This window comes from Campylobacter concisus, assembly GCF_002913045.1.
Lineage (GTDB): Bacteria > Campylobacterota > Campylobacteria > Campylobacterales > Campylobacteraceae > Campylobacter_A > Campylobacter_A concisus_AP.
Genome location: NZ_PPAF01000026.1, coordinates 57672 through 173014 on the forward strand (window position 1 = coordinate 57672; position 115343 = coordinate 173014).

Below are 115343 nucleotides of genomic sequence, written 5' to 3' on the forward strand. Positions count from 1 at the left end.
GCCTCAGATGTTAGTAAAGATGGAAGTAAAATTTTATTAACCATGGCACCAAAAGATCAACCAGATATCTTTATTTATAATACAAATAGTAAAAATTTGACGCAGATTACTAATTATCCAGGTATAGATGTAAATGGAAATTTTGTAGATAATGATAGTAAGATAGTTTTTGTATCAGATAGGCTTGGTTATCCAAATGTTTTTGCAACTCCTGCGATTTCTGGCGGAAGCGTTGAACAAATGGTATTTCATGGTAAGAATAACAACTCTGTAAGCACATTTGAAAATTATGTTGTTTATTCAAGTAGGGAAGCAAGCGGTAGTTTTAATATATATCTAATTTCAACTCAAACGGATTTTATACGCCAGCTTACAGCAAATGGCAAAAATAACTATCCAAGATTCTCAAGCGATGGGCAAAGTGTCGTCTTTATAAAAGAGCTTGGCGGTCAAAGTTCACTAGGAGTTGTTAGGTTAAATGAAAACAGAAGTTTTCAGTTTCCTTTAAAAGTAGGAAAAATTCAATCTATAGATTGGTAATATTCTGATAAAATTTAAAATTTTTGTGATATAATTCGACCAAATTTCTAAAAAAGGATAAGGAATGAAAAAAGTAGTTCTAGCAAGTGTTGCAGTTGCAACTTTATTGTTGAGCGGTTGTAGCTCAAAAAACCCTGAAGTTGATATGAATTCAAATTCAAATCAATCTGCAGACAATTCAGGTAGCATGAGTGATGCTGATAGATTAGCAGCTCTTATTGCTAACATCGAGAGTCAAGTTAAAAGTGTATACTTTGACTTTGATAAATTTAATATCAAAGCTGATCAACAAGGCGTTGTTAGCTCAAATGCATCAGTATTTAACCAAGCTGACGCTCAAGCTCTTTCTATAAAAGTAGAAGGTAACTGCGATGAGTGGGGTACAGATGAGTATAACTATGCCCTTGGTTTAAAACGTGCTAAAAGCGCTAAAGATGCTCTTGTAAGAAATGGCGTTAGTGCTGATAGAATCGCTGTAGTTAGCTTCGGCGAAAGCAATCCAGTTTGCACAGATAAAACAAAAGCTTGCGATGCTCAAAATAGACGTGCAGATTTCAAAGTACTTCCATAATTTATAATTAAATAATAATGAACAAAAAATCAATTATAGTGGCTCTCATTGGAGCCACTATCTCTATTACCTCCGGTCAAGAGATTTCAGCTTTTGATGCAGGCAATATGGATAGTGCGAATCCATATGGTCTAACTGACAATGAAAAAGCTACCCTAAATAATAAGCGAAGTGTTCAAAATATTGAAGAGAATATGAATAGTGTTTTAGAACAACTTCAAGGTTTGCAAAGCTTGATTGAGAGCATGAGTGCTAGAATGAATAAGCTTGAGCAGAGAATAAATGATATAGAGACGAAGGTAAATGGGGGCATAAGTGATTCTGGTGTAAGTTTGACATCACTGAAGGCTTATGTTGATGAGACTAGAGATATACAAGACAAAAACTACAAAAATATTACTGCAGCCTTAAACAAACTAGGTGCAATAATGGATAAAAATGCTGCCCAACCAAAGCAAAATGCAAATCCAAAACAACAAAATAAGCCAACTTCAAATTTTAGTGGAAAAAGCGATAAAGATATTTTGGCTGATGGCATTAAACTTCTAAATTCTGGCAATAGTACAGAAGCAGCTGAATATTTTGAATATTTAAATAAAAAAGGCTATAAAACTGGTGCAACAAATTATTATTTAGGTGAAGTTGCTTACAGTCAAAAATCATACAGTACAGCTATACAATACTATAAAAAAAGCATACATGACGAAGATAAGGCTGACTATACACCAAAACTTCTATATCACACAGCTATAAGCTTTGATAAGATAGGTGATACGCAAAGTGCAAATAGATTTTATAAGGCTTTAAAAGTCGGTTATCCAGATAGCAAAGAAGCCAAAGCCTCTCCCAATAGAAACTAAATTTTAATCTTTTTTAGATATAATCCCACATTAATCAAAAAACCAAATCTAAGGAGATTATTGTGAGTAAAGATCAAGTTATAACTATGTTTTACGAACTAAAAGATGCTAACACTGGTGAAATTTTAGAGTCAAACATGCAAGAAGGTGGCCAAATTTCATTTATAACAGGGCATGGCCATATTATAGAAAAGCTTGAAGAAGAAGTAAGCAAATTAAAATCAGGCGAAAGAGCAACTATAAGCGTAAAGGCAGCAGAGGGTTGTGGTGAATATAATAATGAAGCCATTCAGTCGTTACCAAAAGAGCAATTTGCTGGTATAGATTTGCATGAAGGAATGGAACTTTTTGGTCAAAATGAGGATGGCTCAAGCGTTCGTGTTATTGTTAAAGAGATCAAAGATGATGAAGTGACAGTTGATTTTAATCACCCATATGCTGGTAAAGATTTACTATTTAATGTTGAAGTTTTAGAAGTTAGAGATGCGACAGAAGATGAAAAAGCAACAGGCATGGTGGCTGGGGCTCATACTTGCGGTTGTGGTGGTCACGATCATGAGCATGAGCATGAGTGCTGCGGGGGTCATGGACACGGGCATGGACACGGACACGAGGATGGTGGTTGCGGTTGCGGTGGACATGGACATCACCATCACTAAGAAGCTAAAATGAAAAAATTTGCTTTTGTTTTTGCGGGCCAAGGCTCGCAAAGTATTGGTATGGGAAAAGACTTTTACGAAAATTTTTCTACTACTAAGTTACTTTTAAATGATGCTTGTAATGATACTGGCATTGATTACAAAGAGCTTTTATTTACACAAAACGATAAGTTAGATAAAACAGAATTTACTCAGCCAGCTATTGTTTTAAACTCACTAATGACTTATTTGGCTTTTTCAAATTTTATTAAAGAAAAACCAGAATTTAGTCTTGGGCACTCACTTGGAGAATTTACCGCTCTTGCAGTTAGTGGAGCATTTAATTTTATTGATGCGATTAGGCTTGTGAATTTACGTGGTAAATTTATGCAAGAAGCCTGCGTTGGCAAAGATGCTGGCATGATGGTAGTTCTTGGACTTAGTGATGAAGTGGTTGAAGAAATTTGTAAAAAAGCAAGAGAAGAAGGTTTGCAAATTTATGCTGCAAACTACAACTGCGATGGACAAATCGTTGTCGCTGGTGTAAGAGCCGATCTTGCTAGCTATGAAGCAAAATTTAAAGAAGCTGGCGCAAAAAGAGCAATGCTTTTAAATATGTCAGTAGCAAGCCATTGTCCGATACTTGAGCCAGCTAGTGTTAGGTTGGCAAGTGAGCTTGAGAGTACTTTGGCTGCCAAATTTTCTCCAGTTGTCTCAAACGTAAATGCTAAAATTTATACCGATAAAAGTGAAGCACTAGTTCTGCTAAAAGAGCAGCTAATAAAACCAGTTTGCTATAAACAAAGCATTAAAAACTATGAAAATAATGTTGATTGTTTTATCGAGCTTGGTGCTGCGACGTTAAAGGGCATCAATAAAAAAATTACTGAAAAGCCAACTTATAGTATTACTGATATGGCAAGTCTTGAAGAAGTTGTGAAAATTTTGGAGGAGAGATGATAGCGATACTAGGAGCTATGCAAGAGGAGATAACACCGATCCTTGAAATGGTTGGTGAATACAAAACTGTTCAATATGCAAATAATAAATTTTACTTAGCAAACTATAAAGGAAAAGAGCTAGTCATTGCCTATTCAAAGATAGGCAAAGTAAATGCAGCTATAACAGCAACTTTGATGATAGAAAAATTTAAGGCCTCAAAATTGCTCTTTACTGGCGTAGCTGGCTCACTTGATGAGAGTTTAAAAATAGGTGATATGCTTTATGCTACTAGCTTAGTGCAGCATGATCTTGATATTACGGCTTTTGGACATCCTTATGGCTATGTGCCAGGCACAAGCATCTTTGTCAAAAGTGATGAAGGGCTAAATGAACTGGCAAAAAAGATAGCCGATAAAAAAGATATGAGCTTAAGTGCTGGTATTATTGCGACCGGAGATCAGTTTATCTGTGATAATGAAAAGAAAAATTGGATAAAAAAGATATTTAATGCGAGCGCTACTGAGATGGAAGGTGCTAGCGTTGCACTAGTTTGCGAAACACTTGGTGTGCCATTTTTTATACTAAGAGCTATCAGCGATGGAGCTGGTGATGCAGCAGAGTTTGACTTTGATAAATTTTTGCAAGATTCAGCAAATGTTAGTGCAAAATTTATACTTGAAATGGTAGAAAATTTATGATAGAGCTTAGCAAAAGGCTTCTTAGGCAAGTTGGTCAGACAAATGCCAGATACAAGATGATAGAGGGCGGAGATAAGATCTTGCTTGGTCTTAGCGGTGGTAAAGATAGCCTCGCACTAGCTCACGTACTAAAGCATATCCAAAACGTTACACCTGAAAAATTTGAGTTTAAAGCAGTAACACTAAGCTACGGCATGGGTGAGGACTACGCTTATCTTACGAAGCATTGCAATGAGCACGGAATAGAGCATGAAGTGATAGATAGCTCAATCTTTGAGATTTCAAAAGAGAAAATCCGTAAGAATTCCAGTTTTTGTAGTTTCTTTTCTCGTATGAGAAGAGGTTATCTTTATACTTACGCCTTAAAACATGGTTTTAATAAACTTGCGATTGCTCATCATTTAGACGATGCAGCGGAGAGCTTTTTTATGAACTTTACATATAATGGTGCATTAAGGACGCTTGCTCCAAAATATACTGCAAAAAATGGAATCACGGTTATTAGGCCATTTATCTTCGTTCGCGAGAGACAGCTTCGCGAAAATGCTATCAAAAATGAATTAAGAGTTATCGGTGATGAAGCATGCCCTGCAATGAGATTTGACGTAAAGATGCCGCATGCTAGGTATGAAACCAAACAGCTTTTAGTAACCTTAGAAAAAGAAAATCCAAAGCTTTTTACTTCGCTAAAAGCATCATTTGAAAATATCCATACTGATACTTTTTTTGCTCTCAATAGCAGTAGTGAAGAGTAAAATTTTACTTGTTTTTTGGGACTAATCCCAAGAAGCAAGCTGTAAATATTTCTATTTTAATTAGCTCGTATCAAAATAAATAAAAAAATGTATGAATAGATGAAATTCTTGTACTTGTTAATAAATCAAAACTGTCATATACAACAAATACAAAAGCATTTAGTGCAAAAAGCTACTGGTTAGAATTTTATAACTTAGAAAATTGAAGCTTAAAAAATAGTCATAATAGAGTTTAAAGTCCGTCAAGTAAAATTTTATAAAGTCGGTTTATCTCATCATCATTTAGCTCGATCGTGCTTTTTGTATCAAACAAATTTTTGATTTTATTAGCATCAAATTCATTTCTATCTAGGCAGTGCTTGTGAGAGGGTAAAAAACCACGAGTTAAGCAAAGTTCACTCTCTATCTCCTCGTCGCAGATGAAGCACTCAAGCTCGCTGTGAAGCCTACCTTCATACTCTAAAATTTTGACGTAGCTTTCGATGATAAGGCGTTTTGGATTTTGTAGCTGCATCTGTTTGGCGCAGCGATCAAGCTCATTAAAATAAATTTCATCGAGCTGCTCGACCTCTTTTAGATGATCATAAAGTAGGCGCATGAACTGCTGCCAAATGATGAGCTTGTCTCGCTCTAACAGCCATTTAAAGCCAAGATGAAGTATGCTTCTAAGCTTTGGTAGAAATTTTGCCTCTTGCTCTAGCTCAAAGTCGATCTTGTAGCCGGTCATGATATTTGAGTGGCGAGCGCCAAAAAATCTATACGACTTTACGAGCAAATTTGGCGTTAGCACAAAGACTAAAAGGTCCTCGTCTCTGACCTTTTGCACGCGCAGGATATAGCCTTGCATCTAGGCAAAAAACTCCCTTATGCGCTCTCTCATCGCTGTCGCGTCTTTGATGAAATTTATATCGTTTCTAAAGGTTGTTGCACCGTCGATGCCCTTGCTGTATTGATGCAAGTGCTTTCTAAATATGCAAAGTCCGTGCTCACCGTAGTGCTCGATCATCGCATCAAAGTGAGCTAGGATGATCTTTTGTTTTAGCGCCTTATCTACGCTAGTTTTGGTCTTTATCTCGTGAAATATCCAAGGATTACCAATGCTTGCTCTACCGATCATTAGGGCGTCGCACTTTGTGAGGTTTAAAATTTCATCTGCATTTTGTGCGTTGATATCGCCATTTGCGATGACTGGGATTTTCACGCTTGCCTTTACCCTAGCGATCGCTTCGTAATCAACCTTTGCGCTGTATCCGCCAGCTCTGGTACGCCCATGTACTGCGATATAGTCTGCGCCGGCTTCTTCGCAGGCTTTTGCTATCTGCTCTTCATTTTTGTCGTTAAAGCCAAGTCTAAATTTAACGCTTAGGCTTTCCTTGTTTGAAGTGCTTTTTATGGCTGAGATTATACTTTGAAGCTTATCAAGATCGTTTAACAAAGCCGATCCCGCTCCTTGTCTAATGACCTTTGGTACGGGGCAGCCGCAGTTTAGATCGAGCCCATAAATTCCATCAAATTTATTGATGATTTGCACAGCTTTTTTTATATTTTCTATGTCATTACCAGCTATTTGAACGATGTAAGGCTCTTCGTTTGGGGATTTTTTAATCATTTCAAGCGTTTTGTCACTACTCTCATATACTAGAGCGTTTGCACTGATCATCTCACTAACGGTGACATCGCAGCCAAATTTCTTAACTACGCTTCTTAGCGGCAAGTCAGAAAAGCCAGCAAGTGGCGCTAAGAAAAGTGGCTTTTTACTAAAGTCTATCATTTAAAAAATAACGAGCTAGGCACCATTTTACCGTTATCTCGTAAAAACAGCAAGACCTTTATCTCTTTAAACTCATCTGGGTCGCTACCTTCGATAGCCTCTCTTACTTTATCAAGCATCTGAAGCTCAAATAGCGCATATACGTAAGCCTCATCAGCATCAGCATGGATACTTTTTAACTTCTCAAAGATGCCGATAAATGCATCTGGTTTTAGCTTATTTTTAAGCATTACAGCTGCCTTATCGTATTGAGCTTTTGTTATTTTGGCATTGTTTAGAAGATCAAAAATTTCATCACTATTTAGATCGATCTCGTCATTTACAAAGCGGGTAATAATAAGCATTATATCTTCACTTGCTAGTTCAAAATTTAATCTTTTGATCTCGCTAAAAGAAGCTACTTTTATGAGTTTATCAAATGCAGCTTTTTTAAGGCTCTCATTTTGATCTTGGTTTTTAAGTATGTCAAGATAGTAAGTTGGTAGTTGCTCTATTTTATTTAGCTCATTTAGGATATTTAACTTGCTATCTTTTGCTAATCTAAATTTCTTTAGATCGACGATCTCTTTATTTTTTATACTTTTTATAGTTTGTAAGATATTGTTTATCTCAGCATCATCTACACCGACATCTTTAAGCTCGCCTACTGGTGAGATAGAACGAGTAAGCTGTGAGGCGATCTTGTAAGTGTCGGTTTTGAAGTCTTTATTGCTCTCAAAGCCAAGAAGCGTCTCTTTGGCTAAGTCTTTATAAAGTTGGCTATCTTTTTTGATCCATTTTTTATATCTATAAAAAGCATATCCATGATAAGCGATATGGAGTAGAGCAAGAAGTGCTAAAACAGCTACTGGAAGAGCGACCCAAATAGCAATTGGCAAAGTTATAGTTTGGCCTAAAAGCTCAAATGTGTAATCAGAACTATTAAGAGAATAAGTAAGCCCTGCAATAACTACTATGTAGATTATGCAATAGACGAGAAATTTTCTAGTTTTCATATTTTCTCCTTAGTTTTTTGCTGTTTTTTCGATTATTTCACGGCAAGTTATACAGTATTTTGCATGCGGTTTTACTTTTAGTCGCGGTATGCTGATCTCCTCTTCGCACATATCACAAATTCCATAAGTTTTATTTGCTATCTTCTCTAGTGCTTCATCTATCTCTGATAGCTCCGCTCTTTGTTGCGTCGAGATCGAATGCTCTATTAGCTGGTCTGTATTTACTGAGGCTATATCAAACTCATCGCTTACACCACTATCTCTTAAGCCATTTACTTCAACAGATGAATCATAGATATTTTTTTTGATCTGTAATTTTCTTTCTTCAAGTAATTTTTTAAAAAAATTTAGCTCAGTTTGTGTCATTTATATTCCTTTATTTGTGGTATGGGTGGTTTGCATTTATGCAAAGCGCTCTAAAAATTTGCTCAAAAAGTACAAGCTTGGCAACCTTATGAGCCATCGTCATCTTGCTTAAGCTTACAATTTTTTGCGCTTTATTTTTTAAATTTTGGCTAAGGCCGTAAGCTCCACCTATGAAAAAGTTAATTTGTGAATTTGAGTTTAAAATTTGTGCGAATTCTTGGCTGTCAAGTTGCAAGCCATTTTCATCAAGCATCACACAAAAGCCTTTTAAATTTGGCTCGTAAATTTCATCATAAGCTCTTAATGCTTCGCTTTTTCCAGTGCTTTGAGCTTTTGCTATTTTTTCATTGAAAAAGACTTTATTGTTTATCTTAGCAAATTTTGCACTCATTTTTATATATTCTTGTATTTCGTTTTCAAAGTTGTCACGTGATGATTTTTGAATGCTAAAAACTGAAATTTCCAAATTTAGCCTTTGGTTTTTAGCTTCAGTTCAAAGTTATTTCCATTTTCATCTTGTCTTTCTTTTTGATGCATTGTCTTGTTATTTGTGAGAAATTTAACCATATCGCTTATATATTTTTTATGTTCGCTTCTTGGCACAATAGCATCGATTAAGCCATGTTCTAACAAAAACTCAGCTCTTTGAAATCCCTCTGGTAAATCAGCACCAATGGTTTGTTTGATGACCCTTTGACCAGCAAAGCCTATCAATGCGCCAGGTTCAGCGATTATTAGATCTCCAAGCCAAGCAAAAGAAGCACTAACGCCACCCATTGTTGGATCAGTAAGTATTGAGATATAAGGCAGCTTTGCTTCATCAAGTAGTTTTAAAGCGGCTGATGTCTTTGACATTTGCATCAAAGAGAATGTACTCTCTTGCATTCTAGCTCCGCCTGAAGCACTCACTATGACTAAAGCTTGGCGTTTTTCGATCGCACGTTTTATCGCTCTTACGATCTTTTCGCCCTCAACTGAAGCTAATGAGCCGCCCATGAAGCCAAAGTCAAAAACAACCAGCTGAATCTCTTGTCCGTCGCATTTACCTTCGCCACATATCACTGAGCTTGTGCGTCCTGTTTTTTCTTTATTTTCTGAAATTCTTTTTTTGTATGATTTTTTATCGACAAAATTTAAAGGATCTACTGGTTTTAAATTTGCGTCAAATTCTACAAAGCTACCTTCATCGCAGATCAAATTTATGCGATCAGTAGCTTTTAATCTCATATGATAGCCGCATTTAGGGCATACATTAAAACAAGCTTCAACTTCTTTGTAGTACATCAGTGAGTGACAATTATCGCATTTTACCCAGTGTGTAGGCGCTTCTTCTGGACGAGGTTGAGCTTTTCTTATCTTTGAAAAAATATCTGAGAAATTCATATTTTTACCCACTTATATTAAAAATTGTGGGATTATATCTAATGTTTGCCTTGCTTTTTCTTATATGACTTAAAGTTTGTTTATTTGTAAAGGTTTGAAGGGGGGGGGTAAGTTAGCCCCTTCAAAGTATCTTATTAGAAGCGTCTTCCGATAGTAAACTCAAATGTATTTGTATCATCGCCCTCTTTAGGTTTAAGAGCTTTTGCAAAGATTAGTTGAAGTGGTCCGATAGGTGTTATCCACTCGATACCTGTACCAACTGATGATCTTTTTATCTCATTTAGGCTATTTTCGCCGATCATACCGTAGTCATAAAATACAACACCACGCATTTTGACACGATCTATTATAGGAAAGCTTATTTCAGCTGAATTATTAAATGAAGTTTCGCCGCCGTATTCGTAGTAGTCGCCATTATATTTTACCTTTGGAGATACGGTTCTGCTCTCGTAACCACGTAAGCTTCTTATACCACCAAGGTAAAGTCTTTCGTTGATCGGAGTATATCCTCTTTCCCAAATTTTGCCAAAGCTTGCTTTGTATCTTAAGATAAGATCGTAGTCGATGTATTCTCTAAGACCTAGGTAGTAGTTAAAATTTGTGCGATTTTTGATAAAGTCTATATCGCCACCAAGTCCAGCTATCTCAAATGATGTACTAGCTATGATGCCACGTCTTGGTAAGTAATAATCATCAGTGCTATTGTATGTTAAAGCCGGAGTTATAGCGCTTTTTATAGCTTTACCTTCTCTATAAATTTCTTTTTTAGTTTTTGCGTTGATATCTCTTAGTTCATCATCTTTTAGAGTAATTTTGCTTTGCTCAATATTGTAAGTAAGCGATGCACTTAAATTTCTAGTTAGTTTTCTACCAAGAGTTGTGCTAAAGCCATAGCTTCTCTCTTTATATGTTCTCCAGTCATAGTCATTTGCATAAAGTGTTCCGCCAAGGCTATACTCTGAGTCGAAAATTCTTGGGTTTGTAAGACTTATCTGACCTGAAAGCTCTCTGTCACTTTTATCTACGCTTATTTGTCCTTGAAGGCCAGAGCCAAAGATATTTGTATCAGAAAGTGCTGCATTTAGTAGTAGTCCGTCACTGCTGCCGTATCCGATACCGCCGCTTATTGAGCCAGTTGAGGCTTCTTTTACTTTTACTTTTAGATCGACTGTATTTTTATCAACTGGATCTTCTTCTATCTCGACATCGTCAAAGTAGCTTGTTCTTTTTAGCGCATCTTTTGAGTCTTGAAGGTCGGTTCTACTATATAAATTTCCTTCGGTTAGATAAAGTTCACGTCTTACAACGCGGTCAACGGTCCTATCGTTTCCTGAAATTTGAACATTTCTTATATATACTTTTTCGCCAGGATCTACTTCATAATCAATATCGACAGTTTTATTTTCATCAAATTTATCAGTCTTTGGATAGACCTTCACAAACGCATAACCTTTATCAGCAACCATATCATCGAGCTTTTTCATATCTTGGCGAAGTCTTGCTGAGTTCATCGTATCGCCAGCCTCAAGCCTAAAGTCATCTATGATCTTTTTAGTGTCAAGCTCCAGCTCTTCAGGTGCTGTAATGCTTACATTTGAAACCTTATAAGGCTCACCTTCATGAACATAATAAGTAAGATCAGCTGTGTAATTATCAAACGATGAATTTAAATAAGGTGACGAAATAGTCGCGTCTAAATAGCCTTTTTGGAAATATTTGTCTTGTATTCTTGCTGGATCATTTTCAAGCTCAAAAAGTTTAACTTTACCGTCATTTCTGCCCCAAAGCCAGCCCATAAATTCTCTACTTTTATTTGCAACTACTGGCTCAATGTCATCATAATCAAACTCTTTTGCGCCGACTAAATTTACATTTTTGATTATCATATTTTCGCCGCGGTTTATGTTGAGTGTTATAAAAAGTGAGCTGTCGTTGTCTGCAACTGGTTGTTTTTCTACGTCTACAACGGTATCAAAATATCCCTTTGACTCATAATACTGACGAATTCTCTCTTTAGTTTTTTCTATTGTAAGCTCATCGTACATATTGCCTGGTTTGATATTGATTAACGACTCTATGGCAGTTTTGTCATTTGTTACGACGCCTTTTAGATCGACCCTAGCAACACTTGGCTTCTCTTTTACAGCTACTAAAAGATTACCATTGCCTGTATCTTCTATGTAGATATCGTCGAAATAGTTTTGTTTGTATAAATTTGTGATCGCCTTATCGCTAAGCTTTGGAGTCAGATCCTGACCGACTTTTAAGCCCATTATTTGGCTTGCTACTTCAGGCGAAAGGTGAATTAGGCCTTTAAAGTTTATTGACTGGATTGTTTGTGCGCTTAGGCCGCTGAAAGCTAATGCTAATAAAAATAATTTCTTTTTCATTAAATTTAACCTAGAGTTTTAGTATAAGTGCGTATAATATCATATTTTATTTTTAATAAATTTAAATTTTATAATTTTGAAGGTTTTTTATGAAAATAGGTATCATCGGACTTGGTCTTATGGGTGGCTCGCTTGGTCTTGCACTAAAAGATGAAAAATTAATCTCTTGTGTTAGTGGATATGACAAAGATGAAAATCATAGCAAAAAGGCCTTAGAACTTGGCTTGGTGCATGAAATTTTAAGCATTGACGAGATGAAAAAGAAGTGTGACATCATCTTTTTGGCTGTGCCAGTTGAAGCTATCGTATCAATAGTGCAAAATTTAACCGATATCAGCGAAGATACAACTATCATTGATTTTGGCTCAACCAAACAAAAGATCATCGAGGCGGTACCAGAAAAAATTCGTAAAAATTTCATCCCAGCTCACCCGATGGCAGGTACTGAGTATTCTGGTCCAGAGGCTGCTTTTAAATCACTTTACACAGGAGCAACTGTCATAGTTTGCGATTTTGCTGAGAGCGCAGAAAAACATGTAAAAAGAAGCGTTGAGCTATTTTCTTGCCTTGGTATGAAGATTATTTTTATGAGTGCGAAAGAACATGATCATCACGTGGGTCTTATTTCACATTTGCCTCATGCGATCGCATTTTCGCTTGCTAGTGGAATTTTAAAAGAAGAGGATAAAAGGCACATCGTAGCACTTGGCGGACCTACATTTAAGGGTATGATACGTGTCGCAAAGAGTTCGCCTTTTATGTGGAGCGATATCTTTAAGCAAAATAAAAATAATGTTGTTGAAGCCATAAACATGTTTGAAAAAGAGCTAAATTTGTGCAAAGATCTCATCAAAGATGAGCGTTGGGATGAGCTTTTTGCATGGATGAGCGACGCTAGAGCTGTAAGAGAAATTTTGTAATTAACTAAAAATTTATTGATTTACGTGTAAAATTTTGCAAATTAAATTTAAGGTAAAAATATATGTATAGACGTGGAATTGGCGGTTTTGGTATTGTTGTGCTTTTGCTAATTTTAATCTTAGTCGGTGGTTTTGGCTATGCTTTGATGTCAAAAGATTTTGAGCGAAATGAACCGATAATCGGTGTTGCTGATAAAGTTTATTGGAATCTTAGAACCCCAATGAATATCAAATTTAAAGACGATAGTGGTATAAAATTTGTACGAATTAGTATGAATGATGGGAAAAATGATCTAAATTTGTTAAATCAAATCATGCAAAATCCAAGTACTGAGCTTGATGTAAATTTAACCTTTCCAAAGACTGGCTTTTTTGCTCAAAAAGATACCTATGAGATGAATATCGAAGCTGTAGATACTAGCAAATGGAGTTTTTTTACTGGCAACAAAGCTAGCAAAAAGGTTGAAGTAGTGCTTGATACTTCAAAGCCTGATCTTTACGTACTTTCGCAATCTTATTCTATCTCAAAAGGTGGTAGTGCTGTTGTGGTGTTTAGAGCGACTGATAACCAGCTAAAAGAGGCCTATGTCCAGACAAATTTTGGTAAGAAATTTAAAGCTGTGCCATTTTATAAAGAGGGCTTTTATGCAGCACTTGTTGCTTGGCCAGTTCAGGTTGAAAATTTTAGTGCCGAGGTCATTGCAAGAGACTTTGCAGGCAACGAAAGCAAGTCACATGTTAGATATTTTTATGAAAATGTAAAGTATAAAACTTCAACTATTGCATTAAATGATAGATTTTTAGATGGTAAGATAGTTGATCTAACTGATCAATATGCAAAAGATCCAAGCGCGCTTTCAAGGCTTGAGAAAATGAGATTTGTCAATGAAACGCTTAGAAACTCAAATGAGGAAAAGATAACAGCACTTACTACAAATCCTGGTGATGAGATGTTAACTGGCTTTAGTGTGACACCATTTTACCCACTAAGAAATGGTAAAAAAGTGGCTGACTTCGCCGATCACCGATACTATACATATAATAACGAGCAAGTAAGCGAGTCTTGGCATATGGGAATAGACTTTGCAAGTGTGGCCGCAGCTCCTATTATAGCTAGCAATGCTGGTCGTGTTGTGCTAGCATCTGAAAATGGAATTTATGGATTAAATATTGTGATCGATCATGGATTTGGGCTTTATTCGCTTTATGGACACTGCTCAAGCACTAGAGTAAAAGAGGGCGATATGGTCGCTGCTGGTGATCAGATAGGTACAACTGGAACGAGCGGCCTTGCACTTGGAGATCACCTTCACTTTGGAATTTTAGTCCAAGGCGAAGAGGTAAGACCTCAACAATGGATGGATAAAAAGTGGATAAAAGACAATATCACAAGTGTCTTAGATGCTGCAAAAGCGATGATAGACAAGAACTAAAAATTTGCAAAATTGATTTTTTAGTGCTATCATAAGCGGATCAAAAATATAAGGAAAATTCTTGAAACAAACTACTATCGCAAGACGCGTTGAGACCGTTGGTATAGGGCTTCATAAAGGTGAGCCGATAAGACTTATACTAGAACCTCTTGATGCAAATTCTGGTATTATTTTGCACCGCGAAGATCTTGGTATTAGTTTTAAAGCTGAGCCTAAAAATGTTATAAATACGCAAATGGCAACCGTTGTTGGCAACGAAAAGGGCTTTATTAGTACGATCGAACACCTGATGTCAGCCATAAATGGTTATGGCATTGATAATATTAGAATCTCTGTTGATGCAAATGAAATTCCAGTGATGGATGGTAGTGCAATAAGCTTTTGTATGCTACTTGATGAAGCTGGTATAAGATATCTTGATGCTGGCAAAAAAGTAATTCTTGTCCGCCGCGAAGTTGAAGTCGTTGAGGGTTCTAAATTTGTGCGAACTTCACCTTCAAGAAGTCCAAAATTTGACTATACGATAAAATTTGATCATCCAGTTATTGGTGAACAAAGATATGTTTTTGATTTTAGTAAAAGCTCTTTTATAAAAAATATAGCTCGTGCTAGGACTTTTGGCTTTTTGAAAGATTTACAACGTTTGCAAGCTCAAAATTTAGCTCTTGGTGCATCGCTTGATAATGCCGTGGCAATCGATGATACGCATATCCTAAATCCAGAAGGTTTGAGATTTGAAAATGAGTTTGTAAGGCACAAAATTTTAGATGCGATTGGTGATTTAAGCTTGCTTGGAGCGCCTTTATTGGGCGATTATACAGCATTTGCTGGAAGCCATGACCTAAATCACAAATTAACTCTTGCTTTGATGTCCGATGAGAAAAACTACGAGATCGCAACTCTAAATGGTGAACTTCTAAAAGAGTATCAAAAGGTATTTGCATAGAAAATATTGAAATTTTAGTTGTCTCTTTATCTACTCCGCTTTTAGTTGGAGTATATAAAGACGGCGTAAAATTTGATGAAATTACGACTGATGAACATGTCAGTGAAGCTTTGATAAAAATCTTAGAAAATTTATCCTCTAAATTTAATATCACAAAAATTATCTATGCAAATACGCCAGGAAGCTTTATGGGGTTAAAGGTGGCCTATGTCATTTTAAAGACTTTCTCTTTAGCAAAGGGTTGCGAATTTTATGCGGTTAGCGGCTTTAGCTTAAATGGAGGCCAAGCGATCAGAGCAAATAAAAATTTAAGCTTCATTTTAAAAGATGGCAAAATTTCACTTGAAAAAGTAGAGCCAGCAGGATTTAGATTGCCTTTAAATTTAGATGAATTAAAACTAAATTCAGATACACTTCCAGATTATATCATTCAAGCAGTTTAGGAGAAATTTTGAACATCTTAGTGCCTGCAACAAGTGCAAATTTGGGTCCTGGTTTCGATGCTTTGGGGCTTAGTTTGAAGCTTTTTAATAGCGTGAAAATCGAGCCAGCAAAATTTAGCTCAGTGTCGATAAACGGCGAAGGCAGTGGAAGTGTAAATTTAAAGAGAAATAATATATTCTTAAGTATTTTTAATGAAATTTTTTTTGAGCTAACTGGTAAAAATGAAAATTTTAGAGTCGTTTTTGAAAATAATATCCCATTTTCAAGGGGACTTGGCAGTAGCTCCGCTGTTATCGTTGGAGCCATTGCTTCAGCGTACGAAATGGCTGGCTTTAAGGCAAGTAAAGAGATAGTTTTAAATAAAGCCATCATCTACGAAACCCATCCTGATAATATCTCGCCAGCAGTTCACGGCGGATTTATCAGTGCGATTGTAAAAAATGGCAATGTTTACGCAAATAAAATAAGCTTAAGTGACGAGATAAAGGCAGTAGTTGTTATCCCAAATAAACCAATGAGTACATCCTCGTCAAGACAAATTTTACCAAAGAACTATACGATGAAAGAGTGTGTAAATAACTTATCTCATGCTGCTTTTTTAACATCTTGTTTTTATGAAAAAAAGTATGATCTCTTAAAAATAGCAAGCAAAGATTTGATGCATGAAGAGCGTAGAATGCACGCTTTAGAAGAACTTTTTGAAGTTAGAAAAGTAGCTTATGAAAATGGTGCTTTAATGAGCACGCTTTCAGGCTCAGGTTCTAGTTTTTTAAACATCGCTTACAATGACGATGCTAAAAATTTACAAGATATTTTAAAGAGTAAATTTGGTGATTTTAGGGTTGAGGTTTTTTCATTTGATAACGATGGATACGAAATTACGCAAAGCTAAAAACAAGTTTAAAAAGATATAATGAACAAAAATAATCCCGTAAGGACATGTGTCGCTTGTAAAGTTAAAATTTCTCAGAGCTTGCTAAAAAGATACCGCTTGGTAGGTAAGAATTTAGAGCATGGCAAAGGAAATGGTCGTAGCTTTTATCTGTGCGACAAATGTATGCAAAAAGATATAAAAATTTTAAAAAAAATAATTGATAAACAAACTAAAGGTGCTTTTATTTGTGATGCACCGAAGTTAAAGGAGATACTCTTAAATGAGCAATGTTAGGATTTCAGAGATCGCAAACGAGCTTGGCTATCCAAGTAAAGAGATAGTAGAAAAAGCTCAAGAGCTAGGATTAAAAGTCAAAACTCACTCAAATGCAGTTAGCCTTGAAGAGGCCGAAGCTATATATGAATATGTTCAAACTGGTGTGATACCAGATAAATTTAAAAAGAAAAAGAGTGAACCTAAACCAAAAAAAGAACCAAAAAAAGAACCTAAAAAAGAAGTTGAAAAAGAGTCAGTAAAAAAAGAAGAAAAACAAAAAAGTGAATCTAAAAAAGCTACTACTAAAACTGAGTCAAAGTCGGTAAAAGCTGAGACTAAGAAAGAGACACAAATTTTAGAAGAAAAACAAAAAATCGAGCCTAAAAAAGAAGAAATCAAAGTAGAGCAAAAACAAGTCGAAGCTCCAAGACCAAAAGAGAGCTTGGCCGATGTGACTCAAAAAAGACGTGGCCTTGTGATAGTAAAAAAGAAAAAAGATTATGAAACGCCAATTGCTACAAAAGAAGAGAAAAAGCCTGAACCAAGCATAGCTAATATAAGCGATTTTAAAAGTATGTTTTCAGCAAATGATGAAAATTTAGCTAAGAAAAAGAAAAAAGATAAAAAAGTAGTTGTTGCAAGTAAAAAGGATAGCGCCCAGAAGATGGATCTGCTTGACGGAAGTGATTTTGGTGACATAGTGCTAGAAGATGAAGATGTAGTCGTTCTTCCTGATTTTAGTTTTAAAACTCCGGCACCAGCACCAGCTCAAAAGACAAAACAGCCAAATGTTATGAGAACTACGGTCAACAATACGATAAATTCATTTGGCGAAGGCGGCATTCAAAGAAGAGCTAGAAAAAAACACAAAAAGCCTGAAAATAAACAAAATAATGAAGCTGTGACGTCTATAAATATTCCAAAAGAAATTCGTGTTTATGAATTTGCTGAAAAGCTAAACAAACAGCCAAGCGAGATCATTGGTAAGCTTTTCATGCTTGGCATGATGACAACAAAAAATGACTTTTTGGATGAAGATGCGATAGAAATTTTGGCTGATGAGTTTAATGTAGAGGTTAATATCATCGATGATCAAAAAGAATTTGACTACGTAGCAGCCTATGAAGAAGAGATAAAAGACGATGAAAATCTCCAGCCAAGAGCACCAGTCATAACCATCATGGGTCACGTTGATCATGGTAAAACTTCATTGCTTGATTACATAAGAAAATCACGTGTAGCAGCAGGAGAGGCCGGTGGTATCACTCAGCATGTTGGTGCTTATATGGTAAATAAAAACGGCAAAAACATCACGTTTATTGACACCCCAGGTCACGAAGCGTTTACTGCTATGCGTGCAAGAGGTGCTGGTGTAACTGATATAGTTATTATAGTTGTTGCAGCAGATGATGGCGTAAAACCACAAACAAAAGAGGCTGTCAGCCACGCAAAAGCCGCTGGTGTACCAATAATCATCGCGATAAATAAAATGGATAAAGAGTCAGCAAATCCTGACCTAGTAAAGACAGGTCTTGCCGAGCTTGATATCATGCCAACAGAGTGGGGTGGAAAATATGAATTTGTGCCAATCTCTGCAAAAACAGGCATGGGTATAGATGATCTATTAGAGATCGTACTTTTACAAGCTGATCTTTTAGAGCTAAAAGCAAATCCAAAAGCAAATGCGAAAGCAACTGTTATCGAGAGCTCACTTCAAAAAGGTCGTGGTCCAGTAGCTACCATCATCGTTGAAAACGGCACGCTTCATGTTGGGGATACTGTCGTAGCTGGCGTTGCATATGGAAAGATAAGAAGCTTACTTGATGACCAAGGTAAGCCTTTGCAAGATATAAAACCAGGCGAATGCGGTGTGATAGTAGGTCTTAGTGAGATAGCAGAGGCTGGCGAGACGCTAATAGGTGTAAAAACAGATAAAGAGGCTCGTGAGTACGCACAGAAAAAGGCTGAATATATCCGCCAAAAAGAGCTTAGTAAGAGCACGAAAGTTAGTATTGATGAGCTTAGTGCTAAGATCGCTGAGGGTGAGTTAAAGACGCTTCCAGTTATTATTAAAGCTGACGTTGGTGGCTCACTTGAGGCGCTAAAAGCAAGTCTAGAAAAACTAGCAAATGATGAGATCAGGGTAAATGTCATCCACTCAGGTGTTGGCGGCATCACGCAAAGCGATGTAGCACTTGCTAGTGCGAGCGAAGACTGTATAATCCTTGGTTTTAACATAAGACCAACTGGCGAGATAAAAGAAAAGGCAAAAGAGAGTGGCGTTGAAATTAAAACTTATAACGTTATTTATAATTTAATTGACGACGTGAAGGCAATTTTAGGTGGATTAATGTCACCGATCATCAGAGAAGAGCAGCTTGGTCAAGCTCAGGTTCGTCAAGTGATCCATGTGCCAAAAGTTGGTGCTATCGCTGGATGTATCGTTACTGAAGGCACGATAAACAGAGGTGCAAAAATTCGCCTTATTAGAGAAGGTGTGGTCGTTTACGAGGGCTCGGTAAGTTCATTAAAACGCTTCAAAGATGACGTCAAAGAGGTTGCTAAAGGTTATGAGTGTGGCGTTGGTATCGAAAATTTCAACGATATTAGAGAAAATGACTATATCGAAAGCTTTAAAGAAGTCAAGGAGAAAGCTACTCTATGAACGCTAACGAAATAAAGCGTATGAGAACAGAGAGTGTGCTAAAAGAGCTCATTCCAGAGGCTCTAGCTACTCTTGAAGATGGTATTTTAAAGGGGATTTGCGTCACTGATGTCGAGTGTAAAAAGGGCAGATACGACGCCTTTGTTTATCTTGACAAAATGGCATTTGATGAGCGTGAACAAGAGTATATTTTGGGACATTTAAAGCGAGTTTGCAGGCATTTGCAAAACCACTGCATGGCAGCTGAGGGCTGGTACAGATGCCCAAATTTTCACTTTAAATTTGACGATAGATTAGAGTATCAAAACCATATGGATAAGTTGTTTGATAAAATTTCAAAGGATTTAAACAAAAATGGATAATTTAGACAAACTAGTACGCGAATGCGGTGTCGAGCTTTACGATAGCGAGATCGCAAATGAAAATGGTAGGGCTATTTTTAGAGTTTATATCACAAAAAATGGCGGAGTGAGCCTAGATGACTGTGAAAAAGTAAGCCGTCTACTCTCGCCTATCTTTGACGTGACACCGCCAGTTAGTGGGGATTATAACCTCGAAGTTAGCTCGCCTGGCCTTGAGAGAAAGCTTAGTAAGCCATCTCATTTTAAATCAAGCATTGGTGAGCTAGTTAAAATTCAAACCGAGACTGAGAAATTTGCAGGAAGGCTCGTAAAAGCGGATGATGAGAGCATCGCAGTTGAAAACGAAGAGGGAATTTTTGAGATCAACATTAGTGAGATAAAAAAAGCAAAAACATATTTGGAGTGGTAAATGCTAAGCGACATCGAGATAACTCACCAAACAAAATTAGAACACATCAGTAAAGTTGCTGCAAGACTAGGCTTAAGCGAAGACGAGCTTGAGCTTTACGGCAAATATAAGGCTAAAATTTCTCCAAGGCTTGAGCCGTCAAACTCAAAGCTCATCTTAGTCACCGCGACTAATCCAACCCCATATGGCGAGGGCAAAACGACTATGTCGATCGGTCTAGCCGACGCACTAAATTCACTTAATAAAAAGGTTTGCCTAGCGCTTCGTGAGCCATCTCTTGGGCCAGTTTTTGGTATAAAGGGTGGAGCAGCAGGTGGCGGCTACTCGCAGCTTGCGCCGATGGAGGATCTAAATTTACACTTCACTGGCGATTTTCATGCTATAACATCGGCAAATAACCTTATTTCAGCGATGATAGATAATAGCCTCTATCAAGAAAACCCGCTAAAAATCGAGAAAATTTTATGGAAGCGCTGTATGGATATGAACGACCGCGCGCTTAGGTTTATCACTGTGGGTCAGGGTGGCAGGACGGATGGCGTGCCAAGAGAAGATGGCTTTAATATCACCGCTGCAAGCGAGATCATGGCTGTGCTTTGTCTAGCAACAAGCCTTTCTGATCTAAAAAAGCGCGTGGCAAATATTATGGTCGCCTACGATAGTGATAAAAAGCCTATCTATGTGCGTGATCTAGGCTGTCAAGACGCTGTTTGTATACTTTTAAAAGATGCAATTAAGCCAAATTTATTTCAAACGCTTGAACACACACCTACACTCGTGCATGGTGGCCCATTTGCAAACATCGCGCACGGCTGCAACTCCGTTATCGCAACTAAAACAGCTCTAAATTTAGCTGACTACGTCATCACTGAAGCTGGCTTTGGCTCTGAGCTTGGTGCGGAGAAATTTTTAGATATAAAATGCAGGGTTGCTGATATCAGGCCAAGCGCTGTGGTGCTTGTAAGTACGATCAGATCGCTAAAATATAACGGCGAAGCAAATAAAGACGAGATCACAAAACCAGACATGAACGCTCTTAAAAAAGGTATCGAAAACCTTGGCGGACACATCGAAAATTTAAAAGGAAAATTTGGACAAAACGTAGTTGTGGCGCTTAACAAATTTGGCTTTGACACCGATGAAGAGATAAATTTCGTAAAAGAGTACTGCCGCGAGCTTGGTGTAGAAGTGGCAGTTTGTGAGAATTTCTTAAAAGGTGGTAAAGGTGCGATTGAGCTTGCCGAGCTAGTTTTAAAAGTGTGTGATAAGCCGAGCAAGATAAATTTTACATACGAGATGAGCGATGATACGAAAACTAAAATAGAAAAAGTCGCTAAGGAAATTTATGGAGCTGGCGAGGTGGTCTTTGAGGAAGCCGCTCTTAAAAAGCTTGATATGATAAAAGAGCTAAATTTGAGCCATTTGCCAGTTTGTATAGCAAAAACTCAGTATTCATTTAGCGACGATGCGAAGCTTTTGGGTAGAGCAAAAGGCTTTACATTTAGTGTAAAAGATCTTGATATTAGAACCGGGGCTGGCTTTATCGTCGCAGTTTGCGGTAAGATCATGCTAATGCCAGGACTTCCAAAAGTGCCAGCTGCTATCAATATGAAGATAGATGCAGACGGCAAGATCGACGGCTTATCGTAAATTTAGAAAATATGAAATTTGTAAAAATACTCTTTTTAATAGTTTTAAGTGTTTTCTTCGTTGGATGCTCAGGAAGATATAAATATAATGTTGAGCCAACGCCGATACAAAAAGGCGTGGCTAAATATATTGTTAGTGATTTTAACCTAACATTGACGAATCAACCAACTAGATACGAGCACAACCCTGACTATAAAAATGAAAGCGAACTTCGTGATGAGTTTGTGGAATTTATAAACAAGCATCTAAAAGAGCAGGGCATTTTAGGGGACGAAAATAGTTTCAAGATAAAAATACAAATGGACTATGAAAGATGGTTTAACTGGGGTGGCAAGGCGTTAAACAAGCCACACTTTCGCTATAGCGTGAAAATTTATGATAACGCTGATAGGCTTTTGGTCTCTTACGCTATACCACTTTCTACAACGAAATATAGCTATTTTAAAGAGATCTCTGTTTTGGCAGAGATTGCTGCTTTTAGATGGGACGTGGAGGATGAGCCGACCGATATCGACTTGATCTCAAAAACTCTTGTTGATGAGATAAAAGATATAGGAAAATAAATATAGTCTGCTAAGATGAACGACGAATTTTACATGGATCTTGCTTTAAGCGAGGCTTGGAAATTTCAAATATTAACCTATCCAAATCCAGCCGTTGGATGCCTTATTCTTGATGAAAATGGCAAAATTTTATCTTGCAAGGCTCATGAAAAGGCTGGATATTTGCACGCTGAGCCAACGGCGATACTCTTTGCGCTTTGCAAAAAAAGTGAAAAATTTAAAGATGATTTTATAAAAGCGTATAACGATAAATTTAGCTCTAATATAAAAGAGGGCGAATTTGGCCTTTTGGAGCCAAAATTTACCTATGAATTTATACTAAAAAATCACTCAAATTTACTAAAAAATGCAAAAGCTTACGTCACTCTTGAGCCTTGCTTACATCATGGTAAAACGCCACCTTGTGCAATTTTGCTAAAAGAGCTTGGTTTTAGAGAGGTGATAATAGGAAGCCACGATGAAAATAAGGTAGCAAGTGGTGGTGGTAATTTGCTTAAAAGCGCTGGTATAAAAGTTAAATTTGCCGTTTTAAAAGAGCGCTGCGATAAGCTGCTTGAACCATTTTTGGCATATCAAAATGGTGGTTTTAGTTTTTTAAAAATCGCAATTAGTAAAAATGGAGTAGCAAGTGGTGGCATCATCACAAATGAACTTAGTCGCACGCATGTCCATAAACTAAGATGCATCATAGATACGCTAGTGATCGGCGGCAACACAGTGCGAGTTGATCGCCCAAAGCTTGATAGTAGGCTAGTAAGTGGCGGCAAAAATCCAGATGTCATAATCTACTCAAGAAGTGATAAATTTGATAAGACAATACCGCTCTTTAGCGTGCCAGGTCGCAAAGTTAGCATTCAAAAAAAGCTTAGCTTAAAAGGACTTAGCATGTTTGAAGGCACTGGTGAGTTTTTAAAACTTGCAAAAGATAGCAAACTAGCAAACGTAAAGTGGCTACTTATCTATCAAAGCTCAAATTTTAAGGATGGTAAAAATTTAAGCCTTGATCTAAATTTAAAGCCACTATTTAGTGGGAATTTTGGAGACGATAGCTACACCTGGTATGAAATTTTGGATTAAATATCTAAGCCAAAATAGTGCTTGACTAAAAAGCCAATACCAAACGAAATGATCGCAACACCAAAAGTTATCACACACATCTCAACCACTCTTGGCAAAAATTTAAGCTCTTTTGCTACGCTTATGTAAAAGTTGTAAGTGATAATGGCAACAAAGGCAAAGAAAAACATCGACAAGACAGCGTAAACACCACTTGAAAAGATGAAAAATGGAAGTATCAAAAACGCCGTTGTTATGATGTACGAACCACCTGTATAGAGCGAATAGGTAAGCGGTTTGATCTCGTCACTTGGATTTTCTTTTGACTCAAGATAGGCTGATCCTGCCATAGAAAGAGCAGCTGCAATACCCATGATAAGGCCTGTCGCACCAACTGATTTTGTATTTGAAAAAGCAAGTGCGATACCACTTAGTGTGCCAGTTAGCTCAACTAATGCGTCATTCATGCCAAGAACAATGCCACCAGCATTGACTAGTTTCGTGTCTTTTAACATAGAGATTAAATTATTTTCATGATTTACTTCTTCTTCATAAATATCTCTAGCTTCAGAATACTCATCAACAATACCAAGATAAAATTGCTCTGCGTCTTCTTCACGTGACTCCATAAATTTTAAAGTAAAAGATGTACCAAAAATTTTAACAAGTATCGTATAGAAGATGACTTTGAATAAATTTGCAGTTCTACTCTCACCTGTTATCTTTTGGCAAAAAGCATAGTGTCGTTTTTCTTCAGTGATTAATTTACGAAGTATTTTTTTATTTTCTTCATTTTTTTCACTAGCTTCGAGTAACGTATAGATGGCGGTATCATCTGCTTCATTTTGTAGCTGTTTTAAAGCACGCTTTTTATCTAGCATAAATTCCCCTTTTTTAATTTTGTAAGATTTTGGATTTTGAAGTATAAGATTAGATGGTGCGATCAGCGAGACTCGAACTCGCACACCTAGCGGCACTACCCCCTCAAGATAGCGTGTCTACCAATTCCACCATGATCGCAAAAAGAGTAAAAGCCCCAAAAGGGGCTAAATTTAAGCTTTACGCTTAGCCAAGCATTGGGTTTGCGTAAAGAACGATAAGTGTAATAACAAGTGCGTAGATAACTTGTGCTTCGATCATCGCAAGAGCGATAAACATTGTAGTCATAAGTTTGCTACCAACACCTGGGTTTCTAGCTGTTCCGCTAATTGTTGCAGCAGCTGTGTTACCCATACCAATAGCACCGCCAAGAGCTGCAAGGCCAAGACCAATACCACCAGCGATAACCGAATATGATCTAATCATCTCGCCATCAGCACCAAATGCAAATGCAGCAAGACCAAGAATTAAAAACACGATCTTTTTCATCGTTGCTCCTTTAAAATTTTAAAGCTCTTTCGGATCTGTCCCCTACTTAAACTTTATGAGCCGTAATATTACAAAAACAAAACTTTGTTTCAAATAAAAACACTAAAAATTTAAATTGCCTATGAAAAATTCTTGGCTTAGAAAAATAAAAGTTTTTTTATGTTATCTTTGAAAAAATTAATTTATTCTTAATCTCAGGTAATCAATGATAAATGAAAAATTTTCAAAAATAGGCTTTGTTCTTGCGATGGCAGGATCGGCTGTTGGACTTGGTAATGCATGGAAATTTCCAACAATGGTAGGAAACAATGGCGGTTCAGCATTTATAGTTTTATATTTACTTCTCACGTTTGCTATTGCTTTTGTAGCATTTTTAGCGGAGCTTAGCATTGGTAAGCTTGGTGAGAGTGACGTTGTAAGCTCCATTTATAAACTTGCTCCAAAACACAAAAAAATATGGTCTTTTTCAGGCTTTTTTATGATAGGAGCGATACTTATTGCTTCGTTTTATATGGTTGTCATTGGCTGGATATTAAAATACATTTATCTTAGTTTTTCGCCACTTTTGGCTGATACTAAAGAAGCAGCAACGCAGTTTAATACACTTTTGGCAAATGATCTAACCAGTGCCGTGCTTTGCTTTAGTCTAGTCTTTTTAATGGTATTTTTTGCTGTTTCAAAAGGTGTGAAAAGTGGCATTGAAAAGCTAAATATCTGGATGATGCCGAGTCTTTTTATACTGCTTGTTTGTATACTTTTTTATGCAATTAGTATGGGCGATGGCTTTGTTAAGGCGGCTAAATTTTTATTTGTACCAAATTTTAGCGCGATCACGCCAGATGTTATTTTACAAGCTCTTGGACTCGCGTTCTTCTCGCTATCTATGGGCGTTGGTGTAATACCAACATACGCTGCAAATTTACCAGAGCAGACAAATCTTATAAAATCAACGCTTTCTATCATCTTTATAAACATATTAATAGGCATTATGATGGGACTTGTGGTCTTTACGTTTATATTTGCTTATGGAGCTGATAGCACGGCAAGTGGCCCGGGGCTTATTTTTATCTCACTTGTTACGCTCTTTGCAAAACTTGGGATAGTTGGCAATGTCATGGCTATCGCATTTTTTGTTTCACTTTTATTTGCTGGTGTTACAAGTGCTGTTTCGATGATCGAACCATTTGCTTATTATTTGGTTAGAAAATTTGAAATTTCACGCAAAAAGGCTCTTATTTATATTGGAATTTTTGTCTATATCTTAGGCCTTTTTTGTATTTTTTCATATTATGCACAGACGGCTAATATCTTTAGTATTTTTGGTAAGCCAGTCTTTGATGCACTTGATTTTCTTACTTCAAACATAATGATGCCAATAGGTGCCATAATTTTTAGTTTTTTTGTTGGCTATAAACTTAAAAAAGAGAGCCTATATCTACTCTTTGGCGAATTTATGGGAAAAGTATTCTTTGAAATTTGGTACTTCACTCTAAGATATATCGTGCCAATTGCAATTTGTGCCATCATGATCTATCAAATAGCAGGTAAATGATGGATAGATTTAGTAAAGTTGGTTTTGTTCTTTCTATCATTGGAGCGGCTATTGGTCTTGGTAATGCATGGAAATTTCCATATATGGTCGGTAGTAACGGTGGTTCAGCATTTATTCTTATATATCTATTTTTTGCTTTTGTTGTTGGACTTAGTATATTTTTTGCTGAGATGGCAATGGGTAAAATTTCACGCCTTGACACGGTTGGAGCATTTAAAAGTCTAGCTACAAAGGGGGCAAATTCTTGGAAATTTGCTGGTGTTGTGATGGTGACAGGGCTATTCATCGCATCTTTTTACACGCTTATTATCGGCTGGGTTTTAAAATACGTTATCTTAAGTCTTGGCGAGCTTCCAAAAGATATGGCAAGCTCAGAAGCGCTTTTTGTAAATTTTACTTCAAAGGGCATAGAGGAGCAAATTTTATATTTTAGCATCGCCTTTTTTGCCTACTTTTTTATACTTACAAAAGGTATAAAAAGTGGAATAGAGCGTATAAATGTATATCTTATTCCAGCACTTTTTATTTTACTTTTGCTTATGCTTGGCTACTCTTTTGGTATGAATGGATTTGATGAGGCGGCTAAATTTTTACTAGTACCTGATTTTTCAAAGATAGATCAAGGCGCTATCTTAAATGCTCTTGGATTAGCTTTTTTTACGATGTGTATTGGCATTGGCTGCATTTTAACCTACTCATCAAGCCTAGGCAATGATACAAATTTATTCACTTCATCACTTTATGTAGTCTTTGCAAATATAATTATTAGCGTAATTATAGGGCTTATAGTTTTTACATTCACCTATGAATTTGGCTCAGAGCCATCAAAGGGTGCAGGGTTAGCATTTATCTCACTTCCAACGCTTTTTGCAAAGCTTGGTTTGCTTGGAAATTTCTTGGCTTTTGCATTTTTTACATCTTTATTTTTTGCTGGTATAACATCGGTTATTTCGCTAGTCGAGCCATTTATATTTTTCTTAAATAAAAGCTTGGGATTTAGTAGAAATAGATCAATTATCATTGTCGGTGCCGTAGTTTATCTTTTGGGAATTTTATGTGCGTTAAGCGGTATTGGTGATTTTAAAGAAGCACTTACATTTTTTGGTAAGAGCTTTTTTGATTTGCTTGATTATCTTAGCTCAAACATTATGCTCCCACTTGGTGGCATTATATTTGCCATTTTTGTTGGGTACTTTATGAAATTTGAGCTTTTAAAAGAACTATTTTTGCCTTATATGGGTGAGATTGTTTTTAAAATTTGGTATTTTTTAATAAGGTTTGTGGCACCAGTTCTAGTTTTTGTGGTGTTAGTAAGGGAGATTGCATAATGGCAAAAGAACAGTTTTCTAAAATAGGTTATGTTTTAGCAGTTGCAGGGTCAGCTGTTGGACTTGGCAATGCATGGAAATTTCCATACATGGTCGGTGAAAATGGCGGATCAGCATTTGTTATTTTATATCTTTTGATAACGTTTTTAGTTGGCATACCTATCTTTATGGCAGAGCTAAGTATTGGCAAGCTTAGCGAAAGTGATAGTGTAAATGCCTTTAGAAAGTTGGCGAATAAAAATAAAAATTTATGGCAACTGGTTGGAATTTTAGCTATGGTAACCGCAGCTATAATCTCATCTTATTATATTGTGATCATCGGCTGGGTCTTTAAGTATTTCACACTATCTTTTACCGGTCTTCCAAACGATATAGAAAGTTCAAAGGTAATATTTAACGAGCTTCTTACGCATGGTCTTGGCGAGCAGATGCTTTATTTTGTTATTGCATTTGTAGCTTGCTTTTTTATCCTTTCAAAAGGTGTGAAAAGTGGCATTGAAAAGCTAAATGTTTGGATGATGCCAAGCCTATTTATCATGGTTTTAATCATGCTTATCTTTTCTATGACAATGAATGGCTTTACAAAATCGGCTGAGTTTTTACTTGTTCCTGATTTTAGTAAAATTTCATTTAACTCGCTCTTGCTTGCTCTTGGGCTTGCTTTTTGGACACTATCTCTTGGTATGGCAGCTATCATTACATATTCAGCTAGCTTAAGTGATGATACAAATTTAGCTACTTCTACGCTAAGTATCGTTTTTATAAACATCGTCCTAGCCATTATGATGGGTCTTGTTATCTTTACATTTATATTTGAATTTGGCGCAGAGCCGTCTCAAGGACCAGGACTTGTCTTTATCTCGCTTCCAACGCTCTTTGCTAAGCTTGGTGTGATAGGTCAAATTTTAGCTGTAGCATTTTTTGCAGCGCTTATCTTTGCTGGCATTACTTCAGCTATCTCTATCGTAGAGCCGTTTGTATTTTTCTTGATCAGAGAGTATGGCATTAGCAGGATAAAAGCTCTTAGCATAGTTGGAGCCGGTGTTTTTGTATTGGGATTTTTATGTCTTTTATCAAATATAGAAAATGTTGGCGACAAATTTATGCTCTTTGGTAAAAATTTCTTTGATTTTCTTGATTTTACCGCTTCAAATGTTCTGCTTCCAATTAGTGGTATTGGTGGAGCGATATTCGTTGGATATTTTATGAAAAGAGAAGCACTTTATGTGCTATTTAGTCCATATATGAGCGACTTTGTATTTAGTGCGTGGTATTTTTTATTAAGATATGTGGCGCCAGTTTGCGTCTTTATCATCATGATAAATAAATTGTTTTTTTAAGGGTTGTTTATGCAAAAAGTTGAGAAATTTTTTGATAAGGTAGGCGATATAGTCGGCTATATTTGCATGTTTATTATGGCTTTGATGATAATAGACGTCTTTTTTAACGTTGTGGCAAGATATTTTTTCTCTTATGGAAATGTCGCATTTCAGGAGCTTGAGTGGCATTTTTTTGCTGTAATATTTTTGCTTGGCATGAGCTATGCATTAAAAGAAGATGCACATGTTAGAGTTGATATCTTTTATGCTAAATTTTCACCAAAAAATAAAGCTCTTGTAAATATGATAGGAACTGTTATTTTTGTAATCCCATTTGCACTTCTGGTTTCAAATTTATCGTTTGAATTTGTGAGTGACGCTTATACTTCAGCTGAAGCTAGTGCGGATCCAGGCGGCCTTACTCACAGATGGATCATAAAAGCACTTATTCCTTTTTCTTTTTATCTACTTGTATTTTTTGCGATTGGCTTTTTTATAAGAAATTTTAATCTTTACAAAAAAGCTAAAAAGGGGGAATAATGGCTGGTTTGATAATGTTTATAGCTGCACTTTTGATGCTAGGCATTGGCTTTCCGGTAGCCTTTACCTTTGGTGCGGTTTCGATGATATTTGGCATGATTGGTAGTATTGTTGAGAGCATTGGAGACGGAGATGGGCTGCTTGGAAGTATCGAAGTTTTCAAAGATATGTTTAACTTCATGCCTTATAGAATTTTCTCTATCATGGAGAGTAGAATTTTTATAGCAGTTCCACTTTTTGTATTTATGGGCGTCGTGCTTCAAAAGTCAAAACTAGCCGAGAGGCTACTTGAGAGCATGGGTATGCTTTTTGGAGAAATTCGCGGAGGTATTGCTATTAGCACTATCTTGGTTGGAGCACTTCTTGCAGCTTCAACTGGTGTTGTTGGTGCAAGTGTCGTTGCAATGGGCGTTATAAGCTTACCTGTTATGTTAAAGTATAAATACGACCAAGCGCTAGGTTGTGGCACTATATGTGCTGCTGGTACGCTTGGACAGATCATTCCACCTTCTATCGTGTTGATTATTTTGGGTGATATATTTTCAGTGCCAGTTGGTGAGCTTTTTCATCAAGCCATCATCCCAGGACTCACACTAGTAGCAGTTTATATCATTTATATTTTGATTGTTGCTTATTTGAAACCAGATACTGCACCGGTAGTAAAAGATGAGAGCGGTGTTAGTAAATTTAAGCAGATCATGAGAGCACTAATCGCTATCTTTCCACCTCTTTTACTGGTTATTTGCGTATTGGGTTCTATATTTGCAGGTATCGCTACACCAACTGAAAGTTCAGCTTTTGGCTGCGTCGGAGCCATTATTTTAGCTATTTTTTATAGGACATTTTCATTTTCTATGATAAAAGAGGCATTGGCTGAAAGCGTAAAAACCACAGCACTTGTCTTTGCCATACTTGTTGGTGCGACAGCCTTTTCTATGGTATTTAGTTACACTGGTGGCGATGAGATTGTTGAAAAATTTATGACAAATTTACCAGGCGAGAAGTGGGGCTTTATCATTTTTAGTATGGTTGTCATCTTTGTGCTTGGCTTTTTTATCGACTTTGTTGAAATTTCATACATTGTGCTTCCTATCTTGGTGCCAATAGCCGCAAAGCTTGGTATAAATCCAATTTATCTAGCAATCTTAGTTGCTATGAATTTACAAACTTCATTTTTGACGCCGCCATTTGGTTTTAGCTTATTTTTCCTAAGGTCAGTCGCACCAGCTGAGATAAAAACGACTGCTATTTATAAAGGCGTTGTGCCTTATATTTTTATTCAGCTTGCTGTACTTGTATTTTTCTGCGTCTTTCTAATGGAATTAAAGCCAATGCTTGATGCGAGCCACGGCGGATTATTAAACTTCTTGCTCTCACTTTTTAAATGATATAAAAGTTTTTGGTTGTAAAATACCAAGAAACAAGCAAAATGGCTAATTTGAGTTTCTAACCAGATTAGCCATTTTCTATGAATTCTTTAAATAAATTTATAAAATTAATGAGGTGGGTGATGGCGAAGAAATTTATCGATGTTATGGATACGACCTTTAGAGATGGCTTTCAGTCAGTTTATGGCGCTAGAGTGCTTATGAATGACTTTTTGCCTGCGCTTGAAGCAGCCAAAGAGGCTGGCATAGAGCATTTTGAATTTGGTGGCGGAGCGAGATTTCAAAGCCTTTATTTTTACCTAAATGAAGATGCTTTTGCGATGATGGATAAATTTAGAAGCATCGTAGGACCAAAAGCAAATCTTCAAACCCTAAGTAGGGGCGTAAATACCGTCACACTTGATACTGGCAGCCGTGAGCTAATCGACCTTCACGCAAAACTTTTCAAAAAACATGGAACCACCACCATCAGAAATTTTGACGCACTAAATGACGTTGAAAATTTAAAATATTCAGGCGAGAGGATCGCTCATCACGGACTAAAACACGAAGTTGTTGTTACGATGATGGATTTGCCTAGTGGCTGTGTGGGAGCTCATGATGTTAAATTTTATGAGAAAATTTTAAGAGAAATTTTAGATGCAAATATCCCTTATCACAGCGTTTGCTTTAAAGACGCAAGTGGTACAAGTAGCCCGCAAAAGGTCTATGAAACCATAAAAATGGCTAGAAAGCTACTTCCAGAAAAAACTCATATCAGACTTCATACACATGAAACTGCAGGCGTAAGTGTGGCTTGCTATCTTGCAGCGCTTGAAGCCGGCGTTGATGGCATAGATCTAGCCGCAAGCCCAGTAAGTGGTGGTACAAGTCAGCCAGATATCTTAACTATGCTTCATGCAGTAAAAGGCAAAAACTACGATCTTGGCGGACTTGACGTGGAGAAAATTTTAAAATACGAAAGCGTTTTGAATGATTGCTTAAAAGAGTATTTCTTACCACCTGAAGCCGTGCAAGTAAGCCCGCTCATACCATTTTCACCAATGCCAGGTGGCGCACTCACTGCAAATACCCAGATGATGAGAGATAATAATATCTTAGATAAATTCCCAGAGGTCATCCTTGCTATGCGCGAGGTGGTGCAAAAGGGTGGATACGGCACTTCAGTGACCCCTGTTAGCCAGTTTTACTTCCAACAAGCGTTTAATAATGTAATGTTTGGCAAGTGGAAAAAGATCGCTGAGGGATATGGCAAAATGGTGCTTGGCTACTTTGGCAAGACCCCAGTTACGCCTGATCAAGAGATCATCAAGCTTGCAAGCGAGCAACTAGGCTTAAAACCAACTACAAAACACGCAGTTGATATAGCAGATAAAGACGAGAGTAAGTCGCTTGCACACGTAAAAGAAATTTTAAAACAAAATAAGATCAAAGTCACCGAAGAAAATGTTTTTATAGCAGCAGCTTGTAAAGAAAAAGGCATCGCATTTTTAAAAGGCGAAGCAAAAGTAAATGTAAGAAAAGTAGATCCAAACGCTAAGGCAAACGAGGGCAGACAAACTCAAAGTGGCAGATATAGTGTCGTCGTAAATGGTAGCCGCTACAATGTCGAAGTAAGCGAGGGCTTTAACGATAGCATCCAAGTAAAATCGATCACCGAAGTTGAAGGCAAGAGCGTAAAAAATGCTAAAAGTGCAGCAGCAGGCGCAACAGCAAATGATATCGTTGCTAGCTTACCGGGTGCTGTGCATAAAATTTTAGTAAGTCCTGGCGATCAAGTCAAAAAAGGGCAAGCTGTAGTCGTGCTTGAAGCAATGAAGATGGAGATAGAGGTCAAAGCCCCAAAAGATGGTGTGATAGGCTCTATTGAAGTTAGCAAAGGTCAAAGTGTCGCGAACAATCAAGTGGTGGCTAAATTTAAATAAATTTGCCCATTTTAAAAAGAGAGTGTTAAGCGAAATTTGATTAACATTTTGATGACTTTTAGGTCAGAATTTATAAAAAATGAAAATTTTAAAAGGAAATAACATGATAAACAAACTAGACGAACTAGGTCTAAAAGAGATCAAAAAGATAAATCACAATCTAAGCTACGACGAGCTTTTTGAGCTTGAAAAGGCAAACAACGAAGGCAGGGTTTCAAGCAACGGCACATTTATGGTTGATATGGGAATTTTTACTGGAAGAAGCCCAAAAGATAAGTATTTCGTCAAGCAAGATCCAAGCCAAAAATACATCGCTTGGGGTAAGATAAATCAGCCTATCACAAAAGAGCTTTTTGATAAACTTCTTAAAAAAGCAAAAGAGCAACTAAGTGGTAAAGAAATTTTTATCCAAGATGCATTTTGCGGAGCCAGCAAAAAGAGTAAAAAATCAGTTCGTTTTGTCACAGAAGTAGCGTGGCAAGCACACTTTGTAAAAAATATGTTCATCCGTCCAAGCAAGGAAGAGCTAGCTAACTTTGAGCCTGATTTTGTAGTATATAACGCTTGTAAAACAAAAAATGAAGATTATAAGGCTGATGGGCTACATTCAGAGGTCTTTGTCATCTTTAACGTCGAAGAAAATGTTGCAGTAATAGGTGGTACATGGTACGGCGGTGAAATGAAAAAAGGCATTTTTTCTATGATGAACTATTGGCTGCCACTTGAGGGTAAGCTAAGCATGCACTGCTCTGCAAACGTAGGCGAGAAGGGCGATACAGCGCTATTTTTTGGCCTATCTGGCACTGGTAAAACGACACTTTCAACTGATCCAAAACGCAAACTAATAGGTGATGATGAGCACGGCTGGGACGATGATGGCGTATTTAACTTTGAGGGTGGCTGCTACGCAAAATGTATAAACCTCGATCCAAGTAGCGAACCAGAAATTTATGCAGCGATCAGGTGTGATGCGCTACTTGAAAACGTTGTAGCTGACGAAAATGGCGTAGTTGATTACAAAGACGGCTCAAAGACTGAAAATACGCGTGTAAGCTATCCGATCTATCACATCGACAATTACGAGCCAAGCTCAAGTGCCGGCCATCCAAAAAATATCATCTTTTTAAGTGCTGACGCTTTTGGCGTGCTTCCTCCAGTTGCAAAGCTCACAAAAGAGCAGGCGATGTATTATTTCCTAAGTGGTTATACAGCAAAAGTTGCTGGCACAGAGCGCGGTATAACTGAGCCAGTCGCTACTTTTAGCGCTTGCTTTGGCGAGCCATTTATGCCACTTCACCCAACTGTCTATGCAAAACTACTAGGCGAGAAGATCGATAAACACGGCGTTAATGTCTATCTTGTAAATACAGGCTGGAGCGGTGGTGCTTACGGCGTTGGTAAACGTATGAGCATAAAAGCAACTCGTGCTTGCATAAACGCGATCCTTGATGGCAGCATCACAAAATGCGAATTTGAAAATTTTGATAAATTTAACTTTGCTATACCAAAAGAGCTTGATGGTGTCGAGACAAAACTGCTAAATCCTATAAACACATGGACGCATCCAGCTGAGTATAACGCTTCACGTGATAAGCTCGCTAAAATGTTTGTTGAAAATTTCAAACGTTACGAAGATGTAAAAGAGGGCGTTGAATACGCTAAAGCTGGACCAAAAGCTTAATTTATATAGCCTTGCAAAGCTTCTTGCAAGGCTAGTCTTGTTAGTTGATATTTTTGATATGACTAAATTTAAAGTATCTATTTTCTAAATTCCAAGCTCAAGTATTACATTTGTAAATTTATTCTAGTAAGTAACAAAATATTGGGTATTGCCAAATATATGAGTTGCTAATAAAATTTTTCCTATTACACTTAGCTCCTAGTTTTTCTTTTTGTGCTTGAACCAGTTATCAAATATTGTTTATTGTGTTATTTTCTAAAAATTTTTATAGGTTTGAGGAGGAGATAGATCGCATAAATTTAGGGTAAAAAGAAAAAATAAGGGCAAAGTTGCCCTTATAGTTATAAATGTATATTATGAGTGAAAGTGAAATTCCTCTGGATGATCTAGTGCGTATCTAAATTTATCCATATCGACTTTTTTATCCCAGATAGATACGATCATGCAGCCAACAGCGTTACCGCAGAGATTACCAACAGCACGCATTTCTGACATAAATTTATCAACGCCAAGTAGTACAGCTACGGTGACGACTGGTATGCCAGTGCTTGGAAGTGCGCTTAGTGTTCCAGCAAGGACGACAAAGCCTGAACCTGTCACGCCAACAGCACCTTTGCTTGTGATCATTAGTACGATTAGTATACTTATTAGATGCTCAAAACTTAGCGGGATGTTAAATGCTTGAGCTAGGAAAATAACGCTTAAACTTAGATAGATGTTGGTGCAGTCAAGATTAAATGAGTAGCCAGTTGGAATGATAAGACCAACAGCGCCTCTATTTATACCAGCTGATTCTAGTTTTTGCATAAGTGGCGCGAGAGCTGTTTCGCTCGAGCTTGTCGCAAATACTACCAATACCTCTTTTGATATAAAACGCATAAATTTAAAGACATTGATTTTCGCAAAATAGCAGATAACGCCAAGCACCACAAAGATAAAAAAGCAGCTCGCAAGTGCCATAACAACCAAAAGCTCCATCATGCCAAGAAGCGTTCCGATACCAAATTTGCCGATTAGATAAGCCATAGCTGAAAATGCAGCCACTGGGCTAAAGAGCATAAGCCAGCTAAGAAGTTTCAAGACATAGTGCTGGATAAATTCAAGTGGCTTTAGGCAAGCTTGTTTTTTATCATGAGCTAGCAGCGAAAGCACGATAGCAACGATAATAGCCATAAAAAGTACTTGAAGTGTGTTTGATTTTATAAATGGATCAAGTATATGCACGTATGGGAAAATGTCATCTACTGGCACAGCACCTCTTAAAAGATGAAGTGTATGTGCTACAAATCCGCTATTTGCGTCCATATTTGCAGCTTGAGATGTAAATTTAGCTACGCTTGAGGCATCAAGCTGAGTGTAGTCAAGATTCATGCCATGTCCTGGACGAAGTGTCTCACCAAAGATGATACCAACAGCAAGCGCAAGTGTGCTAACTATCTCAAAATAGATAAATGCCTTTAATCCAATAGATCCAAGATCTTTTAAACTCTCAAGCCCAACGATACCTGAAACGATCGTTAAAAAGATAATAGGGCCAATTAAAATTTTAAGTGCTTTTATAAAATAATCAATACCTGGTTTGCTTGCTATACCAAGCTCAGGTGCAACCATGCCAACGATAACGCCACCAACAATACCGATCACAACCCAAAAGGCAAGATTGGTAAATAATCTTACAGCAAGATTTCCTTGCTTTTTAGCATTATTCATAAATTTTCCCCTTTATAGGCTTTCTCTGATCTTAGCAGAGATAATCTTATCGCCTTGTCTTATAGCGTCAAGCACCTTTAGGCTCTCATCATCAACGCATTTTCCAAAGACTGTATGCACGCCGTCAAGATGAGGTTGTTTGCTGTGACAGATGAAAAACTGTGATCCGCCAGTATCACGCCCTGCATGAGCCATACTTAGGCTACCGCGCTCGTGCTTTACCCCTTGCTTATCGCATTCGCATTTTATTCTCCAGCCAGGACCGCCCGTGCCTGTGCCATTTGGGCAGCCGCCTTGGATGACAAAATTTGGTATAACTCTGTGAAAATTTAGACCATTATAAAAGCCTGATTTTATCAAATGGACAAAATTTGCGACAGCTTGTGGAGTTTCTTCGGCAAAAAGTTCAAGTCTGATCTCGCCTTTGTCTGTCTCTAAAACTGCAAATTTATCTTTTTTAAGCTCATCTAAATTTATATCATAAACTTTTAATTCATCAAAACGCATGTATTTCCTTTTTATTCGATATTTGTATAAACTGCTTGAACGTCATCATCGTCTTCTAGCTTATCAAGAAGCCTCTCAACCTCAAGCATTTGCTCTTCGCTTAGATTCACGGTTTGATTTGGTAAGTATTGAAGTGAAGCTTTTTTAACCACTAAATTTAGCTTTTCGATACCTTCATGAAGTGTGCCAAAATTTGCATAATCACCGTATACAAATAGTGTCTCATCGTCAGCCTCGATATCGCTTAGACCATAATCTATTAGTTCAAGCTCGATCTCTTCGATATCTGCGCTTGGCTTTTCAAGCTCAAAAACACTCTTTCTTGTAAACATAAAGCTAAGGCTGCCACTTGGCAAAATTTCTCCACCATTTTTGCTAAATATCGCTTTAACATTGGCAACTGTTCTCGTTGGATTATCAGTCGCACACTCAACGATGATCTGCACGCCGTGAGCCGCTTTACCATCATAAAAAATAGTCTTAATATCGGCGCTATCTTTGCCATTTGCTCTTTTTATGGCAGCGTCGATGTTATCTTTTGGCATATTTTCAGCTTTTGCTGCTGCGATAGCTGCGCGAAGTTTAGGGTTCATATCTGGATCACAACCACCATCTTTTGCAGCTACTGTTATAGCTTTTGAAAGTTTTGGAAATACTTTGCTCATCTTATCCCATCTAGCTTCTTTTGCCGCTCTTCGGTACTCAAATGCTCGTCCCATAAATATCCTTAAATAAATTTTTTACGGATTATAACTAAAAAAATTTTATACTTTTTTAAAACATTTTTAGTTTGCCTGCTAAAGCGCTTAATTTGTAAATTTGAAAATAATATTTGGTAAAAATTTAAGCTAAAGGCATATAATCATACACATGATAAAAAATGCTCAAAAACAAGATGCAAAAATCTGCATAAAACTACTAAATTTAGCTATGGAGGACATCGCCTACAAGCTAAGTGGCTACGATGATCCTATTAAAAGTGATGAAATTTTAGAAATTTTTTTCAAAAGTGAGACAAATAGACTAAGCTATAAAAATGTCTTTGTTTATAAACATAACGAGGAAATTATCGCTGCTATGTGTGTATATTTTGGTGGCGACGCGGAACAACTTGATATAGAAATTTTGCAGCATTTAAAGGCGCTTGGCAAAGACGCCCAGGTAGAAAAAGAGTGTTTTGACGATGAGTTTTATATAGATAGTATCGCTGTTGATGAAAATTTTAGAGGCCAAGGGCTTGCAAAAGAGCTCATAAGGTATTCATTTGTCAAGGCAAAAGAACTAGGGCATAAAAAGGTTTCATTAATAGTAGATACAAATAAGCCAAAAGTTCGTAAATTTTACGAGAGTTTGGGTTTTAAATTTAATGTCAAGAAAATTGTAAATTTACATGAATACGACCATATGATAAAGGAGATAATATGAAAACATTTGAAGTAAACAATATCCACTGCCAAAACTGCGCAAACACTATAAAAAACGCACTTGAAGATGACTTTGGCGAGATAAAAGTCGATCTTAGCAAAGAGCCAAGACAAGTAAGCGTCGATATAAAAGATGGCGATGTAGAGAAATTTAAATCAGAAATGGCTGATCTTGGATTTGACGTTATAAAGGAGCTTTGATATGCCTTTAAAAGTCAAGCTAAATATAGCGGGAATGAGCTGCGTAAATTGCTCAAACGCTATCGAGAAAGTTTCTAAAAAGATAGATGGGGTGCTTGAAGCAAATGTAAATTTTGCAAATGCAAGCGGCGAATTTGTCCTAAAAGACGCTAGCGTGCGTGAAGTTTTAGAGCAAAAGATAAAGAAGCTTGGCTATTTTGTGGCGACAAATATTGATGAATTTGAAGCCAAAAGAGACGAGCATATAACTGCGATCAGAAATAAATTTATATTTGCATTTCTAGCGAGCATGGTCATCATGGCGCTTGAGATGTTTGTAAGGCCTAGCGTGGTTGTAAATTTAGCCATTTTAGCGCTTGGCTTTTTGGTGCTAGCTTTTAGTGGCAAAGACTTCTTTGCTCACGCCATAGAGACTGTTAAAAACAAAAACTACGATATGAACGTGCTTGTAGCTCTTGGAAGCGGCAGTGCATTTTTATACTCGCTTTTTGTTGTGATCTTTTCAGATTTCATCCCAGATGATCTAAAAAATGTCTATGTCTCGGGCGCAGCGATGATAATAGCCTTTGTTTTGCTTGGCAAGTATCTTGAAGAGCGCTCAAAGGCAAAGGCAGGCGACTACCTAAAGACGCTACTTAAAATTTCGCCAAAGACCGCCTTTTTGGTCATGCCAGATGGACATAGTAAAGAGGTAAATGTAAATGAGCTAAAAGTAGGCGACATCGTCATCGTAAAAAATGGCTACAACATTCCAAGTGATGGCGTGATAGTTCAAGGTGGCGCTGAGATAGATGCTTCTATGCTTACAGGAGAGAGCTTGCCAGTTTATAAAGAGGTGGGAGATGGCGTATTTGCCGGCACTCTAAACACAAATGGCTACATAAGCGTCAAGGTGACAAAGAGCTCTTACGAGAGCTTGCTATCTCAAATTTTAAACCTACTAAGCGACGCTAGCTCTAAAAAGATGCCTATCGGACGGCTGGCTGACAAGATAGCAAACATCTTTGTGCCAAGTGTCGTGGCGATCTCAGTTCTTACATTTTTAATATGGATAATTTTTAGTGGAAATTTCGCCTATGCGATCTCTAGCGCGATCTGCGTTTTAATAATCTCATGTCCATGCGCTCTTGGACTTGCTACGCCAATAGCAATAGTAAGCTCGCTTGCACGTGGTGCAAAAGCTGGAATTTTAGTAAAAAATCCAGAAGTTTTAGAGCTAATAAAAGATGCTAAATTCGTAGCATTTGACAAAACAGGCACACTTAGTAAAGGGCAAATCAGCGTCAAAAGCTCAAATTTAAGCGAGCAAGATTTAGCTCTTATCGCTTCTGCTGAAAATTTAAGTGAGCATCTCATCTCAAAAGCTATCGTTAGATATGCAAAGCAAAAATGTATAGATTTACAAAAGCTAAATGGAAAATTTCAAAATGTTGTCGGGCAAGGCATCATCTATGAGGATGAGAATAATCAGATAATAATCGGAAACGAAAAGCTGCTTTTGGCAAATGAAGTAAGTTTAAATCCGGATGAAAGTAGCGCTATAAAAGAGGCTACAAACGATGGAAGCGGCGTCATACTTTGTGCTATAAATAAAAAATTTGTTGGTTTTTTAACGCTTAGTGATGAGCTAAAAGACGAAGCGAGTGATGTTATAAATGAGCTTACAAGTCTAAATTTACAAAGTGTGATCCTCTCAGGCGATGATGAGAAAGTAGTTGCAAGCATCGCTAAGAAGCTAAATGTGAGTAAATATCACGCAAATATGTTGCCTGAAGATAAATTTAATGAGATAAAAGAGCTTGCAAGCCACGGTGGCGTTATCTTCGTCGGAGATGGCGTAAATGATTCACCATCGCTTAAAGAGGCAAGTGTTGGTATCGCTATGAACTCGGGCTCAGATATAGCAAAAGGTGCTGGAGATATCGTACTTGTTAAAAATGATTTGCATGGCGTAACTGGGCTAGTTAGACTAGCAAATGCTACTATGGCAAACATAAAAGAAAATTTATTTTGGGCGTTTATGTATAACGCGATTTGTATCCCAGTGGCTGCTGGTGTACTTTACCCGGTCTTTGGACTACTTTTAAGCCCAGTTTATGGTTCAATGGCGATGTGTCTTAGCTCCGTTACTGTCGTTTTAAACGCACTTAGACTTAGATATCTACGACTTAAGGATTAAAATTTGAAACTTGGAGAACTTTATAGCGTTGTAGCGGCTGCGCTTGCTGCAAATTTTAGTGGCATTTTAGATGTTTCATCTTTTATGCGTATCAAAAAGACAAATGCGTGGATAACGCAGACAAATAACGAAGCAAATAAAAAAGGTAACGAGCTTTATGCCAAATTTATCAAAGATGAAAGTAGTGCTGCTTTATGTGACGATTTTGTCATTTTAAAGTCAAAATTTGAGGCAAGTTACTATTTTTCGTCTGCAAAAGATGATCTAGCTCAATTTTATAAAGCTATAAATTTTCAGCCAAAAATGGGTAAGGTTGATAGCATATCAAATCAGCTAATTTTAATAGCAAATATTTTAAAAAGTAAAGCATCTAAGGAGTCTATGAAGCTTCTTGCAGCTTTTAGTGTCTCATTTTTCTTGCCTTATGCTAAACAGCTTTCAAAAGATATACAAAAAGACGCAACTAGCAATTTTTATAAATCAATGGGATATTTTTTAGAGGATTTTTGCTTAGTTTTAGAAACTATTATTGGTAAGGCTTAGTTTTAAGCCTGTGCCATTTCTATCATTTGAGTTTTAATGCTTAAAATGTTATTTTGAATGGCTGACTGCTCTAAATTTAAGTAATGAAGCATTTGCATAGAGTCACGATCTTTTAGGCTTTGGATGCTTGAAATTTGATGTGAAATATCTAGCTTTTGATCTTGTAATTTTTCTAAGTCCTGTTGTAACTGTATAGCGCTCGCTTTATTAATAATTATAGGAGAAATTTTAGCATCTTCTCTTTGTTCTACATGTACTTCATTGCTTCTAACAATATCTTTCTTGTCATAGCCAGAAGATACTAACATGCTTGTTTTTGAGCTATTTGAAGAGATAGATGTATAGCCATCATGATAGAAAATATTTGAGTTCATGTTCGCATCTATTTGCATATCATCTTTCCTCTTATAGATTATTTTTATTTTAAACTATATTCAATAGAAAATTAAAATAGTTTTTAAAAAGTTATATTTTGAATTATATTTCTATATCCTTAAAGATAAATTATATTTATAACTTTTTTGCAACTTTATAGTTAAAATACCCAGTTAAGTGCTATTTTGTTAAAATCACGCGAAACTAATTAAAGGTAAAGCTATGAAAAAAGATAAAAACGCACATAAAAAGATGTGGGAGGGCAGATTTAGCGAGGCTAGCTCGAAGCTACTTGAGGAATTTAATGCCTCTATAAATTTTGATAAAAATTTTTTTGAAGAGGATATCGCTGGAAGTAAGGCTCACGCAAAGATGCTTGGGGTTTGTGGAATTTTGAAAAAAGATGAGTCAGAGGCGATTATAAAGGGGCTTGATGAGGTTTTAGCTGAGATAAGGGCTGGTAAATTTGCTTTTAAGATAGAGGATGAGGATATCCACATGGCGGTTGAAAAGCGTCTTAGCCAGATCATCGGCGCCGAGCTTGGTGGCAGACTGCACACAGCTAGAAGTAGAAATGACCAAGTTGCGCTTGATTTTAAATTTTATGTTTTGAAGAAAAATTTAGAAATTTCTTCATGTATAAAAGAGCTCATCGCCACGCTTACAAATTTGGCAAAAAACCACAAAGATACGCTAATGCCAGGCTACACACATCTTCAGCACGCTCAGCCAGTAAGTCTTAGCTATCACTTGCTAGCATATGCATTTATGTTTAAAAGAGATTTTGAGCGTTTTGTTAGCTCATATGAGCGAAACAACCTAAGTCCGCTTGGTTCAGCAGCCCTTGCAGGCACTCCTCATAAGATAGATAGAACTATCGTTGCAAGTGAGCTTGGCTTTGCAGGCTGCACGCAAAATGCGATGGATAGCGTGAGTGACCGTGATTTTGCGCTGGAAATTTTATTTAACATTAGCGTTTTTATGACGCACGCTTCTAGGCTTTGTGAGGAGCTCATACTTTGGAGCTCGCAGGAATTTGGCTTTGTAAGCATTAGTGACGCTTATAGCACGGGCAGTTCCATAATGCCACAGAAGAAAAATCCAGACGTAGCCGAACTCATACGCGGTAAAACTGGGCGCGTAAATGGAAATTTAGTAGCGCTACTAACTACGATGAAAGGTCTGCCACTTGCTTATAATAAAGATATGCAAGAAGATAAAGAGGGCGTGTTTGACAGCGTCTCAACCATTTTAAGCTCGGCTACTATCCTAAATGAGATGATAAAAACGGCTAAATTTAATGAAAAAAACATGTTAAAAGCGACAAAAACAGGGCATCTAAGTGCCACTGATTTGGCAGACTATCTAGTGCGTGAAAAAAATATCCCATTTAGAACGGCGCATTTTATCACAGGCAAAGCTGTCGCAAAGGCTGAGAGTTTGGGACTTGATTTAAGTGAATTAAACGAAGAGCAGCTAAAAAGTGTGGATGAAAATTTAGATGCAAATGCTATTAAATTTTTAGATCTTTACGCTTCAAAAGAGGCACGCACTTCAAAAGGCGGTACGGCAAATAAAAGCGTTGATGAGCAGATAGAAATTTTAGACTACTGGCTTAAGAAAAAAGAGTTATAATTACGCAAAATCTACAAATTTTAAAGGATGAAAAATGTTTTTTGATGGCAAGAATAAAGAGCTTTCTAGTAAAAATGAAGCTTTACAAAGAGAAAATGAAGCTTTAAAGGCTGAAATTTTAGCACTTAAAGAGGAGCTAAAAAACGTTAAAACTTGTGAGCCAAAAGAGCAAGCTAAGGATAAGCAAGAGGCTGTAAATTTATTACTTTCAAGTTATCAAGATGGTATAAATTTCTTGCAATTAACAATGGAAGAAAATCTAAAAATGCTTGAAAGTATAAATGGACTAAATGAAAAAACTTTCAAAGAGACGGGTGAACTCAAGTCGCAAACGGCTGAAATTTTAAACTCGATCGAGCAAGTAAGCCAGATGAGCAATGACCTTTCAAATGACGCTTCTTCGCTTAATGGAAGCGTAAATTCGATTGCTGAGATTATAAATCTAATTAAAGACATCTCAGATCAGACAAATTTGCTAGCTCTAAATGCTGCTATCGAGGCGGCCCGTGCTGGTGAGCATGGACGAGGTTTTGCTGTCGTGGCAGATGAGGTTAGAAAGCTAGCTGAGCGCACTCAAAAAGCGACACTTGAAGTAGAAGTAAATATAAATGGCCTTAAGCAAAGTGCGAATACGATGATCGAAATGAGTGAGAATTTCTCAAAAATTTCTGCAAATGCTATGAAAATTTTAGGTGGATTTGAAGGAAACATCTCAAGCGTAAATGCAAATACGCAAAATATCCTAAATCAGGCTCTAAATGTTACAAATGAAGTCTATGTAAGTAATGGAAAAATAGATCATATAAATATGAAGCTAAATGGGTATAGAGGCGTGCTTTTAAATGAGTTTAATAAAATTCAAGATGTTCATGAGTGTAGATTTGGCAAATGGTATGAAAAAGATGTGAAAAATACTCTTGTAAAAGATGCCAAAATTCTCTCAAGTATCGCAGCTCATCATGAAAATGTTCATCATGGACTAGAAAAAGCGATGGTTATTTTTGCTGATAAAGACAAAGGAAATCTACCTGGCGTTGAAATATTAAAAGATGTTGAGAACTCAAGTAAAGTAGGTTTTGAAGAGTTACTTGAAGCTATAAAGGCTGCCAGAAAATAGAATAAAATTTTAGACTCAGGCTTTGAGTCTAAAATTTATAAGTTATTAAAATGTGCTTTGTGGATCAGCTACGCCTTCGCTCCAGCCAAGCTTCGCTCCGCCAAGCAGGTGAAAATGTAGATGCATAACTTCTTGACCACCGTTTTCACCGCAGTTTGTTATGAGGCGGTATCCGCTCTTATCAACGCCCATTAAGGTCGCTACTTCTTGGATAAATTTTGTCATCTCTCCCATTAAAACCGGATCCATCTCTTGGAAATTTTTATAGTGTTTTTTTGGGATGATTAGGATGTGGATCGGTGCTTTTGGGTTTATGTCGTTAAAAGCTAGAAATTTCTCGCTTTCAAGTACTTTGTTGCAAGGGATTTCACCAGCTACGATCTTTTCAAATATGGTCATTTTAGCTCCTTTGAAATTTTGCAAAATTATATCAAAGTGTGCTTAAATTTCGTGCTCTTTATCTTGATTTTAACTCTTTTTCTATAAAATCGACTCAAAAATTTATAAAGGCAAAAAATTGCAAGATTTCGTTAATAAAATCAAAAATGAAATTTCAACGCTTGACGATCTTGAGAAGGTCAGGGTAGAAATTTTTGGCAAAAAGGGCATCTTGGCGCAAGGTTTTGCAAAGCTAAAAGAGCTTGGTGAAGATGAGAAAAAGGAATTTGCAGCAAATTTAAACAAGCAAAGAGATGAACTTGGCGCGCTAATAGAAGCTAAAAAAGCTGAGCTTAGCGAGCAAGAGATAGATAACAAGATGAAAAAAGAAGCCGCTGATATCACGCTATTTAATGAGCCTGTTGCTAGTGGGGCACTTCATCCTGTGATGGCTACGATGGATAAGATAATTGAATACTTTTTGGCTCTAAATTTCTCGCTCGAGACTGGACCATTGATAGAAGATGATTTTCACAACTTTGAAGCGCTAAATTTACCAAAATACCACCCAGCAAGGGATATGCAAGATACATTTTACCTAGATGATTTTAGACTTTTAAGGACGCATACGAGTCCAGTTCAGGTGCGAACTATGCTAAATCAAAAGCCGCCTATTCGTATGATAGCGCCTGGCACGGTCTTTAGACGTGATATGGATTTAACACATACACCGATGTTTCACCAGGTTGAGGGCCTCGTGGTAGAGGATGCTGAGAAAGTTAGCTTTGCAAATTTAAAATCAATGCTTGAGGGCTTTTTAAAGCACATGTTTGGCGACGTTGAAGTGCGTTTTCGCCCTAGCTTCTTTCCATTTACGGAGCCTAGCGCAGAGGTTGATATTAGTTGTATATTTTGCCATGGCAAGGGCTGCAGAGTGTGCAAGCAGACTACTTGGCTTGAGGTACTTGGATGCGGAGTCGTTGATCCAAATGTATTTAAGGCAGTTGGCTATAAAAATGTAAGTGGATACGCCTTTGGCCTTGGCGTTGAGAGATTTGCGATGTTGCTTCATAGAGTGCCTGATCTAAGGTCGCTTTTTGAGGGAGATTTAAGATTGTTGGAGCAGTTTAAATGATAATTTCAAAGCATTGGTTAAACGAGTGGATCGACCTTAGCGACGTTAGCGGCGAGACACTTTCAAAGACATTAAATTCTATCGGGCTAGAGGTTGATAGCTATAAAGAGATAAATTTACCAAAGAGTATTGTGGTTGGCTACATAAAAAGTAGAGAGAAGCACCCAGATGCCGATAAACTAAGCATTTGTCAAGTGGATGTTGGCGGAGAGACGCTTCAGATCGTGTGTGGGGCTAAAAATGTTGAAGCTGGCCAGTTTGTGCCAGTTGCACTTATTGGCACGACTATGCCAAATGGTCTTGAGATAAAAAAAGCAAAGCTAAGAGGTATCGAGTCAAGTGGCATGATCTGCTCTTCAAGTGAGCTGGGACTTCCAAAGGTAAACGATGGAATTTTGCCACTTGATGAGAGCATCGGCAAGCTAAAACTTGGTACAAGTCTTAGCGAATTTGAGATATTTAAAGATACGATAATCGAAGTTGATGTCACAGCAAACAGAGGCGATTGCCAAAATTTACATGGCATCGCAAGAGAAATTTGTGCAGCGCTTGATTTAAATATGAAAGATAGTCACGAAGACGATGAGAGCGAAAATTTACTAGGTATTGGCAGAATAGCTTCTGTGCGAGCAGAGGATAAAGTAAATGGGTCATTTTTGTATAAGGCTTTTGAGCTAAAAGAGGGACTATATGAAAGTTTAATAACTCGCATGCGTCTAGCATTAATAGAGTGCCAAAAGACAAATTTAGTTGAGAGACTGCTTGAATACGCGACATTTTGCACGGGTGTTTTATTTAGGGCTTATGATCACGCTAAACTTGTAAGTGAAGGCGAAAAGGCTGTTTTTGATATAAAAAATGGCAAAAATGGCGAATGTGTCGTTTATTGCGGGGATAAAAATTTAGGCATTGCTGGAATTTACCAAAGTGATGTAGCAAGGGTAGATGAGAAGTCAAAAGTGATCATAGTAGAAGCTAGCTACGTAAAGCCAGATGTAGTTTCAAAAGCTATTTTTGAAAATAAAAATTTACCAAAGGGTGATCAAATTTATCGCTCAAGTCGTGGCAGTGAGCCAAATTTAGCTTATGGTGCGGATTATTTATTTAAAAGACTTGCTAATTTTAAAGATACTCTAAATCTCTTTGCTGGCTCACAGCAGTCGCTTTTAAATACCGAACCTATCACGCTTAGTATCTCTCTTTTTGAGATTAAAAATATGATCGGTCAAGATATTGCTAGAAATGATGTTGTTAAAATTTTAAAGAAACTTGGCTTTGAGATCGCGGTAAACGTTGAGCAAGAAAGCTTTAACGTAAAAGTACCGTTATTTCGCCATGATATAGTAAATTCTCACGATGTTTGCGAGGAGATCGTAAGGATGGTAGGCATAGACAATATCGCCTCAAAACCACTAAATTTCTCTGAGAAAAATAGGCTAAATAAGACATATTTTGACTATAAAAACGCCCTAAATTTAAGGCGTAGAGCAGCCGATAATGGCTTTTTTGAAAGCGTACACTATGTTTTTGATAGTGAGGACGAGCTTAGTGAGCTAAATTTTAAACCTTGCAAAGTCAAGATACTAAATCCTATAAACAACGAATTAAACACGCTTAGACCGACGCTTGTTAATCACCTTCTAAGCTCAAGCGAGAAAAATATCAAAAACTCGAAACGCTCAGTTAGACTTTTTGAGCTTGGAGAAATTTTTGATGAAAATGCAAATCAGGGCTTAAATTTAGGCTTTGTTGTGTCTGGCCTTTTAAAAGAGCCTACATTAATAAACGGCGCAAAAGGTGAGGAGGCAAATTTCTATGCATTTGCATCGATGGTGCAAAACGTCATAGGTAAATTTGAGCTAAAACCTTGCCAGGGTATCTCATATCTTAGCCCATACGAGCAAGCACACATCTATCAAAATGGCGAAAATATCGGCTATATCGGAAGAGTTGATGCAAGGGTTGAGGCAAAGAGAGATCTGCCAAGAACTTACGTCTGCGAGATTGATTTTGCGAAGCTTAAATTTGAGCCGATTTTGGCAGTGCCTTACTCTAAATTTCAAAGCACAACAAGGGATCTTAGTCTCATCGTGCCTGAAAATTTTGAGGCTGGACAAATTTATGAGTGCATAAGAGGGCTAAACCTAAAAGAGCTAAAAGAATTTTTACCAGTTGATATCTACAAAGATGCGAAACTAAATGGCTCGATCAGCCTTAGTTTGAAATTTACATTCCAAGATATGGAAAAAACGCTTGAGGATGATGATATAAACGCACTTATGGATAAAATTTTAGGTGAGCTAAAAGATAAACTAAATATCGGAATAAGATGAGAATTTATCCATTAGAAAAAAGTCTAAATTTAACTATCAACGATATTGCAGCGGATAAATCAATATCGCATAGATGTGCGATTTTTTCGCTTTTGAGTGATAAGCCATCTCGCATTAGAAACTATCTAAGAGCAGGCGACACGCTAAATACCCTAAAAATAGTCGAGCTTTTAGGCGCAAAAGTTGAGGACAATGGTTTCGAAATAACAATCACACCGCCGCAAAAGATAAAAGAGCCAAATGAAATTTTAGAGTGTGGCAACTCAGGCACAGCGATGAGGCTTTTTATGGGATTACTAGCCGTACAGGATGGCTTTTTCGTACTAAGTGGCGATAGATATTTAAACTCACGTCCAATGGCTAGAATAGCAAAACCTCTAAACGATATGGGTGCAAAGATAGATGGTGCAAACAACGCAAGCAACGCTCCACTTTGCATAAGAGGGACGAAATTTGAAAGATTTAGTTTTGAAAGCAAGATTGCCTCAGCCCAGGTAAAAAGTGCGCTTTTGCTGGCAGCTCTTTACTCAAATGGCTGCAAATTTAGTGAGCCAGAACTAAGTAGGGATCATACTGAGCGCATGCTTGCTGGCATGGGAGCTGATATAAAGCGTGACGGCCTAGAGATCAAGCTAGAGCCGATGAAAGCCTCACTTGCGCCACTTGATATAGACGTACCAAATGATCCAAGCTCGGCATTTTTCTTTGCAGTCGCAGCACTTATCATTCCGGACTCGCATATTATTTTAAAAAATATCTTACTAAATAAAACTCGCATCGAAGCTTATAAAATTCTAGAAAAAATGGGAGCTGAGATAAAATTTTACAAAACTTCAAGCAAATATGAAGATATCGGTGATATCGAGGTCAAGTACTCACCAAATTTAAAAGGTGTAGAAGTTAGCGAAAATATCTCGTGGCTCATTGACGAAGCTCCAGCTTTAGCCATCGCATTTGCCTGCGCCAAAGGCCAAAGCAAGCTAATAAATGCAAAAGAGCTTCGTGTAAAAGAGAGCGATAGAATTACTGTCACGATAAATGCGCTAAAGCAGTGTGGTGTTGATGCTAGCGAGCTTGAAGATGGCTTTATCATAAATGGTTCAGAGGCTAAATTTGCCAAGATAGATAGTCACGGGGATCACAGGATTGCGATGAGTTTTGCTGTGCTTGGACTAAAGTGCGGCATGCAGATAGAAAAGAGCGAATTTATCGCCACTTCATTTCCAAATTTTGCTGAAATTTTAAAGAAAATGGGAGCTAGAGTTGAAGATTGAGCTTGCTAGTAGTTATGGATTTTGCTTTGGTGTAAAAAGGGCGATAAAGATTGCTGAAAATGCAGGAGATGCTGCGACCATCGGGCCACTCATCCATAATAACGAAGAGATAAACAGGCTTGAGAAAAACTACAATGTAAAAACACTTGAGGGTATAGACGAGCTAAAAGATGAGAAAAAGGCGATCATCCGCACTCATGGTATCACTAAAAATGACCTTGCAGAGCTAAAAAAGACAGATATAAAAGTGATTGACGCAACTTGTCCATTTGTGACAAAGCCACAGCAAATTTGTGAAAAAATGAGCGAAGAGGGCTATGATGTGGTGATCTATGGCGACATGCACCACCCTGAGGTAAAAGGCGTGAAGTCATACGCCAAGGGTAACGTCTATGTCGTGCTTGAAGAGAGTGAGCTAGAGGATATTAAATTTAAGCAAAAGGTTGCACTTGTTAGCCAAACGACTAGAAAAGTCGAGAAATTTATGCAGATCGCAAACTACCTTATGCTTCACGTAAAAGAGGTGCGTGTTTTTAATACGATTTGCAACGCAACATTTGAAAACCAAGAGGCTGCTAAAAATTTGGCAAAAAGAGCTGACGTGATGATAATCATCGGCGGAAAAAATAGCTCAAATACAAAACAACTCTATCTAATATCTAAAAATTTCTGCGAAGATAGCTACCTGATAGAAAGTGAAGAAGAGCTTGAAAAGTCATGGTTTGATGGCAAAAATTTGTGTGGCATAAGTGCGGGTGCAAGTACGCCTGACTGGATCATACAAAAAGTCGTTGACAGAATCAAAAAAGTATAAAATTTATCCTAGCTAAAGCCACAATTAACTATAATAAGCCAATTTGCCTCTACTGGCATAATAAAATTTAAAGGATCAAGATGGCTGTGAACAAAAGTGTTCAATTAGGAAAAGCAAAAGACGAAGATATCGAAGATATCGATTTTGCTGCGATGTTAGAGGAGTCTTTTAAAAAGACTGAAGAAGATAGTGACGCAAAGATCGTCAGTATCAATGGCGATGAGGTTTTAATCGACGTTGGCAAGAAATCAGAGGGCATTTTAAATGTTTCTGAGATCACTGATGCAAATGGCAACCTGACGCATAAAGTTGGCGATACGATCAAAGTTGTAATAACTGGATCAAGAAATGGAAGACCTATAGTGTCGCACAAAAAAGCACTTAGAAAAGAGAAAGTTAAAGCTTTCATCGAAGCTTACGATCCTGAAAATTCTGGCGAAATCGACGTAAAAGTAGTTGGAAAAAATAAAGGTGGCTTTATCACTCAAGATGTAAATGGGGTGGAATTTTTCTTACCAAAAACTCACAGTGGCTTTAAAAATGCTGAAGGAGTAATTGGTAAAACATATAAAGTAAGAGTTATAAAAATTGATAAAGAAGAAAATAGTATAGTTGTCTCTAGAAAGAAAATTTTAGATGACGACCGCAAAAAGCGTAAAGAAGCTCTATCAAGCATAGTAGAAAATGATAGCGTTATAGAGGGTACAGTTAAAAAAATCACAACTTATGGTATGTTTGTTGATGTTGGCGGCGTGGACGGACTTGTTCACTACAGCGAGATAAGCTATAAAGGCCCAGTAAACCCTAGCTCACTATATAAAGAAGGCGATAAAGTTTTAGTTAAAGTTATCAGCTATGACAACGAAAAACGCCACTTGTCTCTATCTATCAAGGCAGCTACTCCAGATCCTTGGGAAGAGATCATAAATGATGGACTAGAGGTTGGTGACACTATCAAAGTTACAGTTAGCAATATCGAGCCTTATGGCGCATTTGTTGATCTTGGAAATGATATTGAAGGATTTTTACATATATCTGAAATTTCATGGGACAAAAATATCAAAAATCCAAAAGATCACATTAATGAAGGTCAAGAGATCGATGTTGAGGTTATTGAGATAGATGCAAAAGGACATCGTCTAAGAGTGAGCCTTAAAAATTTACTTCCAAAGCCATTTGATGAGTTTAAGGCAAAACACAAAGAGGGCGACGTAGTAAAAGGCGTTGTGACAACTATCACAAATTTTGGTGCATTTGTTAGAGTAGGCTGCGTTGAGGGCTTGTTACACAATGAAGATGCATCTTGGGATAGGAATGACAAGTGCAAAGATATGTTTAAAGCTGGTGACGAGCTTGAAGTAAAGATCATCAAAATCGATAGTGCTGAACAAAAAGTTTCACTTAGCCTAAAAGATCTAAAACAAAGTCCAGTTCAAGCATTTGCTGATAAATTTAATGTAGGTGATATCGTAAAAGGAACAATTCGCGACATTAAAGACTTTGGCGTATTTGTAGAGCTTGGTAATAACGTTGATGCGCTGATCCGCAAAGAAGATCTAGGTAGTGTAGATGTTAGCACACTTAAGATCAGCGATGAGATCGAAGCAGCTATCGCATTTATCGATGAGAAGAAAAATAGAATACGCCTAAGTATACGCCGTTTAGCAAAACAAAAAGAGCGTGAAGTGTTAAATGAGATCAATGATAATGATGATAAAGTAACACTCGGCGATATTATAAAAGAACAATTACTTTAGTTTAAATGGGCAGACGCGTACTTTTATTAGTAGTTGTCCTGCTATTTGTAATATTGGGTTTGGTTGGAATTTCTCTTGTTAAATTTGCAAGTGTAAATTTCAGCCAGATACATGAAGAAAATATCACAAATGAGCAAAATTTAACCAAAAACACGACCAGCAATACCAACTGGATGAGTGAGCTAGCAACTATTAGAAAAAAAGATTATGTGCTGCCTGTAAATGAAATTTTTATAGAATACAACCGACCCAAAATAGAAAAGCCAAAGATTACTGCATATGAGCTTTTGATAGATAAAAATGATATCTATTCAATGTTTTGTTTGATGCAGACTTTAAGAAAAAGTGAGGTCGATTTTACTGTTGTAAAAGATGGTGCAAAAAGCCAGATATTTTTAAATACTCAAGACTCTAAGCTTCTACAAAATATCATTTTAGAACTAAGAGTTTATGATATCCACTCAAGTGTGAGAGAGGTAAAATTATGAAAACTATCATTGTTTGCGATGCGATACATCCAGTAGGTTTTGAACTTTTAAAAAAAGAGCAAGATATAAACGTAATAGACGCAGTTAATACTCCCAAAGATGAACTTTTAAAAATTTTAGGCGAGGCTGATGTTGCTATAACAAGAAGCTCAACTGAAGTAAACGAGGCCTTTTTAAACGCTGGTAAAAAACTAAAAGCTATCGTTAGAGCTGGTGTTGGTGTAGATAATGTCGATATAGAAGGATGCTCAAGGCGTGGCATAATAGCTATGAACGTTCCAACTGCAAACACTATTGCCGCGGTCGAGCTAACAATGGCGCATATGCTAGCTTCAGCTAGATCCCTTGAATACGCTCATAATGATCTAAAGCTAGATAGAATCTGGAAGCGTGAGAAATGGTATGGGGTTGAGCTTTTTAAGAAAAAGCTTGGCGTGATCGGCTTTGGAAATATTGGCTCGAGAGTAGCTGTTCGTGCAAAAGCTTTTGGTATGGAGATCATCGCTTATGATCCATATATTGACCCATCTAAAGTTATCGATATGGGCGGTACTTATACTAAAAATTTTGATGATATTTTAGCATGTGATTTTATCACGATACATACGCCAAAAACTAAAGAGACGACCAATATGATAGGCGCTAAAGAGATCGCAAAAATGAAAGATGGTGTAAGACTTATAAATTGCGCTAGAGGTGGTCTTTATAACGAAGAAGCACTTTATGAAGGACTAAAAAGTGGCAAAATAGCATTTGCTGGTATTGATGTTTTTACAAGAGAGCCAGCGACTGATCATCCGCTTCTTGATCTAAACAATGTAAGTGTCACCCCACATCTTGGAGCAAATACTCTTGAATCACAGCGAAATATCGCAGTCGAGGCAGTTGAACAAGCTATTTTGGCAGCTCGCGGTATAAGCTATCCAAATGCATTAAATTTACCTATAAAAACAGAAGATCTACCGCCATTTGTTGAGCCTTATATTGATCTTACAAGCAAGATGGCGTTTCTTGCTGCACAGATCAATAAAAGCGCGATCAAGGCTATCCGCATAGAGACTCATGGGCAGATTAGCGAATATGCAAATTCAATGCTAACTTTTGCAATCGTGGGCGCCTTAAAAGAGAGTCTTGGTGATGCGATAAATTACGTGAATGCTAAATTTTTATGCGATGAAAAAGGCATAGTGACTGAAACTAGCCTTGGTGGAGATAGTATTTTTAAAAATAAAATCACCGTTCGCTTAACTACCGAAAATGGCATTGTAACCGTAGGTGGAACGGTATTTGGTGAAAATCAGCAACGCATCGTAACGATAAATGGATTTAAGACCGACTTTAAGCCAAAAGGTAAGATGATCATCTTTAAAAACCATGATGTGCCAGGCGTTATTGCTCAGATTAGTAAAATTTTAGCTGATGAAAAGATTAATATCGCAGACTTCCGCCTTGGTAGAGATGATCACAATATGGCACTTGCTGTCATCTTGGTTGATGAACATATAAAAGCAGAAACGTTAGAGAGGCTAAACGCACTTGAAGCTTGCGTTTGGGCTCAATACGCAGTTATATAAAATTTTGAAAGGATAAAAAATGGCTTCATATTCAATGGGCGATCTAAAAAAAGGGCTAAAGATCGAGATCGATGGCGTTCCTTATAAAATCGTAGAATATCAACACGTTAAACCGGGCAAAGGTGCAGCTTTTGTTCGTGCGAAAATCAAATCTTTTATCGACGGAAAAGTGCTTGAAAAGACTTTTCACGCAGGTGATAAATGCGAGCAACCACATCTTGAAGAAAAAGAGATGCAGTATCTTTATGACGATGGTGAATATTGTCAGTTTATGGATACGGTTACTTATGAGCAAGTTGCTATTAGCGATGAGGATGTGGGTGATGTAAAAAAATGGATGATCGATGGCATGATGGTTGAAATTTTATTTCACAATGGCAATGCGATCGGCGTTGAAGTGCCACAAGTAGTTGAGCTAAAGATAGTTGAGACTCCACCAAATTTCAAGGGTGATACGCAAGGTGGTAAAAAGCCAGCTACTCTTGAGAGTGGTGCGGTAGTTCAGATACCATTTCACGTACTTGAGGGTGAGGTTATCCGTGTGGATACTGTTCGCGGCGAGTATATCGAGCGTGCAAATAAATAAAGCAGTTTAATCTTTCTTACTAAATTTACGTTTAGTAAGCCTAATGTTTAGCTAAAGTCATTATTTAAAAAGTATTGACTTTAGCAAAAAACTTCATTTCTACATTGTAAAATTTCAAACAGTGTTAGCTTAGAATACACAAAATTTTTATATTTTATAAAAATCCAAATATAACCAAATATCAGCTCATAAAATATTTAAAAATCAAAAAAATATAAGAAAATGAAAATTCTTAGCGAGATAAGTAAATGTTTTAACTATAAAATTTTTATATTAGGATAGTAGAGCAGTAAAGTTAAAAATGGGAAAAAACGAGACGGTTTCCCGTCTCGGTAGCTAGCATTAAGCCGACTTTTCTTTGAGATATTTGTTTATAAGAGTTGTGATCTCTTCACCGTGAGGAAATCTCGCTTCATCATTTCCGATGCGATCTTTCTTAGAAAATATAACATTTCCATCAACCTCGACGATGAAATTTCCACCATCACCTACAACCTTTTCGACTCTTGCATCACTAAAGTTCGCTTTTATTTCATCTTCTACACGAGAAGCTACCGGACGATAGTTTCAAGAGTTGCAGTAAATAATTTTTACTTGCATGCTCTGTCCTTTCTTGTGAAATAAGCCAACATTATATAGAATTTTACTTAACAAATAAAACATATTATTGTAAAGGATAAATTTATGAAAAAAGTTGCTGTGATTTTAGCTGATGGATTTGAGGAGATAGAAGCACTAACTTCTGTTGATGTTTTACGTAGAGCTGGAGCGATAGCTTCTATTGTTGGGCTAAATGACGTAAACATCAAAGGATGTCACAATATAAGTGTAAAGGCTGATGTGACACTTCGCGAGATGAAAGAGCTAGACTACGATGCGATCGTCCTTCCTGGCGGACTTCCAGGAGCTAGCAATCTAGCAAATGATACAAGACTCAAAGCAATCTTGCAAAATTTTGATAAAAGCAATAAGCTTATTTGTGCTATTTGTGCTGCTCCTATGGTACTTGAGAGTGCTGGTGTACTAAAAGATCATTTTGTTTGTTATCCAGGATTTGAAGAAAATGTAAGAAGTGATAAAAGGGGCTATGATAACGGCAAGAGTGTATTGAGGGATCAAAATATTATTACAGCAAAAGGTCCTGCTTTTTCAATGGAATTTGCACTTTTTATAGTTAAAAATTTACTTGGTGATGAAGCATATCTTAAAGTAAAGAATGATTTACTTTATAAATAGCTTATAAAGATAAAATAATTTTTTATTTAATTATTCTTTTTAAACTTAAGGTTAGATCTTGTTTAGTGATAGTTATAGAAGCTCTATATATACGAGTTTGTAGCTTTTAAGAATATTTTTCAAAAAAATATAATAAATTTTTGATTTTTTACATCTTTTTGACGAAAATTAGCTATTATCACACTAACCGAATAAATCGGTAATTTTTTTAAGGAACACTCCTGTGAATATTTATGTAGGAAATTTGTCGTATAGGACGACAGAGGCAGAATTAAAGGAAGCCTTTGCACAATTTGGTGAAGTAAGGCGAGCAAAAATAGTAAAAGATAGAGAAACTGATCGCTCAAAAGGCTTTGGCTTTGTTGAAATGGACGATGCAAACGAGGGACAAAAAGCCATAGACGCACTAAATGAAAAAGAACTAGGCGGACGTACTTTAAGGGTAAATGAGGCTAGACCAAGGGATTAATGACTATTTGCCACCAAATGGTGGCATAGCATCCCGCATAGCTCCTACTCCTAGTGGTTTTTTGCATGCTGGCAATGCTTATAACTTCATCCTAACTTATCTCTTGACACGTTCGGTAAGTGGCGTTTTGCACTTACGCATCGATGACTATGACCTTGGTAGATACCGGCAAGAATTTGTTCAAAATATCTTTGATGTTTTAGAATTTTTGGGGCTTGAATACGATAAAGGTCCAATTAGTGTAAGTGACTTTGAACGTAATTTTAGCTTCAAAGTAAGAGCTAAAAGATACGAAGATGTACTTGAAAAACTGGATGAAATTTATATCTGCGAATGTTCTAGAACTACAAAGAATGCCTATGAAAATGGCATTTACACTAAAATTTGTAAAAATAAAAACCTAAAATTTATAAAAGACAAGACCGCTATTAGACTAAGCGTAAATGAGGGTGATCCTATTGGTAAGCTTGTGGCAGAGCAAATGGGCGATTTTGTGATTTACAAAAAAGATTTTACCCCTGCTTACAACTTTGCAAGCGTGATAGATGATGAAGATATGGGTATAAATTTGGTTGTTAGAGGCGAGGATCTAAAGGCTTGCACGCTAGCTCAAAGATACCTTGCAAAAAGGCTAAATTTTAGCTTTTATGATGCTAATTTTATTCATCATAAGCTACTTTTAAAAGATGGCAAAAAGCTCTCAAAAAGCTCGAAATCACCACCAATTAATCTAAAAGATAGCCCGCAAATTTATTACAAAATTTTAGCAAATGATCTTGGGCTGGACATCAAATCAACAGATAAAATTTCAAATCTACTTTACGAGTTTAAGCTAAAAAATATAGCCAAAAAATTTTTGCAAAGCATGAGCTAAATTTATACTATATATGCAGTTTATCGCCGCCCTGATCTTTTGCTTTGGTTATTTAAGCTTTGTCTCAAAAAATGCACTAAAAAGCGAGTTTATGCCTTGCTTTGTAAATTTCTCCATTATCTTTTCTATCTGCGGTTTTTCTTGCCAGACTGGCTCATCTACGAGGCTCATTTTAGCTAGCTCGTTTTGAGCGTCTATGTAGCTGCCAAGGCTATCAATTAGCCCCATTTTTAGGGCATTGTGCGCTAAAAAGACCCTTGCGTTTGCCCACTCATCTTTTTTCTTGATATCTAAATTTCTAGCCTCTGCCACGTCACTTACAAATAGCATGTAAGCATCATTTACGAGCCCTTGTAAGCTCTCACGCTCTTGCTTGCTCCAGCTCCTCATAAAGGTGCCAGCCTCTTTAAACTCGCCAGCCTTCACCACCTGCTCGCTCACGCCTAAGTTTTTGGCTAAATTTTCGATGTTTGCCCCTTGCATGATGACGCCGATCGAGCCGATGAAAGCGCCCGGGTTTGCTACGATAGTGTCGGCATTTACGCCAGCGTAGTAGCTGCCACTCGCCATGTTGCCAGCTGCGTATGCGAGTACTTTTTTGCTCTCTTTTAGTCGCTTGACTGTCATAGCTAGCTCCACGCTCGGGCTTAGCGCACCGCCTGGGCTGTCGATGTAGAGCAGCACGCCTTTGATGTTGTTATCCAGCCTTGCTTTTTCGAGCGCATCTAAAATTTCGCTTGTGTCCATTATCGTGCCTGTGATGTCGATGCGGGCTAAATTTGGCTCTTTCATCTTGCCATCTGGCGCAAATACGAAAAATAAGATCAGTAAAAATATGAGTGCCTTAAAGTAGTTATTGATAAATTTAAAAATTCCCAAAATCCCTTTAAAAATAAGCCTTAAAATTTGCAAATTTTGCCTCCGATATATAGTTTTTTAGCCTCGTTTGTGTGAAGTATGAGCTGAAGTATTAGCTCGCTATCATCGCACTCTAGGTCGCTATAGATTGCGATATCAGCTTCGCGTCCCGCCTTTATCTCGCCGTTATTTGTCCTAAGTGCCTTTGCTCCACCATGCGTTGCAGCGACAAAAAGCTTGGTGGCAAGCTCATTTAGATCAAGGCTCGCGTGGGTAAAAAGGGCAGCTCTTAGTTCATGCCAAAAATTTAGGCTTATATTTGAGCTAAGGCCGTCTGTGCCGATATTTAAGCTGACATCATTTTTAAAAATTTCTTTTAAATTTAGCGCCTTTTTGCCAAGCAGTCTGTTTGAAACGGCGCAGTGTGTCACGCTGTGATGGGGCTTAAATTTAGCAAAATCGCTCACATAAACGCAGTGTGTAAATAGAGTATTTATCTCACGAAACATCGCAAAGTAGCCATTTGCGTCATACATCGGCTTTGGATCTTGGCTAAATCTTAAAAGATGCTTTTTAAAGCCACCGCTGCCGTGCTCTAGCCACTGCTTTTCAGCATTGCTCTCTAAAAAGTGCGTGCTAACAAGAAGATCGTCTTTTTTAGCTATCTCAAGGGCAGCTTTGGCGAGCTTTGGATGCACAGAGTAGGGCGAGTGCAGCGAGATAGCCGGGGTAAAATTTTTACTTTTATAGCCTTTTACTTTCTCAAATTTAGCTAAGAAATTTTGCAAATTTTGATGAGTCATCTGCTCGCTTGAGCCCAAAATTTCACTAAAAAGTATGACTTTTAGCGGACTAGCGGCTAAAATTTCAAGCTCAGAGCCAAAGCTAGAGATCTCGCCAATGGTGCAAACTCCACTTTTTAGCAGCGAATTTATAGCCCCACTCATCGCTTTTTTAGCGTCCATTTTAGCTAGCTCGCCGCCTTTATCGACGATAGAGCCAAGCCATTTTATAAAGTAGCCATATTTTAGTGTGCTAACGTTTGAGCTAAATTCCAAATGAACGTGCGAGTTTATAAAGGCTGGGGCGATCACGCTGTTGCCAAAGTCACAAATTTTTGCCTCTTTAAATTTCTCAACCGCTGCTTTTTCGTTTAAAATTTCTAAAATTTTATCATTATCAATGACAACACAAGAATTTCTTAAGATTTTTGGATTTTCTCCGCCAGTGATGATCTTTTTTGCTTTTAAAATTTCCACATTTGAGCCTTAAATTTTTGTTATTGTAGCGAAAATTTAGGAACGAAAATGTATAATTTGGGCTATTTAATCAAAAAGGAGTGACATGGACAAGAAGCTAAAAATAATGGTTATCCAAGGGCCAAATATCAATATGCTTGGCGCTAGAGAGCCAGGAATTTACGGCGTTATGAAGATGGAGGACATCCACTCTCAAATGAAGATCGTTGCCGATCAAAATGACGTTGAGATCGAGTTTTTTCAAAGCAACCTTGAAGGCGAGCTAGTCGATAAGATCCAAGAGTGCTTGGGCGATGCTGATGGCATCATCATAAACCCTGCTGCTTACACTCACACATCTATTGCTATCCGTGACGCGCTAAGTGCGGTTGCGCTACCAGTTATCGAGGTGCATATCAGCAACGTTTATAGAAGAGAAGAGTTCCGCCACAAAAGCCTTATCGCACCAGTTGCAGCAGGCCAGATCGTGGGCTTTGGACCAGTTGGTTATCATTTAGCAATGATAGGCATGCTTCAAATTTTTGAGCAAATCAAAGCAGTAAGAGCAAATCAAAAAGCACAATGAATTTCATCTTAAAGGACGAAAACGCCGTATTTTACGAGTGTGGCTACAGCTGCGACAATGAGTTTTTGCTATGCCTTGATGGCGTAAAATACTTTTTTACGGATGCGAGGTATTATTTTGAGGCAAAAAGCTGCGTAAATTCAGGCGTGGTCGTTCTTTTAGCGCAGAGAAATTTAATAAGCGAGGTCAGGGCATTTTTAAGAAAGATGAAGCCAAGTAGCCTTGCTTTTAACCCTGAAGAGCTAAGTTTAAGCGAGTTTAACGCGCTTAGCAAAGGTTTTAAGATAAATTTCAAGCCAAAGGCAAATTTTTCTAGGCTAAAGAGAATTTGCAAGAGCGAAGATGAGATAAAAATTTTAAAAAAGGCTAGCGAATTTGGAGCAAAATGCTTTGATGAATTTGCTAAATTTGTGCGTGAAAATGGCGAGGGAATGAGCGAAAAAGAGCTTCATTTTAACGCCTCACTCATCTTTAGGCAAAAAAACGAGCTAGGTCTTAGCTTTGATCCGATCGTGGCGATAAATGAAAACGCCGCAAAGGCGCATGCGCTGCCTGGGGATAAAATTTTAAAAAAGGGCGATTTGCTGCTACTTGACGCTGGGGTTAAATTTAAGCGTTACTGCTCTGATCGCACCAGAACTGCTTGCTTTGATGAAAATTTTAATTTCTCAAAGGAGCAAAAATTTAAAAACGCCAAAATGCAAGAAATTTACGAGATCGTAAAAGAGGCTCAGGCTGCTACGATAAAGGTCGCTAGAGCTGGCATTAGGGCATGTGAGATAGATCTTGCGGCAAGAAATGTCATAGCAAAGGCTGGATATGAAAAGGCCTTTTTTCACTCGACAGGACACGGCGTTGGAGTCGATATACACGAGCTTCCAGTCATCTCAGCAAGGAGTGAAACGCTCATAAAAGATGGCATGGTCTTTAGCGTGGAGCCTGGAATTTATCTAGAAAATGAATTTGGCGTACGCATAGAAGACGTGGTGGTCGCAAGAGAAGGCGGGTGCGAGATTTTATGAAGCTAGCTGGAGCAAGAAAGATCGTAAAAAGCCGTTTTTGCCCTAGTTTTTTTCATAAAAGAGATGAGTTTAAGTATGAGGCGCTAGTTGGCATGGGTGGCAACATTGGCGACAGCGCAAAGAGGTTTGATAGATTTATAAGAGCGATTACAAGTGATAACAGGTTTCATGTAGTTGAAGTCTCGTCGATCCTTATAAATGCGGCGTTTGGCTACGAAGCACAGGATGATTTTAGTAACGCTGTTATAAATTTACAAACATCTCTGGGGCCTAGAAATTTACTAAAAATTTTAAGACACTATGAGAGTAAATTTAAGCGCGTGAGGACATTTAAAAATGCGCCACGCACGCTTGATCTAGATATTTTGTATTTTAGTAAAAAAGTCTATAAGACGCCGCGCCTTATCGTGCCACATCCTGGGGCTGATAAGAGGCTTAGCGTGATCGTGCCACTAGGGCTTATGAGAGGTTAAAAGGATATAAATGGCTACAAAATTTCATACTTTTACAGGTGAGAGCACCATTGAAGCTTTAAAAAAAGCTCAAGAGGCGTGCGGCGAGAAGGCCATACTTGTTACAACAAAGCAAATTCAAGCCAAAACGATAAATAAAAAGCCGCTTTATGAAATTTTAGTAAGCGTTGAAGAAGACGACGTTAAACAGCCTCCAAAGCCAAATGCAAAAGCCATAAACTACGAAAATGCCTATTCTAAATTTAATAAAAACTATGAACCTGCTAAGCCAAAATTTGAGATAAAAGAAGAGCCGGCTAAATTTGAGGCAAAGACAGCATCGCCCGAGCCTTACGATCCAAACGAGAGCGTGCTTTTAAATATCTCAGCTGCTGCAAAAGAGATAAGTACAATCGCAAATGTAAACATCGATGATGTCAAAGATAAAGAGTCAAGCATACCAAGCGGCATGAATAAAAAAATAGACGATGTGGCAAAGCAAGTAAGTGCGCTAAGCGAGAAAATAGGGCTGATAACTGACATGATCTGGGACGAGAAAGCACCAAATCGCAATAATCTTTCGATCCCGCCGGAGTTTGCTAGCATCTATAAACTCGCAAAACAAAGCGGCATGAAAGAGGAGCATCTAGAGGCTATCATGCAAACGACGCTTGAAAATTTACCAGTTTCGATGAAGAGCAATCCAACTGCTGTAAAGAGATATTTCTACTCACTCTTACGCAATATGCTACCTTGTAGAAAAGAGCCAAGCGATAAAAAACAACGTATCATGATGCTAGTTGGTCCAACCGGAGTTGGTAAGACGACGACTCTTGCAAAGCTAGCTGCTCGTTTTGCTTACGGTAATGAAAAACGCTATAAAACGGGTATCATCACGCTTGATACATACCGTATCGGAGCGGTTGAACAGCTATTTCAGTATGCAAAGATGATGAAGCTACCTATACTTGATGTTATCGAGATAGATGACTTTCAAAATGCTATCAAACAGCTTAATTATTGTGATGTGATACTTATTGATACGACTGGAAATTCGCAGTATGACAAAGAAAAGCTTGAAAGGCTTGATAAATTTTTAAAGCATAGCGGCGCAAAGATTGATGTAAATTTGGTCCTTTCGGCTGGCTCAAAGGTTGAGGATCTGATAGAAATTTATAATGGGTTTTCATTTTTGGATATTGACACGCTGATAATCACCAAATTTGATGAGACAAAAATTTTTGGCAATGTCTTTTCGCTGATATATGAGACAAACACGCCAGTTAGCTACTTTAGCGTGGGTCAAGAGGTGCCTGATGATCTTGTGGAGGCAAAGAGTGAATTTTTAGTAGAGTGCGTGTTTGACGGCTTTACAAAGCAAAAGGCTAGCGATGAATAATCAAGCGCAAAAATTACAAAGTTTAGTCCAGTCTCAAAGCAAGAGCAAAAATACGCATTTTATTGCGATAACTAGCGGTAAGGGTGGTGTTGGTAAGAGTACGATAAGCGCAAATTTAGCAAATGTTTTATCAAAAAATGGCTACAAAGTAGGGCTGTTTGACGCTGATATCGGCCTTGCAAACCTTGATGTCATCCTAAATGTAAAAATGGGTAAAAATTTACTTCACGTGCTAAAAGGCGAGTGCAGCCTAAAAGATATTTTGATACCTATAAATAAAAATTTGATACTCATTCCTGGCGAAAGCGGCGATGAAATTTTGAAATTTAACAACCAATTTTTATTTGAGAGGTTTTTGGATGAGGCGAGCGAGCTTGATGAGCTTGATTTTTTGATCATTGACACCGGAGCTGGCATAGGCGGTAGCACACAGCTGTTTTTAGAAGCGGCTGATGAGGTCGTGGTGGTAACTGTGCCTGATCCTGCAGCGATAACCGATGCATACGCCGTCATAAAGATCGTCTCAAGGTTTAAAAATAGTGAGCTTTTGCTTTTAAATATGGTAAAAAATGAAGCAGAAGCGACTAGAATTTATGAAAATATCAAACGTGTTGCTAATGCAAATATCGGGTCTAGCTTAAATTTAGAGCTTATAGGATTTGTGGCTTCTGATAAGAATGTTTCAAGAAGTATAAAACAACGAACGCTTTTTACAGACGATGCTGCTTATGCTGAGCCTAGTACTCAGATAAAACAGATAGCTTCGAATTTACTTTATAGGTTGGAACGAAAAGTGCTTAACGATGAGCAAAGCAGGAGCTTTGGGGGCTTCTTTAAGCGTTTGATAGAACAATTTTAATGGAGATTGAGCTTTGCGTGCAGAAAATTTTATAGCATTTTTTACGGTTTGTGGCTTTTTTATAGGTATAGTTTTTACCTTGTTAAAGGTGAGTGAGCCTATCGAAATGCTAGTTTATACACTAGTTATTACTTTGTTTTTTTATCTTATAATTCACATTGTTATCATGAACTACATCGATGTGAAAAGGGCTTTAACTAAAATTTTTGACAAACAAAAACACGAAGAGATCGCAGACTATCTCATCTCTGAGCTAAATACTAGAGAAAAGCGTATGGAAAATATAATGGTAAAAATGACTGCTGAAAATTTTGATTCTGGTAAACGAAATGCACGAGTTAAAGCAAAAGCAGCTTAACGCTTATAAAAATACGATAAAAAAGGAACAAGACGAGATCGTCTTAAAATATATGCCAGCACTGCGTGCAATGGCGTTTAGGCTTAAAGAGAGGCTGCCATCAAGTATAGATACAAATGACCTAATAAGCATTGGCGTTGAAGAGATGATAAAACTTAGCAGGAAGTATGACAAGGAGCAAAATGACTCTTTTTGGGGATATGGCAAAAAGAGAATTTATGGCTCTATGCTTGATTATCTAAGAACGCTCGATGTTGTTAGCAGAAGCGATAGAAAGCTAGTAAAGAGCATAAATAGCGAGATAGATAACTACTTTAATGAATTTGAAGAAGAGCCAAGCGATGAGTATTTGGCCGAAAAGCTTAATGAAGATATTGAGAAGATAAGAGAGGCAAGAGGCGTTAGCGGTATCATTACTATTTTGCCAATAGACGAGCAAATGGAGCTAATTGGTCAAAATGATGTCGAGAAAAGTATTGAGAGAGAGGATCTTATTTTAAAAATAGAAGAAGCTTTAAAAGATTTTGACGAAAGAGATCAGATGTTGGTTCAGCTTTATTATTATGAAGAGCTAAATTTAAAAGAGATAAGCCAGATCATGAATATCAGCGAGAGTAGAATTTCACAAATTCATAAACGTTTGCTTGATCGTATCAGGCGTAGCTTGGGGGTTTAATGGCTGATATTTTAAGTCAAGAAGAGATAGACGCGCTACTTGAAGTTGTTGATGAAGACGGCGATACGAGTAATATCGAGGTTGAAGAGAGATCGCAAGGCGAACAAAAGCAGATTATTATTTATGATTTTAAGCGTCCAAACCGCGTTAGTAAAGAGCAGCTTCGCGCGATAAAAGGTATCCATGATAAGCTTGCCAGAAATTTGGCTAGTCAAATTTCTAGTGTGATGAGAAGCATTGTCGAGATCAGACTTCACAGTGTTGATCAAATGACTTATGGCGAATTTTTGATGAGTTTGCCAAGTCCAACTAGTTTCAATGTCTTTTCTATAAAACCGCTTGATGGAAACTGTGTTTTGGAGATAAATCCAAGCATTGCTTTTCCGATGATAGATCGTTTGCTTGGCGGAACTGGTGAAAATTTTGAGGCAAATAGAGAGCTAACAGACATTGAAGTAAATTTGCTTGATGCGGTGCTTAGAATGATCATGCAGCGTCTTAAAGAGAGCTGGTCAATGATAACTGATATGTACCCAAATGTGGAGGCCAAAGAGAGCAGTCCAAATGTCGTACAGATCGTCTCTCAAAATGAGATTGTTATTATGGTCGTTATGGAGATCATAGTTGGTGGCTCAAGCGGTATGATAAATTTATGCTATCCAGTCATCTACCTTGAGCCGATACTCTCACGCCTTGCAAACAGAGACATTATGCTTGGTGAAACAAGTGCAAAAAAAAGTAGAAACAAAGAGCTAAAAACACTTATCGGACGAGCAGAAATTTTATATGAAGCCATACTTGGCAAATCGATCATCAGCGTAAATGAGTTTTTAAATTTAAAAGAAGGCGATATTTTAAGGCTTGATAGAGGAGCTGATGATAAGGCGATCGTTTGTATCGATAAAAAAGAAGTTTTCTTAGCTGAGGTTGGGCTTCATAGATTTAGAAAATCTATAAGGATTGAGCAGTTAATACGCTCTGATAAAGATGAGATCAAAAATATCTTAGAAAAATACGAAGAAGAGCGAAAAGCAAAGCTGATGGCGTATGAAGCTAATGAGCGCAAAATGGAAGAAGAAGAGGACGACGAAGATGATGAATGATTTTTTTAATATATTTTCTAATGAATTAAAAGCTACTATCGAAGGACTTACGGGCAGAGCTCCAGAGGTTGGTGAAAGAAATGAATTTGACGCACCAACGCAAAATGGTATAAAACCGCCGGTAGTGATGGCCAATATCTCTTTAAGTGGCGACCTCAATGCTAAAACAGAGATAGTATGTACTCCAGTTTTAATAAGTGCCATTAGCGAATGGATGATGGGCGAAGAGGAAATTTCAAAGAATGAAAATTTAGGCAGTGATGAGCTTGACGCCGCAAAAGAGATATTTTCAAATCTTTTTAGTGCTTTTAGTACATCCTTGGGCGCTCAAAAGGGCATGCCAAAGATAAATTTTGAAGTAATAAATGTAAATTTTTTAGATGAAAATTCTTCGCTTGATTTTAGTGTTTATGAAAAGCTATTTTTATTTAATGTAAAAATCGAAGATCTAAGTGAGCATATCGGTTTTGCTTGCGATCATTCGCTAATGAAATTTTTTGAGCCAACAAAGACTGAAACACCAGCTGCACCAGCGAGCACTCCTCACGTAGCTAAGGGCGATTTTAGCGCTGAAGAGATGAGAAATATCGGTCTTATAATGGATGTTAGGCTGCCTATTCGTGTTCGTATCGGCTCAAAAAGAATGCTCTTAAAAGATGTGCTTACCATGGATATTGGCTCAGTTATCGAGTTAAATCAATTAGCAAACGATCCACTAGAAATTTTGATCGGCGATAAGGTAATAGCTCTTGGCGAAGTGGTGATAATAGATGGAAACTTTGGCATCCAGATCACTCAGATAGGCTCAAAACGCGAGAGGCTTCAACAGTTAAAATAATGAATGAATTAGTTAGCGATCTTTTAAATTTTCCAAACGTCTTAAAATATAAAAATAAAAATGTTACCTTCTTTGGCTCGGCTAGATTTGATGAAGAAAATTTCTACTGCAAAAAGGCTTATGAACTAGCTTATAAGCTAAACGAACTAGGATACGCCATCTTAACTGGTGGCGGAGACGGCATAATGAGAGCCGCGAACAAGGGCGCATTTGATAGTGCAAAATCGCCAAGCATAGCCTTAAATGTGAGACTTCCGTTTGAACAAAATACAAACCCTTACGTCACAGCAAAATATCTCTTTTCAAATTTAAGCCCAAGAAAATTTGCACTCACCGATCGTTCAGTCGCATTTGTCGTCTTTCCGGGTGGCTTTGGCACTCTTGATGAACTTTTTGAAATTTTAGTACTTGCTCAAGTTGGTAGCAAAAAAGTAAAAATTTTTCTTTTTGGGAGTGAGTTTTGGCAAGGGCTTGATGAGTTTATAAAAAATACGCTAGTTAGCCAAAAAACAATAAAAAAAGAAGATATAAATTTATACAAAATCACCGATGATTTAGAGCTTATCGCAAACGAAATTTTGACTATTTAAAAATAAGATATAAAATATCCGCTTTTAAATTTCAAAGAGGTAAAAAATATGAAAGTAATGGTCGCAATGAGCGGTGGTGTAGATAGCACTATGACGGCTAAATTTCTGCAAGAAGCTGGTCATGAAGTGCAAGGTTGCTATATGATGCTGCATCAAAAGCCAGGATATCACGAAGAAAATATCAGAAAAGTAAAAAAAGTAGGCGAGTATCTTGGCATAAAGGTACATATTTTGGATCTTCAAGATAAATTTAACGAGTTTGTCTATGATCCTTTTGTGAAGCTCTATAAAGAGGGCAAGACGCCAAATCCTTGTGCTTTGTGCAATAAATTTATAAAGCTTGGTGCGTTGCTTGATTTTGCAAAGGCAAATGGCTGTGAGAAGCTTGCTACTGGGCATTATGTGCAAGTTATTGATGGATTTATCACATGTGCAAAAGATCCTAGCAAGGATCAAAGCTACTTTTTAGCCCAAGTGCCAAAAGAGATATTAAAAGATGTTATTTTCCCGCTTGGGGATAAATTTAAAAAAGATATAAAAGAGCTTGCAAGAAGTGTAAAAGTACTTGAAGAATTTGCTACGCAGGCAGAAAGTAGTGAAATTTGCTTTGTGGAAGATACCTATATCGAAGTTTTAAATAAGCATTACAATACAAATTTGCCAGGAAATGTAGTTGATAAAGATGGCAAAATAATCGGCCGCCACCAAGGCTATATGCACTATACTATCGGCAAGCGCCGTGGTTTTGAGGTTTTTGGCGCCCATGAGCCACATTTTGTTATAAAGATAAATGCCGATAAAAATGAGATCGTTGTAGGAACAAAAGATGACTTGGCTCAAAAGGTAGTCGAGCTTGAAAACGTAAATTTATTTATAGATAAAGATAAATTTGAGTGCGAAACCAAGATAAGATATAGAAGCCCTAAACTTGATGCTTTTGTTGAGGTTGATAAAGAGAATAAAACAGCGAAACTAACGCTAAATCAAAATGCACTTGGTGTGGCACAAGGCCAGCTTTGTGTGATGTATGATGGCGATAAGGTTATTGCAAGTGGATTTATAAAAGGCTAGCTTTAGCCTTTTATAAAAATTTATTGGGCTCTGTACGATTTTTTATAAATTAAGCTAAAATTTATTGACAAAACATGTCTTTTCGTCTATAATACGAGCTCTTTTCAAGTGTTCCGGATTAGCTCAGCGGTAGAGTAGGTGACTGTTAATCACTTGGTCGCTGGTTCGAACCCAGCATCCGGAGCCATTCATCTTCAAAAATCATTTTAAAATCCCGATTTTAACGATGTTTTAAGAACTTTAAGTTTTCTTAGTTTTATAAAATTTGTTCCCTATTTGTTCCCGAAATTTTTTAATATTCCAATTTCTCGCCATGTTTTCTAAGTCAATCTAAGATGCTTTATTTTTGTTTTTAAAAACAAGAAAACATTTTTTATCCTAAATTACTCTAAAATACCCTAAGGAATCATAGGGTATTAAAAATTTTTCAAAAACTATCCAAAAACTACTCAAAATAGCAAGAGTAAATGAAAAGTACATATAATTAGTTATATAAGAATAAGCATAAGGAGAAAATGGGATGCTTAACGAACTATATAACGATGTAGAGTACAAAACGCTTCTTGAGCACATATCTAGCCAATATAAAGGAAAGGTAGTTCTAGACAGAAAGCAAACCGCAGGGGTTCTTGGCATCGGCGTATCTACTCTTGATCTTCGTATATCGCAGGGCAGAGATATTCCGCGTTATATAAAGATGGGAGATGCAAAGAATTCTCGCATAGCGTTTGCGATAACGGACATTGCGACTTATATTTTTCAAAAAAGGGTTAAAACATGCTCTTAATTTCTATAGTAGATAATAAAGAAAAGGACTAAAAATGAGTAATGCCCTTCAAATAGGTGGACACAGCCTAGTTCTTTGTGTAAGAAGCGAATTCTTGACGCTCAAAAAGGCTATTATAAGGTATGAGCACAATGTTAGAGAGATCAAACACGCCTCTAAGATCGGATATATTAGAGGCAACAGCCGTAATAATAGATACATAGTGCTTAGCGAATATAATGATAACGGTAATATGCGAGAGATACCTAGTAGCGACAAGGAATTTAACAATAAAAAATACATAAAAAAACTCTTGCTGGAATATCACGAAAAGATGAAGGCCGACTACGAAGCCCAAACTAAAATCTATAAAAACGGCAAGGCGGTAAAGAATTGTTGGCGAAACAACATGGTTGGGTTTTCCGAAGTGATCATAAGTTTCGGCACCGAGCGTCCAAAGACCCCAAAGAAGGACTAAATCAAACCGAAGTTAATTTTGTTAATGCTCAAGTTTCGCTTGACAGAGTTCTTAAATTTGCGAGATCGTACTGTGCAATATACGGCGTTAAATGCCTACTAATCACTGAGCATAACGACGAAAAGACCAAGCATTATCAGCTTATTTTTACGAACTACCAATTTGAAAACCATAAAAATCTTAGGTTTAACGGCAAGGGTGAAACGCTAAAATTCGGCAGAAGTATGCAAGAAATGGGAGGGGCGGCGTTTAAGGGCATAGCATTGCGCGGCGAGCTAGGCTCTAAGATGAGGCATAAAAATATAAAACAAATGCACAAAACCGAAAAAGAGTATAGTAATGAGCAAAAGTTTAAAAATAAAATTAGACAATCCATAGTCGATGAAGCAAGAAAGTATATAAAAAAGAAAGAGTCTATGTTCGGCAAAGACTATTTGAGATTGGAAATCGAGGACGATAAGACTTTTATAACGAGTCTTACGAATTTAGTATTAGATCAAATGCAAAATAATATAAGTATAGTTACCGACGTAGAACTAAAACAAAGGGTTTACGAGCTAACGAATCAACTAATAAACAAGGGTGAGATAATTGCAAAAAATAACGAGCTGGATCAATCCAATGAAAATCTAATCCAAGAAAATAAAAATCTAAAAGAGATTAACGCGAACCTAAACAATCAAGACAATATTATAAAAGATAGGAATTTGCAAATAAGCAACCTCTCGGCCGAGCTAATCCAAAAAGAAAATGAAAACAATAAACTAAAAAGTAGATTAGAAAATATTGAAGCTGACATAGCGCAAATAGATAAACTAAAACAAAAAGCCGATCAAAGCGATGTCCTACAAATCAAGCTCGAAGAAGCTAATGCAGATCTAGAAAGCAAAGAAAAAACAAATCAGTCTTTGAAACAAAGAAACAAAAAGCTGGAGGCGTCGCTAAGTAGCGAGAATGCCTTAAAGGAAGACAATGATAGCAAGCGACTACAAATCGTTAAACTACAAACTTCTATAAGTGGAAAAGATCAAAGAATATCCGAGCTGGAAGGAGAAGTAAAAGTTAAAGACGAAAGGATAGAAAATTTACAGGATAAGTTAACTATATTAGAAAACTTTAAAACGAAGGTTATTAATTTTATCTCAAAATAAGCAATTTAATACCGAATTTTAGTAGGTTGCTAGATGACGAGCCTAGAGAAATAAAAAATGAGATAAAAGGCAAGATGTATAGTAGAGGTGAGATGGGGATACAAGCAAGTTATCGGCAGCAAGAAATCTTTAATAGATTGTTATAGAGTGGTACCGGTAGGACAAATTTTATCAAAATGACTAATATGTGATTTTGCTTTCAAAATACGATTTTAAAGGCAAATTTAGCCAAAAAAGTAATATTCTAAATTTGCATATTACTTAAATAATCCTTAAAAAAATATACTAATCTTAAAACTAAATTTATATTTGCCGTTGTATAATAATCTCATAATTTTCAGTAATACCAGAAAGGAGCGAAAATGGAAGAGATCGTAAAGACCACCTGTCCATATTGCGGTACGGGCTGCGGCATCGATCTTATCGTGCGAAACGGTAGAATCGTAGATGCCAAACCTAGCAAAGACCACCACGTAAACGACGGCGAGCTTTGCTTAAAAGGAATGTTCGGATGGGAGTTCGTGAACTCTCCTAAACGCTTAAGCCGACCGATGATGAGAAAGCTAAACGGCGTCTACGACAAGCACGGCGAGCTTGAAGAAGTGAGTTTTGAGGAGGTTTATGATTTCCTTGCGGATAAATTTAAATCCACCGTCGAAAAATACGGCCCAAGCTCGATCATGGGCTTTAGCTCCGCGCGCTCAAACAACGAAGATAACTACGTTTTCCAGAAATTTTTCCGCGCCCAGGGCAGTAACAACGTCGATCACTGCGCACGTCTTTGACACGCTCCTACAGTGGCAGGTCTTGCCAGCACGCTAGGAAACGGAACGATGACGAACGATTTGGTCGAATTTGCGACCGATACGGACGTATTTTTACTCATCGGTACCAACACGAGCGAGTGCCACCCGATCATCGCTATGCAGATGCAGCGCGGCCTTCAGCGCGGCGCAAAGATGATCGTCGTAGATCCAAAGCGCACCGATATGGCTAAAAAAGCCGATATTTTCTTGCAAATCCCGATCGGAGCGAATATCAAAACGCTAAATACGATGATGCACGTAATCATCGCCGAAAATTTGCAAGATAGCGAATTTATCGAGAAGTACTCCGAGGGATTTGAATATCTAAAAGAAGCGGTTAAGGACTTTACGCCTGAGCGTTTCGAGCGAGAAACGGGCATAAAAAAAGAGCTCATCATAGAGGCAGCTAGAATGTATGCTAAAGCAGGCGCGGCGGCGATTTGCTACACGATGGGTATCACGCAGTTTAGCGACGGCACGTCAAACGTCTTTTCGCTATCAAATTTAGCCGTTTTAACGGGAAATTTAGGCAAAAAGGGTGCGGGCGTAAATCCTCTGCGCGGTCAAAACAACGTCCAAGGCGCATGCGACATGGGCGCGCTGCCTAACGTCATCCCGGCCGGCGCGGTAAACAGTCCTTACGCACAGGAGCAAGCGCGCAAAGTATGGCACTTTGAGCTAAATCCGGTTCCGGGCTTTAAGCTAACGCAAGCACCGGATAAAATGGATAGCGGCGAGCTAAAAGTCCTCTACGTCTACGGCGAAAACCCCGTAATGAGCGATCCTTGGACCGAGCACTTCGTCCACGCCGTGCACCATCTAGACTGCTTTATCGTGCAGGATCTTTTCTTTACCGAGAGTGCGCACAAGGCCGACGTAGTGCTACCTGCCGCGGGCTGGGGCGAAAAGGACGGAACCTTTATCAACACCTCTCGCCGCGTCCAACGCACTCGCAAGGCTAGCGAGCCCGTTAGCGGCGTGGAGCCTGATTGGAAGGTCGTTTGCAACATCGCAAACCGCATGGGGCTAGAGGGGTTTGATTTTGCGAGCCCTGAGCAAATTTGGAACGAGCTAAGAGAGCTTATGCCTAAATTTTTCGGCGGTATCAGCTACTATAGACTAGGCAAGCTAGGCGGTATCAGCTGGCCATGCCCGGACGAGGAACACCCTGGCACGCCGGTACTTTACTCCGATCACAAGTCCATGCTGCCGGGCGGCAAATTTCGCTTCGTGCCGGTGCTTTACGTAGACGATAAAGAGGGGCGCGCAAAGGCTGAGGCCGAATTTAGAGCCAAGATGAATATCCCGGATGGCTACCCGGTCGGTAGCGGCGCGCTTAGCGAAGTGCCTGATGAGGTATATCCGTGCCTATTTACGACCGGACGCAAGGTCTATCACTACCACACCGGCACGATGACTAGAGAGTGTCCGGCTCTTGAATACGGTGCTGGCATCGAGGGCGCGCTCATAGAGGTGAGTCCCGATATCGCTCGCGAGAGGGAGCTAGAGGAGGGCTGCTACGCGCTCGTACAAAACAAACGCGGTCAGATCGCCGCCAAACTGCGAGTAAATCCGGATCTAAAAGAAGGCACGATATTTACGACCTTCCACTATAGCGAGGCCGACGGTAACGAGCTAGCAAACGCCGGCGATCCCGATCCGCTCTCAGGCATCACGCCGCTAAAGATGACGATAGCAAACATCAGGCGTCTAAGCGAAGAGGAATTTATCAAATTTAGAGAGCAAAACGAGATGTCGATGCACTCGGCAAATCCGTATTTATCGCCTGTTAGAGCGTAAATTTAGGGCGGGAGACTGCCCTTTTATACTTAAATTTATCCATTTTATTTTAAATTTACCCGCATTCAAATTTGACGAACTACCCATGTAAAATTTAATGAAATCAAAGAAGCATGAGTCAAATTTGACGCAGACAAACCGCGTCAAATTTGATGAGATTACTCGCTCCCGCAATCTCGGCAAGAGCGAGCTAAATTTTAAGATTTTATTTTAAGCCTATCGCCAGCATAGTAGGCGAGCTTCCAGGTCAGAGTTTGTTTTAGGTCTTTAAAGCCGTAGCCGCGAGCCTTGACTCTATCGCCGTAGATTTTTTCTATCATTGCCGATTCTCCTACTAGCAGCGCCTTTGTCGAGCACATCGCCGCACAAACCGGCACTTTGCCTTCGGAAATTCTATCCTGGCCGTACTCTTCCCGCTCGGCTTCGCTATTCGTCGGTAGCGGACCGCCTGCGCACATCGTGCACTTATCCATCGAACCTTTGGCGCCAAACACTCCCTCGCGCGGGAACTGAGGTGCGCCGAACGGACACGCGTATAGGCAGTATCCGCAGCCGATGCAGATATCTTTGTCGTGTAGTACTACGCCGTCGGCTCTGATATAAAAACAATCGACCGGGCAAACCAGCGAGCACGGCGCATCCTCGCAGTGCATGCAAGCTATCGAGGTCGATATTTCCTTGCCGGGTACGCCTTCGTTTAGCGTGATGACGCGGCGGCGGCGGATGCCAAGAGGCAGCTCGTGAGCCTCGTCGCAAGCTACCGCACAGCCGTTACAGTCGATGCATCTATCGTCGTCGCAGTAAAATTTAAGTCTATTGTTATCGTTAAATTCGCTCATTTTACGCCTTTTCTATGCGGCATAGACCGCTTTTGGTTTCAGGAATCTGAGTGTTTATATCATATCCGTAGTTAGTGACGGTATTTGCGCTCTCGCCTACCGCATAAGGCTTTGTGCCTTCCGGGAAATTACCAGTCATATCGGCGCCTTGCATATAGCCCGCATAATGAAACGGCATAAAGATGGTGTCGGGTTTAACGGACGGTACTACTCTAGCGCGCACCTTAACCTTAGTGCCCTCAGGCGAATGAACCCAGATGAAATCCCAGTTTTTAATGCCGTGTTTAGCCGCAAGCTCAGGGTGGATATCGGCAAACATCTCAGGCGTTAGACGGCTTAGATACATACTAGCTCTCGTCTCCATGCCCGCGCCGCTAAAATTTACGAGGCGAGCCGTCGTGAGGATGATAGGAAACTCTTTTGAGTAGTCCTTTGCTAGCTGGACGGATTTAAATTTCGTATCGACGCGGTTTTGAAGTTTCTTATCCTCAAAGCTCGGATACTTTTGCGCCAGATCGAATCTAGGCGTATGCAACGGCTCTCTGTGAAGAGGAATTTGATCCGCAAAAGTCCAAACGATCGTCCTAGCTCGCGCGTTGCCGTACGGAGCGATATTTTTCTCCATGCATTTTTTAGCGATGATATTACTATCGTCATGTATCCAACTGCCGCCTATTTTGGCTTTTTCATCCTCGGTTAGCGTGATGCCTAGCACCTTTTCGATATTATCTTTTTTGATCTCCGGATATCCGCCCTTGACAAACGAATCTACGGGCGCGCTACCGTCTGCGGCTAATTGGCTAACTCCGTTATGCTCTAAGCCGAAGCGGTTTCTAAAACCCATACCGCCTTGCCTAACGGATTTGTTTATATCGTAAAGTATCGGGCTGCCCGGATGATCCTCCGTCCAGCAAGGCCACGGCAGACCGTAGTACTCGCCTTCAACTACGGTGCCCGGTTTTCCTAGGCTTGTTTTTTCGTCAAATTTATCCCAGTTTTCTTGGTGCTTTTTGAGCCTTTCCGGAGTCCAACCCGTCATGCCGATAGTTTTAACTATATTTGCGATCTCGCGAGTAGCGACTTCAGGCCACTCAATCTTGCCTTCAGCGTCTCTGATCGTGCGCGTTAGCTCGTCATAGTAGCCTAGCCTTTTGGCAAGCTCAAACAAAATTTCGTGATCCGGCATACTCTCAAAAAGCGGCTCTACGACCTGGCTTCTCCACTGGCCGCTGCGGTTTGTGGCCACGACCGTACCGCTAGTTTCAAACTGCGTCGCCGCAGGCAGTATATAGACGTCGTCTTTTTTGTCCGTTATCACGCCGGCATCGTTTACGAAAGGATCTACTAGAACCAAAAGCTCAAGCGCGTCTAGCCCCTCTTTTACTTTTACTTGTTGCGCGGTAGAGGTGATACCGTTGCCGATTACTACTAAGGCTTTTATACTGTCGCCGGCATTATCTACGGCTTCGTTGCCGTTTTTACCATCAAGCACGCCCGCCCACCATTTTGATAGCGTAAATCCGGGTTTAAACATCATTTCAGGCTTAACGAAATTCTTTTGGAGCCATTCAAAATCGACCTTCCACATCTTAGCGAAGTATTTCCAGTTGGCTTCGTTTTTTGGATAGTACCCGGGTAGCTCGGTCGGCAAATTCGCCATATCCGTCGCGCCTTGAACGTTGTCGTGACCGCGCAGAATATTACAGCCGCCGCCCGATACGCCCATATTTCCTAGCACTAGTTGCAGGATCGGAGCGATACGAGTGTTTGAGCTGCCTATGGTGTGCTGAGTTAGACCCATCGCCCAAACGACCGATCCCGGGCGATTTTTGGCGTAAACTTCGGTTATCTCAAGAAGCGTCTCTTTTTTGATCCCGCAAACATCGGCCACGACTTCGGGCGTCCATTTGGCAGCCTCTTCGCGGATCAGATCCATACCGTAGACGCGGTCGTTTATAAATTCCTTATCTTCCCAGCCGTTTTCAAAGATGATATTCATCATGCCGTACATAAAAGGTATATCCGTGCCGGTGCGAATTTGAGCAAAATAATCAGCTTTAGCCGCAGTTCTCGTGTATCTTGGATCGACCACGATTAGCTTTGCGCCGTTATTTTCCTTCGCTTTTAGAAAATGTCTAAAGCCGACCGGGTGATTTACCGCCGGATTTGCGCCTACTATAAAGATAGACTTCGCGTTTTGGATATCTCCAAGATGATTGGTCATAGCTCCGTAACCCCAAGTATTCGCCACACCGGCGACTGTAGAGCTGTGTCAAAGACGTGCTTGGTGATCTAGGTTATTAGTCCCGAACATCGCTACGAATTTGCTTATATAATAGCTTTGTTCGTTGCAATCTTTTGCAGAGCCTAGAAACATCACTTGTTCAGGATTTTTTTCGCGATACGCTTTTAGTTTGGCGCCGATTTCATCAAGAGCCTCTTTGTAGCTGATGCGTTTCCATTTGCCGCCTACTTTTTTCATCGGGTATTTTACGCGGCAGTGAGAGCGCACCATATCGATGACGTCGCTACCCTTACAGCAGTGGCCGCCAGCGCTTACCGGGTGATCTTGGGCTACTTCTTGGCGTACCCAAACGCCGTTTTCTACCTCGGCGCGCACTCCACATCCAACGGAGCAAACCGTACAAACGGTTTTTACGATTTTAGAGTTTGGAAACGGATTTGCCATTTCTTCTTTTGTGGCGCTTCTAGTTACGCCGCTAGCAGCCAGCCCGCTCATGCCGCCTGCTACGCCTGCTAGCGCGGCCATTTTTAAAAACGATCTTCGCCCGACTGCGTTTGAGTGGGGCATAAGACGTAAATTTGCCTCAGACATATTTATCCTTTCTTAAATTTTATTATTTCGCTTGTTCGTAGTATAGATCCCAGTTTTTGCTTCTTTTATAAAGCACTTCGGTCTTTTTGCTTTTACCGTATTTTAGGTTTGACGCCGCTGCCGTCGCTACTCCGGCCGTAGCCGCTGCCGCGCCGACTAGCCCCGCCTTTTTTAAAAATTCTCGCCTATTTTTTTGCATTTTCTTCCTCCATAGCTTTTATCTTTCTCACTCGGTTTTTTTGTCTTCTTATGGCCTCAGATCTTGAAACTCCGTCCAAAGTCTTTTTGTTTTTGCCTTGATTTATAGGACGCGGCGCGCTTAAAACTACGCGCTCAAACTCTATAAATCCTTGCAAAAGCACTGCGACGTCTTTATAAATTTCGCTGCTTTCGTGGTTAAAAAGATCATTTATAAACTCGTCGATGTTTGGGTTTATGATCTCTTTAAAAAGCTGCTCCTCAAGCTCGCCGTATAGCTCCAGCTCGCTCTCTTGCGCGATAAATTCGCTCATTAGCGCAAACACGAAACCCACGTTGTCTTCGTTTTCTTTAAATTTAGCCTCGTCGCGCCTAATGTCTGTGCGGGCTAAAATTTTACGCACTTTTGCGCAGGCGTGTCCGACCTCATAGCCCTCGTCGTAGTAGGACAGCGAGTTTCTAAGCGGACTTGGCAGAGCGTGGAAAATTTCATCGAATTCATCCGCTAAATTTTGCGAATTTTTTTCGTCGAATTTTGCCTGTATGCGCATTATCGCAGCGGCCGATTCCTCGTTTAGAGCGTGCGCGGAGGCAAGGCCTAGCATCGCGTTTACGCCGCTAAATCTATCGGCTTCTTGGCTAAAAACGAAAAAACGCGAAAATAGCGAGTAGTAAAGCCCACGTCCCGCCGCAAATTCGCCCTTGCTAGTCATCGCCTTCCTTTATCATTTTTGTCTATTTTTTGAGATTTTTCTCGATTGTGAAACTATACTACTTTTTGGCTTATTTCTTATACTTAAAAAAAAATAAATCAAAAAAATTAATATATGCTTAAATATGCCTTAGTTGCATATTGCTTACGGCGAATTTTAGGAGGTAAAATAAATATGAAATTTCAGCATATATATTGCATTTACGCTTCATTTTGATATTTACTTTTAACTAGGCTCTTTTAACGGGCGTTAAACGAGTCTAAATTTAAAACTTGGAGCGAAATTTGCAAAATTTGAAGCTCATTCAAGCCCCAAAAACGCTCCTTCGTCAAATTTAAAATAAATATTTTCGCCGACGTTAAAATTTTGCGAATTTGGCGCCAGAGTTTTTATCAAAAAGTCGCCGATTTTGATTTTTACCAAAAGATCTTTGCCAAGATAGAGCGAAACCGAGTGCAAGATACCGTCTAAGTAGCCTTCTATCGGCGTTTTGCTTAGCATTATTTTGCTTGGATTTACGGCGATCTTTACGGCGTTACGTAAATTTTGCGGCAAATTTACGCTCGCATTTTCGTCAAATTTTAAAACTCCGTCCCGCGCGTCAAATATATTTTTGTACTCGAATTCGCACACGCGACCTTTGTGCAAAAAGACGTTTTCTTCGGCGACCGCGCTTAGCCATTTGTCGTCGTGGCTAGCGATCACAAAGCCGCAGCCGTATCTTTGCCGCATATAAAGCACCGCCTTGCCAAACAGCTTTGAGGTGCCCACGTCCACGCTATTTGTCGGCTCGTCGAGTAGATAAAGCCGCGATCTAAGCGCTAAATTTAACGCAAAGCTAACGCGCTGCGTCTGTCCCGAGCTAAGCTCAAAGTGGCGCTTGTTTAAAAAGCTCTCGTCAAGACCGACCAAATTTAACGCCTCGCTCGCTCGCTCGTCAAATTCTCCCAGTACTCCGCGGCTTTTTAAAACGGCTCTAAAATTTTCCCTCACGGAGCGTTTTAAAAGCGCGGGCTCTGGCAACAAAACGCTAACGTCGCGCAGTAAATTTAGACTCGGCGCGCTGCTTCCCCACAGCCGCACCTCGCCGCTAGTGGGCTTTTGTAAAAACGACATTACTCGCATTAGCGTGCTTTTGCCGCTACCGTTGCTACCAGTTAGCGCGGTGATTTTGGTGACGTCGATATCAAGGCGCGGGATGTTTAAAATCTCGCTCGCGCCGTAGTTTAGGCGTAAATTTCTAACGTTTATCACTTTGCGCCTTTCTCGTTAAATTTACGAAAAGACTCAAGTTTGACGCGCCTAGCGCGCTTTTTGCGAGCGTAAATTTTTCAAATTTGTCAAATTTCATCGGTCAAGCCTTTTTAGCGCGTGTATCGCCAAATTTACGGCAAACGCGATAAAGATGAGCACCAAAGCCAGCGCGATACCCATGGCAAACTCGCCTTTGTTCGTCTCCAGCGACACTGCAGTCGTGATCGTGCGGGTAAAATATTTGATATTTCCGCCGATCATCATCGCCACGCCGACCTCGGCCACGATACGCCCGTACGCCGTCGCTACGACCACCATCAGAGCATACCTTAGCTCGTAAAGCACGCAGCCCACTAGCCGCGGCGCGCTCAGGCGTAAATTTAGGATGGTTAGATAGTGTTTTTTGTCCATATTTTCCACGACGCTAGCGCTTAGCGAGATGATGATAGGTAGTGCTAGCACAAACTGCCCCAGCATCACGGCCTTTAGCGTAAAAAGCAGCCCAAACTCGCCAAACGGGCCGTTTCGCGTGATAAATGCATACAAAATAAGTCCGATCGCAACGGTGGGCATCGCAAGCGCCGTATCGCTGAGCAGTCTCAAAATCCTGCGCCCTTTAAAATCGTAAAATCCCAGCGTAAAGCCTAGCGGAAAACCGACTAAAATCGTAAAAAATATCGAAACGCTCGAAGTGTAAAGCGTCGCCCTGATCGCCGAATACGTTTCCTCATCGCCGCTAAAAAGCAGCCTAAAGGCCTCTAAGAATCCGTTTAGTAGAAAGTCCAAATATTATTTCTCCGTATGTTTATATGGTTAATTTAATATGCTATAATAGCATACTTTTAAAAAAGGAGAAAAATGAAAAAAGTAATATTAGGCTCGCTAATCGCGAGCGTTTTGGCGTTTGCGGGCGATAGCGAACTCATCATGGCTACCACCACCAGCACCGATAACACGGGGCTACTAGACGCGATCTACCCTGCGTATAAGGCAAAAACCGGCGTCGATATCAAATGGACCGCCGTAGGCACGGGCGCTGCTTTAAAACTTGGCGAAAACTGCGATGCGGACATACTTTTCGTGCATTCGCCAAAAGTTGAGAAAGAATTCGTAGAAAAAGGCTTTGGCGTCGAGAGAAAAGCCGTAATGTACAATGATTTCGTCGTTATCGCCGATAAATCTATCGCCGATAAATTTAAAGGCAAAGACATAAAAGAGAGCTTTGAGCTGATCAAAAAAGAGAATATCAAATTTTTCTCTCGCGGCGATAAATCAGGTACTGACAACAAAGAAAAAGGTATCTGGAAAAAAATCATCGGCGAAGTGCCTGAAAAAGACAGCTGGTACATGCAAACAGGCCAAGGCATGCTAGCTACTATCAACGCCGCAGCCGAGCAAAAGGGCGTGACGTTCACTGACCGCGGCACCTACATCAAATACGAGGACACCAAAAAAGGCGCGCCTGAGATGGTTATCATCAACGAGGGCGACAACGACCTAAAGAACTTCTACTCGCTAATCGCAGTAAATCCGAAGCACTGCGCTAAGGCCGACATCGAAAACGCGAATAAATTTATCGAGTGGGCGACCAGCGAAGAGGGTCAGAAATTTATCGGCGACTTTAAGCTGCTAGATAAGCCGCTTTTCACGCCTGACGCGAATACTCGCAAGAACTAATTTTATTTACGCACAAATTTGGGTCGAATTTATGGCTTAAATTTGCGTGAATCGGGCGCGCTTTGCGCCCTTTTTATAAATCAAAATTTATTTTGCCTCTTCTTCAAATTTAAACTCTCCGACGTTATTTTTAAACGTCTCAAAACATTTATTACTAACAACTTCGTCTTTAGTGTATGCTTGATATAATTTTAGTAATTCTAAAGTCGTTATTATTAATATACCTTCACTTTTTGCATAGCTTATTTGATTGGCATGTATCGGCTCCCTTTTGCCAGGCTCTATGTCGCGTTGAGGGTTAACTATTAGCAGGCCTTTTACATTGCCAGGAGACTTGGTATCGTCTTCGGCTATTAAATCAGTTACATGTTTCTTGCACTGTGCTATATTGCTATTTTTGACGTTTGTATTTATTCCCTTTATCTCTACCATAAAGTTAACATCTTCAAATTCGAATCTAAAATCTTCTTTTTTCACATCTGTAAAATGACTGTCTTTTAGCTTGAAAATATCTACTAAAATTTCCTTCACTACACCAACTAGCTCATCTCCTGTTGAATATAGGATTGATTTAAATCTATTATTTTTAGATATTTCTTTTTCTAATACATCAAGTTGTTTTAATATTTCATCTTTTTCACTCAAATAACTTATATTACTAAAATGCTCTATATTGTTTATCCATTCCGGAGCTACAGACTTCTGATATTTAGACAATATAAAATAGAGAACCGCGCGAGCCGCATTATTGTCTTTTATGTCTAGTGTTGTTATATATACGCCATTAATCTCCAATATAACATTTTTTCCGCCGTTTGATTTTTTTAACGATCTGTGTATAGACTCATCAAAAACAAAATCAGATAAGAATGTGTAATCATCTATTTTAGTTACACTTCTTTCATATCTGATAGTTGGAAAATTACGTATCATTGGCGATAAAGAATCCGGAAAATATTGGATTATACTAGATATTTTTATATTGGAAATACTTATTGTCCAGCCATCGTCACCAATTTCTTCTGTTGTTATATTTTGTGGCATTATTATCAAAGTATTACTTTTTTTAGTTTCCTTAAGTATTTCTGATAATAAGCTAGCAAATCCTTTAATGTCCAAACATATACTTTTCCTTTTATCAGATTTCCAGAGCTTACCATCATTAAAATCTATTATATTAAAGTCAAATTCATCAAAACTTCTCGGCTCGCTTATTTTGCTTATACAAAAACTTTCATCTCTCAAAAAGCAAGTGCGTTTAGTTAGTATTTGAATCTTCATTTTATACTCCAAATAGTTTATATAATTTGTATAAATTCCAATTTTTATATATTAAATTTTATTTTTTTGCTTAGAAAATTTTCCCGCCGAACATCTCATACATCGCCTTTTCCTCGCCCCAAAGCTCGCGGTGTTTTTTGATGCAGGATTTTATCGCACTTGCGAGATATAGCACGTCTTGCTTGGTGTGCGTGTAGTGCAGGCTCACGCGCACGAAGCCGGGCTTGCTTTCTGGCATGCGCCCCTCCTTGATACCCAGCAGATCGTGAGCGTACGGCCCCGCGCACATCACGCCCGCGCGCGTCTGGATACCGAAGTCATTACTAAGGCTCGCGGCGAAATCATACGCCGAAACGCCGCGCACGTTAAAGGAAATTATCGGCAGCCGCGGCGCGCCCTTTGGAGCGTAGTTTATGACCTCGTCAATGCCTGCTAGCTCGCTCTCAAAAAGCCGCGCTAGCTCGTCCTCGTCGTTTTTTATTTGCTCGAAGCCCACCTCGTTTCGCAGTGCGTATGCCAAATTTGCCCGCATAAGCCCGATAATAGGCGGCGTACCGCCTTCCTCTAGCTGCTCTGGATTTTTCAAAAACACGTGCCCTTCGCGGCTAGCGTAGGCGACCGTCCCGCCTGCGGCAAAGGTCGGCACATCGCTGTTAAGCAGCTCTTTTTTGATCGCCAAAAGCCCGCAGCTAGCAGGTCCTCCTAGCAACTTATGCGGCGAGAGGAAAATCGCGTCTAAGTAATCGCAGTCTAAATTTGCGTGCGAGCTCAGCGCCGCGCAGTCAAAGGCGACGATACCGCCCGCAGCTCTGATTAGCTCGCTGATTTTTTTGTATTCGCTAACGATGCCCGTGACGTTTGAGGCGGCGCTAAACGAGCCGATGATGCGGCGTCCAGCGTTAATCTTCAAGATGCGCTCGAGTGCCAGCAGATCGATCTCGCCGCCCTCGCTAAGAGGCACGCGCAGGTAGTCGCAAAGACCCTCGCGAAAGCTAAGCTCGTTTGAGTGGTGTTCGTATGGCGAAACGAGCACGAGCGGAAGCTGCGCGGCGCGTAAATTCGCCTCGCCGATCGCGCTTCTGGTCGCAGGCGGCAGGTAGATGCCTAGCAGCTCCTGAAATTTCTTGATCGCTGCCGTCGCACCCTGCCCGCAAGCGATGAGATAAAACCGCTCGTCAAGCCCCAGTAGCTTTTTTAAGCTCTCTCTCGCGCCCTCGTAGCGTCGCTGCGTGATGATGGCGCTGGAGCTGCTGTCGGAGTGGGTGTTGGCGTAGGTTTTGAGGGCGTCTGCCATCTCGCGCTCTATGGGCTCGTAAGCAAGCCCCGAAGCGGTATAATCAAAATAATGCACGCCCGGTTTTAGGATGATATTTTTTCGAATTTCGTCTAAATTTAGCATTTTTTACTCTTTAAATTTGATGCGGTAATTATAGTAAATTTTCGCAAATTTAGGGCTTTTGCGGTGGAAATGATTTAGTAAATTTGGAGATTAAATTTGAGCAAGCTAAATTTAACCGCAAAGCGGCAAATTTAGCCTAATAAAGCAGAGAATCGCGAGCCACAGAGGCTCACGACCATTTTATTATTTATTTATAAAATTTTTCTCTAGCCACTCGATAGCTTTTGCCTCGGTTTCGAAGCGTCCGCTTTTAGCGACCTGATTTTGCCCCTCGTAGAAGCGAATCCTGATACCGTCTTGGACGCTATCTACCTTTACTCTAGTGATCTTGTCTTTGTTTAGATAGACCCTATCGTTTAGTTTTACGTACATTTTTTCTCCCTTAAATTTGATGTGGTTTTATTTCTTTTTATCTTTTGCGTCGTCTTTGGTCGAGTCCTTTTTCTCACCGTCTTTTTTCAAAAATAGCTCCTTAAAGCGCTTATCCGCAAAGTCCTCGATATCGTTTTGTAGCTGCCTATAGGCGTTTATGAGCTCATGCGCGCGCTCGTTTAGCGTCGTGCCTGCGTTTTCTCCGCCGCCTTGCCTAGTCGTAAAAAGCTCCTCTTTTAGATTTTTTTGCAAAATTTGCAGATGAGTCCAGCATTTTTTATAGTTCATGCCTAGGATTTCGGCGGCCTTTGAGATCGAGCCGACCTCGGCGATGACGTCCAGGACTTCGGTTTTGCCCTTACCGAATATCAGCTCGCCCTCGTCGTTTTCTATCCAAGTTTTGGTTTTTACTCTCATCTTTTTTCCTTTCTTCTCCTTAAAACACCCCAGCTGGCAGTATTTTACGTCGATTTTATAGTCTTTTAGCGTCGAGCGGATCGTCTTTAGCCCCATGCCCGCAGCCGTGTCTCTAGCGTCTTTGCACAGTATTCTGCCCTTTTCGTCGGTCATCTGTTTTAGCTGCGTCATAACGGTGTATTTACCGCGTCCGTTTTCCAGCCCGCCAAACTGCCCTAGCTCGCAGTTGTCGATCTTTACGCCCATTTTTTCGGCCTCGTCGCTAACCAGCCCGACCTCTACGCCTAGTTTTGAGGCGATCTTAAACGCCGCGCCGCAGTCTAGCCTGCCTTTTGGATTTAGCAGTTTTGCGATCAGTTCGCGGATTTGCTCACTCATAGATTCTCTCCGCGCCGCTATATACGTTTATGTTTTCGCCGCGAGCAAAGCCGCATAGCGTGAGGTTAAATTTACGCGCTATCACGACGCCAAGGCTAGTCGGAGCCGTGCGCGAGACGAGCACAGGGATGCCGTGCATGACGGCCTTTGCGACCATTTCGGAGCTGAGCCTGCCGCTCACCATCAAAAACGAATTTTGTAGCTGCGAGCCTGCTAGTATAGCTTTGCCGACGGCCTTATCTATGGTGTTGTGCTGAGCGATATCCTCGCCGATGTAAAACTGCTCGCCGCTAACAAAAAGCTTAGCCGTATGCACACAGCCAGTCATCTCGTAAAGCTCGCACTGCGTGTAAAACTGCCCCATCTGGCGCAAAATTTCGTCTTTGTTAAATTTGACGTCGGCCTTTATGGAACGCGCCGCCATAGCCTCAGGGTCGATGTTTGCCGTTGAGCTACGCCCGCAGCCGCTGATTATCACCTTTTCCTCGTCAAACTGCTCGAGGCGTTTTTCGTTTATTTTAGCCTTTATCCGCACGCTTAAAGCGTCGCTTGAGAGCTCTATACTCTCGATATCCTCAGGGCTTGCGATCAAATTTTCGCTGATGAGATAGCCCGCAGCCAGAGCCTCCTGATCGGTCGGAGTCGCCATGAGCGCGCCGAAACGCTTGCCGTTTATGTAGATCTCAAGCTTGATCTCGCGCACCAAAATATCATCAACGGCGCTTTTTTGCGCGCCTTTAAATTTGGTGATTTGGGTCGTAAAAATAGGTTGCATTATTTTCCTTAATTTTTGCGAAATGATAGCTTGAAAATCTAAATTTAAGATTTGATTGTAGTGAATTATTGCTTAAATCAAGCAAAAACTTAAACGTATTTTAGCGCGTTTTTATCGGTATCTGATGATGATTTGTATATGCGAATTTAGCATATATCTTAAGATATTTTTGACCACGATTTTATCATTATCTATTATTTGCATAAGAAATGAAGGAATAATAAAAAATAGCATAAGGCTAGAACGAGATCGCACATAACTTGCTGCATATGTAGATTAAATTTTGAAAAATTATAAATATAATTTGCGGCCTGACGTAAGACCGAGAAGGAAATTTATATTATAGAGTCGAGTCAAAAAACTAATTTTATCAAGCCGTATTTTACTGTTATATGGCCCGTGCATGACTCAAACACGCCGACCGTATATAAAAAGCCCTTAATTATATTCATTAAGGGCTTTTTATATGAAAACTTAGACATTTTGCCGATGAAAAATCATTTTCGAGCGATAAAGTTTCGTCTAAGTTTTTATATTTTTCTTTTGCTCGGTCAAAGAAAAATATCGGCCGTCTGCCAAGACCTTACAGCAAACTCATTTGAGTTTGCTAAGTAAGTATTAACATATTATCATATGTAGGGGTTGTTTGTTCTTAATATTTTGATAAATGATATCAAGTTCTAAGACTGTATGATGGAATTAGAAGCTATTGTTTTTTATTAAGTTAAAGTAAATTTTGGTTTATATGGAAATTTACTTTTATTTTTTTATTTGGTATTTTAGCACAAATTTTCAAAATTAAGATGTTGCTAGTTTCCTTATAACATAAATAAAGATTAAAGTATAGATTGTTTTTTAGCAAGAAATAAGAATCAAAAAGAAGAGTATTTTGTGCGGGGTTAAGATTATTTGACAAAACAAGCATCGCTATAATACAGCCGTATTCGTTTTTGCAGTCGTATTAAAACCTTCGATTTGGTTATGTTTTAAATATGTCCATGCTATAAGAGCCTTATTTTTCCAAATCCCAACTATCGTATCCGTAAGAATTCCGTCTTGAGAACCGACAAAGCTTAATATTTTTCTCTTCTGTATCGGTTTGAGTATTTATTAGAATTAATCTCACTTAAACTATCGCCACTCTTTTACCGCAAGCTTTTATGTAGTTAAAGAACGTTTTATACTTGATATTATACGCTCCGCTTTCTATTCTAGCTACGGCAGACTGAGTTATGCCCATCCTTTGAGCTACTTCGCTTTGAGTTAGTCCAGCCTCGTTTCTGGCGTCTATTAAAGCTTCTATGGCTTTATATTCGTCCTCCAGCGCATCGTATTGCGCTTTAAATTCCGGATTTTTTAGCTCTTCTTTTAAAACTTCTCTAAAATTAACGGTTCCCATCTCTAAATTCCTTTAATCTTTGTTCTGCCAAATTTAGTATACTTTTAGGCGTTTTTTGCGTTTTTTTAACAAAAGTTAGCAGGATTATTATCATTTTGCCGATTTCATAACAATATATGCTTCTAGTTATACCTTCATCAGACTTTATGCGTATCTCAAATAGTCCGCCTTTTAGGCTTTTGGTATACGGCTCTCCTAAGCTATTGCCTCTAGTTTCTAAAAGCTCGAACATTTTATAGCCTCTTTGTCCAAGTCCTACGGGTAATCCTAAGAACTCATCTTTTATGGCTTCGTTTGCAAATTCTATGCTCCACATCGTAACCCTTTTATGTGACTAAGTCTTATTATACCATATATGATATAAAATGCAGTTTGTTTTATATGCTTATTGCTAAATAAACAACTTGATATAAAATTATTCATAAAGCCTCTCCACCATCTCTCTTCCGCTACCTGGCATCAGCTTAGCTTATCTTAGGGTGTGATTGATATCCGAGTGATTCATTAGCTTTTTTATCGTTAGTATCGGAGTGCCCTTTATGGCAAGATGCGAAGCGAATGTATGTCTAAGCGTATGGATAACTACTCTATTAGTAGCATCTCTTATATCTAAATTTTGATTAAAAAGCTTATTAAGTAGCGGCTGCAAGACGTTTTGAATAGTAGCTTTTGGTTTATTTACCAAAAAGTTGTTCGGGGATAGGGCAGTATAAATTTGATTGATCATCTCCAAAGCCCTTTTGCTTAAAAACCCCGTATACGTGCTCTTTGTCTTAAAATCACTTATGGTGACCGACTTGGTAGATAGTGCTAAATCCTTTTTCTTGATATTTAAAATTCCTTCTAATCTAGCTCCCGTACATAAAGCAAGCTCAACGAATAGCCCTAGGGCGAAGTCTTCTTTGACAGCTACTTCTTTGCGCAAAAGTTCTATCTCTATAAGCTCTAAAAACCTTTCTCGTTTGTTGTTTGGCTTTTTTAGCTCTATCTTATATGGGCTAATATGATTAATAAGATCATTTTTTATAGCGTGGTTAAAAATCGTCCTAACGATACCCATGATGGCGTCGATCCTGGATTGCGACAGCTTTCGTTTTGTTTTAGGTGAGATTATTTGAGAAATATCTTTATGATGCTTATTTATCATCTCGGGCGTCATTTGCGTCGTGGCTAGACCGCCTAACTTATCCTTATGGTAAATTTCATAATCCCTTCGTTGCTCTTTTATATTGATGGCGTTACCCGGTTCTTTTTCTAGTTTAAAACTAAAAAAGGCATCTGATATCTCGTCAAATTTAAGCGAGTTTTTGTTATTCTTGGCAGTTATTTTCTTGGTTATGCTATCCGGCAATTCACCGTTTCTTTGTTTGGCGTCGAATTCTTTCTTTTTATTATATGCGTAGGTTATATTTACGCCTTCGGATTTTGATCAGATTTTTACGTCGGCCTTTTTGCCTTCAAGCGTAACTCTCATATAAAAAACTACATCGCCGTTAGCTAGATTATTAAAGAAAATTCCGGGATATTTATTGACTCCAAAAGCAGAGTTGTAATTTTTAAGTTTTCCTGCCATAATACCCCCTAAATTTATTCCCTATTTGTTCCCAAAATTTGTAAAAATGTATGATATTTTAGTGTAACTTAGAATATGCTTAAGCTATTAAATGGCGTATTTTAGGGATTTATAGAGTATTTTGGAGTATTTAAGAATTATATATTTTTGAACCCAGCATCCGGAGCCATTTATCTTCAAAAATCCTTTTAAAATCCCGATTTTAACGATGTTTCAAGAAATTTAAGCTTTCTTATTTTTTGTATTTTTCCCCTTTATTTCCCCTCAGTTTTATTTTCTGTTTCAAAGTATATCGTTCTGTTTGCGGTCAAAATGCGATTAGATATTCATCTTTGGACGAAGTTAAAACAATTTTCCTTTATTCATTCTAGCTTCATTTAAGGCTTTTATAATGCGCTCATCCAAACGAAAGTTGGAAATCAAAATAAAAGGATCAAAAATGAAAAAGATATTAGGCACGGCAGTTTTAGCAGCAGTTTTGGGAGTGACAGGCTTGCAAGCAGCTATCACATCAAAGGATGCTTTAAACATAGCTGAGAAAAATTTCCCAGGCTCAAGCGTCAAAGATATCGAGATGGATGTCAAAAACGGTGCGACATTTTACAAGATAGAGTCTTTTAGAGATAGCGTTAAACAAGAGATTAAGATCGACGCTAATAGCGATCAGATCGTTAAAGTAGAGAATAAAAATAAAAAATATATCTTGCCGATCGAAGCGGTAGATTTTTCAAAATTTGCTCTTGGCATCGACGAGGCTGTGGCCAAAGCTCAAGCGCTTGAAGCTGGCTGGAGTCTTGATGAGGTAGACCTTGATAATAAAAATGGTGCTTGGATATACAAAGTAGAGCTTAAGCGCGACAGGAGCGAGAAAAAAGTGATCATAAACGCTCAAACTGGCGAGATAATCGGCAACTATACAAAGTGATCTAGCGCCCTTTTTTGGGCATTAAATTTTTATAAAGGTGAAAAAGATGAGTGAAAATTTAGTTCAAAATTTAAATGAGAAAGTTAGCAAGCAGAGTTTAGAGAGAAATTTGAATAAAAATTTAAACGAAAATAAAGTCGCTGATTTTAGCAAAAACGAGAGAGAAAATTTAAGTAAAAATGCTGCTAATAAAAATAGTTACAAAAATTTAGACAAGAGCGAGCAAAGCCCTGAAAATTTAGATAAAAATTTAAGCCAAACAGCTCCGAAATGCAAAGCTCAAAATTTCTTTAAAAATGCGCTTGAGCTTTCACTTCAAGGTGCAGCGGATTTGCTCATCTACGCAGGCAAGGCTGGAGTGTGGCTATCAAACGCTTCAAACCACCTAAAAAACGAGGTGAAAAGAGCGGAGCTATCAAAGATAAATGAAGGGCAGGCCAAATTTGAAGGGCTGGCTTGCATCACACCAGAAAGAGTTAAAGAGCTCATTTTAGAGCGCCTAAAAGTAGAGCCAAACGAGGTGGAATTTGCGCCGATCTATCTAGCAAAAAAACAAAGTTTTGGCACATTTTGCACGGAGTATTTTTATAACGCAAGGGCTAAAAATAAGGGCTTTTTGTATGATTTTAAGATAGGCGCAGCAAATGGCGAAATTTTAAATCTAAAAATAAAAAGTCAAATTTGATAAAATAGCTAGCAAAACCAATAGAGGCAAAGATGAAAATTTTAGTCGTTGAGGACGAAATAGACCTAAATAGCGTCATCACAAGGCACCTAAAGAAAAACGGATATAGTGTCGATAGCGCGTTTAACGGCGAGGAGGCGATGGACTTTACCGCCGTCGCGCACTACGATCTCATCGTGCTTGATATCATGATGCCAGTGATGGACGGACTTACATTTTTGCAAAGATCGCGCACCGCAAAGCTAGCGACCCCTGTGCTGATACTGACAGCCAAAGACGATGTGGATGACGTTGTAAAGGGGCTTGACGCGGGTGCGGATGATTATTTGGTAAAGCCATTTGATTTTAAGGAGCTACTAGCTAGGGTACGCACGCTCATTCGCCGAAACAGCGGCAACGTGGCTAATGAAATTTATGCAGGCGAGCTAAAGATCGATCTTTCAAAAAAGTCGGTCGAATTTGGCGGCGAGCAGATCGAGCTAACTGGCAAAGAGTATGAAATTTTAGAGTTTTTGATGCTAAACAAGGGCAGAATTTTAACCCGCGACCAGATCAAAGAGTACGTCTGGGGCTTCGACTATACGGGTAGCTCAAATGTCATCGATGTGCTTATAAAAAACATAAGAAAAAGCTTGGCGAGTGCGATGTGATCCAGACTAAAAGAGGGCTTGGCTATGTTATTAAGGATTAAGCAAGCTCTCGCAAATATCCCAATAACCGCGCGCGTAACGCTTTGGTACTCGTTTTTTATCATCGTTATCGTGGCGGCTCTAGTTGTTATCTCGGCGGTCGTGGCGGATGAGGTTTTTGAGGATGCGAGCCAAAAAAAGCTAGCCAAATCAGTCACCAAAATCGCCAATGATATGGATGAGTTTGAGCCATATGATGATGGGATATTTTTTATAAAATATAACGCAAAAGGCGATGTGATCGGTGGTCTAGCGCCAAAGCGCTTTCAAATTTCACTTCAAATGAACAGCGGTGCGGTGCAGCTTTATGAAGAAGGCAAAAACCGCTTTTACTACTACGATATCGCAGCTAAAGGCAAAGATGTCTGGGTCAGAGGCGTGATAAATGCGGAGAAATTTTTCAAAAAAGAGGGGCTATTTTTACTAGCGCTTGGCGTTTTTGTGCCGGTTTTATTTCTCTTTGTGCTTTACGGCGGCTACAAAACGATAAAAAACGCGATGAAACCAGTCACTACGATGTCAAAAACTGTGCTTGAGATAGGCAGCAGCCGGGACTTTTCAAAGCGCATAGATCTACCTGCTGGTAAAGACGAGCTGCACGCGCTTGCAAGCGTTTTTAACCAGATGCTTGACTCGCTTGAAAAGGTCTATCAAAGCGAAAAACAGCTCACCTCAGACGTCTCGCACGAGCTACGAACGCCACTATCTGTCATCATAGCTGAGAGCGACTACGCTAAAAATTACTCACAAAATTTGGGCGAGGCCAAGGAGTCGCTAGAGGTCATCTCTAGGCAGTCAAGGAAAATAACCTCGCTTATAGATCAAATTTTGGAGCTTTCAAGACTGGAATCTGGCAGAAATTTGGAGCTAAAACGTATAAATTTAAGCTCTATCTTGCAAAATTTAGCCAGCGACTACGAAAAGCTTGCAAGCGTAAAGGATCTAAAATTTAACTGCATGATAGCACCAGATGCCGTAATCCTCGGCGATGAGCTGATGATATCAAGGCTGGTGGATAACTTTTTAAGCAATGCTCTTAAATTTGCTTCGGCCAAGATCGAGCTAAATTTAAGCGTGTCAAAAACGCATGCGCTTGTGTCTGTAAAAGACGATGGCATGGGCATCTCTAAAAACGATAGCGAGCTAATCTGGAATAAATTTTATCAAGTTGAAAGCTCAAGAAACAAAAGCCAAAACAGAGGCAGTGGCCTTGGTCTGGCCATCGCTGCAAATATAGCTAAAATTCACAGCGCAAAGCTTGGCGTAAAAAGTGAAGCTAGAGCTGGAAGCGAATTTTGGGCAGAATTTGAGCTTGTAAATTTAAAAGAAGTGAAAATTTAGGCAGTTTGCTAAGACAAAATTTATGAAATAGCAAATAAATACGAGTATAAATTTAAACGCCGCATAAAACGGCGTCTATATTTTTAAAACAAAGTTAAAGTCATAAACTTTTACAGAAATTTCATGGTTAGGTTGCTTCAAAAAGAGCTCTTAGGGCATGCTCATATCATAAGCATCAATAAAGACTATCAAAGCTACGAGATAGATGAAGATAGTAGCGGTTGAGGTCTATATAGTAAGTAAAGCATTAAGATACGTGATTAAAAGCCTATTTAAAAGGCTTTTAAAAGAGTTTGTAAAAAGATATTTTTCAAAGTAATGTAAAGAATTTTCGCCACTTTGTTTTTGAGCAAAGCTTGCTCTAACTGCAAATTAACCACACTTCTTAATGTCTTTTTATAACTTTGATATCTAACAAAATTTACAAAATTTAGCCGAGAGCCACAATTAAAAACAAAAAACAAAAAACAAAAAACAAAAATGCAAAAGGCACTAAATTCAGTGCCTTTTATCGCTATCTTTCGCCAAGTTTTCCACATGCATCAGCGCGGCATCTACTGCAATGTGACATTTGATTTATGTCACTACCTATTGATCTACGGATGCGGTGGATCTCATCGGTTGAAGGGGATTTTAAATTTTCAAAAGGGGTGTCATGCACCGGTATCATCGCCATGCAGTTCATTATGTCAGCTCCCCACTGCTTTGCCTTTGCTGAGATGCTTTGGACGTGATCCATATTGACCCCAGGGATGACGACGGTGTTTATCTTTACTAGCATGCCAGCCTCTTTTAGCTTGCGGATGCCCTCATCCTGGCGCGCTAGCAGTATCCTAGCAGCCTCCTCGCCGTAGTAGTTTTTATCTTCATATCTCACCCACGAATAGACCTTCGAGCCAACATCTGGCGTCACGGCATTAACCGTCACTGTCACGTGGCTCACGCCAAGACGTACGATCTCATCAACATGCTCAGGCAGCGCTAGTCCATTAGTTGAGAGGCAAAGCAGGACATTTGGGAAGTGAGACTTGCACTTTTCAAAGGTTGCTAGCGTCTTGTCAGCGTCACACATTGGATCGCCAGGACCAGCGATGCCGATGACGGAGATGTCTTGTCTAAATTTAAAGAGCTTTTCTAAAAATTTCACCGATTCATCTGGCGTTTGCACCTTTGCCGTTACGCCAGGGCGATTTTCATTAGCGCAGTCATATATGCGGTTGCAGAAGTTGCACTGGATGTTGCAGTGAGGGGCAACTGGCAGATGCACGCGTCCGTAGCTAGCGGAGGCCTTTTTGTTAAAGCATGGGTGATTGTCTAGTTCAGCCTTAGTGCGAAAGATCATTAGCTCTTTTTCCTTCCAAATTTAATAGCATTTGCATGGCAGACATTGAGGCAGTCACCGCAGTTTGTGCAGTTTATCTCATCAGGTCTCGTTCCCATCTCGCACTTGCGTAAGCATGCGTCGCAGTCGTCACAGGCACTTGTTTTATAGACACGAAATATCGAAAATTTACGCAAAATTTCAAGCACACCACCTGATGGACAGACGAAACGGCACCAAAGGTTAGCTACGATCAGCGAGGCTAGCATGACTGAGATGATGATCACTGTGCGAGTGACCCACTCCCATTCGCCAAAGCGAAGTGACAAAGTAAGAGCGGTTAGGTACTCATCGCTCGTTCTTATAGGTATCATCATGCGAGGATTGCCCCAGATAAAATAGGCCCAAAGGCTGATTACTATGGTGGCTAGCATGCTTATCTGAGCGAATATTAGCTTTTTGCTGCGAATTTTTAGCTTGAAAAAGGCAAATTTACCAAGCATTTGATTGACAAAGCCAGCTGGACAGACCCAGCCACAAAATGCCCTACCAAAGAGGATGACAAGCGCTGGGATAAATAGCCAAAATCCAAAAAACAGCAACGTGATCCGCCCCCAACAGGTGATGATAGGGCAGTTTTGGCAATTTACAAAAGGCACTACAAAAGGGCATCTAAAAATGCCGTAATACGCCCATTGTCCGATGCCAGCTATAAAGATGAGCTGCACTAGGCGTCTTATCTTTGTTGTGGGGGAGTTTTTGCTTCTCTTTTTTAAATTTACGTTACCGCATGCACTGCTATTAGAGCATGCGCTATTACAGCTACTACACATCTTTTACACCAAACCTTTCTATAAGCTCTAGCCCACGCGCTGAATAAATGGAGGTAAAGCCATGTTTTTCAAAAATTTCTTGCCCCTCGGTGCCGCAAACAAAGTCTGCAAAGTCATTTGCGAGCCTTTCATCTTTTACATATTTCATTATATTTAGCGTAAAAGTGAGCGGTCCAGGCGGGATGAGCTTTTCATCGATGGGCATATACTCGATCTTATCTTTAAACCTATCATGCGTTGTTAGGCGTTTTTCGATGATCGAAGCATCGCCCTTGCCATCAACTAGCTCGCACATCATATTTATGACGCATGATCCGTTTGCGACCATGTTTTTCATCACCGCATCAGTGAGGTTTGAGTTTTTTAATATCCCTTTGACTGGGCCACTGCCAGGGGGCGATGATCTAAGAGGCAGCATCACTCTAACTCCTGGCTCTGCAAGGTCTTTTAAGTCGCGAATGCCTGCTGGATTGCCTTTTGGCACGACTAGGACGTAGTCAGTAAAGCATAGCGGTCTAAAATGAAGGCTAAGACCAGCTTTGCGAAGTTTTTTAGAAAGCTCTAAAACCCTTGCTCCAAAGAGCTCGGTCGTGCTTTGAAGTGCTAAAAGCGACTTGCCAAGAGCACCAGCAAAGGCGCCGGTGTATTGGATATTATGCCCTGTTCTTGCCTCGTAAATGGTATTTAGCTCATTAAATGCTTCAGATAGGCCTCCACACGACCAAACCTGAAGCAAGTCAGACTTAAATGGCGTAAAGCCAGCTAGCATCGTTTGTGGAGTGGCAACAGCAGCTGTGGCTAAAGCACCTTTTAAAAAGCCACGGCGTGATATACCAGTTTGTTTTAATTCCATGAAATCTCCTTTTGGGATTTAAGAAATGTAAATTTGATATTTTCGGCACGCGAAACTTGTGAAATTTGACTTTTGAAATTTGCAAAAATGGTAGTTGAAGGTAAATTTATGCAAATGTAAATTGCGACCGCAATCTAAATTTGAGTGATTATAGCCAAATGCTAGCTTAAAAATCGAGATAAATTTAAAAAACGCAGGGGTAAAATTGCTAAAGTAAATTTATCGTTTAAAAAATAATTAAGATTTTAGTCGTCAATTTGATGTATTATTTTGTAAATAATATAAAAATATATTGCTAGTTTTTACTTTTTTTGTTATACTTCGCTCATAAAATCATTAGTATTATTTTTAAAATAATACAGAAAGGAGTATCTTAAGATGATAAAAATAGGCGACATATCTGATATAAAAACCGGTCTAGTTTTAAACCGTAAAAAGGCAGACAAAAACGTAGATGAGAAATTTCGCTATAAAGTAGTCTCGCTAAAGTCCTTTAATGAAAATGCACTCTTTGATGACACATTTGCCGATGAGTTTATATCAAGCGAAAAAATAAGCGATGAGTATAAAGTAAGACTTGGCGATGTTTTGCTGCGACTTAGAGAGCCGAATTTCGCCGTTTATATAGACAAGGACTATAAAGACCTTATCTACACATCTTTGATGGTTTGCATAAGGGTTAAAAGCGACATATTTGATCCGCGTTTTGTGGCGCATTATCTAAACAGCAGCGCCGTTAAAAGAGCTCTTGCGCCAGATGTTTCAGGCACTACCATAGCGATGATAGGCGTTGCAAGCATAAATAATATAAAAATACCAGCCATAAATTTGCAAACCCAAAACAAGATAGTAAAATACCTAAATTTAGCTCGCGAGGAGAGCAAAATTTTACAAAATTTAGTAGCTGTAAAGCAAAGATACCACAAAAGCGTATTTGAAAATTTAATAAAAGAGGAGAACTAAGATGCAAAAGACCACACAAGATACTATAAATAACATAGTTTGGAAGGCTTGCGACACATTTCGCGGCACGATGGACGGAAGCGACTATAAAGACTATGTTTTAACGATGCTTTTTGTTAAATATCTATCTGATTTTTACAAAGAAAAGCTTGAGTCGCTAAGAGCCGAGTATGGCGATAAGTGCGAGAGGATCGAAGCAAAGCTAAAGAAAGAGAAATTTAAGCTTGATGAGAGCTGCACCTTTGAGTATCTTTTAGCGCACAAAGAGGCGGTAAATTTAGGCGAGATAATGAACAAAACTCTAGAAAAGATCGAAGAAGACAACAAAGACAAGCTTGAAGGTATCTTTAGAAGCATCGACTTTAACAACAAAAACAAGCTTGGCGACACAAAAGAGAGAAACGCTATCTTGAAAAATTTGCTTGAAGACTTTAGCGACACTAGGCTAGATCTTCGCCCCTCTATGCTTGAGGGCAACGACATAATAGGCGACGCATACGAGTATCTTATAGCTCATTTTGCAAGTGACTCTGGCAAAAAAGGCGGAGAGTTTTATACGCCAAGCGAGGTTTCGACGCTTCTTGCAAAGCTAGTTGAGCCAAAAGAGGGCGATATGATCTACGATCCTACTTGCGGTTCTGGCTCACTTCTTATCAAGGCTTCAAAAGAGGTCGGTAGCAAAAATTTCCGCCTTTATGGACAAGAAAAAAACGGACAAACTCACGCACTTTGCAAGATGAATATGTTTTTGCACGAGATAAATGACGCCGTGATCGAGTGGGGCGACACGATCAGAAACCCGCTTCATTTACAAGACAACCTTATAAAGACATTTGACATAGTCGTGGCAAATCCCCCTTTTAGCCTAGATAAATGGGGTGCTGACTTTGCTCTAAACGATCCTTTTATGAGATTTGCTAGCTACGCTTTGCCGCCAAAGAGCAAGGGCGACTACGCATTTGTCGTGCACATGATAAAAAGTCTAAACAACAACGGCAAAATGGGTGTCGTGCTTCCGCATGGAGTGCTATTTCGCGGGGCAAATGAGGGCAAGATCCGCCAAAAGCTAATCGAAGAAAATTTACTAGACGCCGTCATCGGACTACCGGCAAATTTATTTTACGGCACGAGCATCCCTGCTTGCATACTCGTTTTTAAGAAAAACCGCGCAAACGAAGACGTGCTATTTATCGACGCTAGCAAGGAATTTGAAAAAGGCAAAAACCAAAACACGCTAACCGAGCAAAATATAAAAAAGATAGTCACTACCTACAAAAACAGAAGCGAGATAGAAAAATACTCCCACCTAGCAAGCCTTAGCGAGATAAAAGAGAATGACTACAACCTAAACATCCCTCGCTACGTCGATACCTTTGAAGAAGAAGAGCTTGTAGATATCGAGGCTACAAAGGCTGAGATCTCACGCCTAGAAGCCGAGCTAAAAAGCGTTCAAAGCAAGATGAGCGAGTATCTTGAGGAGCTTGGGCTATGAGCGAATTTAAAAATTTACCGAGTGAATGGAAGGTCGTGAAGCTTGGGGAAATTGGTAAAGTGATAAATGGATTAACGTATAGTCCTGATAATGTTTCAAATAATGGATTGTTGGTCTTACGCTCATCAAACATAAATGATAATTCTATTGTTCTTAATAGTGATGATGTATATGTAAAAGGCATATCAAAATTTAATAAAACGCTAGAAAATGATATTTTAATTTGCGTGAGAAATGGTAGTAAAAATTTAATTGGTAAAAGTGCATTAATTACAGAAAAATATAAGGATTTAGCATTTGGTGCGTTTATGGCTATTTTTCGAAGCAACTATAATTTATTCTTGATACATATCTTTAAAACAAATACGTTTTTTAAACAAGTAAAAAACGATCTTGGGGCAACGATAAATTCAATCAATAATGGTAATTTATTAAATTTTAAAATTCCACTTCCGCCATTAGACGAGCAAAAAAAGATAGCGGAAATTTTATCTACTTGGGATGAGGCTATAAATTTAACTATAAATTTGATAGAAAGCAAAAAGCAGTTTAAAAAAGCTCTTATGCAAAATTTACTCACGGCCAAGATCCGCTTTCCCCAGTTCAAAGACGAGTGGAAGGAAACAAAGCTGGGTAAAATTTTAAAAGAGCATAAAATTAAAAGTGATAACAAAAGTGAGGTTTTTTCTGTATCTGTTCATAAGGGGATTATTAACCAAATAGAACATTTGGGACGTAGTTTTTCAGCTGAAGATACATCAAATTATAATTTGGTAAAGCCATTTGATTTGGTGTATACAAAAAGTCCAACGGGGGACTTTCCATTCGGCATTATAAAGCAAAATTTAAACCCTTTTAATGTTATTGTTTCTCCATTGTATGGAGTATTTGAGCCGATAAATAAATTTTTAGGTACTTTATTGCATTACTTTTTTGAATCATCAATAAGGACAAATAACTATTTGAAGCCAATTATACAAAAGGGGGCAAAAAACACCATAAATATTAGTAATGATACTTTTTTATCAAGAAGCATTCTAGTGCCTATAAATTTAGACGAGCAACAAAAAATCGCAGAGGTTTTAATGGCTTGCGATGATGAGATAAATTTACTAAATTTAAAGCTGGAAAATTTGAAAAAACAAAAACAAGGCTTGATGCAAAAACTACTAAAAGGAGAAATAAGAACATGTTATGTGAAAAAAGCAATGTAATAATGGCAATCGCATATGATTTTGACGGAACACTAGCAAGAGGCAATATACAAGAAAATTCTTTTATACCAACAACGCTAGGTATAAAAAAAGAAGATTTTTGGAACAACGTAAAGGAACTATCTGAAGAAAACAATATGGATGAGATATTGTCATATATGTATTTGATTGTGACAAAAGCATATGGTGCTGGTGCAAAAATTACAAGAGAGGAGCTTAGCAAACACGGTAAAACTGTTAAATACTTTAACGGCGTGGAAGAGTTTTTTGAAAGGATTAATGATTATGCTGCACAAAAGGGGATATCGATTGAGCATTATATAGTATCATCAGGTACCAAAGAAATGATCGATGGAACGACTATAGCGAATAAATTTAAAAATATTTATGCGTCATCATTTATGTATGATGAATACGGCAAACCGACTTGGCCAGCTTTGGCAATTAACTATACGACAAAAACTCAATATTTATACAGGATAAGCAAAGGAATTCTTAACGCTTGGGACAATAAACTAATTAATAAATATATACCAGAGAATGAAAGAAGTATTTTATTTGAGAACATGATATATATAGGTGATGGAGAAACTGATGTTCCAGCTATGAAGTTACTAAAAACTAATGGTGGAACTTCAATTGCTGTTTATGATGAAAATAAAGAGACTGCCAAAACACTTTTGGAGCAAAATAGAGTTAATTATATTGCCAAAGCTGATTATACTGATGGATCGGAGATAGATGCTATTATAAAATCTACGATAGATAGAATTAGTTTAAATTTAAAAAATGGAAAATTGCAAATATATAATAAGCAAAATACTGTAGAAAAAAACATACAAAAATCCAATAATCAAGCAAGGAATAAACAATATTATTTAAGTGTTCTTAAAACGGAAGGATTTAAATTAGAAGATACTAACAAAACAAATAAAATATATTTAAAAAAATATTCATGGGATGACCACAGATATCAAACCTCGTTTTATATATGGAATAATGGAAATTATATTGGAACAGCTAAAATAGCGAAATTAAATCAAAATAAAAATGAGCATACTGCAGATTTACTGGAGAAGAATTTTGATAAGTTAGATGATGATTTTTTCTCTGTTATACGCTTTAAAAAAGATGAGATAGATGAAGAGACTAAAGAGGCATTGAGGTTTTTATTGAATGATATTAGTAATACTAATAAATACGATAATAATGAAATTGTAAAAAAATCTTTAAAGAGAAGTTAGCCAAATAAGGATACCAAATGACCCCAGATACTTCAGAAAATAAGATCCAGCAAAACAGCATAAATTTACTTCAAAGCTTGGGCTATAAATTTATAAGCAGGGAGGAAAATTTAAGGCTTCGTGGCGGTAAATCAAGCGAGGTTTTGTTTAGGGAAATTTTAACCCAAAAGCTTGGCGAGATAAACGGCTACGAGTATAAGGGCAAGAGGTATAAATTTAGCCAAAGTAATGTCTTAAAAGCGGTCGATGAGCTAGCTGGGGTATCTTTAAACGAAGGGCTAATGGTCGCAAATGAAAGGATCACAAATTTACTCTTGCTTGGCACTAGTTTAGAAGAAAATTTAGAAGATGAGACAAAAAGGAGCTTCTCTTTTAAATTTATAGACTTTGAAAATTTACAAAACAACGATTTTTATGTAACGGAAGAATTTGAAGTAAGCAGAGTAAGCCAGAGCGACGCACAAAAGCACAGAAGGCCTGATCTCGTGCTTTTTATAAACGGCATACCAATAGTCGTGATCGAGCTTAAAAAATCAAGCGTGAGCTTTGAAAACGGCATAAAGCAGCTTGAAAAAGAGCAGGGCAAAGATGAGATAGCGCACCTTTTTAAATACATCCAGCTAACCATCGCGGCAAATGGAAGTGGGGCAAGATACGGCACTACTGGTACGCCGTTTAAATTTTATAGCGTGTGGAAAGAGCAGGACGAAGCCAAGGCAAAAGAGAGCTTAAAAAGCGTGATAAATGGTAGAGAGGTAAGCGCGCTTGATATGACGCTCTTTGCGCTACTATCTAAAGATAGGCTGCTAAGGCTAGTTAGGCACTATATAGTGTTTGATAAAAGGATGAAAAAAGTTTGCAGATATCAGCAGTTCTTCGCTATCGAAGAGACGCTAAAGAGGGTATCGGCGAAAAAAGACGGAGCAAGAGCGGGCGGACTCATCTGGCACACGCAAGGAAGCGGCAAGTCGCTCACGATGGTGATGCTAACAAAGCTTTTAAAGCAAATTTACATAAACTCAAAGATCATCGTCGTAACTGACAGGATAGATCTAGATGGACAGATACACGAGACTTTTGAAAATACGGACATGAAAGCAGGGCGAGCAAGTAGCGGAAGCGATCTGATAGAAAAGCTACAAAGCGGCATTAGCGTGATAACTACGCTCGTGCATAAATTTGAAAAGGTGAAAAATCAAAAGGTAGTGATAAGAGATGGCGATATATTTGTGCTAGTGGATGAGAGCCACCGCACGCAAGGCGGAGATTTACATAAGGCTATGAAAAAAGCGCTGCCTCTTGCTTGTTATATAGGATTTACCGGCACGCCGCTTTTAAAGCGTGAGAAAAACAGCTTTGCTAAATTTGGCGGAGAAATTCATAGATATACGATAGATGACGCGGTAAAAGACGGAGCTGTGTTGCCGCTACTTTACGAGGGGCGATACGTGGGTCAAGAGGTGCTAGACCCTGAGGGGCTAACTAGGAAATTTGACCTCATATCAAGAGAGCTTGGCGATGAAGCTAAGAGGGACTTGCAGCAAAAGTGGGCAAGGTTTGAGCGTGTGGCATCAAGCGAGCAAAGGCTAGAGCTAATAGCTGTTGATATAAATGAGCACATCAAAAAGACTTTGAAAAAAAGTGGCTTTAAAGCGATGCTAGCAACGCAAAGAAAATATGACGCCATAAAATATTATGAGATATTTGAAGAATTTGGAGAGATAAAAAGTGCTTATGTGATATCAAGTAACGAGCATGAGGAGCTTGAGGGCGGACATAAAGAGTATGTCGCAAAAGCGTGGCAAGAGACTATAAGGGGCTACGGCAGCGAGGAAGAGTATCTAAAGCATGTGAAGGATGAATTTATTTATGGCGACGAGATAGACTTGCTTATTGTTGTGGATAAGCTTTTAACTGGCTTTGACGCACCAAGAGCAAGCACGCTTTATATAGATAAACAGCTAAAAGAGCATAATTTGCTCCAAGCCATAGCTAGAGTAAATAGGCTTTATGACGGGAAAGATTATGGCTACATTATTGATTATAGAGGGCTTCTTGGCGAGCTTGATCAGGCGCTTACTAGCTATGCGTCGCTAAGTGGCTTTGACCCAGAAGATATAACTGGAGCCGTGATAGACGTAAGAAGCGAGATAATAAAGGCTAAGACTTACTATACTCATCTGGATGATCTTTTTAGCAGCGTGAAATTTAAAGACGATCTGGAAAGCTACGCGGCGGTTTTAGAGGACGTGCAAAAACGAGATGACTTTAAAGAGTGGCTATCACAGTTTGCAAGGGCGTTTAAACTAGCGCTTTCAAGTGAGAAAATTTATGACATATTAAGCGAAGAGGAGATCAAAGCTTATAAGCAGAGGGTTAAATTTTATAACGAGCTAAGAAAGGCTGTGCAACTAAGGTATCACGAGGCTTGCGACTTTGGAAAATATGAAGCGCAGATGCAAAAGCTGCTTGATACTTACGTAAATGCACAAGGGGTTAATGAGCTTACGAAACTCGTAAATATCTTTGAGACGGAATTTGACGATGAGGTGCAAAGGGTAGAGGGCAAAAACGCAAAGGCCGACACGATCATTAGCGCCATAAGCGCGGTGGTAAAAGAGAAAATGGACTCAAATCCAGCCTTTTATAAATCAATAGCGCAGCAAATACAAGATATCATCGACGAATACAAGGCAAAAAGGCTAAGCGAGGAAGAAAAACTTACCAAAGCAAAACTACTAAAAGACCTTATAACAGGTGCTTTAAAACCAAATGAAGACAGGTATCCAAAAGAATTTAATGCTAATAAAATTTTGTTTGCTATTTATGATAATTTACTTGATATTTTGGGCGATGTGGGGCTTGCGGATGTCGAGGTGGTAGCTAAAAATTTGAGCCTGAAATTTTATGAAATTTACGAAAAAGCCTCAAAAAAACCAGAATGGCACAAAAATAAAGACGTAGAAAACGAGATAACAAGTCAGATGGAGGATGCTCTTTGGGAGATAGAGGACGAATATGACGTTTCTATCGATGAGAAGGAGAAAATTTACCAAACTATCCGTGGAATAGAGATAAGCTTTTATGTTAAATGAGGTGAAAATCATCAAAAAAGAGGTGAAAAATATCACCTTAAAAGTTAGACCAAATGGCGAAGTGATCCTAACGGCGCCAAAAACGGCAAGCGATGAGCATATAAAATTTATCATAAAAAAAAGAGCTAAATGGATAGTGCAAAAGCGCGCGTTTTTTTCCTCGTTTAAGACGAGTAAAAAAGAATACGTAAGCGGCGAGGACTTTAAATATCTTGGACGAAGTTATCGGCTAAAAGTGGTGCAGTCTAAAGAGGAGCGCGTAAAGCTACAAAGGGGCTATCTTGAGCTATTTGTAAAAGATAAAGGCGATATAAAACGAAAAGAAAAATTGGTCTATGAGTGGTATCACGAAAAGGCGATGCTATATTTTTTTAATATCTTGCAAGAGTTTAACAAGATAGTAAAACAAGATATCAAAAGCGTAAAGATAAGGCAGATGAAGACAAGATGGGGGAGTTGCAATCCTTATAAATCATATATAAATTTAAACATAGGACTCATCAAAAAACCAAAATCGTGCATCGAGTATGTCGTATTTCACGAGCTTGCTCACCTGCTGTATCCAAATCACTCAAAGAAATTTTATGACTATCTAGCGCTTTATATGCCTGATTGGCAAAAACGCAAGGAAATTTTGGAAAGAGCTTAGAAAATTTGGCTTAAATTTTGGGCTATTAAACATTTTTTGTATTTTTATGTTTTGAAAAATACTTTAAAGCTTAAAGAAAAAACGACGAAAAATTTTTGATCTTGTAATGTTAGTGAAGTAGGTGGTGGGTTCACCAGGACTCGAACCTGGGACCATCCGGTTATGAGCCGGATGCTCTAACCAACTGAGCTATGAACCCACAGTTGAAAGAAAATCGTATTATACAAGAAAAAGCTTATCTAAATATAAAAAATAGCCTTTTTTACGTGGAGTATAAAACAAACAAATTTAAAAAGAAAAGCCCTAAAATAGGGCTTATAAATTATTTATAATTTTTTATCGCAGCGTCTAAAATCTCTTTTGCAGCGTTTGCGTCTTTAAATTCTTTTACCTTTACCCATTTATTTGGCTCAAGAATTTTATAAGTTTCAAAGAAATTTTTAATTTTATTTAGCGTTGCAACTGGTAAGTCTTCGTAGCTTTTTATCGTCTCATATCTTGGATCGATCTTTGTAACTGGCACAGCCAAAAGCTTCTCGTCCATACCTGCTTCATCTTCCATCACCAAAACGCCTATTAAGCGGCAAGGGATGATACTGCCAGCTTGGAGTGGATACTCGTTTAGCACCAAAATATCAGCTGGATCGCCGTCAGCCGCAAGTGTGTTTGGCACAAAGCCGTAGTTTGCTGGGTAAAACATCGCTGAGTAAAGTACGCGATCGACCACGACTGCACCGCTATCTTTATCGATCTCGTATTTGATATTTGAGCCATAAGGTATTTCGATTACGGCATTGATTTTGTCTGGGTTTGAGCCAGCTTTGATTTTTGAAACGTCCATATATTCGTCCTTTATGTTAGAAATTTTCGTGATTTTAGTATTTTTTGCATTAAATACGTGTAAATTTTAACTACCTTATGATTTCTACGCTATCTACGTCGATCTCTGTTTTTGTAAGGTCTTTATCTATCTCGCCTCTTATTCGTAAAGGTGTATCTTCATTGACTGTTATGTTGCCCCATTTGTCATTGTCGATTTCAACGACAATGACATCACCATTTTTATCGATAAATTCATATTTGTCTGATTTTATATGTGATTTTATTTTACCTTCTAGCACAACTTTGGTGTCGTCGTTTAGTTTTAAGGTATCTTTTACGCTTATAATATTTTTGCTTGGGTGTTTTGAGACAAAACCTCCAGCCATTGCAATGCTAGCAGATATTGCAGCGATTATAATTTTTTTCATTTTTATCCTTTAAAATTGGTTGTGAAATTTTAAGGGATAGTACATTTATGATATTAATAAAAGGTAAGTTTTTACATAAAATCTTTTGTAACAATCTTATAGATGTTTTTAGCGGTAATCGGTAGTGCTCTATCTGCATTGCCACCAAGAAAGCCATATCTAATCTCGACAGTAACGTTAAATTTGGCTACCTCTTTACCACTTTGATCGACTAAATTTATGACTGCGAGAGTTTCAGATTTACCAGCACCACCTATGCCTAGGGTTAAGTGTCTAAGGATCCTAACTCCATTTTTTGTTCTTTGTATATCGCATTTTATGATTAGGTCGTCACCGTATTGGTTTTTCTTTTTTAAAAATGTATTTATGTATCCTTCTAGCTTTTTATCAAGTTCAGTTTCGCCACAAACCGCTTTAGCACTGCTGTACTTATGTGTGGTATCCTTTTCAACCATCTCTATATACTTTTTTTGCACATCCTGTAAAAGTAAAAATGGCTATGATCGCAAGTAGTATTGTAAATTTAAGTTTATGCATAATTTCATCTTTGTTTAGGTCTGTTAAAAATAAGTTTAGAATTGTAGGGAAGTTACATTTAAAATAAAATTAAAAATAAGTATATTTGAATGATATTTATTTGGGACCTTGCACATTTTTATGCAAGGTCTGTAAATTTATAAAAGTTTAGCTAGTAAATTTTTGATATCAGCTACGATCTCGTCTATACCACGCTCACCATTTACCACATGAAGTAGCTCTTTTTCGCTGTAAAAATTGCGGATAGGTTTGATCGGATCAAGATATACTTTCATGCGGTTGTTAAAGACTTCGTTATTATCGTCAGCGCCTCTTGCACGGCCAAGCACTCTAGCTCTTGCCACATCTTCACTAACATCTACTTCGATAACACCTTTTAGAGAAATTTCATCTTGTTCGCTTAGAACCTTATCAAGTTCAGTCATTTGCTCAACACTTCTTGGGTAGCCATCTATTATGATGTTTGATTTATTTGAGCTTTTAATGGCTGATACAATCGCATTTACGACAACGTCAAGTGGAACCAAATTTCCTTTTGAGATAAAGCCATCTATAAGCTTACCAAGCTCGCTCCCACTTGTAACTTCAGCTCTTAAAAGATCGCCAGTTGAAAAGTGTGCAAATTTCTCATCTTGTTGTGCGATGATCGATGCGTCTGTTGTTTTGCCGCTGCCTGGAGCGCCGATGATTAAAAATAAATTCTTCATTCTTTCCCTTTTTATATTTTTTGAGCACCTTTGAATGAGTTTGAAAATTTCACCCTGTAGCAGACTATATGTCTAGCTTTGGGGTGAAATTTTCTGCACAACAACCAAAATCATCTCAAAAATTTGATCTTTAAATAAAATAACTCAAATTTAGACATCTAAAAGTCTAAATTTATTGCAAAAATTTTAAGCTTTTTGTTCTTTTTCTCTTATCCTTAGTCCTAGCTCCCTAAGCTGTTCGTTGCTAGCGTGGCTTGGTGCCTTTGTTAGTGGGCACTGAGCGCGCTGTGTTTTAGGGAAGGCTATGACGTCACGGATCGAGCCTGCTTTATTTACAAGCATATTTAGCCTGTCAAATCCTATCGCGATACCGCCATGTGGAGGCGCGCCAAATGTCAATGCATCAAGCAAGAAGCCAAATTTCTCACGCTGCTCCTCTTCGTCTATGCCAAGAAGTTTAAAGACCTTTTGTTGGATATCGTTTTTATGAATTCTTATACTTCCGCCGCCAAGCTCAAAGCCGTTAAGTACGACGTCGTGAGCGATAGAGAGGATATCCTCAAGATCAGGCTCGTCTATATTTTTTGGCATAGTAAATGGATGATGCATCGCAGAGTAGCTGCCATCATCATTTTGCTCAAACATTGGGAAGTCAAGCACCCATAAAAACTCAAGTTTGTCTTGATCGATGATATTCATTTGCTCGGCTAGGAAAATTCTAAATCGTCCCATGTAGTCAAGCACGACTTTTTTCTTGCCAGCGCCAAAAAATACGACGTCACCAACTTTTAGTTCACATCTTGAGACGATCTCGTCAAGATCGCTTTGCTCAAAAAATTTGCAAAGTGGGCCTTTTAGTCCTTCTTCTTTCATTTGGAAGTAGCCAAGCCCTTGTGCGCCAAATTTACGTACAAATTCTTCAAATCTATTCATCTCGCGCTTACTAAAGATGTTGTCGCCATTTGGCACTTTTAGCGCTTTGATGCGGTTTTTCTTTTTGTCTTTTGCGATAGAGCTAAAAATTTCATTGCTTGAGCGCTCGAAAATATCGATTACATCGATCATTTTTAGATCATATCTAAGATCAGGCTTATCTGAGCCATAAGTCTCGGTTGCCTCTTTGTAGCTCATACGTCTAAATGGCGTTTTGATATCGTATCCGCAGGCTTTAAAGATGTCTTTTAGCATCGTCTCAGCCATATTTATGATATCTTCTTGCTCGACAAAGCTCATTTCGATATCTATTTGGGTAAATTCTGGTTGGCGATCAGCCCTTAAGTCCTCGTCGCGGAAGCATTTTGCGATTTGGAAATATTTATCAAAGCCAGAACACATCAAAAGCTGTTTAAATAGCTGTGGGCTTTGTGGGAGTGCATAGAACTGGCCTGGATATACGCGGCTTGGCACTAGGTAGTCTCTAGCACCTTCTGGAGTTGCGCGTGTTAAAACTGGAGTTTCAAACTCGATAAAGCCCATTTTATCTAGGCTGTTTCTAGCTGCGATCGCTGCACGAGAACGCATTTTAAATATATTTTGCAAGCGCTCGCTTCTAAGGTCTAAAAAGCGGTATTTTAGTCTGATGTCCTCATTTACGCTCTCATCGCCTATCATAAATGGTAGTGGCTCGCTTGGATTTTCGATGATTAGCTCACTTACTATTACTTCTATCTCACCAGTTTTTAGCTTTGGATTGGTTAGTCCTTCGCCTCTAGCTCTTACTTTTCCTTTTGCTTTTAAGACATATTCATCTCTTACTTTTGCAGCCACGTCATGTGCTTCTTTGCTATCAGCCGGATCGCAAACTAATTGTATAAGCCCACTAACGTCTCTTAAGTCGATGAAAACAACGCCACCATGGTCTCTATATGTATTTGCCCAGCCACAAAGTATTACTTCTTTACCGATATCAGCTTTGCTAAGATCGGTGCAATAATGACTTCGCATAAAATGCTCCTTTGCAATGTTTTTTAGGCAATTATAATCGCTTTTTTCTTTTGAAAAGCTTTGTTAAAATAAAATATGTTACAATCATTTCTATGAAAAATGAACAAAAATTTAATACCACAAATGCCAAAAAAGTGGGACTTATTGCCAAAGATTATCCATTGTTTAGGCAAGATTTAAAAAAGCTAGAAAAAATTTTATCAAAATATAGTGTAGAAATTTTATTTGAGAAAAATTGTGCCAAGCGTATAGAAAAAAATGGTTTTGAACTAATAAAACTAGCCAAAGAGTGCGAATTTTTAATCACGCTTGGCGGTGATGGCACTATAATCTCAACTTGTAGAAAACTAGCTCATATCTCGCCGCTTGTCCTTGGCATACACGCTGGTAGGCTAGGCTTTTTGACAGATATTACAATAAATGAGAGTGAGAAATTTTTTAAAGACTTTTTTGATGATAAATTTGAGGTAGAAATGCCTTTTATGCTAGATGTCACGCTTCATAAAAGTGATGGCAAAACCGAGCAAAAGATAGCCTTTAACGACGCTGTTATAGTTAGTAAAAATGGTGGTTCAATGACGCATATTGAGGCGTTTTTAAATGAAAAATACTTTAATTCATATTACGGTGATGGTGTCATAGCAGCGACTCCAGCAGGCACTACGGCTTATAATATGAGCGCAAATGGCCCGATCATCTATCCTTTAAGCGAGGTATTTGCACTAACTCCCATTTGCTCGCACTCGCTCACGCAACGTCCAGTCGTGCTTACCAAAAATCACACGGTTAAATTTAAAACAAAAAGTAATGCCATTTTAGTAATAGACGGCCAAGACCGCTTTGATATGAGTAAAATTTCAGCCGTTAGCATGAGCCTTAGTGATAAAAAAGCTAGGCTGATACGCCATATTGGCAGGGATTATTTTCAAATTTTAAAAGAGAAACTTCACTGGGGTTATAATGATTGATCGAATTTTGATTAAAGATTATCTAAATTTTAAAAATGTTGAGTTAAATTTCAAAGAGGGTCTTAGCGTATTTACGGGCGTTAGCGGTGCTGGCAAGTCTGTGCTAATGAGCGCTATAATGGCTGTTTTTGGGCTAAAAGATAGCGAGGCAAGGCTAATAGAAGCTGACGTGGAGCATAAATTTGAGCTTGATGAGTTTGGCATAGAAAATGAAGAGGTCAATATTTTCAAGCTTTTAAAAGATAAAAGCACGAGATATTTTATAAACCAACAAGCCATCTCAAAGAAAAATTTAGCCCAAGTGGCGCGCGAGCACATCAAATACCTCTCAGCAAAAGAGGCAAATGAATTTGAAAATGAGAAATTTCTAAATTTGCTTGATAGGCTTGAAATTTCAAAAAATGAGAAATTTAAAGAGATAAAGCAGGAATTTGAAGAGGCGTTTTTAGAATTTTCTAAAATTTCAAAAGAGCTAGCCACTATAAAAGAGGAAGAGAAAAAGGTCGAGGAGCTAAAGGAGCTTGCTAGCTTTGAGATCGAGAAGATAAGAAGCGTTGGGCCTAAAAAAGGCGAGTTTGAAGAGCTTATGGAGACTAAAAAAAGGCTTAGTAAAAAGGATAAGATAAATGAGGCGTGGGTTAGAGCTGAGCGGATATTTGAGCTAGAACACAGTGTAAATGAGGCGCTAAGCATCAGTGACCTTGATAATGGCTTTTTTGAAGATGCGATGAATGAGTTAAGGGTCGCAAGAGATAGCCTAAATATGGAAGAACTTGACGATATCGATGTGGAGAGCGTGCTTGATAGGATAGAAGCTCTTAATGCTATCATCAGGCGATACGGCAGCGAGGAAGAGGCGTTAGAAGCGCTTGCTAAAAAGGAAAAAGAGCTTGCTAGATATGAAAATTTAAGCTTTGAAAAGAGTGAACTTGAGAAGAAATTTGAAATTTTAAGTAAAAAGGCAAATGAGCTAGCCGGCACTTTAAGCAAGGCAAGGAGCGTAAATTTAAAAGAGCTTGAGAGTATGATAAATTCATATTTAAAAGAGCTTTATATGCCAGATATCACGCTAAAAATAGAAGAAAAAAGACTTGATATTTTAGGGCTTGATGAGGTTTGTCTAAATTTAAATGAGACTTCGCTTAAAAATTTAAGTTCAGGCGAACTAAACCGCCTAAGACTGGCTTTTATAGCCGCATCTAGTGAGATCACAAAAACGGGCGGTGATGTCATCATACTTGATGAAATAGATGCAAATTTAAGCGGAAAAGAGGCGATGAGTATCGCAAATGTTTTGCTTAAGCTTGCAAATTTTTATCAAATTTTTGCCATTTCACATCAGCCGCAGCTTAGCTCAAAGGCAAATTCACACTTTTTGGTAGAGCGTCACGAGGAAAACTCGGTCGTAAGAGAGCTTGATAAAGATGAACGAGTGAGCGAATTAGCACGTATGATAAGCGGTGAGCACATAAGTGAAGAGGCAATAAATTTTGCGAAAGGGCTTTTAAAGTAGCTTAATTTAAATTATTAATTTAAGCTTTATAAATAAATTTATTTGATAAAATCGCCACTAATTTGATAAAAATTTTTGTAGGAATAATATGGAAAGAATCCTTGTAGTTGATGATAATAAGGCGTTAGCAAAGCTGATTGTTATGCAAATGGAAAAGACTATTGATGATATGACAATTGATGTCGCATACAGTTTTGCCGAGGCTAAGACGTTAATTAGCGAGCATGACAAAGATTATTTTATGACTATTTTGGATTTAAATTTACCAGATGCTCCAAACGGAGAGATTGTTGATTATGCGCTTTCCAAAGGACTTTCAGCTATTGTTTTAACAGGCAGCATTGATGATGAAACAAGGCAAAATTTTATAAATAAAGATATCGTTGATTATGTTTATAAAGGAAATATGGATGATATCAACTATATCTTTCAAATGATAAATAGACTGAGCAAAAATAGACAATACAAGGTTTTGGTTGTTGAAGACTCGCTCCCTTTTAGAAATATGATAAAAAAGATATTAACTAGCCTTCAGTTTAAAGTTTTGGCTGCAGCTCACGGCGAAGAGGCAATGAGTTATTTTGCAGATAATCCTGATATAAATCTTATAATAACTGATTATAGAATGCCGGTAAAAGATGGTCTTGAAGTTTTAAAAGAGGTTAGAAAAGAAAAAGATAAAAATAGTCTTGGCGTAATCGTTATGACATCTCCTAGCGAAAAGACTGACGCATCAATATTTTTAAAAAATGGTGCGAGCGATTTTATAGCAAAACCATTTTCAAAAGAAGAGCTAATATGTCGTGTTAATAATACGATTGAAGCGATGGAAAATATAAACAAGATAGCAAATTTTGCAAATCGTGACTTCTTGACTGGAGTTTATAATAGAAGATTTTTTTATTCCGACGTGGAAGAGTATATCCAAGCAGCTGAAGAGACCAATGAGTCTTATGCTTTTGCAATGATTGATGTTGATTATTTTAAGAAGATAAATGATACATATGGCCATGATGGTGGAGACAGGATACTAAAATCAATCGCAAAAATTTTAAATGACAATACAAAAGGAAGTGATATTGTTGCTAGATTTGGCGGCGAAGAATTTTGCGTTGTCCTTAAAAAAATAAATAAAGAAGAAGCTGTTAAATTTTTTGTAAATTTGCGAGCCAAAGTGGCTGAAAATGAAGTAACTATAAAAAAGGAAAAAGTAAAAGTTACTATATCAATAGGTGTATCTTTTGGCAATGGGCATTGCGAGATAGACGATATGATTGAGGCTTGCGATTCAGCGCTTTACACCGCAAAAGAAAATGGTAGAAACAGAGTAGAAATAGCTTTATGATTATAGATACACATTGTCATTTGGATAGTAAAGTTTATGATCCTGACCTTGATAAAATTTTAGATGAAGCTAGAAATTTAGGGCTAAAAGGCTTTATTATCCCGGGAGCTGATATCAATGATTTACCAAAAGCGGCTAAAATAGCGCGTGAAAATTCTGACATTTTCTTTGCCGCTGGAGTTCATCCATATGATAAAGAGAGTTTTAGCATTGAAATTTTAAGAAATTTTGCCAAAGATGAAAAGTGTGTGGCGATTGGTGAATGTGGTTTGGACTACTTTCGCTTGCCAAAAGATGAAAATGAAAAGATAAAAGAAAAAGAGGATCAAAAACGTATTTTTTTAGCTCAACTTGATTTAGCTGTTGAGTTAAAAAAACCCGTTATTCTTCACATTAGGGAGGCTAATGAGGACTCTTTTAACATCTTAAAAGAGTATGCATCAAAGCTTGAAGCTGGAGCGATTTTGCATTGTTATAATGCTTCGCCGCTTCTTTTAGAGCTTTGTAAATTTGGGAATTTTTATTTTGGTATAGGCGGTGTTTTAACATTTAAAAATGCTAAAAATTTAGTCGAAATTTTGCCAAAAATCCCATTTGACAGGATAGTTATTGAAACTGACGCTCCTTATCTCACGCCAGAACCAAATCGCGGCAAGAGAAATGAGCCGGCGTTTACGACATTTGTTGCTAAAAAGATAGCTGAAATTTTAAACCTTGAGTTTGAAGTTATTTGTGAAAAAACTTCAAATAATGCCAAAAGGTTGTTTAAGTGCTTTGCTTAAATTTTGTGCATTGCACTTGTTTAAGATGCTAGCATCTTAAGTTTTGACACGAAAAAGGATAGAAATGAAAGCAATGCTTAAAATATTTTTAATGTTTGCATGTAGTACCTTACTACTAGCAAATACACCTGAAAAGAGCTCATACGACACTCAGGTAAAAATTTTAAAAGAGCTGGATATTGACGCTAGCTTTATGAAGACTTCTCACTATGCAAAGATGAGGCAAGGTATCAAACAATCACAACTTGAAACATTTACGGAATCTCTAAAAAATGGTTATATGTATATACCGATGGTAAAAGAGCAGATCAAAAAATCAGGCGTACCTGAGTCATTCTTTTATCTAGCTATGATAGAATCAGGCTTTTCAAATCACACAGTCTCAAACGCAAAAGCTACTGGTATGTGGCAGTTTATGGAACAAACGGCTAGACTGCATGGCCTAAAGGTAGGACAGTATGTCGATGAGAGAAAAGATCCAGTAGAGTCTACTATTGCAGCAACAAATTATCTAAAGTCGCTTAAAAATCAATTTGGTAAGTGGTATCTAGCAGCTATGGCCTATAACTGCGGCGATGGAGCCTTAAAAAGAGCCATACAAAAAGCTGGCACAGATGATCTTGTAACGCTTCTTGATGCTGAGAAAAAATACCTTCCAGCCGAAACTAGAAATTTTGTTATCAAAATTTTAAGAGCAGCATATACCGCAAAAGACGCAGACTTCTTGATGTCTAAAGATTCATCTTTATTGAGCATAAACGGAGGACTAAAGCTTGTAAAAGTAAAAGTACCTGGCGGTACAAATTTAGCTCAAATAGGCGATAGTATCGGCCTTAGTACAAAAAAGATGAAAAATAACAACCCGCATTTAAAATTTGTATTTACTCCGCCAACTCTAAAAGATTATTATGTTTATATCCCTGAAAATAAAAAACAGCTTTTTGCAGAAAATTTCAAGCCATTTAATGGTAAAAATAATTTTTATGCCTATGTTGTAAAAAAAGGCGAAACACTACTTTCTATCTCTAAAAAAACAGGTGTTAGTCATAGAGCGATCAAAGACTACAACGAGCTTAGCACAAATGCCGTAAGCTATAATCAAAAACTAATTATTCCATTTTCCGCCCAAAATAAATCTCAAAACTATATAGTCCAAACTGGTGATACAATAGCTTCTTTATCTAAAAAATTTAATGTGAGCGAAAAAGATTTAAAAGATGCAAATTCTTTTGCTAGTTCAAATTTAAATGTTGGAGCAAATATTGTCATACCATAAGAGCCTAAAATTTTATATAGGACTAAGTTTTACTCTTCTAGTTACTGGTTGCTCTTGGAGCGGGGCACCATTTACACCAAGTGGCCCAACTAATGTAAAGGGCAACAATTCAGCTTCTATCCAAAAAGCAACAATGAGGCCTTACACGATAAATGGCAAAACATACTACCCAACCGTTGTAAGCGTTGGTGATAAGGCAAGTGGCACAGCAAGCTGGTATGGTCCAAATTTTCATGGTAAAACAACCTCAAACGGCGAAATTTATAATATGTACAACATGACTGCAGCACACAAAACTTTGCCGATGAATACGATCCTTAAGGTAACAAATTTAAGAAATCAAAAAAGCGTCATTGTTCGCGTAAATGATCGTGGACCTTTTGTGGCTGATAGAGTTTTAGACCTTTCAAAGGCGGCTGCAACTAAACTTGATATTATCGGTACAGGCACAGCTCCAGTCAGTATGGAAGTCATAGGCTTTAATGAAGATATAAATGCTGTTGCAAGCATTAACACTCAAGCAAAACCGACAAGCACTGGCATAAAAGTGCCAAATCCAGTCGCTCCGACAGCTCCAACTGGAGGCATTATTATTTCGTCAGAGCAACGAGTCGTAGGTGGAGATTTTATGGTGCAAATTGGCTCATTTAAAAACCTTGAGGGCGCAAACAGATATCAAAGAGAGCATCAAAGCATAGATGGTTACAAGTCGGTAGTTAGGACATTTACTATAGATGGCTCGACCATTTATAGAGTATTTTTAAATGGGTTTAGAAGTGAGGACGAGGCCAGGGATTATGCAAGAAGCGGTAAATTCCAAGGTGCATTTATAGTAAGAGGTTAGGGCGTGAGAGAAGAAATTTTAGAACTAACTAGAAATACAAAAGAGACACAAATCTTAATGAAGCTTAAAATTTATGGCTCTGGGGTTGCAAAGATAGATACTGGCATTGGTTTTTTTGACCATATGCTTGAAGCTTTTACAAAGCATTCTTTGCTCGATCTTGAAATTTCATGCAAGGGCGACACGTATGTGGATTTTCACCACAGCGTTGAGGATGTCGGCATAGTTTTGGGTCAGCTTTTAAAAGAGGCCTTGTATCCTTTAAGTGGTGTTGAAAGATTTGGTGAGGCGAGTGTTGTTATGGATGAGGCAGCTGTTTTTTGTGCGTTAGATCTTAGCAATAGAGCCTACCTCGTATATGAAAATTTTAACCAAAACGCTAAAGTAGGGGAGTTTGACACGGAGCTTGTGGAGGAGTTTTTTAGGGCAGTTGCTATAAATTCAGCCATCACGCTTCATCTAAATCAAATTCGTGGTAAAAACACTCACCACAT

116 protein-coding genes, 3 tRNA genes and 1 pseudogene (2 of these 120 cut by a window edge) are annotated in these 115343 nt (G+C 38.4%); 78 read left to right on the forward strand and 42 right to left on the reverse strand.

Annotated features, from left to right (window positions below; all coding sequences use genetic code 11):
* From tolB to CYP43_RS02900, 7 genes are all read left to right on the forward strand, one after another.
* Positions 1-540, forward strand: the 3' end of a protein-coding gene (gene tolB, locus CYP43_RS02870) for a Tol-Pal system protein TolB (RefSeq protein ID WP_103582428.1). Its footprint begins 717 nt before the window's first position; 540 of the gene's 1257 nt are visible here — the last part of the coding sequence; its start codon lies beyond the left edge, outside the window; it ends in the stop codon at positions 538-540.
* Between the two features lie 64 nt (positions 541-604).
* A complete protein-coding gene (locus tag CYP43_RS02875) occupies positions 605-1111 on the forward strand; it encodes an OmpA family protein (RefSeq protein ID WP_021090913.1) in 507 nt (168 codons plus the stop codon).
* 17 nt (positions 1112-1128) lie between these two features.
* A complete protein-coding gene (locus CYP43_RS02880; protein ID WP_103582429.1) occupies positions 1129-1971 on the forward strand; it encodes a tetratricopeptide repeat protein in 843 nt (280 codons plus the stop codon).
* Between the two features lie 56 nt (positions 1972-2027).
* On the forward strand, positions 2028-2630 hold the full coding sequence (locus CYP43_RS02885) for an FKBP-type peptidyl-prolyl cis-trans isomerase (protein ID WP_223154487.1): 603 nt from the start codon (positions 2028-2030) through the stop codon (positions 2628-2630).
* Positions 2631-2639: 9 nt separating this feature from the next.
* A complete protein-coding gene (gene fabD, locus CYP43_RS02890) occupies positions 2640-3569 on the forward strand; it encodes an ACP S-malonyltransferase (protein WP_103582430.1) in 930 nt (309 codons plus the stop codon).
* On the forward strand, positions 3566-4249 hold the full coding sequence (locus CYP43_RS02895; protein WP_085657710.1) for a 5'-methylthioadenosine/adenosylhomocysteine nucleosidase: 684 nt from the start codon (positions 3566-3568) through the stop codon (positions 4247-4249). The genes fabD and CYP43_RS02895 overlap by 4 nt, the downstream gene beginning before the upstream one ends.
* A complete protein-coding gene (locus tag CYP43_RS02900; protein WP_103582431.1) occupies positions 4246-5004 on the forward strand; it encodes a tRNA 2-thiocytidine biosynthesis TtcA family protein in 759 nt (252 codons plus the stop codon). The genes CYP43_RS02895 and CYP43_RS02900 overlap by 4 nt, the downstream gene beginning before the upstream one ends.
* Before the next feature lie 232 nt (positions 5005-5236).
* Here CYP43_RS02900 and recO read toward each other — a convergent pair whose 3' ends face one another.
* From recO to bamA, 7 genes are all read right to left on the reverse strand, one after another.
* Positions 5237-5851, reverse strand: coding sequence for a recombination protein RecO (gene recO, locus CYP43_RS02905; protein ID WP_103582432.1), 615 nt, complete (start codon positions 5849-5851; stop codon positions 5237-5239).
* The gene (locus CYP43_RS02910) at positions 5852-6775 is read right to left on the reverse strand and encodes a tRNA dihydrouridine synthase (protein ID WP_103582433.1); all 924 of its coding nucleotides are present in this window, start codon (positions 6773-6775) and stop codon (positions 5852-5854) included. It lies immediately after the preceding gene.
* On the reverse strand, positions 6772-7770 hold the full coding sequence (locus CYP43_RS02915) for a uroporphyrinogen III synthase HEM4 (protein ID WP_103582434.1): 999 nt from the start codon (positions 7768-7770) through the stop codon (positions 6772-6774). Before CYP43_RS02915 ends, CYP43_RS02910 begins: the two co-directional genes overlap by 4 nt.
* A 9-nt stretch (positions 7771-7779) precedes the next feature.
* On the reverse strand, positions 7780-8136 hold the full coding sequence (gene dksA / locus CYP43_RS02920) for an RNA polymerase-binding protein DksA (RefSeq protein WP_035167251.1): 357 nt from the start codon (positions 8134-8136) through the stop codon (positions 7780-7782).
* Positions 8137-8146: 10 nt separating this feature from the next.
* Positions 8147-8602, reverse strand: a complete 456-nt coding sequence (locus CYP43_RS02925) for a 23S rRNA (pseudouridine(1915)-N(3))-methyltransferase RlmH (RefSeq protein WP_103582435.1) — start codon at positions 8600-8602, stop codon at positions 8147-8149.
* Positions 8603-8604: 2 nt separating this feature from the next.
* Positions 8605-9519 carry an acetyl-CoA carboxylase, carboxyltransferase subunit beta gene (gene accD, locus CYP43_RS02930; RefSeq protein ID WP_103582563.1) on the reverse strand — a complete coding sequence of 305 codons (915 nt, stop codon included), beginning with the start codon at positions 9517-9519 and terminating at the stop codon, positions 8605-8607.
* A gap of 134 nt (positions 9520-9653) precedes the next feature.
* Positions 9654-11909 (reverse strand): outer membrane protein assembly factor BamA, encoded by a 2256-nt coding sequence (gene bamA, locus CYP43_RS02935; RefSeq protein ID WP_054196232.1) that lies wholly within the window; start codon positions 11907-11909, stop codon positions 9654-9656.
* A gap of 89 nt (positions 11910-11998) precedes the next feature.
* Between bamA and CYP43_RS02940 the strand changes: the two genes are divergently transcribed.
* From CYP43_RS02940 to ribD, 12 genes are all read left to right on the forward strand, one after another.
* Positions 11999-12829, forward strand: a complete 831-nt coding sequence (locus CYP43_RS02940) for a prephenate dehydrogenase (RefSeq protein WP_084108777.1) — start codon at positions 11999-12001, stop codon at positions 12827-12829.
* Between the two features lie 62 nt (positions 12830-12891).
* Positions 12892-14262 (forward strand): M23 family metallopeptidase, encoded by a 1371-nt coding sequence (locus CYP43_RS02945; protein ID WP_103582436.1) that lies wholly within the window; start codon positions 12892-12894, stop codon positions 14260-14262.
* Between the two features lie 61 nt (positions 14263-14323).
* Positions 14324-15208 carry a UDP-3-O-acyl-N-acetylglucosamine deacetylase gene (gene lpxC / locus CYP43_RS02950; RefSeq protein ID WP_084108771.1) on the forward strand — a complete coding sequence of 295 codons (885 nt, stop codon included), beginning with the start codon at positions 14324-14326 and terminating at the stop codon, positions 15206-15208.
* Positions 15209-15288: 80 nt separating this feature from the next.
* A complete protein-coding gene (locus CYP43_RS02955) occupies positions 15289-15651 on the forward strand; it encodes a glycoprotease (RefSeq protein WP_103582437.1) in 363 nt (120 codons plus the stop codon).
* Between the two features lie 8 nt (positions 15652-15659).
* Positions 15660-16544 carry a homoserine kinase gene (gene thrB, locus CYP43_RS02960; protein WP_103582438.1) on the forward strand — a complete coding sequence of 295 codons (885 nt, stop codon included), beginning with the start codon at positions 15660-15662 and terminating at the stop codon, positions 16542-16544.
* A 21-nt stretch (positions 16545-16565) separates the two neighbouring features.
* Positions 16566-16820 carry a hypothetical protein gene (locus tag CYP43_RS02965; protein ID WP_085657700.1) on the forward strand — a complete coding sequence of 85 codons (255 nt, stop codon included), beginning with the start codon at positions 16566-16568 and terminating at the stop codon, positions 16818-16820.
* Positions 16807-19467 carry a translation initiation factor IF-2 gene (gene infB / locus CYP43_RS02970; RefSeq protein WP_103582439.1) on the forward strand — a complete coding sequence of 887 codons (2661 nt, stop codon included), beginning with the start codon at positions 16807-16809 and terminating at the stop codon, positions 19465-19467. Before CYP43_RS02965 ends, infB begins: the two co-directional genes overlap by 14 nt.
* On the forward strand, positions 19464-19829 hold the full coding sequence (rbfA, locus tag CYP43_RS02975; RefSeq protein WP_103582440.1) for a 30S ribosome-binding factor RbfA: 366 nt from the start codon (positions 19464-19466) through the stop codon (positions 19827-19829). Before infB ends, rbfA begins: the two co-directional genes overlap by 4 nt.
* Complete coding sequence (gene rimP / locus CYP43_RS02980) at positions 19822-20238, forward strand: ribosome maturation factor RimP (protein ID WP_103582441.1); 417 nt, start codon at positions 19822-19824, stop codon at positions 20236-20238. Before rbfA ends, rimP begins: the two co-directional genes overlap by 8 nt.
* The gene (locus CYP43_RS02985; RefSeq protein ID WP_103582442.1) at positions 20239-21888 is read left to right on the forward strand and encodes a formate--tetrahydrofolate ligase; all 1650 of its coding nucleotides are present in this window, start codon (positions 20239-20241) and stop codon (positions 21886-21888) included.
* Positions 21889-21899: 11 nt separating this feature from the next.
* Positions 21900-22451 (forward strand): hypothetical protein, encoded by a 552-nt coding sequence (locus CYP43_RS02990; RefSeq protein ID WP_103582443.1) that lies wholly within the window; start codon positions 21900-21902, stop codon positions 22449-22451.
* A 15-nt stretch (positions 22452-22466) separates the two neighbouring features.
* Positions 22467-23528: a bifunctional diaminohydroxyphosphoribosylaminopyrimidine deaminase/5-amino-6-(5-phosphoribosylamino)uracil reductase RibD gene (ribD, locus tag CYP43_RS02995; RefSeq protein ID WP_103582444.1), complete on the forward strand. Its 1062-nt coding sequence runs from the start codon at positions 22467-22469 to the stop codon at positions 23526-23528.
* Here the strand turns inward: ribD and CYP43_RS03000 are convergent.
* The 3 genes from CYP43_RS03000 to CYP43_RS03010 form a co-directional block, all read right to left on the reverse strand.
* Positions 23525-24388, reverse strand: a complete 864-nt coding sequence (locus CYP43_RS03000; RefSeq protein ID WP_103582445.1) for a VIT1/CCC1 transporter family protein — start codon at positions 24386-24388, stop codon at positions 23525-23527. The two genes, ribD and CYP43_RS03000, sit on opposite strands and share 4 nt — an antisense overlap.
* A 54-nt stretch (positions 24389-24442) precedes the next feature.
* Positions 24443-24527: transfer RNA gene (locus CYP43_RS03005), tRNA-Leu, on the reverse strand.
* 45 nt (positions 24528-24572) lie between these two features.
* Positions 24573-24875 (reverse strand): F0F1 ATP synthase subunit C, encoded by a 303-nt coding sequence (locus tag CYP43_RS03010; RefSeq protein ID WP_004317263.1) that lies wholly within the window; start codon positions 24873-24875, stop codon positions 24573-24575.
* 205 nt (positions 24876-25080) lie between these two features.
* Between CYP43_RS03010 and CYP43_RS03015 the strand changes: the two genes are divergently transcribed.
* The 7 genes from CYP43_RS03015 to pckA all read left to right on the forward strand — a co-directional run bounded on the left by CYP43_RS03015 (position 25081) and on the right by pckA (position 34608).
* Entirely contained in the window at positions 25081-26427 is a 1347-nt protein-coding gene (locus CYP43_RS03015) for a sodium-dependent transporter (RefSeq protein ID WP_103582446.1), read from the forward strand.
* A complete protein-coding gene (locus CYP43_RS03020) occupies positions 26424-27755 on the forward strand; it encodes a sodium-dependent transporter (RefSeq protein WP_103582447.1) in 1332 nt (443 codons plus the stop codon). The genes CYP43_RS03015 and CYP43_RS03020 overlap by 4 nt, the downstream gene beginning before the upstream one ends.
* Positions 27755-29095: a sodium-dependent transporter gene (locus CYP43_RS03025; protein WP_103582448.1), complete on the forward strand. Its 1341-nt coding sequence runs from the start codon at positions 27755-27757 to the stop codon at positions 29093-29095. The genes CYP43_RS03020 and CYP43_RS03025 overlap by 1 nt, the downstream gene beginning before the upstream one ends.
* A gap of 9 nt (positions 29096-29104) precedes the next feature.
* Positions 29105-29614: a TRAP transporter small permease subunit gene (locus CYP43_RS03030; protein ID WP_021090735.1), complete on the forward strand. Its 510-nt coding sequence runs from the start codon at positions 29105-29107 to the stop codon at positions 29612-29614.
* Complete coding sequence (locus CYP43_RS03035; RefSeq protein ID WP_054196248.1) at positions 29614-31002, forward strand: TRAP transporter large permease; 1389 nt, start codon at positions 29614-29616, stop codon at positions 31000-31002. The genes CYP43_RS03030 and CYP43_RS03035 overlap by 1 nt, the downstream gene beginning before the upstream one ends.
* Before the next feature lie 122 nt (positions 31003-31124).
* Positions 31125-32927, forward strand: a complete 1803-nt coding sequence (locus CYP43_RS03040) for a biotin/lipoyl-containing protein (protein ID WP_103582449.1) — start codon at positions 31125-31127, stop codon at positions 32925-32927.
* A gap of 106 nt (positions 32928-33033) precedes the next feature.
* Entirely contained in the window at positions 33034-34608 is a 1575-nt protein-coding gene (gene pckA / locus CYP43_RS03045) for a phosphoenolpyruvate carboxykinase (ATP) (RefSeq protein WP_180998637.1), read from the forward strand.
* 354 nt (positions 34609-34962) lie between these two features.
* Here the strand turns inward: pckA and CYP43_RS03050 are convergent, their stop codons facing one another.
* The 3 genes from CYP43_RS03050 to CYP43_RS03060 are packed head-to-tail and all read right to left on the reverse strand — an operon-like array spanning position 34963 to position 37544.
* Positions 34963-36318 (reverse strand): cation:dicarboxylate symporter family transporter, encoded by a 1356-nt coding sequence (locus CYP43_RS03050; RefSeq protein WP_072594710.1) that lies wholly within the window; start codon positions 36316-36318, stop codon positions 34963-34965.
* A 12-nt stretch (positions 36319-36330) separates the two neighbouring features.
* Positions 36331-36825, reverse strand: coding sequence for a peptidylprolyl isomerase (locus CYP43_RS03055; RefSeq protein WP_103582451.1), 495 nt, complete (start codon positions 36823-36825; stop codon positions 36331-36333).
* Between the two features lie 11 nt (positions 36826-36836).
* Positions 36837-37544 carry a YebC/PmpR family DNA-binding transcriptional regulator gene (locus CYP43_RS03060; RefSeq protein ID WP_054196253.1) on the reverse strand — a complete coding sequence of 236 codons (708 nt, stop codon included), beginning with the start codon at positions 37542-37544 and terminating at the stop codon, positions 36837-36839.
* Positions 37545-37695: 151 nt separating this feature from the next.
* Between CYP43_RS03060 and CYP43_RS03065 the strand changes: the two genes are divergently transcribed.
* From CYP43_RS03065 to CYP43_RS03080, 4 genes are read left to right on the forward strand one after another with little or no spacing between them, the layout of a single operon-like run.
* Positions 37696-38250 (forward strand): GNAT family N-acetyltransferase, encoded by a 555-nt coding sequence (locus CYP43_RS03065; protein ID WP_103582452.1) that lies wholly within the window; start codon positions 37696-37698, stop codon positions 38248-38250.
* A complete protein-coding gene (locus CYP43_RS03070) occupies positions 38247-38450 on the forward strand; it encodes a heavy-metal-associated domain-containing protein (RefSeq protein WP_072594713.1) in 204 nt (67 codons plus the stop codon). Before CYP43_RS03065 ends, CYP43_RS03070 begins: the two co-directional genes overlap by 4 nt.
* 1 nt (position 38451) lies before the next feature.
* Complete coding sequence (locus tag CYP43_RS03075) at positions 38452-40629, forward strand: heavy metal translocating P-type ATPase (RefSeq protein ID WP_103582453.1); 2178 nt, start codon at positions 38452-38454, stop codon at positions 40627-40629.
* A gap of 3 nt (positions 40630-40632) precedes the next feature.
* Positions 40633-41172, forward strand: coding sequence for an oxidoreductase (locus CYP43_RS03080; RefSeq protein ID WP_103582454.1), 540 nt, complete (start codon positions 40633-40635; stop codon positions 41170-41172).
* Positions 41173-41174: 2 nt separating this feature from the next.
* Here the strand turns inward: CYP43_RS03080 and CYP43_RS03085 are convergent, their stop codons facing one another.
* A complete protein-coding gene (locus tag CYP43_RS03085; RefSeq protein WP_103582455.1) occupies positions 41175-41564 on the reverse strand; it encodes a hypothetical protein in 390 nt (129 codons plus the stop codon).
* A 205-nt stretch (positions 41565-41769) separates the two neighbouring features.
* Here CYP43_RS03085 and argH point away from each other — a divergent pair, with 205 nt between their 5' ends.
* The 3 genes and pseudogenes from argH to CYP43_RS09840 all read left to right on the forward strand — a co-directional run bounded on the left by argH (position 41770) and on the right by CYP43_RS09840 (position 44299).
* Positions 41770-43182, forward strand: a complete 1413-nt coding sequence (argH, locus tag CYP43_RS03090; protein WP_103582456.1) for an argininosuccinate lyase — start codon at positions 41770-41772, stop codon at positions 43180-43182.
* Between the two features lie 445 nt (positions 43183-43627).
* Positions 43628-43906: pseudogene (locus CYP43_RS09835) on the forward strand (methyl-accepting chemotaxis protein); the annotation flags it as partial.
* An 84-nt stretch (positions 43907-43990) separates the two neighbouring features.
* On the forward strand, positions 43991-44299 hold the full coding sequence (locus tag CYP43_RS09840) for a CZB domain-containing protein (protein WP_410369058.1): 309 nt from the start codon (positions 43991-43993) through the stop codon (positions 44297-44299).
* A 45-nt stretch (positions 44300-44344) separates the two neighbouring features.
* Here CYP43_RS09840 and CYP43_RS03100 read toward each other — a convergent pair whose 3' ends face one another.
* Complete coding sequence (locus CYP43_RS03100; RefSeq protein WP_021091047.1) at positions 44345-44698, reverse strand: histidine triad nucleotide-binding protein; 354 nt, start codon at positions 44696-44698, stop codon at positions 44345-44347.
* 118 nt (positions 44699-44816) lie between these two features.
* On the opposite strand from CYP43_RS03100, the gene pheS reads away from it, so the two are divergent.
* From pheS to efp, 8 genes are all read left to right on the forward strand, one after another.
* Positions 44817-45812, forward strand: a complete 996-nt coding sequence (pheS, locus tag CYP43_RS03105) for a phenylalanine--tRNA ligase subunit alpha (RefSeq protein WP_085657680.1) — start codon at positions 44817-44819, stop codon at positions 45810-45812.
* Positions 45809-48145, forward strand: coding sequence for a phenylalanine--tRNA ligase subunit beta (gene pheT, locus CYP43_RS03110; protein WP_103582458.1), 2337 nt, complete (start codon positions 45809-45811; stop codon positions 48143-48145). The genes pheS and pheT overlap by 4 nt, the downstream gene beginning before the upstream one ends.
* A complete protein-coding gene (gene aroA, locus CYP43_RS03115) occupies positions 48142-49419 on the forward strand; it encodes a 3-phosphoshikimate 1-carboxyvinyltransferase (protein ID WP_103582459.1) in 1278 nt (425 codons plus the stop codon). The genes pheT and aroA overlap by 4 nt, the downstream gene beginning before the upstream one ends.
* Positions 49409-50233 (forward strand): 4-hydroxy-3-methylbut-2-enyl diphosphate reductase, encoded by an 825-nt coding sequence (locus CYP43_RS03120; RefSeq protein ID WP_103582460.1) that lies wholly within the window; start codon positions 49409-49411, stop codon positions 50231-50233. Before aroA ends, CYP43_RS03120 begins: the two co-directional genes overlap by 11 nt.
* An 80-nt stretch (positions 50234-50313) precedes the next feature.
* Entirely contained in the window at positions 50314-51990 is a 1677-nt protein-coding gene (locus CYP43_RS03125; protein ID WP_103582461.1) for a 30S ribosomal protein S1, read from the forward strand.
* A 5-nt stretch (positions 51991-51995) separates the two neighbouring features.
* Positions 51996-52478, forward strand: coding sequence for a hypothetical protein (locus CYP43_RS03130; RefSeq protein WP_103582462.1), 483 nt, complete (start codon positions 51996-51998; stop codon positions 52476-52478).
* Complete coding sequence (serA, locus tag CYP43_RS03135) at positions 52472-54052, forward strand: phosphoglycerate dehydrogenase (protein ID WP_230853983.1); 1581 nt, start codon at positions 52472-52474, stop codon at positions 54050-54052. Before CYP43_RS03130 ends, serA begins: the two co-directional genes overlap by 7 nt.
* Before the next feature lie 19 nt (positions 54053-54071).
* Positions 54072-54638: an elongation factor P gene (gene efp, locus CYP43_RS03140; RefSeq protein WP_021090997.1), complete on the forward strand. Its 567-nt coding sequence runs from the start codon at positions 54072-54074 to the stop codon at positions 54636-54638.
* A gap of 342 nt (positions 54639-54980) precedes the next feature.
* On the opposite strand, the gene CYP43_RS03145 is transcribed toward efp, so the two are convergent.
* Positions 54981-55238, reverse strand: coding sequence for a SelT/SelW/SelH family (seleno)protein (locus CYP43_RS03145; protein WP_258032147.1), 258 nt, complete (start codon positions 55236-55238; stop codon positions 54981-54983).
* Between the two features lie 84 nt (positions 55239-55322).
* On the opposite strand from CYP43_RS03145, the gene CYP43_RS03150 reads away from it, so the two are divergent.
* The 3 genes from CYP43_RS03150 to CYP43_RS03160 all read left to right on the forward strand — a co-directional run bounded on the left by CYP43_RS03150 (position 55323) and on the right by CYP43_RS03160 (position 57217).
* A complete protein-coding gene (locus tag CYP43_RS03150; protein ID WP_103582463.1) occupies positions 55323-55874 on the forward strand; it encodes a DJ-1 family glyoxalase III in 552 nt (183 codons plus the stop codon).
* Positions 55875-56097: 223 nt separating this feature from the next.
* On the forward strand, positions 56098-56343 hold the full coding sequence (locus CYP43_RS03155) for an RNA recognition motif domain-containing protein (RefSeq protein ID WP_009294719.1): 246 nt from the start codon (positions 56098-56100) through the stop codon (positions 56341-56343).
* Positions 56321-57217 carry a glutamate--tRNA ligase family protein gene (locus tag CYP43_RS03160; protein ID WP_103582464.1) on the forward strand — a complete coding sequence of 299 codons (897 nt, stop codon included), beginning with the start codon at positions 56321-56323 and terminating at the stop codon, positions 57215-57217. Before CYP43_RS03155 ends, CYP43_RS03160 begins: the two co-directional genes overlap by 23 nt.
* A gap of 48 nt (positions 57218-57265) precedes the next feature.
* Here CYP43_RS03160 and sppA read toward each other — a convergent pair whose 3' ends face one another.
* A complete protein-coding gene (gene sppA / locus CYP43_RS03165) occupies positions 57266-58129 on the reverse strand; it encodes a signal peptide peptidase SppA (protein ID WP_103582465.1) in 864 nt (287 codons plus the stop codon).
* The gene (mqnF, locus tag CYP43_RS03170) at positions 58117-59334 is read right to left on the reverse strand and encodes an aminofutalosine deaminase family hydrolase (RefSeq protein WP_103582466.1); all 1218 of its coding nucleotides are present in this window, start codon (positions 59332-59334) and stop codon (positions 58117-58119) included. Before mqnF ends, sppA begins: the two co-directional genes overlap by 13 nt.
* An 85-nt stretch (positions 59335-59419) precedes the next feature.
* Between mqnF and aroQ the strand changes: the two genes are divergently transcribed.
* From aroQ to CYP43_RS09805, 16 genes are all read left to right on the forward strand, one after another.
* Positions 59420-59899 carry a type II 3-dehydroquinate dehydratase gene (gene aroQ, locus CYP43_RS03175; protein WP_004317604.1) on the forward strand — a complete coding sequence of 160 codons (480 nt, stop codon included), beginning with the start codon at positions 59420-59422 and terminating at the stop codon, positions 59897-59899.
* Entirely contained in the window at positions 59896-60921 is a 1026-nt protein-coding gene (locus tag CYP43_RS03180) for a M24 family metallopeptidase (protein ID WP_103582467.1), read from the forward strand. The genes aroQ and CYP43_RS03180 overlap by 4 nt, the downstream gene beginning before the upstream one ends.
* On the forward strand, positions 60918-61394 hold the full coding sequence (gene folK / locus CYP43_RS03185; RefSeq protein WP_103582468.1) for a 2-amino-4-hydroxy-6-hydroxymethyldihydropteridine diphosphokinase: 477 nt from the start codon (positions 60918-60920) through the stop codon (positions 61392-61394). The genes CYP43_RS03180 and folK overlap by 4 nt, the downstream gene beginning before the upstream one ends.
* A 10-nt stretch (positions 61395-61404) precedes the next feature.
* Positions 61405-62772, forward strand: coding sequence for a flagellar biosynthesis protein FlhF (flhF, locus tag CYP43_RS03190; RefSeq protein ID WP_103582469.1), 1368 nt, complete (start codon positions 61405-61407; stop codon positions 62770-62772).
* The gene (locus tag CYP43_RS03195; RefSeq protein WP_103582470.1) at positions 62765-63631 is read left to right on the forward strand and encodes a P-loop NTPase; all 867 of its coding nucleotides are present in this window, start codon (positions 62765-62767) and stop codon (positions 63629-63631) included. The genes flhF and CYP43_RS03195 overlap by 8 nt, the downstream gene beginning before the upstream one ends.
* Before the next feature lie 13 nt (positions 63632-63644).
* Positions 63645-63989 carry a hypothetical protein gene (locus CYP43_RS03200; RefSeq protein WP_103582471.1) on the forward strand — a complete coding sequence of 115 codons (345 nt, stop codon included), beginning with the start codon at positions 63645-63647 and terminating at the stop codon, positions 63987-63989.
* Positions 63961-64665 carry an RNA polymerase sigma factor FliA gene (locus tag CYP43_RS03205; protein WP_021090868.1) on the forward strand — a complete coding sequence of 235 codons (705 nt, stop codon included), beginning with the start codon at positions 63961-63963 and terminating at the stop codon, positions 64663-64665. Before CYP43_RS03200 ends, CYP43_RS03205 begins: the two co-directional genes overlap by 29 nt.
* Positions 64665-65768 (forward strand): flagellar motor switch protein FliM, encoded by a 1104-nt coding sequence (gene fliM / locus CYP43_RS03210; RefSeq protein WP_054196277.1) that lies wholly within the window; start codon positions 64665-64667, stop codon positions 65766-65768. Before CYP43_RS03205 ends, fliM begins: the two co-directional genes overlap by 1 nt.
* Positions 65758-66606 carry a flagellar motor switch protein FliY gene (gene fliY / locus CYP43_RS03215; RefSeq protein WP_103582472.1) on the forward strand — a complete coding sequence of 283 codons (849 nt, stop codon included), beginning with the start codon at positions 65758-65760 and terminating at the stop codon, positions 66604-66606. The genes fliM and fliY overlap by 11 nt, the downstream gene beginning before the upstream one ends.
* A complete protein-coding gene (locus CYP43_RS03220; RefSeq protein WP_103582473.1) occupies positions 66606-67196 on the forward strand; it encodes a TIGR00730 family Rossman fold protein in 591 nt (196 codons plus the stop codon). Before fliY ends, CYP43_RS03220 begins: the two co-directional genes overlap by 1 nt.
* 48 nt (positions 67197-67244) lie before the next feature.
* Positions 67245-68267, forward strand: coding sequence for a tRNA 2-thiouridine(34) synthase MnmA (mnmA, locus tag CYP43_RS03225; RefSeq protein WP_084108657.1), 1023 nt, complete (start codon positions 67245-67247; stop codon positions 68265-68267).
* A gap of 112 nt (positions 68268-68379) precedes the next feature.
* Positions 68380-68454 (forward strand) — tRNA-Asn (locus tag CYP43_RS03230).
* A gap of 333 nt (positions 68455-68787) precedes the next feature.
* Positions 68788-69054: a helix-turn-helix transcriptional regulator gene (locus tag CYP43_RS03235; RefSeq protein ID WP_084040956.1), complete on the forward strand. Its 267-nt coding sequence runs from the start codon at positions 68788-68790 to the stop codon at positions 69052-69054.
* Between the two features lie 34 nt (positions 69055-69088).
* Positions 69089-69511 (forward strand): hypothetical protein, encoded by a 423-nt coding sequence (locus tag CYP43_RS09645; protein ID WP_258032148.1) that lies wholly within the window; start codon positions 69089-69091, stop codon positions 69509-69511.
* A gap of 224 nt (positions 69512-69735) precedes the next feature.
* Positions 69736-70662, forward strand: a complete 927-nt coding sequence (locus CYP43_RS09650; RefSeq protein ID WP_258032149.1) for a hypothetical protein — start codon at positions 69736-69738, stop codon at positions 70660-70662.
* 362 nt (positions 70663-71024) lie between these two features.
* Complete coding sequence (locus CYP43_RS09805) at positions 71025-73268, forward strand: molybdopterin oxidoreductase family protein (protein ID WP_345917494.1); 2244 nt, start codon at positions 71025-71027, stop codon at positions 73266-73268.
* Positions 73269-73465: 197 nt separating this feature from the next.
* Here the strand turns inward: CYP43_RS09805 and fdh3B are convergent, their stop codons facing one another.
* The 6 genes from fdh3B to tupB form a co-directional block, all read right to left on the reverse strand.
* Entirely contained in the window at positions 73466-74107 is a 642-nt protein-coding gene (gene fdh3B / locus CYP43_RS03255; RefSeq protein ID WP_072594742.1) for a formate dehydrogenase FDH3 subunit beta, read from the reverse strand.
* Between the two features lies 1 nt (position 74108).
* The gene (locus CYP43_RS03260; protein ID WP_103582565.1) at positions 74109-76919 is read right to left on the reverse strand and encodes a molybdopterin-dependent oxidoreductase; all 2811 of its coding nucleotides are present in this window, start codon (positions 76917-76919) and stop codon (positions 74109-74111) included.
* A gap of 46 nt (positions 76920-76965) precedes the next feature.
* Positions 76966-77142, reverse strand: a complete 177-nt coding sequence (locus tag CYP43_RS03265; RefSeq protein ID WP_084040950.1) for a twin-arginine translocation signal domain-containing protein — start codon at positions 77140-77142, stop codon at positions 76966-76968.
* Entirely contained in the window at positions 77129-77854 is a 726-nt protein-coding gene (locus CYP43_RS03270) for a TorD/DmsD family molecular chaperone (protein ID WP_103582476.1), read from the reverse strand. The genes CYP43_RS03265 and CYP43_RS03270 overlap by 14 nt, the downstream gene beginning before the upstream one ends.
* 300 nt (positions 77855-78154) lie before the next feature.
* Positions 78155-79108 carry a tungstate ABC transporter ATP-binding protein TupC gene (gene tupC / locus CYP43_RS03275; protein WP_103582477.1) on the reverse strand — a complete coding sequence of 318 codons (954 nt, stop codon included), beginning with the start codon at positions 79106-79108 and terminating at the stop codon, positions 78155-78157.
* A 93-nt stretch (positions 79109-79201) separates the two neighbouring features.
* Entirely contained in the window at positions 79202-79894 is a 693-nt protein-coding gene (gene tupB, locus CYP43_RS03280; protein ID WP_103582478.1) for a tungstate ABC transporter permease TupB, read from the reverse strand.
* A 72-nt stretch (positions 79895-79966) separates the two neighbouring features.
* Between tupB and tupA the strand changes: the two genes are divergently transcribed.
* Positions 79967-80785 carry a tungstate ABC transporter substrate-binding protein TupA gene (tupA, locus tag CYP43_RS03285; RefSeq protein ID WP_103582479.1) on the forward strand — a complete coding sequence of 273 codons (819 nt, stop codon included), beginning with the start codon at positions 79967-79969 and terminating at the stop codon, positions 80783-80785.
* An 87-nt stretch (positions 80786-80872) separates the two neighbouring features.
* Here tupA and CYP43_RS03290 read toward each other — a convergent pair whose 3' ends face one another.
* From CYP43_RS03290 to CYP43_RS09470, 9 genes are all read right to left on the reverse strand, one after another.
* Positions 80873-82066, reverse strand: a complete 1194-nt coding sequence (locus CYP43_RS03290) for a hypothetical protein (protein ID WP_103582480.1) — start codon at positions 82064-82066, stop codon at positions 80873-80875.
* Between the two features lie 70 nt (positions 82067-82136).
* Entirely contained in the window at positions 82137-83465 is a 1329-nt protein-coding gene (locus tag CYP43_RS03295) for an aminotransferase class V-fold PLP-dependent enzyme (RefSeq protein WP_103582481.1), read from the reverse strand.
* A 183-nt stretch (positions 83466-83648) separates the two neighbouring features.
* Positions 83649-83837, reverse strand: coding sequence for a hypothetical protein (locus CYP43_RS03300; protein WP_004321084.1), 189 nt, complete (start codon positions 83835-83837; stop codon positions 83649-83651).
* A 27-nt stretch (positions 83838-83864) separates the two neighbouring features.
* The gene (locus tag CYP43_RS03305) at positions 83865-84632 is read right to left on the reverse strand and encodes a winged helix-turn-helix domain-containing protein (protein ID WP_103582482.1); all 768 of its coding nucleotides are present in this window, start codon (positions 84630-84632) and stop codon (positions 83865-83867) included.
* Positions 84625-85407 (reverse strand): formate dehydrogenase accessory sulfurtransferase FdhD, encoded by a 783-nt coding sequence (fdhD, locus tag CYP43_RS03310; RefSeq protein ID WP_103582483.1) that lies wholly within the window; start codon positions 85405-85407, stop codon positions 84625-84627. Before fdhD ends, CYP43_RS03305 begins: the two co-directional genes overlap by 8 nt.
* A gap of 1126 nt (positions 85408-86533) precedes the next feature.
* Complete coding sequence (locus tag CYP43_RS03320; protein WP_103582485.1) at positions 86534-86806, reverse strand: helix-turn-helix domain-containing protein; 273 nt, start codon at positions 86804-86806, stop codon at positions 86534-86536.
* Complete coding sequence (locus tag CYP43_RS03325; protein ID WP_103582486.1) at positions 86793-87122, reverse strand: type II toxin-antitoxin system RelE/ParE family toxin; 330 nt, start codon at positions 87120-87122, stop codon at positions 86793-86795. The genes CYP43_RS03320 and CYP43_RS03325 overlap by 14 nt, the downstream gene beginning before the upstream one ends.
* A gap of 153 nt (positions 87123-87275) precedes the next feature.
* Positions 87276-88157 (reverse strand): tyrosine-type recombinase/integrase, encoded by an 882-nt coding sequence (locus CYP43_RS03330; RefSeq protein WP_180998633.1) that lies wholly within the window; start codon positions 88155-88157, stop codon positions 87276-87278.
* 78 nt (positions 88158-88235) lie between these two features.
* Complete coding sequence (locus CYP43_RS09470) at positions 88236-88379, reverse strand: hypothetical protein (RefSeq protein ID WP_180998634.1); 144 nt, start codon at positions 88377-88379, stop codon at positions 88236-88238.
* A gap of 439 nt (positions 88380-88818) precedes the next feature.
* Between CYP43_RS09470 and CYP43_RS03335 the strand changes: the two genes are divergently transcribed.
* From CYP43_RS03335 to CYP43_RS03350, 4 genes are read left to right on the forward strand one after another with little or no spacing between them, the layout of a single operon-like run.
* Entirely contained in the window at positions 88819-89304 is a 486-nt protein-coding gene (locus tag CYP43_RS03335; protein WP_103582487.1) for a PepSY domain-containing protein, read from the forward strand.
* A 46-nt stretch (positions 89305-89350) separates the two neighbouring features.
* Complete coding sequence (locus CYP43_RS03340; RefSeq protein WP_103582488.1) at positions 89351-89989, forward strand: hypothetical protein; 639 nt, start codon at positions 89351-89353, stop codon at positions 89987-89989.
* Positions 89990-90021: 32 nt separating this feature from the next.
* Positions 90022-90639 (forward strand): response regulator transcription factor, encoded by a 618-nt coding sequence (locus tag CYP43_RS03345; RefSeq protein ID WP_258032150.1) that lies wholly within the window; start codon positions 90022-90024, stop codon positions 90637-90639.
* A gap of 24 nt (positions 90640-90663) precedes the next feature.
* Positions 90664-92019 carry a HAMP domain-containing sensor histidine kinase gene (locus CYP43_RS03350; protein WP_103582489.1) on the forward strand — a complete coding sequence of 452 codons (1356 nt, stop codon included), beginning with the start codon at positions 90664-90666 and terminating at the stop codon, positions 92017-92019.
* 514 nt (positions 92020-92533) lie between these two features.
* On the opposite strand, the gene nifB is transcribed toward CYP43_RS03350, so the two are convergent.
* The 3 genes from nifB to CYP43_RS03370 are packed head-to-tail and all read right to left on the reverse strand — an operon-like array spanning position 92534 to position 95026.
* Entirely contained in the window at positions 92534-93361 is an 828-nt protein-coding gene (gene nifB, locus CYP43_RS03360) for a nitrogenase cofactor biosynthesis protein NifB (RefSeq protein ID WP_103582491.1), read from the reverse strand.
* Positions 93361-94173 carry a 4Fe-4S binding protein gene (locus CYP43_RS03365; RefSeq protein WP_103582492.1) on the reverse strand — a complete coding sequence of 271 codons (813 nt, stop codon included), beginning with the start codon at positions 94171-94173 and terminating at the stop codon, positions 93361-93363. Before CYP43_RS03365 ends, nifB begins: the two co-directional genes overlap by 1 nt.
* A complete protein-coding gene (locus CYP43_RS03370; protein ID WP_103582493.1) occupies positions 94166-95026 on the reverse strand; it encodes a substrate-binding domain-containing protein in 861 nt (286 codons plus the stop codon). The genes CYP43_RS03365 and CYP43_RS03370 overlap by 8 nt, the downstream gene beginning before the upstream one ends.
* 378 nt (positions 95027-95404) lie before the next feature.
* On the opposite strand from CYP43_RS03370, the gene CYP43_RS03375 reads away from it, so the two are divergent.
* From CYP43_RS03375 to CYP43_RS03400, 6 genes are read left to right on the forward strand one after another with little or no spacing between them, the layout of a single operon-like run.
* Positions 95405-95989 carry a restriction endonuclease subunit S gene (locus tag CYP43_RS03375; protein WP_103582494.1) on the forward strand — a complete coding sequence of 195 codons (585 nt, stop codon included), beginning with the start codon at positions 95405-95407 and terminating at the stop codon, positions 95987-95989.
* A 1-nt stretch (position 95990) separates the two neighbouring features.
* On the forward strand, positions 95991-97481 hold the full coding sequence (locus CYP43_RS03380) for a type I restriction-modification system subunit M (RefSeq protein ID WP_103582495.1): 1491 nt from the start codon (positions 95991-95993) through the stop codon (positions 97479-97481).
* A complete protein-coding gene (locus tag CYP43_RS03385) occupies positions 97478-98695 on the forward strand; it encodes a restriction endonuclease subunit S (protein WP_103582496.1) in 1218 nt (405 codons plus the stop codon). The genes CYP43_RS03380 and CYP43_RS03385 overlap by 4 nt, the downstream gene beginning before the upstream one ends.
* A 2-nt stretch (positions 98696-98697) precedes the next feature.
* Entirely contained in the window at positions 98698-99939 is a 1242-nt protein-coding gene (locus CYP43_RS03390; protein ID WP_219808133.1) for an HAD family hydrolase, read from the forward strand.
* 17 nt (positions 99940-99956) lie between these two features.
* Positions 99957-103034 carry a type I restriction endonuclease subunit R gene (locus CYP43_RS03395; protein WP_103582498.1) on the forward strand — a complete coding sequence of 1026 codons (3078 nt, stop codon included), beginning with the start codon at positions 99957-99959 and terminating at the stop codon, positions 103032-103034.
* On the forward strand, positions 103024-103683 hold the full coding sequence (locus CYP43_RS03400) for a M48 family metallopeptidase (protein WP_103582499.1): 660 nt from the start codon (positions 103024-103026) through the stop codon (positions 103681-103683). Before CYP43_RS03395 ends, CYP43_RS03400 begins: the two co-directional genes overlap by 11 nt.
* A gap of 122 nt (positions 103684-103805) precedes the next feature.
* Here CYP43_RS03400 and CYP43_RS03405 read toward each other — a convergent pair.
* The 6 genes from CYP43_RS03405 to aspS form a co-directional block, all read right to left on the reverse strand.
* Positions 103806-103882 (reverse strand) — tRNA-Ile (locus CYP43_RS03405).
* A gap of 123 nt (positions 103883-104005) precedes the next feature.
* Positions 104006-104524: an inorganic diphosphatase gene (gene ppa, locus CYP43_RS03410; RefSeq protein WP_103582500.1), complete on the reverse strand. Its 519-nt coding sequence runs from the start codon at positions 104522-104524 to the stop codon at positions 104006-104008.
* Between the two features lie 70 nt (positions 104525-104594).
* Positions 104595-104933 (reverse strand): NirD/YgiW/YdeI family stress tolerance protein, encoded by a 339-nt coding sequence (locus tag CYP43_RS03415; RefSeq protein WP_103582501.1) that lies wholly within the window; start codon positions 104931-104933, stop codon positions 104595-104597.
* A 71-nt stretch (positions 104934-105004) separates the two neighbouring features.
* On the reverse strand, positions 105005-105388 hold the full coding sequence (locus CYP43_RS03420) for a hypothetical protein (RefSeq protein WP_103582502.1): 384 nt from the start codon (positions 105386-105388) through the stop codon (positions 105005-105007).
* A 219-nt stretch (positions 105389-105607) separates the two neighbouring features.
* The gene (locus CYP43_RS03425) at positions 105608-106177 is read right to left on the reverse strand and encodes an adenylate kinase (RefSeq protein WP_103582503.1); all 570 of its coding nucleotides are present in this window, start codon (positions 106175-106177) and stop codon (positions 105608-105610) included.
* A gap of 186 nt (positions 106178-106363) precedes the next feature.
* Positions 106364-108121 carry an aspartate--tRNA ligase gene (aspS, locus tag CYP43_RS03430; protein ID WP_084040895.1) on the reverse strand — a complete coding sequence of 586 codons (1758 nt, stop codon included), beginning with the start codon at positions 108119-108121 and terminating at the stop codon, positions 106364-106366.
* A 92-nt stretch (positions 108122-108213) separates the two neighbouring features.
* Between aspS and CYP43_RS03435 the strand changes: the two genes are divergently transcribed.
* The 7 genes from CYP43_RS03435 to hisB form a co-directional block, all read left to right on the forward strand.
* Positions 108214-109089, forward strand: a complete 876-nt coding sequence (locus CYP43_RS03435; RefSeq protein ID WP_103582504.1) for an NAD(+) kinase — start codon at positions 108214-108216, stop codon at positions 109087-109089.
* Entirely contained in the window at positions 109082-110602 is a 1521-nt protein-coding gene (locus tag CYP43_RS03440; RefSeq protein WP_180998635.1) for an AAA family ATPase, read from the forward strand. Before CYP43_RS03435 ends, CYP43_RS03440 begins: the two co-directional genes overlap by 8 nt.
* Before the next feature lie 88 nt (positions 110603-110690).
* The gene (locus CYP43_RS03445) at positions 110691-111947 is read left to right on the forward strand and encodes a GGDEF domain-containing response regulator (protein ID WP_103582505.1); all 1257 of its coding nucleotides are present in this window, start codon (positions 110691-110693) and stop codon (positions 111945-111947) included.
* Positions 111944-112729 carry a TatD family hydrolase gene (locus CYP43_RS03450; protein WP_103582506.1) on the forward strand — a complete coding sequence of 262 codons (786 nt, stop codon included), beginning with the start codon at positions 111944-111946 and terminating at the stop codon, positions 112727-112729. The genes CYP43_RS03445 and CYP43_RS03450 overlap by 4 nt, the downstream gene beginning before the upstream one ends.
* A 64-nt stretch (positions 112730-112793) precedes the next feature.
* Positions 112794-114005 (forward strand): lytic transglycosylase domain-containing protein, encoded by a 1212-nt coding sequence (locus CYP43_RS03455; RefSeq protein ID WP_103582507.1) that lies wholly within the window; start codon positions 112794-112796, stop codon positions 114003-114005.
* The gene (locus tag CYP43_RS03460) at positions 113992-114849 is read left to right on the forward strand and encodes a septal ring lytic transglycosylase RlpA family protein (protein WP_103582508.1); all 858 of its coding nucleotides are present in this window, start codon (positions 113992-113994) and stop codon (positions 114847-114849) included. Before CYP43_RS03455 ends, CYP43_RS03460 begins: the two co-directional genes overlap by 14 nt.
* 15 nt (positions 114850-114864) lie before the next feature.
* Positions 114865-115343, forward strand: partial view of an imidazoleglycerol-phosphate dehydratase HisB gene (gene hisB, locus CYP43_RS03465; RefSeq protein ID WP_180998638.1) — the 5' portion only. The gene runs 97 nt beyond the window's last position; 479 of the gene's 576 nt are visible here — the first part of the coding sequence; it begins with the start codon at positions 114865-114867; its stop codon lies beyond the right edge, outside the window.

Coding starts and splice junctions, on each gene's coding strand:
- CYP43_RS09840 (WP_410369058.1), top strand. CDS start 43,991: ATGAAGCTAAATGGGTATAGAGGCGTGCTTTTAAATGAGTTTAATAAA.
- CYP43_RS03100 (WP_021091047.1), bottom strand. CDS start 44,698: ATGACCATATTTGAAAAGATCGTAGCTGGTGAAATCCCTTGCAACAAA.
- CYP43_RS09645 (WP_258032148.1), top strand. CDS start 69,089: ATGAGTAATGCCCTTCAAATAGGTGGACACAGCCTAGTTCTTTGTGTA.
- CYP43_RS03060 (WP_054196253.1), bottom strand. CDS start 37,544: ATGGGACGAGCATTTGAGTACCGAAGAGCGGCAAAAGAAGCTAGATGG.
- CYP43_RS03335 (WP_103582487.1), top strand. CDS start 88,819: ATGAAAAAGATATTAGGCACGGCAGTTTTAGCAGCAGTTTTGGGAGTG.
- rbfA (WP_103582440.1), top strand. CDS start 19,464: ATGAACGCTAACGAAATAAAGCGTATGAGAACAGAGAGTGTGCTAAAA.
- CYP43_RS03000 (WP_103582445.1), bottom strand. CDS start 24,388: ATGCTAGATAAAAAGCGTGCTTTAAAACAGCTACAAAATGAAGCAGAT.
- CYP43_RS09650 (WP_258032149.1), top strand. CDS start 69,736: ATGCAAGAAATGGGAGGGGCGGCGTTTAAGGGCATAGCATTGCGCGGC.
- CYP43_RS03075 (WP_103582453.1), top strand. CDS start 38,452: ATGCCTTTAAAAGTCAAGCTAAATATAGCGGGAATGAGCTGCGTAAAT.
- CYP43_RS02945 (WP_103582436.1), top strand. CDS start 12,892: ATGTATAGACGTGGAATTGGCGGTTTTGGTATTGTTGTGCTTTTGCTA.
- CYP43_RS03375 (WP_103582494.1), top strand. CDS start 95,405: ATGATAAAAATAGGCGACATATCTGATATAAAAACCGGTCTAGTTTTA.
- flhF (WP_103582469.1), top strand. CDS start 61,405: ATGGCTACAAAATTTCATACTTTTACAGGTGAGAGCACCATTGAAGCT.
- CYP43_RS03035 (WP_054196248.1), top strand. CDS start 29,614: ATGGCTGGTTTGATAATGTTTATAGCTGCACTTTTGATGCTAGGCATT.
- CYP43_RS03180 (WP_103582467.1), top strand. CDS start 59,896: ATGAATTTCATCTTAAAGGACGAAAACGCCGTATTTTACGAGTGTGGC.
- CYP43_RS02965 (WP_085657700.1), top strand. CDS start 16,566: ATGAACAAAAATAATCCCGTAAGGACATGTGTCGCTTGTAAAGTTAAA.
- CYP43_RS03320 (WP_103582485.1), bottom strand. CDS start 86,806: ATGGGAACCGTTAATTTTAGAGAAGTTTTAAAAGAAGAGCTAAAAAAT.
- CYP43_RS03265 (WP_084040950.1), bottom strand. CDS start 77,142: ATGCAAAAAAATAGGCGAGAATTTTTAAAAAAGGCGGGGCTAGTCGGC.
- CYP43_RS02985 (WP_103582442.1), top strand. CDS start 20,239: ATGCTAAGCGACATCGAGATAACTCACCAAACAAAATTAGAACACATC.
- aspS (WP_084040895.1), bottom strand. CDS start 108,121: ATGCGAAGTCATTATTGCACCGATCTTAGCAAAGCTGATATCGGTAAA.
- CYP43_RS03030 (WP_021090735.1), top strand. CDS start 29,105: ATGCAAAAAGTTGAGAAATTTTTTGATAAGGTAGGCGATATAGTCGGC.
- CYP43_RS03150 (WP_103582463.1), top strand. CDS start 55,323: ATGAAAAAAGTTGCTGTGATTTTAGCTGATGGATTTGAGGAGATAGAA.
- CYP43_RS03020 (WP_103582447.1), top strand. CDS start 26,424: ATGATGGATAGATTTAGTAAAGTTGGTTTTGTTCTTTCTATCATTGGA.
- CYP43_RS03365 (WP_103582492.1), bottom strand. CDS start 94,173: ATGTGTAGTAGCTGTAATAGCGCATGCTCTAATAGCAGTGCATGCGGT.
- CYP43_RS03015 (WP_103582446.1), top strand. CDS start 25,081: ATGATAAATGAAAAATTTTCAAAAATAGGCTTTGTTCTTGCGATGGCA.
- bamA (WP_054196232.1), bottom strand. CDS start 11,909: ATGAAAAAGAAATTATTTTTATTAGCATTAGCTTTCAGCGGCCTAAGC.
- CYP43_RS03415 (WP_103582501.1), bottom strand. CDS start 104,933: ATGAAAAAAATTATAATCGCTGCAATATCTGCTAGCATTGCAATGGCT.
- CYP43_RS03160 (WP_103582464.1), top strand. CDS start 56,321: ATGAGGCTAGACCAAGGGATTAATGACTATTTGCCACCAAATGGTGGC.
- fdhD (WP_103582483.1), bottom strand. CDS start 85,407: ATGCAACCTATTTTTACGACCCAAATCACCAAATTTAAAGGCGCGCAA.
- ribD (WP_103582444.1), top strand. CDS start 22,467: ATGAACGACGAATTTTACATGGATCTTGCTTTAAGCGAGGCTTGGAAA.
- CYP43_RS03325 (WP_103582486.1), bottom strand. CDS start 87,122: ATGTGGAGCATAGAATTTGCAAACGAAGCCATAAAAGATGAGTTCTTA.
- CYP43_RS03295 (WP_103582481.1), bottom strand. CDS start 83,465: ATGCTAAATTTAGACGAAATTCGAAAAAATATCATCCTAAAACCGGGC.
- CYP43_RS03435 (WP_103582504.1), top strand. CDS start 108,214: ATGAAAAATGAACAAAAATTTAATACCACAAATGCCAAAAAAGTGGGA.
- accD (WP_103582563.1), bottom strand. CDS start 9,519: ATGAATTTCTCAGATATTTTTTCAAAGATAAGAAAAGCTCAACCTCGT.
- CYP43_RS03390 (WP_219808133.1), top strand. CDS start 98,698: ATGGCAATCGCATATGATTTTGACGGAACACTAGCAAGAGGCAATATA.
- recO (WP_103582432.1), bottom strand. CDS start 5,851: ATGCAAGGCTATATCCTGCGCGTGCAAAAGGTCAGAGACGAGGACCTT.
- CYP43_RS03040 (WP_103582449.1), top strand. CDS start 31,125: ATGGCGAAGAAATTTATCGATGTTATGGATACGACCTTTAGAGATGGC.
- CYP43_RS03385 (WP_103582496.1), top strand. CDS start 97,478: ATGAGCGAATTTAAAAATTTACCGAGTGAATGGAAGGTCGTGAAGCTT.
- CYP43_RS03340 (WP_103582488.1), top strand. CDS start 89,351: ATGAGTGAAAATTTAGTTCAAAATTTAAATGAGAAAGTTAGCAAGCAG.
- CYP43_RS02910 (WP_103582433.1), bottom strand. CDS start 6,775: ATGATAGACTTTAGTAAAAAGCCACTTTTCTTAGCGCCACTTGCTGGC.
- CYP43_RS03220 (WP_103582473.1), top strand. CDS start 66,606: ATGAATGAATTAGTTAGCGATCTTTTAAATTTTCCAAACGTCTTAAAA.
- fdh3B (WP_072594742.1), bottom strand. CDS start 74,107: ATGAGCGAATTTAACGATAACAATAGACTTAAATTTTACTGCGACGAC.
- CYP43_RS03305 (WP_103582482.1), bottom strand. CDS start 84,632: ATGAGTGAGCAAATCCGCGAACTGATCGCAAAACTGCTAAATCCAAAA.
- argH (WP_103582456.1), top strand. CDS start 41,770: ATGAAAAAAGATAAAAACGCACATAAAAAGATGTGGGAGGGCAGATTT.
- CYP43_RS03425 (WP_103582503.1), bottom strand. CDS start 106,177: ATGAAGAATTTATTTTTAATCATCGGCGCTCCAGGCAGCGGCAAAACA.
- rimP (WP_103582441.1), top strand. CDS start 19,822: ATGGATAATTTAGACAAACTAGTACGCGAATGCGGTGTCGAGCTTTAC.
- CYP43_RS03205 (WP_021090868.1), top strand. CDS start 63,961: ATGCACGAGTTAAAGCAAAAGCAGCTTAACGCTTATAAAAATACGATA.
- CYP43_RS03440 (WP_180998635.1), top strand. CDS start 109,082: ATGATTGATCGAATTTTGATTAAAGATTATCTAAATTTTAAAAATGTT.
- efp (WP_021090997.1), top strand. CDS start 54,072: ATGGCTTCATATTCAATGGGCGATCTAAAAAAAGGGCTAAAGATCGAG.
- tupA (WP_103582479.1), top strand. CDS start 79,967: ATGAAAAAAGTAATATTAGGCTCGCTAATCGCGAGCGTTTTGGCGTTT.
- CYP43_RS03050 (WP_072594710.1), bottom strand. CDS start 36,318: ATGAATAATGCTAAAAAGCAAGGAAATCTTGCTGTAAGATTATTTACC.
- fliM (WP_054196277.1), top strand. CDS start 64,665: ATGGCTGATATTTTAAGTCAAGAAGAGATAGACGCGCTACTTGAAGTT.
- aroQ (WP_004317604.1), top strand. CDS start 59,420: ATGGACAAGAAGCTAAAAATAATGGTTATCCAAGGGCCAAATATCAAT.
- CYP43_RS02900 (WP_103582431.1), top strand. CDS start 4,246: ATGATAGAGCTTAGCAAAAGGCTTCTTAGGCAAGTTGGTCAGACAAAT.
- CYP43_RS03125 (WP_103582461.1), top strand. CDS start 50,314: ATGGCTGTGAACAAAAGTGTTCAATTAGGAAAAGCAAAAGACGAAGAT.
- CYP43_RS03055 (WP_103582451.1), bottom strand. CDS start 36,825: ATGCGTTTTGATGAATTAAAAGTTTATGATATAAATTTAGATGAGCTT.
- CYP43_RS02915 (WP_103582434.1), bottom strand. CDS start 7,770: ATGAAAACTAGAAAATTTCTCGTCTATTGCATAATCTACATAGTAGTT.
- CYP43_RS03010 (WP_004317263.1), bottom strand. CDS start 24,875: ATGAAAAAGATCGTGTTTTTAATTCTTGGTCTTGCTGCATTTGCATTT.
- dksA (WP_035167251.1), bottom strand. CDS start 8,136: ATGACACAAACTGAGCTAAATTTTTTTAAAAAATTACTTGAAGAAAGA.
- CYP43_RS03300 (WP_004321084.1), bottom strand. CDS start 83,837: ATGTACGTAAAACTAAACGATAGGGTCTATCTAAACAAAGACAAGATC.
- CYP43_RS03420 (WP_103582502.1), bottom strand. CDS start 105,388: ATGGTTGAAAAGGATACCACACATAAGTACAGCAGTGCTAAAGCGGTT.
- CYP43_RS03380 (WP_103582495.1), top strand. CDS start 95,991: ATGCAAAAGACCACACAAGATACTATAAATAACATAGTTTGGAAGGCT.
- fabD (WP_103582430.1), top strand. CDS start 2,640: ATGAAAAAATTTGCTTTTGTTTTTGCGGGCCAAGGCTCGCAAAGTATT.
- CYP43_RS02940 (WP_084108777.1), top strand. CDS start 11,999: ATGAAAATAGGTATCATCGGACTTGGTCTTATGGGTGGCTCGCTTGGT.
- folK (WP_103582468.1), top strand. CDS start 60,918: ATGAAGCTAGCTGGAGCAAGAAAGATCGTAAAAAGCCGTTTTTGCCCT.
- CYP43_RS03195 (WP_103582470.1), top strand. CDS start 62,765: ATGAATAATCAAGCGCAAAAATTACAAAGTTTAGTCCAGTCTCAAAGC.
- CYP43_RS03400 (WP_103582499.1), top strand. CDS start 103,024: ATGTTAAATGAGGTGAAAATCATCAAAAAAGAGGTGAAAAATATCACC.
- fliY (WP_103582472.1), top strand. CDS start 65,758: ATGATGAATGATTTTTTTAATATATTTTCTAATGAATTAAAAGCTACT.
- aroA (WP_103582459.1), top strand. CDS start 48,142: ATGAGAATTTATCCATTAGAAAAAAGTCTAAATTTAACTATCAACGAT.
- pheT (WP_103582458.1), top strand. CDS start 45,809: ATGATAATTTCAAAGCATTGGTTAAACGAGTGGATCGACCTTAGCGAC.
- CYP43_RS03450 (WP_103582506.1), top strand. CDS start 111,944: ATGATTATAGATACACATTGTCATTTGGATAGTAAAGTTTATGATCCT.
- CYP43_RS03345 (WP_258032150.1), top strand. CDS start 90,022: ATGAAAATTTTAGTCGTTGAGGACGAAATAGACCTAAATAGCGTCATC.
- infB (WP_103582439.1), top strand. CDS start 16,807: ATGAGCAATGTTAGGATTTCAGAGATCGCAAACGAGCTTGGCTATCCA.
- CYP43_RS09470 (WP_180998634.1), bottom strand. CDS start 88,379: ATGGCAGGAAAACTTAAAAATTACAACTCTGCTTTTGGAGTCAATAAA.
- CYP43_RS03070 (WP_072594713.1), top strand. CDS start 38,247: ATGAAAACATTTGAAGTAAACAATATCCACTGCCAAAACTGCGCAAAC.
- CYP43_RS02895 (WP_085657710.1), top strand. CDS start 3,566: ATGATAGCGATACTAGGAGCTATGCAAGAGGAGATAACACCGATCCTT.
- CYP43_RS03130 (WP_103582462.1), top strand. CDS start 51,996: ATGGGCAGACGCGTACTTTTATTAGTAGTTGTCCTGCTATTTGTAATA.
- CYP43_RS03235 (WP_084040956.1), top strand. CDS start 68,788: ATGCTTAACGAACTATATAACGATGTAGAGTACAAAACGCTTCTTGAG.
- CYP43_RS02875 (WP_021090913.1), top strand. CDS start 605: ATGAAAAAAGTAGTTCTAGCAAGTGTTGCAGTTGCAACTTTATTGTTG.
- CYP43_RS02990 (WP_103582443.1), top strand. CDS start 21,900: ATGAAATTTGTAAAAATACTCTTTTTAATAGTTTTAAGTGTTTTCTTC.
- ppa (WP_103582500.1), bottom strand. CDS start 104,524: ATGGACGTTTCAAAAATCAAAGCTGGCTCAAACCCAGACAAAATCAAT.
- CYP43_RS03025 (WP_103582448.1), top strand. CDS start 27,755: ATGGCAAAAGAACAGTTTTCTAAAATAGGTTATGTTTTAGCAGTTGCA.
- CYP43_RS03085 (WP_103582455.1), bottom strand. CDS start 41,564: ATGCAAATAGATGCGAACATGAACTCAAATATTTTCTATCATGATGGC.
- CYP43_RS02880 (WP_103582429.1), top strand. CDS start 1,129: ATGAACAAAAAATCAATTATAGTGGCTCTCATTGGAGCCACTATCTCT.
- mnmA (WP_084108657.1), top strand. CDS start 67,245: ATGAAAGTAATGGTCGCAATGAGCGGTGGTGTAGATAGCACTATGACG.
- CYP43_RS03350 (WP_103582489.1), top strand. CDS start 90,664: ATGTTATTAAGGATTAAGCAAGCTCTCGCAAATATCCCAATAACCGCG.
- CYP43_RS03290 (WP_103582480.1), bottom strand. CDS start 82,066: ATGAAGATTCAAATACTAACTAAACGCACTTGCTTTTTGAGAGATGAA.
- CYP43_RS03455 (WP_103582507.1), top strand. CDS start 112,794: ATGAAAGCAATGCTTAAAATATTTTTAATGTTTGCATGTAGTACCTTA.
- nifB (WP_103582491.1), bottom strand. CDS start 93,361: ATGATCTTTCGCACTAAGGCTGAACTAGACAATCACCCATGCTTTAAC.
- CYP43_RS03370 (WP_103582493.1), bottom strand. CDS start 95,026: ATGGAATTAAAACAAACTGGTATATCACGCCGTGGCTTTTTAAAAGGT.
- CYP43_RS03065 (WP_103582452.1), top strand. CDS start 37,696: ATGATAAAAAATGCTCAAAAACAAGATGCAAAAATCTGCATAAAACTA.
- CYP43_RS03395 (WP_103582498.1), top strand. CDS start 99,957: ATGACCCCAGATACTTCAGAAAATAAGATCCAGCAAAACAGCATAAAT.
- CYP43_RS03270 (WP_103582476.1), bottom strand. CDS start 77,854: ATGACTAGCAAGGGCGAATTTGCGGCGGGACGTGGGCTTTACTACTCG.
- CYP43_RS03445 (WP_103582505.1), top strand. CDS start 110,691: ATGGAAAGAATCCTTGTAGTTGATGATAATAAGGCGTTAGCAAAGCTG.